The organism is Pseudotabrizicola alkalilacus (assembly GCF_003443995.1).
In the GTDB taxonomy this organism is placed as follows: Bacteria; Pseudomonadota; Alphaproteobacteria; order Rhodobacterales; family Rhodobacteraceae; genus Pseudotabrizicola; species Pseudotabrizicola alkalilacus.
Genome location: NZ_QWEY01000014.1, coordinates 1 through 97,734 on the forward strand (window position 1 = coordinate 1; position 97,734 = coordinate 97,734).

Genomic DNA, 97,734 nt, shown 5'->3' on the forward strand with positions numbered 1-97,734 from the left:
GAGTGATCCGCTGCGGAAACCTCTGTCGAGCCCCAAAGCTGACCGACTCGATGCCCCCTCCGCTATGTGCTCGGGGCACATCTCAGCAGTAGCCTCGTCTCGAGGTTCCCCCAGTCCCAGGTCAGTGCAAATTCGTTTGTCGCTAATCCTGACTGTTGCGCGACCCGCCTCATACCGCCGTCGCTCCTGGCCCGCCGGTGTGATCCTCCTGCCTCTCTCAGGACTGGACAAGTTCCCCGAATGTTCGCACCCTTGGGGCTTCCCGATTCCGGACCCCGCCGATGTGCAATTTGTATTCCCAGACCAAGAGCCAGGACGCGATGCGTCATGTGTTTGACGCGATCATCGAGGGGGGTGAGGGGTTTGACGACCTGACCGGCAACCTGCCGCCGATGCCGGGGATCTGGCCGGATTACCCGGCGCCGGTGTTTCGCCATGGGGCTCAGGGCGGCTGGCAGCTGTCGATGGCCCGTTGGGGCATGCCGACGCCACCGCAGTTTCTGACAGGCAAGCGCACTGATCCCGGCGTGACCAATATCCGCAACCTGGACTCGCCACATTGGCGGCGCTGGCTGGGAGTGGAGCATCGCTGCCTTGTGCCGTTCACCAGTTTTGCCGAGCCGGACAGCCGCCCCGGCCCCGGCAAGGGCAAACCGGTGTGGTTCGCCCTTGGCGAGGACCAGCCGCTGGCGTTCTTTGCGGGCATCCGCACCGACTGGACCTCGGTGCGCAAGCTCAAAGAGGGCGAGGTGACGGTGGACGCCTTCGGGTTTCTGACCTGCGCGCCCAACCGCGAGGTGGAGCGCATTCACCCCAAGGCCATGCCCGTTATTCTGGTCCGCCCCGAGGAATGGCGCATCTGGCTGACCGCGCCGATCGAACAGGCGCTGCATTTGCAACGCCCCCTGCCGGATGGCGAGTTGGACATCGTGGTGGAGGATGCGCGTGACGACCCTGCATGACCTTGCTCCCCGCCCGCCTTCCACCGATCCGTTCACCCTGACCAAGACCCGGGTGCATGAGGCCGAGGGCCCGGGGCGGCGCAGCTTTGCGCTGTTCCAGACCCTGCGCCATCCCGGCGCAGTGCTTTGGGTGCTGCCCGCGCATGAAGCGCAACGGCCGATGCTGCGCGGCCTGCCTGCGGGCCTGTCCGAGCGGTTGCTGCTGCTGACCCCCAAGAGCGAGACGGATCTCTTGTGGTGCGTCGAAGAAGCCTTGCGCGCGGCGCCCGTCGCACTGGTCATCGCCGAGCCGCAACAGCTCTTGTCCCTGACCGCAGGGCGCCGATTGCAACTCGCGGCAGAGGCCGGGCGGACCACCGGGCTGATGCTGATCCGCGAGGATCACGGCAGCTCTGCCACCGAGACGCGCTGGCACTGCGACCCTGTATCTGCACACGTTCCCGTGTCCCGGCCTGCGGCACATACGGCAGCGGACTCGACTTTGCACCGCTGGGCCCTTAGTAAGAACAAAAAGGGAACAATTGGACATTGGGTATTGAACTGGCATGGCGCGTCGGCTGCTTTCGATCTGGTTTCCGAGACTGGCGAGCGACGCCAGCCTGCGGAACCGGCCCGTTGAAGGGCCGTTTGCGCTGACCCATCAGTCGGGCAATGCCGATCATCTGCACTGTCTGAACCCTGCCGCGGAACAGCGCGGGCTGCATCGCGGCATGCCGCTGGCAGATGCCCGCGCGATCTGCCCGGATCTGTCCACCCGCCCCGCCGATCTGGCACGTGAAGCGGCAGCATTGGCCAGTCTGCGGCGGTGGGCCAGCCGCTATGCCCCGATGGTCGCCAGTGACGGGACTGATGGGCTGATGGCCGACATCACCGGCGTCGCGCATCTGTTTGGCGGCGAAGGGGAGATGCGCGCGGATCTGCACGCCCGGCTGGACCGCGCCGGGCTGTCGGTCAGCAGCGCGATTGCGAGCACGCGTGGTGCGGCTTATGCGCTGGCCCGCCATGGCGGCGGGATCATTGCCGATGGTGCGCTAACGCAAGGCGTTGGCCGCTTGCCGGTCTCCGCGCTGCGCATCGACCATGCCACCGCGGAGGCACTGGCCCGTGTCGGCTTGTCGCAGATGCGCGACCTGATCGCACAGCCCCGAGCGCCGCTGGCCCGCCGCTTCGGCGCAGGCTTGGTGCTGCGTCTCGACCAGCTTCTGGGCCATCAACCTGAGCCGGTTGCCGCAGGGGCGGAGCCGCCGCATTTCGGGGTGCGGATGACCCTGCCGGAACCGATCGGCCTGCAGTCCGATGTGATGGCAGGCCTGTCGCGCCTGCTCGACCGGCTCTGCGCCACGCTGACGCTGCATCACCACGGCGCGCGCCGCCTGCGGCTGGAGTTGCGCCGGGTCGATCACGGCACGGTGCAGGTCGAGATCGGTCTGGCACGCGCCATGCGCGATCCGGTCCGCATGGCAGCTTTGTTCGCCAAAGGCGTGGATGAGGTCGACGCAGGCTTTGGCATCGACGCGATGCGCCTGTCCGCCCCCATCACCGAACCGCTGCCACCCGAGCAGGTCGGCAGTGGCCCGGTCCTGCGGCATGAGGATGCCCTGGCCGATCTGATCTCGCGTCTTGGCAACCGGATCGGCTTTGACCGCGTGCTTAGAATGCAGCCCGCCGACAGCAAGATCCCCGAGCGCAGCTTTCAGCTGGTCGCTGCGGCTTGGTCCGAACCGGTCGCCGCCCCGCCCCGGCATGGCCCGGCGCGGCCCCTTACGCTGTTCCCCCCCGAACCCGTCAGCCATGCCTCCGGTCATCCGCCGGCGCAGTTCCGCTGGCGGCGGATGCGCTTCACCACCCTGCGCGCACAGGGACCGGAGCGGATTGCACCGGAGTGGTGGTTCGATGATCCAGCCTGGCGCAGCGGTATGCGCGACTACTGGCGGATCGAGACACGCGAAGGCCCGCGCCTGTGGCTGTTCCACACCCCACAAGCCCCGGATTGGCCCGCGCCCGCAGGGGCGCAAAATTGGTGCGTGCAGGGGGAGTTCATATGACCCATTATGCCGAGCTGTGCGTGACCTCGAACTTCACCTTCCTGACCGGAGCCTCCCACCCGGAGGAGTTGGTAACGCGGGCGGCAGAGCTGGGTCTTAGCGCCATCGCCATCACCGACCGCAACTCGGTGGCGGGCGTGGTGCGGGCGTTTTCGGCACTTAAAGAGCTGGCGCGGCTGCGTGATGAGGCATTGGCCACCGATCAGGCCGCGCAGGGCGGGCCGAGCATCCGGTCGCAGCACGTCACCGACCATTCCAGCCGCCAGACCGTGCCGCATTTCAGCGGGGCCACCGCCGCCCCGGTCCTGCCCGATACGCCTTTGCCCCGGCTGATCCCCGGCGCGCGGCTGGTGTTCACCGACTCAAGCGTCGAATGGCTGGCCCTGCCAACCGATGTCGCGGCGTGGTCACGGCTGACGCGGCTGCTCTCCCTGGGCAAACGCCGCGCGCCCAAGGGCGACTGCCACCTGCAACGTGCCGATCTCTTGGACTGGGGCACAGGATTGATCCTGATCGCCCTGCCGCCCGACCTGATGGAAGCTGATGCCCGACAGGTTGCCGCCACCCGTGCCGACATGGCCCGCATTGCAAAGGCCTTTCCCGGCCAGTGCTTTCTGGGCGCCGCCCCGCATTATGATGGCCGAGACCAGCCCCGGCTGGACCGGCTGGCGACCCTTGCCCAAGGCGTCGCCCTGCCGCTCGTCGCGGTCGGCAACGTGCTGATGCACCGCGCCGCACGCCGCCCGCTCGCCGATGTGCTGACCTGCCTGCGCATCGGCTGCACCATCGACAACATCGGCCAGCACCGTCTGACCAATGGCGAGCACCGGCTGAAGCCCGGAGCCGAGATGGCGCGGCTGTTTCACCGCTATCCCGCCGCGATCCGGCGCACGGTCGAGATCGCCAATGCCTGCGCGTTCCGGCTGGATGAGTTGCGCTATCAAAACCCCGACGAGGCTCTGGATGGCGAACCCGCGCAGGCGCGGCTCGAGCGGTTGACCCGCAACGGGCTGAGCTGGCGCTATCCCGACGGCGCCTCGCCCAAGATCATCGCCCGCGTCGACAAGGAACTCGCCCTGATCCGCGACGTGGACTATGCGCCGTATTTCCTGACCGTGCATGACATCGTGGCCTTCGCCCGCGCGCAGGGCATCCTCTGCCAAGGACGCGGATCGGCGGCCAATTCGGTGGTCTGCTACCTTCTGGGCATCACCGAAGTGCCGCCTGAATCCATCACCCTGATTTTCGAGCGGTTCATCAGCAAAGAACGCGGCGAGCCGCCGGATATCGACGTGGATTTCGAACATGAACGCCGCGAAGAGGTGATCCAGTGGATCTATGAACGCTATGGCCGTGAATGCGCGGGCCTGACCGCCACCGTGATCCATTTCCGCTCCCGCGCCGCCATCCGCGAGGTTGGCAAAGTCATGGGGCTGAGCCAGGACGTTGTCGCCCGCCTCTCAGGCCAGATCTGGGGCTGGTCCTCCTCCGCCCCCGGACAGGACAGGATGCGCGACGCAGGGCTGGACCCAACCGACCGGCGCATGATGCTGACCACGCGGCTGATCGGCGAGATCATCGGCTTCCCACGCCATCTGTCGCAGCATGTCGGCGGTTTTGTCATCACCCAAGGCCGCCTCGATGAGCTCTGCCCGATCGAGAACGCCGCGATGGAAGATCGCACCATCATCGAATGGGACAAAGATGACATCGACGCGTTGGGGCTACTGAAGGTGGATATCCTCGGCCTTGGCATGCTGACCTGCATCCGCAAGTCTTTCAAACTGCTGGAGGATCATCGCGCGATTAGGATGGATCTGGCCACGCTGAAGCCTGATCGTGGACAAGAACCCCGCACCAGCCCCGACAGTGTTCAGCGTGAACAGGTCTATGACATGCTGTGCCGCGCCGATGCCATCGGGGTGTTTCAGGTGGAAAGCCGGGCGCAGATGAACTTCCTGCCCAAGATGCGGCCCCGGCAGTCTTACGATCTCGTCTGCGAGGTTGCCATCGTCCGCCCTGGCCCGATTCAGGGCGGCATGGTGAACCCGTTCATCCGCCGCCGCATGGGGCTGGAACCTGTCGAAGACCTTGGCCCTGCCATGATGGAGGTGCTGGGCCGCACCTACGGCGTGCCGCTGTTTCAGGAGCAGGCGATGCAGATCGCAGTCGTAGCCGCGGGCTTCACCCCGTCCGAGGCCGATCGCCTGCGCCGCAGCCTCGCCACCTTCAAACGTATGGGCACCATCGGCTCCTTCCGCGACCGCTTTGTCTCCGGCATGCTGGAACGCGGCTATGACGCCGATTTCGCAGCCCGCTGTTTTGCGCAGATCGAGGGCTTTGGCAGTTATGGCTTTCCCGAAAGCCATGCCGCCAGTTTTGCCCGGCTGGTCTATATCTCCGCCTGGCTCAAATGCCATCATCAGGCGGTGTTCACCTGCGCTTTACTGAACTCCCAGCCGATGGGCTTTTACGCCCCCGCCCAACTGGTGCGCGACGCTCGCGATTGCGGGGTCGAGGTGCGGCCGGTGTCGGTGGATCATTCCCAGTGGGATTGCACACTGGAACACCGTGCTGACGGGGCACTGGCCCTGCGGCTGGGGTTCCGCCAGATCAAGGGACTGCGGGAGGAAGATGCCAACTGGATCACCGCCGCGCGCGGTAACGGCTACCCAGATGTCGAAAGCCTGTGGCGCCGCGCCGGGGTGCCGCCGGACACGCTGGAGCGGCTGGCCGAAGGCGACGCCTTTGCTGCCCTCGGCCTGACCCGTCGAGACGCGCTCTGGGCCGCCAAGGCTTTGCGCGCGCCTGCCCCGCTGCCACTGTTCGGCCCGGATGGGGAAGGGGGCGTCGAGCCTTCGGTCACTCTGCCGCGCATGACCCTCGGGCAAGAGGTGATCGAGGATTACCTGGCGCTGCGCCTGTCCTTACGCGCCCATCCGATGGAACTCTTGCGCCCGCGTCTGGCCGAAAGCCTGCCGCACAACCGGCTGCCGGAGGCCAAGGGCCGTGTCACCGTCACCGGCCTCGTCATCACCCGCCAACGCCCCGGCACCGCCTCCGGCGTGATCTTCCTGACGCTGGAGGATGAGACCGGCACCGCCAATATCGTGGTCTGGAAAAAGGTCTACGAGACCTTCCGCAAAGCAGTGATCTCCGGTCGCCTCGTCCGCGTGCGCGGCCGGATCGAACGCGACGGTCCGGTCATTCACCTGATCGCGGAGCATGTCGAAGACGTCTCGCGGCTGCTGACCACCCTCGGCCGCCCGGTGATCATCCCGTCCAACGACGGGCGGGCGGATGAGACGAAACGTCCGGTCATGGGCCGCGGGCAGTCGAGTGCCCGCCATCCGCGCGAACAGGCCAAAAAGCTGTTCCCAAGCCGGGATTTTCATTGAGGGGGAAGGCACCAGAAAGACGTGAAGGGCGGGAAGTTGACTCAGTGCTGCGCAGCATCGCAAGCGCAGCATCCCTCTAAAGCAGTCGTTCGCCGGCTGTGTCGCTCCGCTCTCCAGCGTCGTGCGTTCGAACGAACAGGCCCCAAAATTGCGGCTCCTACCAAGTCAGCCAAATGCAGACGCAACAGAAATATCCCGCAGCTTGACGGCATTGCCATACGGCGCTAGTGAGCGAACAAGGTGCCGGGCACCTGCCGCCTGCGGACGCAAGTCACGGTGAAGCCCGGATCGCGACGACATCTCACCCTCGAAGCATTTCGCGTGGTGGGCAATGCAGGCTCCCATCTCTTTTGAAATGCCTCATGAGAGGAGTGGGCGATGTCTGTCCGGCACGCTGTTCTACAGGATAATCCGTTTCTGACCGCCCCCATCGGGCGGCTGTTCTGGTCAAATGCCTTGCCGATGGCCGTGGTCATGTCGATGGGCGGCATTCTGAATGTGGTCGACGGGATCTTCGTCGGCCGCTTTATCGGCCCCGAGGCGCTGGCGGCGGTCAGCCTTGCCTTTCCGGTGGCCATGGTGCTGACGGCGCTTGCCACGCTTGTCGGTGGCGGCATGTCCAGCTTGATGGCCCGGCATCTGGGCGCGGGCCATCGCGCGGCGGCCGGTCGCATCTTTGCGGGTGCGCATGGGCTAGTGCTGGCGATCTCGGCTGGGGCAATCGCATTCTGGGCGCTGATCGGGGGAACCTTCGTTGAGGTCATGGCGGGCGAGCCTCGGGTTGAAGGCTTGGCGCAGGATTATCTGCGGATATTGATCCTCGGCGTGCCAGTGCAGTTGTTGCTGGGTCTGCATGCCGATGCCCTACGCAATGAGGGGCGGGGCAATGTGATCGCGGGCCTATCAGTGCTGGTGAACCTGATCAATATCGGCGCGAATTGGCTGGGGATCGTGGTTTTGGGCCTTGGCATCGCGGGGTCGGCGCTTGGCACCGTGGCGGCGCAGGGGATCGGGCTGACCTTGCTGATCGCAATCCGGCTACGCAGCGGTGGGTTGCTGCCCTTGTCGGTGCTGCGCCAAAGCTGGCGGGCAGGCTGGTCGCAGATCCTGCGGCTGGGTCTGCCCCTTTGCCTCAGCTTCATCGGCATCGCCGTTTCGGCCAGTGTGGTGATGCTGGCCCTGCGGCTGCACGCCGGGGCAGAGCATGCCCGGCTGGTCGCGGGATACGGAGTGGTGACGCGCCTTCTTGGCTTTGCCTTTCTGCCGCAGATGGCGATTGCACTGGCCACCCAAAGCATCAGCGGCAACAACGCAGGCGCCGGTCGGCCAGATCGCGCGCAGGCGGCGCTGCGGCTGGCGATGGCTGCGGCCTTCCTGTGGTGCTTGCTGGTGGCGATGATCGGGTTGGCCGGAGGCCATACGCTGGCCGGATGGTTCAGCGATGATCCTGCGGTGACCGCCGCCGTCGCGCAGTTCCTGCGGCCGATGATGCTTGTCTACGCAGCCTCGGGGCCGGTGCTTGTGATGGCCTTGCATTTTCAGGCGATTGGCCAACCGGGACGAACGGCGGCGCTGACCCTAGTGAAGCCTTGGCTCTTGTCGCCCGCGCTGGTTCTGTCGCTGTCGGCAATCCTTGGCGTGCCGGGCATCTGGCTGGCCTTTCCGCTGGCGGATGTAGCTATTCTGCTGCTTGCCATCGGGATTGGCCGACAAACGTTCGCACTGGCAGGGGGGCAGGCATGACGATCGACGAAGCAAAGGCTCAGGCCAAAGCCCTGCGCGCAGGCTTGCTTACCCAGGGCACCCCGATCAGCCACGCGCAGGCGTTGGAACTGGTCGCCAAGCAGCAGGGTGCCAAGGATTGGAACACCCTGCACGCCCGGCTGGCGCTACGGAATACGCCGCCAGAGCTCGCTTTGGGCGACCGCGTGAGGGGCCGCTATCTTGGGCAACCGTTTGCGGGAAAGGTGGTCGGGCTGTCTGGCCCAGCCGGCCATCGCCAAGTCGAAATCCGCTTCGACGCTCCGGTCGATGTCGTCAAATTCGAGAGTTTCTCGAACCTACGGCATCAGGTCCGAGCCACGATTGACGAGAATGGCCGCTCGCATCGCCACACATCAGACGGCGTGCCGCAATTGATCGTGCAAAGGGAAGGCGGATGATGGGAATTTGCACCGAAAGCGAGATTATGGACAGATGTTGCCTTGCGGCAAATGATCGGTTGGTCCCATTCGTGGTTTAGACCAAAGGGTTTTCGTTCGGCAATCGCCAATGTCTGGTTTAGGTAAACGGCTCGGCGGCCTGAAGGCGACCTGTCCGGCAGCTATGGGCCGACTTCGGCCTTTCAACCGGCCGAAGATGTCAGTATTCTTTTGCAAATCTGATCTCAAAATAGCAAGAAATCCTTACATGTCTGCGTTGCCCTTAATTGCTCAAACCCGGCGTTCTCGAGGGATTACACAGGCTTATCTTGCTCTCGAAATCGGGGTCAGCATCCCAACGGTCCGGGCTCTCGAGCTGGGTGAGGGCAATTTGCGGACTATGGGCCGAGTTTTAAAGGCACTCGATCTTGGGTGGGGGTGGGCCCGGCAAGGTGGGGATGCGGCTGCCTTGCTTAAGGTGCGGCGGCGCAAGAAAGGTTTCAGTCAGGCGGCCTTGGCTGAAAGGGTAGGGTGCTCGCGTCCGACCGTAATTGCCCTTGAGAGAGATCTTTCGGGCAGTATATCGATTTTGCTTTCCGTCCTGACGGCCCTTGGTCTTCGTGATCCGCTTCGCAAGCTTGACGGGCCTCGGTCGGGCGGCCTTGTCCCCGCGCCAAATGTGCCAACACGGGATTTGGTCATGACGCCCGCACCCCTTGCCGCTGCCGTCATTGCTCATTTCTCTGGGCGACTTGAGGGGAGCATTCTGGATCCTGCCCGTGGTCAGGGGGCCTTCTTTGACCAGTTTCCAGCGCATCTGGACGCGCACTGGTGTGAACTGGCCGATGGGCGTGATTTTCTTGAATGGAGTGCGCCGGTCGACTGGATCATCACCAACCCGCCCTGGTCGCGCCTTCGAGACTTTACTCGGCATGCGATGGCCGTAGCTGAGAACATTGTTTGGCTTGCGCCAATTGTGAATATGACAACGAAGGCGAGGCTGCGTGACCTCGACGAGTTTGGCTTTGGTGTTGCCGAACTGCTGCTGATCGACACGCCGAAGTCTTGGCCGCAAAGTGGATTTCAGCTTGCTGCGGTGCATTTGAAGAAGCGACATCATGGAGACTGGCGGGTTTTACGATTGGCATCGCCAGCTGGATGACAGTAGAAAAGGTCGCAGGGGGCTGTGCCTCATTCGGCGTAGTTTGCAGTGATATACTCGCAGCGACCACCAGGGATAGAAAGCACTCATGAACAGCAACTGTCATGATGCACCGTGGGCGTTCGACATGGCTGAGAACATGGGCCGCACAGGTTGCCCGCCGCCGTGGCGCAAAGCGCGCCATGGTCGCCTTGGCAAGACGCATCGGAGTGATCCTTCACCGGATGTGGCTTGATGACACCGACTTCCGGTCCGATATCGCAGTGCTCTATGCGGCCTGACGACCTTAGTTCCCAACGGTTGCCTGCCTGAACGGAGGTCTTCGAGGGGCTTTGTTGCGCAAATACGGTGAAGGATTCACTCAGTGAATCCAGCGTTGTAGCTGTGATGCATGAGCAGACCTAAGCCCCCGACCTACCGCTCCACGAACTGGCATGACTACAACGCTGCGCTGGCGAGGCGCAGGTCGTTGTCGATCTGGTTCGATCCTGAGACGCAATGGCTGGCCGCGCCGACCGGCAGGCGTGGCCGTCAGCCGGTGTTCACCGACGCCGCGATCCAAACGTGTCTGACGCTGAAGGCGCTCTTCGGCTTGCCGCTTCGGCAAACCACCGGGAAGGTGGCAAGCCTGCTGGAACTGGCCGGGCTCGACTGGCCGGTGGCGGATTTCAGCACCCTCTGCCGTCGCCAGAAGACGCTGACCGTCCACATCCCCTACCGGCCCAGCACGGGCGCGCTGCATCTCCTGATCGACAGCACAGGCGGGAAAGCCGAAGGCGATGGCGAGTGGCTGGCCAGGAAACATGGGCCGTCCAAGCCACGGGACTGGCGCAAGGTCCACCTCGGGATCGATGCGGAGACGCTGGAAATCCGGGCCATTGAGATCACCGGCAGCCGGGTCGGCGATGCGCCCATGCAGCCCGACCTGCTGGACCAGATCCCGGGCGATCAGTCCATCGGCATCGTCACCGCAGATGGCGCCTATGACACCCGCGCCTGCCACACTGCTATCGCGGAACGCGGAGCAGCCGCCGTCATTACGCCTCGCAGGAGCGGCAAGCCCTGGAAGGAACACACGGCAGGAGCGACCGCGCGCAATGAGGCGCTCCGCAGTTGCCGCCGCCTCGGCCGAGCGATCTGGAAGGGCTGGACCGGCTACCACCGACGAAGTCTGGTCGAGGCCAAGATGCGCTGCCTCAAGCTCCTGGGCGAGCGCGTCCTGTCTCGGGACTTCGACCGACAGGTTGCCGAGCTTCAGATCAGGGCAGCCATTCTGAACCGCTTCACTGCCCTCGGAACCCCGATCACGCAGCGCGCAGGATAGGTCTGTCCAGCGAAAGGGAAGGTGCGGCCGTCACGGGATTTGCGCAACAAAGCCCCCAAGGTCGACAACTGCTCGACATATTAACCCGCAAACGTCCAATCGTCGTCTTTCTTGAAAGACATCCTGCAAAGCGGAGGCACGCAGTACTGTTACCACCTTGTGATTAGTTCGAAATGACTGCTCGCTTCCAGTCGCCGCGCAAGAGGCGCCGATGGAAGGGGACGAATTTGATCAGCTCTTCCCACAAAAGAAAGGACAAGACCCAGACGGCAGAGAGGTCGAAGTAAAAGACCGCCAAGGCGGTTACCGGCACCCTGAACAGCCACTGGGCCCAGATGAAGATGTGCATTACATAGATCGTGTCACCACTGGCCCGAAGGGTATTGCCACAGATCGCATTGGATCCTTTCGGAAATGGCAGAACCAACAAGACGGGCAAAAACGCCAGCATGAGCATCCGTGTCTCGACGTTCAGGTCCGGATACAGGGCGTTTGCTGAAAGACAGACAGTAAGCAGCAGCGCGGCCACCAGACCGGATGCAACGTTCGCGCCGCGCCATGCGCTTTTCAGAAAGCGGTCGAGCACGGCTTCCTTTTTTTTCTGCCCCAGCAGTTGCGCCACGATGATCCCCGTTGCCTGAGCCCACTGCATGCCGACAGTGCCGGTCACCATGATCCACGGCGCGATAAGCGTCATCGCGGCAAATTCGTTCACGGTAAGTTTGGCATAGATCAGGGTGCAGATATGTGTCGCAATCGTCGCGCTTAGAAACGTTGCGGCAATGGGCAGCGAAAAGCCGATATGCCGTTTGAGAGAGCCTGCGAAACTTGCCTGCCGCCATCCGGGGACACGCATCAGATGGCCGTTGATCCGCAAGAACCGCACGGCGAGAAACCCCACCTGAACCACGATTGCAATCACGCTGCCCATGGCCGCGCCGACGACACCAAAGGCGGGCAGCCCCCAATATCCATTGATCAGCATAATGCTGGTGATGACGTTTATCGGCAGTGACAGACAAAAACTGTAAAGCGGTGTTCGGGTTTCACCGCAGCCGTTGAAATAGCTGGAAAGGCATTGCCCGATGGCTTCGCCAAGGATCACCAGCGAGAACACGGCCAGATAATCCTGCGCCAGCTGCACAATTTCAAGCGTCGGTGCCAACCAACCGATCAACGCGCCCCCGAAAACCTGAATAGCGAGCAGCCCGAGAACGCCGACGGCCAGACTGACTGTCATTCCAGAGGCCAGCGCAGATTTTAGAAAGACCGGATCGCCAGTGCCAAAGGCCTGCGCGGTACGGATCTGCATCGCATTGGCAAAGGCCAGAATCGCACCCAGCACGAACCCTGCGATGGCCGCAGCCAGACCCATTGCGGCCAGCGCAGTCTCGCCCAGCGATGCCACCAGATAGGCGTCGATCACGACGGTCCCATGCAGAATGACTGCCTTTAACGTCATCGGCCATGCCAGAGAAAACACATGGCGGGCTGTTGGCCCGGTTGGGAGGTCTGAGCGGTTCGGGGAAAGCGGAGAAGGCATCGGGAAAATGTTCCAAAGGGCGTCGCGGCGGCGACACCAATGCGCGGCAGGCTCTTATGCTGCGATCAGCCGGTTTGAGCGGGCTGGTATCGGCCAGCCGGGTCAGCTGTCCGGCGGCTCAAAGTAATTGGCGTTGGTCACCGAGATACGCTCGATGGTTTTGTCCAGACGGGACAGGTGCAGCATCCCGATCTCGACTGCGCGGACTGGATCGTTTGCTTTCACCGCTTCGGCAATTGCCCGGTGATCTTGGACCAGTTCCGGCATGCGATCTTCTTTCGACAGGCCCAGCATGCACAGGCGATCAACCTTGGCCTTTTCAGCCAGAATAACATCAAAGGCGAATTCTGCCTTTCCGATATGGCAAAGCGTTTCGTGAAAGGCGTAATCAAGAGCGCCGAACCCATCAACGTTACGGTCGACGATTGCCTTTTGCTGCGCGGCAATCGCCGCGTCCAAGCGCGCCGCCCCGTCTGCATCGCAATATCGGGCAGCGTGCCGCAAGACTTCGCCTTCGATTGCGGCGCGCACGAACCGGGCCTTTTCGATTTCCCGCATCGAAAAGCGCCGGACTTCGGTGGCCCGTTGCGGACGGATCACCAACAGATCCAGATTGGCAAGACGGTTGAAAGCATCCCGGACAGGCTGGCGAGATACACCAAACCGGGCGGCCATGTCGGCCTCGGAAATCTTGTCGCCGGGCCTTAAACGCAGAGACAGGATTTCCCCGTGGAGATAATTGTAGATATCATCCATGCACGGCCGACGCTCGTTGGATTGAGGTGCTTGTGCCATCGCGTCATCTCCGTCCGGGGTTAGGGGCGTGCGGGACAATTCCCTGATCCACTGCTGTGATCACCAACGCGGCACCTTGCGTACATAATCCGGTTTGTATTTCAGCATTTCATCCGTGTCGTCCCGGTCTTTGACCATCGCCCGATTATAAAGGTCGTGCAGTTCGGCCACCGCTTCATGATCAAGCTCCACGCCCAGTCCTGGCCCTTCGGGCACCTGCAGGGCACCGTCCTTGAAGACAGGGCGTCCGGAGCTCACAATCTCCTTGCTGGACCACGGATAATGGGTGTCGCAGTCATAGGTCAGACCCGGCGTTGCGGCTGCCACATGGCACATTGCGGCAAGGGAGATTCCCAGATGGGAATTTGAATGCATCGACACGCCCAGACCTGCCGCCCGACAGATTTCACCCAAATGGATGCAGCCCCTTGGCCCGCGCCAGTAGTGGTGATCTGACAGGATGATCTGAACAGCATCTTTCTTGACCGCTTCGATGATCTGTTCGAACTCCACCACCACCAGATTGGTCGCCAGCGGAACGTTGATCTGGGCCGACAGCTCTGCCATCGCATCCATGCCGCGGCAGGGGTCTTCCAGATACTCCAGAATTCCGTCGAGCTGGTCTACGACACGCTTTGCAGTCGGCACCGTCCATGCGCCCATCGGGTCAATGCGCAAAGGGTGTTGCGGAAACGCCTCGCGCAGCTTGAGCATGGTTTCGACTTCGAGATCCGGCTCCAGTACACCGCCCTTGAGCTTGAGCGATCGGAACCCGTACTGGCCGACAAAGTCGCGGGCCTGCGCGACCAAAGCATCGGGCGTCATGACTTCGCCCATGATGTCAGGGCCAAAGGACAGATCCTGCTTGGCGAACTTGAAGAACAAATAGCCCCCAAAGGGAATGGTCTTGCGCACCGCACCGCCCAAGAGGTCATATAGCGGGCGCCCGACGTGCTTGCCCTGAAGGTCAAGGCAGGCCAGTTCGAAGGCGCTATAGACGACATCGACCAGCTTGTGATCCGCCAGCGCAGTCGGGGCATTCACCCCCCCCGCATCCGGCAGAGCCGCTTCGATACGACGGCGCAATTCGCGCAGATTGTAGACATCCAGCCCTTCAAGGGCCAGGGCGGCTGTGTTCAGACCTGCCAGCGTTCGTTTTGCGCCATAGGTTTCGGCCAAACCGACAAGGCCGGTATCCGTCCGCACCTGAATGACAGAGCGCAGGAAAACAGAGGAATGCACCCCCTTTGTGTTCGCAATCGGAACGTCCGGAATCGCAATGGGTGTGACGATGACTTCAAGAATTTTCATTGGTTTCTTCCGTTGCTCGCTCAGACGGTCTACGACTCTCCCTAAACCATTCTAGACTAGTATACCAGAAAAATTACTAGTATACCAGATTAACGGGTCAGGCGAATCGCTTGCCCGGAGTGCTGGCGCGGCGGCGGCAGCATCCACAGGGGAGGTAGTATGGCGGGCGTCAGTCTCACAGGAATCGTGAAAGCCTACGGGGCGCATCGGGTCGTCCATGGAATCGACCTGGAAGTGCAGGAAAAGGAATTTGTTGTCCTTGTCGGCCCCTCGGGCTGTGGCAAATCGACGACCCTGCGCATGATCGCAGGACTGGAGGAAATCTCTGACGGCGATCTGAAGATCGACGGCAGACATGTAAACCGCGTCGCACCGAAAGACCGCGATGTGGCGATGGTGTTCCAGAACTACGCGCTTTACCCGCATCTGAATGTTGCCGACAACATCGCCTTTGGCCTGCGCATCCGCAAGGAAAGCAAGGAAAAGATTGCCGCCTCGGTCAAGGAAGTCAGCGGCATTCTGGGGTTGACCGATCATCTTGATCGGCGCCCGGCCGATCTGTCCGGGGGGCAGCGCCAGCGGGTCGCCATGGGACGCGCGATCGTGCGGCAGCCCAAGGTCTTTCTGTTTGACGAACCACTGTCGAACCTTGATGCCAAATTGCGCACCCAGATGCGGGCCGAGATCAAGCGGCTGCACAAGCGGCTGGGCGCGACGTCGATCTATGTCACGCATGATCAGGTCGAGGCCATGACTCTGGCTGACCGGATTGTCGTCATGCATGACGGTCGGATCGAGCAGATCGGCACGCCGATGGATCTGTTCCTCAACCCCGCCAATACGTTTGTCGCCAGTTTCCTTGGCTCGCCGCCGATGAACATGGTCCGCGCGCGGATCGAGGCGGGCGAGACTTCCCCCGTCGCAGAGTTCGGCGGCCAGCGGGTCACGTTACAACCCCTGCCATCGTTGCGCGATGCCGTTGGGCAAGAGGTGACGCTTGGCATCCGGCCGGAATTCGTGACCTTGGCCGACGAAGGCGTGACAGATCGGGTCCGGCTTGAGGTGGACATCGTGGAAACGCTGGGGTCGGAAGCGTTGATCCATGCCCTGCTGCAAGGTGAACCTTTTGTCATCCGTACCGAGACCGTGGGGCAGAAAACCGTTCTCGACTCCGTCTCGGGCTTTACCATCGCCCCCCGTCTGATCCGCGTGTTCGACGCCAAGACCGGGCAGGCACTGCCCGGGCAGGTGATGACCCAATGAGCAGCGATCCCAATGTCACAGGTCCGCGCACCGAAACGCTGGTCGCAGATGCGAGCGAAGCGCTGCGGCGGCGCAAGGGCAGCCGGGTCCAGCGTGTGGGCGACCACCTGAAGCGGGAATGGCAGCTGTATGTCATGTTGATCCCCACGATCCTCTGGCTGCTGATCTTTCTGTACAAGCCGATGTACGGACTTCAGATCGCGTTCAAGGATTACTCGATCTTTCGTGGCGTGGCGGGCAGCCCTTGGGTGGGGCTGGAGCATTTCCAGACGCTTTTCGGCAATGAACAGTTTCTGCGCGCGCTGAAGAACACGGTGATTATCAGCTTTTACAGTCTGATATTCGGCTTTCCGATGCCGATCCTGCTGGCGCTGATGTTCAACGAGATCCTGCACCAGACCTTCAAGAAAACAGCGCAGACGATTGTGTATCTGCCGCATTTCATTTCGTCCGTGATCATCGCCGGCATTGTGATCACCGCGTTTTCGCCCTCGGCGGGGATCGTCAATACCGTGATGGGGTGGTTCGGGGTCGACCCGGTCTACTTCCTGACCCGACCAGAGTGGTTCCGCCCGATCTTTGTCGGCACCAGCATCTGGCAGGAGGCGGGGTTCCAGTCGATCGTCTATCTGGCGGCCATCGCCGGGGTCTCTCCCACGCTGTACGAAAGTGCGGTCGTCGACGGGGCCAGCCGCTGGCAGATGATGTGGAAAATCACCATCCCCTCGATCCTGCCGACGATCATCATCATGCTGATCATCCGGATCGGCAACATGCTCGAAGTCTCGTTCGAGATGATCATCCTGCTGTATCAGCCCGCCACCTACCAGACCGCCGATGTGGTCAACACCTTCATCTACCGTCAGGGCATTCAGGGCGGCCAATACGATCTCGCCGCTGCTGCAGGTCTGTTCAACGCGGGTGTGGCCTTTGTTCTGGTGATGACCGCCAACACCATCGCGAAACGCTATTCGCGCACGTCACTGTGGTGAGGGGGAATACGCCATGACCAACATGAACCTTTATTCCCGCGGCGACAGAGCTTTTGTCTTCCTCAACATGGTGCTGATCGCCCTTTTCACGATCTCTACCCTGTACCCATTTATCTACATCGCGTCGCTGTCGCTGAGCAGCGGGTTCGAGGCGCGGGCCGGGAATGTCATCCTGACCCCGGTCGGCTTTACGCTGGAGGCCTATAAGCGGGTGCTGGCCGAGCCGCTGTTCTGGGCGTCTTACAAGAACACCTTTATCTACACCATCGGCGGCACGTTGATGAGCCTCGCGTTCATCATTCCGGGGGCCTATGCCCTGTCGCGCCCGCAGCTTTACGGGCGGCGGTTCTGGAACCTGATGGTTGCCTTTACCATGTGGTTCCACGCCGGAATGATCCCGTTCTTTCTGAACATGCGCGATCTGGGCCTGCTGGACAGTTACTTTGGCATCATCATCGGCTTTGCCGTCAACGGTTTCAACATCATCCTGTTGCGCAACTTCTTTGAAGGCATCCCGCAAAGCTTTGAAGAGGCGGCGCGGATGGACGGAGCCAGCGAATTCCAGGTGCTCTGGAAAGTCTACATGCCGCTGTCAAAGCCTGCCATCGCCACGGTCGCGCTGTTTTGCATCGTCTCGCGCTGGAACGGGTTTTTCTGGGCGATGGTTCTGCTGCAGGACGAAAGCAAGATCCCGCTGCAAGTCTATCTGCGCAAGGTCATTGCCGAACTGAGCGATGACGAAGAGTTCGCCAACTCGCTCATGACTGCCGCGTATTCCTTCGAGACGGTCAGTGCGGCCATCATGGTCTGCTCGATCATCCCGATCCTGCTCATCTACCCGTTCCTGCAGAAGTATTTCTCAAAGGGCATCCTGCTGGGCGGGGTGAAGGAATGACGCGGAAATTCGTATCAAGGGAGGAAACCAACATGCGAAACCTAAAGGTGGCACTTGCCATCCTCGGCTCTACCGCCATGACCACGCCGGTCTTTGCCGACAATCATCTGAGGGTCGTCGACACACCGCTGGAGCTGACCATCCACATGCATTGGCCCCGTGCCCAAGGCTATGGCGTGGGGGGCGACACCAGCAAGATCTATCCGGTGGAACAGGCGGCCCGCGAAATGACGGGCATCCATCTGATCGACCGGACATCGGGTCGCAACACGACAAACAACAGCGAGGCGATGAACCTGTTGCTTGCCACCGGCAATCTGCCGGACATCGTGGGCGGCAATGCGATTCAGCAGCCGGTGAACCAGTATGGGCCGGAAGGCGCCTTTGTGCCGCTGAACGATCTGGTCAGGGAACATGCCCCGAACATTCAGGCGTTCTGGGACAACAACCCCGGTCTGATGGAGGCGATTTCCGCCGCGGATGGCAACTACTATTACATTCCCTATCTGCCGGACGGAAAATTTGGCCGGGCGTGGTACATCCGTCAGGACTGGCTGGACAAGCTGGGTCTGGAGCAGCCACAGAACGTTGACGAATACTACGAGGTGCTGAAGGCATTTCGGGAACAGGATCCGAACGGCAATGGCCGCAAGGATGAGATTCCCTATTTCGCCCGCCAGTGGGAAGAGGTGCTGCGCCTGCTGAACCTGTGGGACGCGCGGTCATCCGGGTCGGACACCTATCATGATTTCTATGTGAACGACGATGGCCAAGTGGTGCATCCCTATGCGCAGGAGGCTTATCGCGTCGGCCTGTCCAACATCGCCAAGTGGTATGCCGAAGGGCTGATCGACCCCGAAATCTTTACCCGGGGCGCATCGTCGCGCGATTATCTGCTGTCTGAGAACCTTGGCGGATCGACCCATGACTGGTTCGCCTCGACCTCGGGATACAATATCCCGCTGGCCGAAAAGGTGCCGGGAATGAACTTCATTCCGTTTCTGCCACCCGCTTCTGCCAATGGCGTGCGAATGGAAGAACATCGTCGCATCCCGATCAAGCCAGACGGCTGGGCCATCAGCTATGCCAACCAGCATCCCGTCGAAACGGTCAAATATTTCGACTTCTTCTTTACCCCCGAGGGCCGCAACCTTGCCAACTTCGGGGTCGAGGGCAAGACCTGGGACATGGTGGATGGGGAGCCGGTCTACAAGCCAGAGGTGTTGAACAGCGATCAGGCCGTGAACAGCCAGATGTATCTGGAAGGCGCGCAGATCTTCCGCGGCTTTCCGCAGGATTACCGCTACGAATGGCAATGGACGTCTGAAGCCGCCCGCGAAGGCATCGAACTTTACGAGGCGAATGACCTGCTTATCGACCAGTTTCTCGGCGTCGCGTTCAACGCAGAGGAACAGGCGTTCTATGACAAGTTCTGGCCCTCGCTGCTGACCTACATGCTAGAGCGTCAGCAAGCCTGGATCCTTGGCAGCGGCAATGTCGAAGCGGACTGGGATGCCTATCTCTCCACGCTGGACAGAATGGGCTATGCGCAGGTCATCGAAGTGATGAACTCGGCCCACAAGCGGCAATACGGCGGCTGAGCCGGACCGCTTCGCCGCCTGCCGGACACCGGCGGGTGGCCCCCTTCCCACGCATGACTGCAAGACAGGGCACGAGGAACCACTTTGATGCCGATCGCTTCCCACGACTCAAAAGCCTATCTCGACGAACCCGCTGCCGGGCGTCTCAACATCCAATATGCGCCCGGCCCGGAGGACAGGCTGGCCGAGAACCCGCCCCGGTTCACCTGGCTGCCGGTGGTCGAAGACGAGGCGGCTTATGTGCTGCGCCTGTCGACCGATCCGGAATATCCGGCAAGGGCCACGCGGCTTTTCACCGGTATCTCCCTCAATTTCTTCACCCCCGACACGGTGCTGGAGCCGGGAACCTATCATTGGTCCTATGCGGTCTGGGACCTAAAGACAGCGGCCCCCGCGACCGCATGGAGCGCCAGCCGCAGCTTTGTTCTGGCGGCCGACCTGCCCGCAACACCGCTGCCCGATCGCAAGGCACGCTACGGCGGCGTTGACATGGCCCATCCGCGTCTCTGGCTTGGTCCGAAAAAGCTGGAGGCGTTCCGCGCTGCCGTGGCGGCCGATCCGGCGCATTGCAGCTGGTCCAGTTTTTACGAAAAATCGGTCCTGCCGTGGATGGACCGCGAGGTGATGCGGGAGCCGCAAGGCTATCCGAACCACCAGCGCGTCGCCGCGATCTGGCGTCAGACCTATATCGATCTGCAAGAGCATTGGTATGCCATCCGTCATCTCGCCATCGGGGGCACGGTGACGGACAGCCCGGAAATGCTGGCCCGCGCCAAGGACTGGCTGCTCGAAGCCGCATCCTGGGATCCGCTCCGCACGACCTCGCGGGCCTATACAGACGAATGGGCCTACCGCGTCACCAACGGTCTGGCCTGGGGCTATGATTGGCTTTACGATCAACTGAACGCAGAGGAACGCGCAAAAGTGCGCGCCGCCCTGTTGGAGCGCACTCGCGACATCGCCCATCACGCGATCAAAAGCGCCAATATCCAGCTGTTCCCCTATGACAGCCACGCCGTCAGATCGGTTTCACTGACTCTGATCCCCGCTTGCATCGCGCTTCTGGGTGACGACGAAGAGGGCGGGGACGAGGTTCGGGAATGGCTCGATTACTGCATCGAATTCCTGTTCACCGTTTATTCCCCCTGGGGAGACAGCGATGGCGGCTGGGCCGAGGGCACGCATTACTGGATGATGGGTATGGCTTATCTGATCGATGCCGCAAATCAGCTCAAATCCTTCACCGGTCTTGATCTTTATCAACGCCCCTTCTTTCAGAACACCGCCGACTTCGCACTGTATTGCAAAGCCCCGAACACGCGCCGCGCCTCTTTTGGCGACGACAGCACCATGGGCGATCTGCCGGGCATCAAGACGGCGCTGAACATGCGCCAGTTTGCCGGCGTGACCGGCAACGGCGAATACCAGTGGTATTGCGACGAACTTCTGGGTCTGAACCCCGGCACCGAAATGGCCTTTTACAACTACGGCTGGTGGGACACCAATTTCGATGAAATGACCTACCGGACCGACTACCCGTTTGTCGCCCCCGTGCCGCCCAAAGGTGGATTGCGGTGGTTCAAGGGGATCGGCTGGGCGGGCGTGCAGCATCAGATGGCCAACCCGGACCAGCACATCCAGTTTGTGTTCAAATCGTCGCCCTTCGGCTCGATCAGCCACAGCCACGGGGATCAGAACGCCTTTTGTCTGTCCGCCTTTGGTGAGGATCTGGCGATCCAGTCGGGCCATTATGTGGCGTTCAACAGCACCATGCATCAGGCGTGGCGCCGCCAGACGCGTTCGAAAAATGCGATCCTGATCAATGGCAAAGGCCAGTATGCGGATCGCAACAAGGCCCAGCAGATGCAGTCGACCGGCAAGATTCTGGCGGCAGAACAGCGCGAGGACCACATCTATATCAAGGGCGATGCCACTGCTGCCTATGCGTCGCTGTCGCCCGAAGTCACCTTGGTCGAGCGGGAAATCTACTTCTTCAACAACAGCTTCTTTGTCTTCGTCGATTCGATCGACGCCAGCGAACCTGTTGCCGTCGACTGGCGTTTGCATGCCAATCAACCCTTTCAGCTAGGCCGGACGTCATTTCGCAATGCCGGTGAAAAGGCGGGGTTCTATGGCGAGATCCTGTGGTCCGAAGGCGGGGCCCCGACGCTTGAGCAAGACACCGGGTTTCCCGGGGTCGATCCGGCCGAGTTCGAGGGGCTGCCCGTCAGCACCTGCCTGACCGCCCGGTTCCCAAAAACCGCGCGTCAACGGATCGTGACCTTGCTGGTGCCCTATCCCAAAGACGCGCCGCGCCGGATTTTTCACTTCATCGACGATCAGGGCTACGACGCCGACTTCTACTTCACCGATGCAGAAGAGAACACGTTCAAGGTCGTTCTGAAAAAGCTGGCCGGCACGACCATTTGACCCGCCCTGACCCGAACAGACACCAAGGAGAATCCCGATGGGAGTCATGAATTATTTCGCCGGGACCGAGAGCACGCTCGTCGACCTGGGCGGCGGCATCAAGCGAAAGGTCACCGCCCACAATGACAACCTGATGTGCGTGGAGGTCCACTTTGACACTGCCGCTGTCGGTGCCCTGCACAGCCATCCGCATGAGCAGATCACCTACATCCTGTCAGGCCGCTTCGAGTTCACGATCGGCGACACCACACAGGTGCTGACCGCCGGGGACTCGACCTACAAGCAGCCGCACATCGAACACGGGGCCGTCTGCCTGGAGGCGGGGGTGCTGCTGGATATCTTCACCCCCTGCCGCACAGACTTCCTCGGCTAACCAAGGCCGCGCGGCAAGACGGCACACACAATCATCCTCGGCGGGATTCTCCTGATTCCCGCCGGGCAGAGCTTACTTTGATCGCGCGACGCGCGGTCACCAACCACAAGGACAGATCATGAAACTTCGGGGAAAAACGGCGATCGTCACCGGCGGGGGCCGCGACATCGGGCAGGCCTGCGCGCTCAAACTGGCGTCCGAAGGGGCGAACGTGGCGATCAATTATTTCGCCAGCAGTGCCGGAGCCGAGGATACCATCGCGCGCATCAAGGCGGCGGGCGGCAATGCCATTGCGGTTCAGGGCGATCTGAACAAGCCTGAGGATGTGGCGCAACTGGTCGCCAGAACGGTCGAAGCCTTCGGCTCGATTGATGTGCTGGTCAACAACGCAGGCGGCCTGATCGCCCGCAAGACCATTGCCGAGATGTCGCTGGAGCATTGGCAGGCGGTGATGGACCTGAACCTGACCAGCACATTCCTGACCATCAAGGCCTGCCTGCCACACATGACCTCGGGTGCCATCGTCAACATTGCCAGTCAGGCCGCACGTGACGGTGGCGGCGCCGGGGCCATCGCTTATGCCACCTCAAAGGGGGCGGTCATGACCATGACCCGTGGCCTTGCCAAGGAACTGGGGCCTGAGATCCGGGTAAACGGCCTTTGCCCCGGCATGATTGATACCGATTTTCACAACATCCATACTCCGGATGCCGCCCGCCGCGGGTTCGAGGCTGCAGCCCCGGTGAAACGACAGGGCGTGCCCGAAGATGCCGCCAATCTGGTTCTGTTTCTGGCCTGCGACGACTCGGCCTTTATCACCGGGGCCAACATCGACATCAACGGCGGCATGCTGTTTTCTTGAACATGCGGTTTTCCTGAAGCCGTGGCCAAAGGGGCAGGCCGGACTCATCCGGCCTGCGCATCTCCGACAATAATCGCGCGGCCTGCCCGTCATCGCCCTTCCATCAGAGGATCTGAAAATGCCCAATCCGCAGCCTGCCGAAAGCATTCCTCTGCGCCCGGAATCCCTTTTACTGCTGTCGCGGGCCAGCACGGCAACGGTTGCCACGCTGTTGTTCAAGCGCGGGTATCACAATGCCTATGTTCAAGGGGTCGCACCATTGGCCGCTGGCAAGCCCACCATGGTTGGACCGGCCTATACTCTGCGGTATATTCCGACCCGACCCGACACCGACCCGCTGGATGCCTTTCGAGAACCGGATCATCCACAGCGCGTGGCCGTAGAAGAATGCCCCGTGGGTGCGGTTCTGGTCATGGATTGCCGTCAGGATGCATCTGCTGCGTCTGCCGGGTCCATCCTTCTGACGCGCATGCAGGTGCGCGGAGCGGCGGGCGTTGTAACCGATGGCGGAATACGTGATGCCACAGGTGCTGGCGCGCTCTGTATGCCGGTCTTTGCCGCCAAACCATCAGCGCCGACGAACCTGACGAAACATCATGCCGTGGATATCGGACTGCCGGTCGCCTGCGGCGGTGTTGCGGTCTATCCTGGTGATATAGTGATGGGCGACGGAGACGGCGTGATGATTATCCCCCGTCATCTGGCCGACACCATCGCCGCTGAAAGTGTCGAGATGGAATTGTTCGAAGCCTTTGTTTTGGACGAAGTTAACAGGGGCATTCCAATAATTGGTCTTTACCCACCGACAGATCCCGAGACACTTGAGCGCTTCGGCAAATGGCACACGCAGAATTGCGGCTAGGCGCCCAAAACTGCCGCACTCCTGACTCGGCAATGTATAGTAGAAGAGCGTGGAGTTCTCGGCGTCGATTCAGGACCCAGTCGGCAGTAGGCAGCGCTCACGCGCTGCCCGTCTCCATACGATAGACCGGGATGCCAATCTTGCGAGCTTTGTCGGCCTGACCTGCCACTGAACTTTCATCCAGCCGCGACCGGAGCCAGTAGCTGATTTACGCCCTTCGGCGTGGGTTTAGCAATCGCTCGGCGGGCGGAACTTTCATCGCGTGCAGCAGGACGGGCGATTGCGGTGGTCAGGTGCAGGGCGAAGCCTGCGGGGGTCTGGTAGCCGAGGGCCGAATGGGGCCTTTCGGTATTGTAGTCGGTGACCCAAGCCGCGATCAGGTCGCGGGCATGGGCGAGGTTGCGGAACAGCGTCTCATTCAGAAACTCGTCCCGCATCCTGCCGTTGAAGCTTTCGACAAAGCCGTTCTGCATCGGCTTGCCTGGCGCGATGTAGTGCCATTCGACCTTGTGCTCGGCGCACCACTTCAGGATTGCGTTCGAAGTGAACTCGGTTCCATAGCATGTTGGGAATAGCTCGCTGTTGAAGGTTATGGCCGCCTGCGCAGCCTCCAAAATTGCGCAGCAGGCGGCCATAACCGGGTCTCGGATCTCTATGGTGGTTTTGCGAACCACACCACAGAGGAGACCGGCCATGGCCAAGGTTGAGCATGCTTCGGATGCCCGTGTTCTGGTAGGCATCCGCTGTCCGGCAGCGCATGCGTGCATGCGCGAGAGGGGACATTTCCAAACATCGGCATGAGGTGCTGATCGCCGTTCCCGGCAAGACACGCCGGCGGCGCCTGACGATCACCAACAGCACCGAAGATTACATGCGGCTCATCGCGATCTTGCGAGAATACGGCCTGCCCGTCCGGATCGGCTTTGAAGGCCAAACCATGGGCTTGGCGGCAACTATCATCGCGTGCTGATGTATCATCTGGGTGTCGCCGGGTTCGACCTGAAGCTCGTGTCTTCGGTCGCTTTGGCCAGGACGCGGGAAGCCCTGCACAACAGCTGGGACAAGAACGATCCGAAGGATGCTCAGGTCATCCTGCACATGCTGCAGATCGGCGCGGTGCAGATCTTCCAAGACCCGATGGTGGCCGGCACGAACGACATTCAGGAATTGTCAAAGACACATGATGCCGTGTCGCGGTCCAAGACCGAGCTGTGGCCCGGCATCCTGACCCACTACCTGCCGCTCTACTTTCCCGAAGCCGACCGGTTCCATCGCAGCTCGCGCACCGATTGGTTGCCGTTCTCGTCCTCGAGCGCCTTCAGCCGCTTGGCCTCAGACACCGTCATCCCGGAATACTTCGCCTTCCAGGCATAGAACGTGCCCTCCGACATCCCGTGTTTGCGGCAGAGATCGGCACACTTCGCGCCCGCCTGGTGCTCCTGCAGGATGCCAATGATCTGCTCTTCCGTCAGTCGTGCCTTCTTCATCGTCCGTCCTCTCCATGGGCCGGACTCTAGTCACAGATGGAGGAAAAATCCCGTGGCAGGTCAGCGCAACTGTTGGTCTTGCGGTTCGATGATCACTCATTCCCCTAGGTATTCTGCGTATTTTACATAGGCATCCGGATAGCATGCCTGTGCCTCTTGCAGCACTTCGGTGGCCTTGGCTTTGCTGTCATAGGCGCCCAGAACAAAGACGTTGAAGCCCGGCTTGAAGCCTTGAAATTTTCCAGACAGATCGTTGAATGGGACAAGATTGCAGCGGGCGCCAAGGGATTGGATACTGACAAAGTCAGCCGTTTGCCGTTGGCTTGGTTCGGCGGGGAAGGTTCCCACCACAACCCACCATCCGATATTCAGAGATACGGGGTCTTGCTGCGCAGAAGTTAGGGCGTTCTCGGATGGTAACCCGGAGGTCATGTCTGAACCGGGACCAAAGCTGTCGGCCATATAGGCGACAACTTTGTCAAAGTCGGCTTTTTTGGCAAGGGGATAGGTGATTTCAAACACCTGAATCAGACCGTTCATATCCTCGATCACGCGGCGGTAATAGATGTCGTCCCCGGTGATGCCCGATAGCACATACCAACCTGCCCCGACGCGTTCGTAGCTGGCATGGCCACGCGCGGGATCGGCTTTGTCTTGGGCGATCTGCTCGGCTTGACTTTGCCCCAGCGCGTTGTATTGCGCAAAGACATAAAACCGCGCTGTGCCGTCGACTGAAGCAAAGCGGCGTCCATCTCCGCTGTCTGGTGCGGGTTCGGACTGGAAATATGTGGAAGGGTAGGAAATGAATGTGCCGTAGCGGTCATTTTGATAGGTGGAATAGCCACCATCCAGCGGCGTAAAGCGATCGCGATCAACAGCCGGGTTTGCGGATGCCGGAGGCGCTGGCGGCAAGTCTGTCGCAACTGGCGCGCCCGGCATTTCGGGCTGGGTGGCATCAAGCGGTTCCGCCGCACTGTTTCCCATCGGGGCAATCGTCTGGGGTGGCTCTTGCCAACGGCCTGCCAAAGATTCCGTCGCGGGCGAAGGCAAGGCGGCAGATGGCACTTTACCAAGCCAGTCATCGGCGGCTTCTGGCTCTGCCAGTGCGGCAGCGGCGTCAATCGAGTCTTCAACCGGTGCAGAAGCCTCGGCGGATGGGGCTTCGGGCTGGTCTGAGGTGGCTAAACTGGCAGCTTCGACGACCGGATCGCAGGCTATCATGCCATCGGGCCAGTTGAAGGTGAACGCATTGCGGGCCTGCAACAGAGTTTCGCCGCCAGTGAACCGTGATGTTCCGCCCCAGACAAAGGCAATCGGTTCGCCGTTCGCCAGGCATTCGCGCAGGATGTTCAGGAAATACCAGCCCTTGTCCGGCGCTCCATCATCCTTGAAATCGGGCGTGGTCCCTTTCCAGCCGTATTCGGACCAATCGCGCATATTGCCTGCGGCATAGGATCCATGCTGGCCTTCCGGGATATGAATGATCCAACCTTCGGGCGGCAGCAGATCGGCGCCACGGGCCAGCGCGAGAAAGCCACGGCCATCCTGCGCTGTCAGGGTTGCGCTGTTCTCTGTCACCGTCAGATCAAAGCCTTGCGGTACGACGACCGTCGCAAGATCCTCCAAGACGGTTTGTGGCCCGGACTGGGCAGTAGCCGGGGTGATGGCTGGCAGCCGGATCGTGCCAAGAACATCGACAACGCCGACACCGTCCATCTGGCTGCCCGTGACCTCGATCACCAAATAGCCTTCGGCGTCGATGGGGGCAGCGGACACAGCCCTTGTGCCGTCCGGGATCGTGCTAAGGAAGAACCGCGTGCCATCGGGCAGGCGCAACTCGGCCGGTTCTGTCAAAGGCACCGGGGCGTCGTGGGTTTGAAAGAGGGTGAGTTGGTATTCGCCCCGCGAGGACATCCACACCCCGTCTGCTCCGGTCCAGCTTTCTGGCAGATTGAGGCTGACATTGCCCATGACCTCATTGCGCCAGCTGTCCTCTGCGGTGTGGGGGGCAATCCACAAGGTAAAGCCGCTTGCGTTTGGGCGACCTTTGAGGGGGGCTGCCAAGGGCGCACCGTCGGGCAGATCATTGGCACGGCAAGGCGCGCCCAAGGCCCCGTCCGGCGCAAAGACCATTTGATCCAGCAAGCGCATTACTGGGCCGTTGGTGTGAAAATCGGGCATTCCTGTCACTTCGACCGCCCCGGTATCGCCGTTCGCAAGGCAGGTTTCAAAGACGAACAACCGCCGCAGCTCCAAGCTGTCGCGACCGTCACTGTAGTGTTTGGACGTCACCTTCCACTCATAAGACAGAGCAGGATGGCCCAGAAACATCACCGGAACCGCTGTGATGTCGTCGGGATGATAAAGCCCGCTGCGATAACTTCCAGCACCGTCCACCGCAAAACGCATCAGGGTCACTTTGCCTTGACCGCCGTCTTGGTCAAGGATCAGAGCCTCGGCATCGTCATAGCTTCCGGTTTCCCAGCCCTCGGGCATTACATAGTCAAAGGCACCGTTCAAAGCGGTTTGCAGGACTGCAACCCCCGGTGCAGGTATGCCAAGAGCCGCGAAAGTCATATCAAAGACCGCGCGAGACTCCTCAAGGCTGACGTTATAGCCAAGTGCCCCGGCCATCAGAAACTTGCCGTTCACCAAAGGCACCGACGACACCAGAAATTCACCCGCAATGGTCAGGCCCGCTTCGGGGGTCACGCTGACGCCATAGCGATGGAACAGCGCACCATTGTCGAAGGTGACGACACCCAGATCCTGAAAGTCATCCCCCTTAAGCATTTGCATCGGATCGATTTCCAGCCGAAGCGTAAATCCGGGGCCGGAGCGTGTGGCCACGTCACCGCCAAAGAATGTAACGACATCGTCGCGGCGTTCTACCTCCTTCCATCCGGGGGGCGTGAAAACCTGTATGCCCGACAAGTCGGTCTGCCCCCAATTGGCCGGAGCGGGGGTTTGCGCAATATGGCTTTGCGCCAGAGCTGCTGAAAACGGGGCGGCGGCGAACGACAGCAAAAAAGCAAGAGAAAGCAAAAGGCGGTTCATCAGGGTTCCTCCAAGGTCTTGTTGCTGCGCGAAGGGCCGGTCGGAAGCTCGATCGGCCGAAGGCCCGTTCTCTGCCGCGTTAGTCTTGTTGCTGACGCGCTTTTACGGCTTGGTTGATAGCCGCGGGAACATCCTGGCCCGCGCTTTTGCCGCAGTTGGTCCAGATGTCTTTGTCCGACGGCAAAGGATAGCGGCTACAGCCAAACCCTGCGACGATACAGGGCGGGCCGGGCTGCTGACAGGAATAGCGCTTGTCATAAGTGCCAATGGTGTCGGGGTGGTAGTATTGTGATGTGCCCGAACTGCCGTATCCCGCGCTGCGGCAGACGCAATTCATCAAATCCGCCGAAGGGGTCAGGCCGATACTTTTCAGAAATATCATCAGCTTGTCATCGGGCAGCTTGAGAACTTCGCTTACGGCGTCGGGCTTGGTGGTCGGTTTGGCAATCGGACCGTCACGGCGGATCTTACTGCACTCACCCCGCGCCAAAGGCGCTGAATAGCGCGCCAGCGCCTCTACTTGCGCCAGCGCCTTTTCGGTAGCGAACTGGGCTTCGCGCATTCTCTGATAAGACCGCTCAACGACTTCTTGATGCTCTTGCGCCCTCACAGCTCCGGCCGCGTCGATCTTGTTATCGTAAGCCCGTGTCGCCGCCGGATAGTCATTCAGATTCAGCAGGCTGTTCATCGGACTGTCGGGATTGTTCCCACTTAGCCGGGCGACTTCCCGCTCTAGTTCATATTTTGCTATCTGCACGGCTTCTTCATAGCGTGTGTCGACCTCTTTCAGGCCGTCGCTGATGCGGGTCTGCAAGGCCAGCATCTCCTCGGCCTTGGATTGTGCAGAGACCAGCAGGGCTTGCCGTTCCCGCGTAAGATCTGCCTCGGTCCAGTTGCCCCGTGCGGCTTGTTGAACGATCTCGTTGGTGGCCACTCCGTCCCGGATCAGCTGGGTTTCAGCATAGTGTTTATTGGCGTTCTTATAGGCATCATAGCCGTTCAACACTTTGCTGACGACATTGAGGCTATTGCTTAGGGCGCGCACACTGCTTGTGACATCAGACAATTGGCCTGGAACGTCCGGCGTCACGAAAATCAGGACAGTTTCAAGCGCCAAGGTCACCGGGCGATCAAGATAGCCTTTCCCGACTTCTGTCCAATCGGCTTCGGCCAGATGTCCATCCAGATAGACCGCCGCACGAACGGCCTGCGTGCATGGATCGTCGCTCTCGCTCAAGATTGCGCTGAGGCCCATAACAGTGTCATTTGAATAAGACGAGATATCGTTGATCCGCGCCGTCATCAGGTTTTGCTCTGCCAAGGATTTCAGTTTGGCGTCGATCAGAAGCCGCTCTTTGTCGATCGGCAGCATGTCCAACTGCGCCGTGCCATCGCCGGTCTGGGGCTGGTCGGGGGTGGTGGGGAAGGACCAGATACTGCCCGGATCTGCGGTTTGTGCCAAAAGCGGGGCGGCACATGCCAGCGCCATGACAACCGAAACGGCCTTTGATGCCTTAAGGAATTGAACGCGGCGTGTCATTGGTCGGATACTCCGGTTTCGGTCGTGAGAAGATCAAGAAAGCGGTCGGGATCAAAGTCCTCTGTCTCGGAAAGCCGCATGCGTTCAACGCCGGTCATGCCGTCCGGGGTCACCCAGCCACCGGAAACCGAATGCAGCGTGACGCTGCCGCCATCGGTATTGCCGGAACCGCCGGGGACGATTGCCATCATCATCTCTGTGGCCAATCTTGGCCCCCCCCGCATTAACCAGTGGTCGCCGAGGCCCAGAGCAATCCAGTTCGGCCCTATGCGCAAACGCAGCGAGCCATCCCAGCCGGTGCGCCATTGATCTGCGGGCAAAACACGGCGCCATCGGTCATATGAAAAATGGCCGGTGTGCAGTTGCACCTCTAGCCCGCCCCTCTGAGGGCCGCTGCGCAACTCTCGCAGCGTTACGACAGTCTCAGCGCCGGCCTCATGGTCCGCTGCATTTGAATGCAGGTAAATCCGGGTGCCAAGGCCCGCCGCCGGGTCCAGTTTGACCAGCACCTCATATGGGGTGGTGTCAATGCGGTAGTCCAGATTTGCCACCAATTCTGACCCGACCAGAGCGATACGGCTCCAATCGGGAACCGGGTCGCGCCGCCGAAGCGTTAGCCCATCGGAGTTTTGCACTGCCAGATCAGCAAACACCGCATTTCCAACCGATTTCCCCTCCCAGTTTTGCGTGATCTGCCCATCGAAAAAGACGCGCATGGGCAAAGGTTCGACGCCATCGGCGGGCTTGCCAAAGCCGAGGGGTTCACCGGGATGCAACGATGTCCGCACACCACGCAGAACCAAGGCCGCATCGCCGGAGATCGAGGCCATGGCGTGAATGGCAATCCGAAACCCGGCCCCTTCCTGAATTTCCGGAAATGCAAGCACGCTCTCGGGCAAGCCTGCGCCCTCCAGCCGAACACCATCAGGTGTCAGGATCAACGCAAGCCGATCTGGTATCACGGCCAGGCCGGTGGCCGAAATCCCGTCTTTTTCCTGTGATCGCAGCGCACTGAGAACCGTGTATGTGCCGTCTTCCTGCCCAGTAAACCGAAGCACATAAGAGTTGTTGCCGCTGAGATTGCCGGGCAGGCTGTAGGCGCTTTGCAGGGCGATCTCAAAATCCTTGGACGCAGCGCCATCCAGCGCAACATCAATGCGCGCTTCGGCAACGCCGGTGAACCGGTCAAGCCACAGCGCCGCTTCGGGCGTTGCAATTCCGGTCCATAACCCGTTGTCGTCGGCGGCCCAGCCAACCCGCAAGGCGCCGTCAGACAGGCGCAGAAATTTGGCAACTTCACCATTTCGGCGCGAGACTGGCACCCAAATCTCGCCAAAGGCTCTGCCATCAAAAATCACGACAGAACGCGGGCCTTCGGCGATCTCATCAACCTTGGGGGCGACGTCAAAAGGAATGGTGTCAAACGACAGCCGCTTTAGAACCAACGAGGCGGCGCGGTTCTTGGTCGGGACCTGCAAGAAGGTTTGCAGCGCCCATTGGCGGCCTGCGAAATCGGCGTCCAACGCTACCTCGCCCAACTGGGTTCCGGTGCCGTCGCGAACATCAATCACCTGATCTGGCCGCAACAAGACATGCAGAACGGCTTCCCCCTTGGGCCAGGAAAAACTCATATTGACGGTTTGAGCAGGCTCTTGGGTGGACACCTCCAGTTTGCCAATCCCGTCCCCTGCTGTGCTGAGGTGCAGCTTCAGATCAGCAACTTCATCGGGGTCATTGCCTGCCTCTGCCAGCGGTGAAAAAGCTAGCGAAATGCCGGTGCTTTTGTCAGCATCAATGATGGCGGTGATGCGCTGGGTCATGACGCTGTCGCGCGCAGGCATTGCGACCACAGCGCTGGGGGTGGCAAGACCCAGCTTGGCCCAGCCCTGATTATCCGGAAAATCAAAAACTATCTCATTACCGGTCAGCCGGGCATTTTGCTCGAAGATGACAGAGGCGAAGGCAATCGGCAAAAGTCCCGAGATGGCTTTCCCGTCAAACAGTAAACCTTTTGCCGCAGGGGCAGTTCCCACGATGTCAGCGGCTTGGGCCTGCGTGGCGCCTGCCTCAACCGCAGCTGCCGCATCATTGATTGTGTCCTGCCCTGCGCTGACATCAAAGCTGAAACCTGCCGCCATCTGTGCCAGGCTGTCGATGATATCCTGCGCGGCCGTTTCGGCGCGGATCGTGACGATCAAAAAGGGTGCACGCCCACCGGTTTCGTCGGTGGACTGGCAAATCCAGACCCGCCCGCGCGCATAGCCTAATTCGACGCCGTTGATCGGAAAGACCTTGGCTATGGTGTCGACCGCATGGACCGTCGATCCGTCGACTGTGGGGTAAGCTTCGTTCTCGATGGACTTCACGATCAGCGAGTCACGGTAAAGGATGCCCAGATATTCATCCAGAACCTGCGCCGCAGTCATACCACGATCAGGGTTGGCCGCTGCGGCCAACAGCAAGGCATCCCCTGCCGGGCTGACCGCAACTGCTTGCTGCACCCCGGCTGAAGTCGTAGATTGCACCGTCCAGCCCTGAGGCACGGGCAAACTAAAGGCCCCTTGCGGATCACGAAACATCTCGCCCTGCACCCGCAGAGTCGGAGCGGCCGCCTCAAGCCCATTGGCCGTTTGGATTGGCAGACCGTCGATGGTCAAGCCCGCCAAAAGTGAGTTGAACATGGCCTCATGTTCCACCAAAGGCGTGCTTTTGGAGTGAAGCTGCCAAAGAAATATCTCGCCCTCTGCGTCCTTTTTAAGGAAGGCGAGTTCCAGACTGCGAGAGTCGCCGCCTTCGATATGGCGAAACAGGGCTTCTTGGCCCGCCAGAACGCGCGTTTCATGGCGAATAATATCGTCAAAACCCAACAGTGGTTCATCCGGGAACCACCAACGCGCCCAAAGCTCGTATCGGCCATCCGGGCTTACGAAATCAAACTGCTGATCCCGGCGACTGTAGATGACTTGCCAATCTGCGGAAAGTTTGAACTCTGCCGTGCGCAGATTGTATGCTGAGGACTCATCGGCGTTTATCATTGAAATCGAAGCCAGCAAGACCATCAGTGCTCGAAGTACTACGAGGAATAGTCGTCGCATAACGCCCCCTTGAACTCTCATGCGCAAGTTCCGGATTCTATCGCCGTCCCACCAGGTTGTCGTTGATCCAAGTCAGGACAGAAGACTGCTTCGGGGCTATCCATGGCGGATTGGTTCATCAGCCATTTCAAGATTGAACGCCGAGGAGAGATTTTGGATCCGTCTCGCTGGGGCTGTTCCAAGAGCAAAGCAGCAAAGATCCGCGTTGCTTGTCGGCGTCTTCAACATCCCATTGACGTGGTGCATTGGTTCAGACTGACAACCGACCGTCTGCTTGAACAATCTGAAACAATTTTGGCGACCGTCGGCAATGGGCCGACTACGCCATCGCCGCCTGCATATATGCCAGGCACATTTCCAGAAGTTGCTGCTTCAGCGCGTGGCTGACGGCGTCACTCACACCCCGCTCGAACGCATTGCGGACCGTGCCGAAGATCACCGTGACCAGGGTCAGGTTGACGATGTGCAGATCCGTAAAGGTCGCATCGGTCGCGCTGGCCAGCATTTCTGTGGTGGCGGCATCGACGCGTTGGGCAAAACTCTCGATCAACGCGGTATTGTCCATCTCGGCGACCGAACGATAGAGCGCCCGTGTCACCTCAGGCCGTTCGGTCTTGGCGCGCCAGTAGGTCTCGATCAGGGCCTCGACCATCCGGTTGACCGGCGCTGCGTGACAGGCACGGCAGGTGGCCTCGATCCTGTCCGCCAGCGTTTCCAGAGACCGTTCGTTGAGCGCATAGACCAGCGCCTGCTTGTTCGGGAAATACTGATACATCGTGCCGACCGATACACCCGCCCGTTCCGCGACGCGGGTGGTGGTCAGGTGGCGCATCCCCTCGGCGAGCAAAACCTGAAGGGTCGCCTCGAAGATTGCGTCAACGGTCACCACGGCCCGGGCCTGACGCGGTCTTTTCCGGGGGGACAGCGGAGGGGGAGTGCGAGCAGCCAAATGCGAATCCATGATCTGAAGGATCCTTCATATATTAAGTGCCGGAAGCATTTAAAGGAAGAAGACCATGAACCACAATCGCATCGCGCTGATCACCGGCGGCAACAAGGGGATCGGGCTGGAGATCGCCCGCCAGCTCGGGCAGGCCGGAGTCCATGTCATTATAGGATCTCGCGACGAGACCCGCGCGCAGGCGGCAATCGCAGATCTGGCCGCCGGGGGACTGACAGCAGAAGCCGTTCCTCTCGACCTCAACGATTGGGACAGCGCCGAGGCCGCCGCTGCGCAGATCGACGGCAAACACGGCAGGCTGGATATCCTTGTCAACAATGCCGGGAACTTCGATTTTGGCGATGGCGTGCCGGGCAAGGCATCGCTCGCGGCGGTGCGCAGGGTGATGGAGACCAATTTCATCGGCACTCTGGCGGTCACCCAAGCCATGCTGCCGCTGCTGCGTAAATCACCGGCGGGCCGGATCGTGAACCTGTCCAGTTCGCTCGGCTCTCTGGCGCAGAATGGCGATCCCTCCGCGCCCTATTATTCGCAGCAGTATATCGGCTACAACGCCTCCAAAGCGGCACTGAACATGCTGACGATCCAGCTGCATCAGGCGCTGCAGGGCACTGGAATCGTGGTCAACTCCGTTTCCCCCGGTTTCGTGAAGACTGACCTGACCGGATGTGGCACCATGACCCCGGAGGAAGGCGCGAGGCTTCCGGTGCAATATGCGCTCGGCGGTGATGCCTCTGGCCAATTCGTCGAACCGGGTGGCGTGACTTCTTGGTGACGGGAACGCGCATGCAGAAGCGCTGCTGCATGGCATGGTATCGGGGTTGATCAGAGCTCAAGGGCCGTTGCAATGCCGCCTGACGCGCTGCGGCACCTGATCTGTGCCGGACAGGAGGATACCGGAGCAAGCGCTCAGCTTGGTGGTCCTACGGCGCCTTACTATCGATCCGTCCCGGTTCATCCGCTCAGGTCTGGACCAGCCATCGGAACGCACGCTTGAGAAAGGCCTGCCCGTCTTCGGTGACGGGTTTGCCGTGCGCGATCAGGACCTTCCCGGTGGGCCATTCCAGAATCTGACGCAGCCCCTCGCGCGCCGCCGCTCGGTCGGTAAAGGCCAGACGGAATTTACGGGGAACGGTGGGCTCGGTCCGCACCATCAGGTCAAGCCGGGCGACAAGGGCCCGCCAGCCGGTAAACCAGCCGGGCGGGAACTGCTGCAGCAGGTCGGTGAACAGGGCGGTCCGGCTGGCGCGATGGAAGAACACAGCCTCTGTCGTGATCCGGTTGCCGCGCACCACCACCACGTCAATTTCCCCTGCCCAGCCGGGGAGCGCGGTGGACCCGAACTCGCCTGTAAAGGGGATATCCGGGCGCTTTTCGCGCAGGCCAGGAGGCGCGAAGACACCGGCCTCCGGGAAGGCGTGGTGCCAGTCGGCAAGGAAGGTGTGGTGCAGGCTGTTGGGCGCGATCAGATAGCGGATCCTGCCCAGAGCCTCAATCTCCGCGCGCAGTTCATTGGTCAGCGCCACAGGAGACCATAGCACCAGATCGCCGTTTGTCAGGCGGATCACGGCCATGCGGGTGGGGTAGTGAAAGCCGGCGGCTGCGGTCACCACCGGCCCGTCAGAGATCCAGATACCGGAGCCGAATTTGGTCAGCACAGCACCCTCCAGAATATTTACAGCCGTATAAAATTATACTAGAGTGTATTTATGGCAAGCCTGAAACGCAAAGACCGCTCACGCGCCCAGATCCTTGACGCTGCGGATGCGGCCTTCCGGCACTCGGGGTTCGACGGCACGTCTGTCGAGGAAATCGCCACCTGCGCCGGTCTGACCCGCAAGACCGTCTACAATCTCTTTCGCTCGAAAGAAGACATCGCCCTCGGCCTGATCGCGCGTGCCGAAGCGGCGGATTCCGGCTACCGCGCTCGCATTGCCGCGAATGACGATGCCCTGCCGCTGATCGAGATGGTGCTCATCGACAGCGCGCGCTGGTGCCTTGCCAACCCCGCCCTCGCCCGGCTTGCACTGGCGCCCCGCGAGCGGCCGTCACCCGAGCCGCCGCCTGACCGCCCGACGTTTCAGGGCCTGATGCGTGACCTTGTCGCGCTGGGTCAGCAGCAGGGGCGGATCCGACAGGATGAACCGGCCGGGTTCATGGCGCTGATCCTTCTGGGGATCTATGGGCAGGCAATGCTGAGCGCGCTTCCGCAGGGTGAGGTCAAGGAGGCCGATATCCGGAAGATCGTCCGGCTTGTCGTAGAGGGTATCGGCGAGAGGCCCATTGACGAACGTGGGGGTCGGGACTGACCCGACGGGTAATCTTTCCGGAACATGACCCGTCAGGCGCGTGCGACAAGCATGAGTGGCCGGTTTGGGGTCGCTACACTGCGGCGCTCCAAGCTGTGCGACTAACCGCTTTGGGTCGACCACGTCTGTGCTGCCATTGCCTTCACACAGGGCGGAGTGCTGCCTGACGGCACTTCAGCAAAGCGATCGCGGCGAAACCGGGAGAACGGTCACTCGTTCAACGCACGGTGAACTGAGTGCCTCTGCCTGTGCCACTGCGATCGTGCCGATAAGGCCGTTGGTGTCGGCCCCTATGATCAGGGGCAGGTCCAGTCGACATTTATTGCCTTTCACGCACTTGACGTTGATCCGATCGAACTTCGAGGTAGGTTGCTGATTGGCCGCCTCTTCTCACCTTTGGCCATCAAGTAGCAAATTCAGGTAGCCAAATCGCTGGCGCTCAAAGGCACGGACCAAGGGAGCCAAGCTCATCGTTGCGGCAGCTCTTTCAGGATTGCCGACACTATCGTCCCATCAAGTGGCGTCCGGCACCGCTGACATTTTCTGTGCGGCTTGCAGCAACCGTTGCTCGTCCCACGTGGCAAGGCCAGCACGCAATCTTGTGCGATATGTGCGGCTGACAGGAAGTTCCACGCCAGTTTTCAGCCGACAAAGAACCCGATCTCCGTCGCTATCCAGCGACAGGACATGCGCCAGCGCAACCCAGTGTGAGCGGTGAACCCTTTGGCCCGGGATGACGCTGAGCGCTTCGACAGCGCGGCCAAAGGACATCAGGATCAAGGCCTCACCAGCCGTTGTGTAGACCCGCAGGTAGTGCAGGTCGGCCGAGATTGCGACGATGTCAGTGCCGATACGCCGCGGGAGCCGGGAGAGCAGGTCAAGCAAGGGCCCTCCCGCGTTGACCGATTGATTGGCTGCATCTTCAGGAACTTGCTCGGCATCAGGAGTTGGCCGCTGGTCTATGACATCGGTGTCCGTTTGCTGGGCGATGATGATCAGACGGGGGCTGTTCAAAAGCACCCAGAACAAAACGGATTTCGTCCCGCTGTCGCGCAATTCCTCTAGCAGTCCGTAAAACGAAAGCGGCTCGGGATCCATCAATCCGCCCGTTAGGAAGACAACCCTGTCCAGCACCAAAAGATTGAAGATCGCAAAGAGAAGTGCCCCCATCACCCCGACGAGCACGATCAGCGCAAGCGGAGGCAAACGCTCAAACAAGGCGATCCGCCCAAGGTAGATTTGTGCCAGCTCGAACAGGACCAATGCCGAAGACACGTGGGCCAGCCAAAAGACAAGCCGTGCTGGCAGATCAAACCCGTCCGACGCCGAAGGCTCGGTAAGCGCAAGCCCGATGGACAGAAGCGCACCCGCAGCAATCAGGTAGCCGGTCCAGGAACTGCGGGGATCAATCTGCGCCGCAAGGTGGTCGAGCGTCGGAAAGGGTGATCTGTCGGACAAAGTGAACCTGCTCGCATGCTGCTTTTTCGAAAAGCTAGCGGGTCAAGCGCCCGAAGCAAACTTCTGCTTTGGTCGTTCGTGCAGACGCGCTGTCAGTTCGTGCAGATCGACTGGCCTCGACCAAAGGTTACAGGCAGCACCAGTCCAGCCGGTCGGTTGACCGCGCAAGGATTTTGCAAAGGTGCCCGACCAATGATGTCACCTGACCTTCGAAAATCGGCCGTCCAGAACGGCGCTGCACTGCATCGGCGCTTTGCCCGACGAACCGATGCTCTGATCGCTGTCATTCTGCTTCTAACGGTTTTGGTGACAGTCCCAGACAACCGGCGCATGGGAAGCACCTTGCAGGTTGTCCTGCCCCTCATCGCCTTGGGTTGCGCTGCGACACGCGGTGAAACTGTCGAGAGTCTGGGGCGGTTTATCGTGCTTCAGATCGGGATCAAGGGGCCCAAGTATCTGATCGGCGAAAGGCCGATGAGCCTGCGCCCAGACGGTGGCCAGAACGGCTTTCCATCCGGACACACTGCGGTTGCAACTTTCGGAGCGGTGCAAATGATCAAGCATTGTTCCACGCTCCATCCGGTGACAAAGGCCGCCGCGATTGCGGCAGCAGCCTTTACCGGCGGCTCGCGGATCGAATCCGGTCGCCACAGCTTGTGGCAAACCATGGCCGGGGCTCTCTGGGGCTGGGCCATCGCATGCCTGCCCCTGGCCGGGCTGAGGCACGCAGTCCGCCGGATGCAAAATGTCCGGGGCCGCAATGTCTGACCTGCACCGCATCGAGACCCGCGAACTCAGTAGCCTCTCTGCCACTACCCATGATGACCGGCTGGCAGCACTCATCCTTGCCTGCATTCTTACCGCTTTCGCCGTCTTCGCGATTTGGCCAGAAATCGACCTTCGCGTTTCACAGGCCTTCTACGATCACTCAAAAGGGTTCGTGATTGACGGCAATCCACTGACCGAGGCGCTGCGCATGGCCGTCTGGAACGTGTCCATTCTGCTTTGCCTCGTCGCCGTTTTCGGCACGTTTCTCGGGGCAGCCGGTCGCGAGGTGATTTTGCCGGCACGCGTCTGGGGCTTTGTGGTGGCTCTTTACACCCTTGGTCCGGGCGTGATGGTCGAGATGCTGACAAAACCGCTCTGGGGCCGGGTCAGGCCCACGCAAGTTACCGAATTCGGCGGATCTTTGCATTTCAGCCCCCCAAACGAACTGGCCGACTTCTGCGCGCGCAACTGCTCGTTCGTCTCCGGAGAAGTGTCGGGCGCGACCGTGACGGCGCTGGCGATCCTGCTCATCCGCTTTCACCTAGGGAAGCGGATGAGCAAAATGGTGTCGATCCTTTTGCTGGTTGTCACCCTGTGTCTGCCGCTGGCAGTCGCCTCGCAGCGTATCGCAGCCGGTCGCCACTTTCTGTCTGACACCCTCTTTGCCGTGCTCTTTACACTGCTTTTGGCCTTGGCGCTGTCCGCACTGTTTCGCCCCCTTTCGCGCAGGGTGCCCTCTGCGCGGCCAAGGCAATCAGCAGTGCCGACAGATCACTGATTCAAAGTGGCGTGAAGTGACCTCGACCGGCCAACATCTCAACCCACGATGACATCGTGCTTTCGACAAAATTATGCGTCACCAGGTTTGATTTCTGACATGGCACGGGAGCCTGTGGTCAAAGCGACCCCGGCGGTGTTGAGCGCATAAACGCCTCTGCAACGATGCAGCATCACACCTTGGCACAGCGATTACGTCGGGGGGGCGGTCACATCATCAGAGCGCTGTCAGCCGAAAAAGAGGTCCTTTCGCGACCCGATGGTGTTGACTCACGCGGCGGTCGGGCAAAACCTACGGTTTTGCGAAGTGTTGTTTACTGGCAGGTCGCAAGCAGATCGTTGCGCTTCTGCCCACTTTCATTTGCAGTTTCGGGAGAGGGCATGAAAGTCCTCTTGGCGTCCTTGTCATTGGAGTTTCCTCTGGCGGCCTATTGTCTGGCGGCGGCTCTGCGGGCCGACCCGGGCTTGGCCGATTGCGACACAGCCCTGCATGACATCGACTGGCCGCGGATGTCGCATTACGAGTCCAAGAATGCTGAAATCTGGCGCTTTCTGGCCCGGCTCGAGGCAGAGCGACTGCAGGTCCTTGGCCTGTCGCTCTACCTGTGGAGCCACATCGCCCTGCGCGAGCTGGCGGGCATCGTGCGGCGGGTGTTCTCGCACCTGACCATCGTGGTGGGCGGGCCAGAGGTGGCCACCCCTGCCGCAGCGGAGACCTGGCTGGCAGCAGGTGAGGCCGACATTGTCGTGCGGGGCGAAGGCGAGCGGGTGCTGGCCGCGGTGATCCGCCGGATGCGCGACGGGGCGCCTCTTGCCGGGTTGCCGGGGACTAGCATGCGGATCGACGGGGACATGCGCCACGGGCCGCCGATGGCGCTGCGCAGGCTTGATGACCTGCCTTCGCCCTTTCTGACGGGGCTGGTGCCGGCCTACTGGCAAAGCTGGTTCGCGATGATCCGCCAGCGGTTGGCCGACCCCGCGACGGCCGAGGGAAGGGCATGGCTCGATGCCCGCTCGCCGTTGGCGCACGTCGCGGCGATCCACTGCCCCGTTCTCATGATACATGGTCGACAGGACGTGCGGGTGCCGCTCTTGCAGGCCCGGGCGATGGCGGCGGCGGGCCGCCCGGTCACGCTGGCGGTGTTGCCCGACGAGGGGCATTTTATCAGCGAACAGGCGAACCGGGTGGCTCTTGCAGCGCTGGTGGAGGCGTTCCTGCAGGATCAGGCGGGCGGGCCGGTCGAGGATGTGGCCGAAGACCTTGTCGCATCGCGGATGGCAATCCTGCTGGGCGGGGATTTCCTGCCCGGCCCGGTTCTGGCCCGGCTGCGCGAGCGGAATGCCTCGCCGGCGTGATCAGGCCGGGTGGCCGACGATGCAGGCATAAAGCGCCGCTTCCTCCACGCCATCGATGCCGATCAGGTCGTGCAACCGGTCGTCGATGAAGCCGCCGACGGGACAGCTGCCCATGCCTCGGTCGGTGGCGGCAAGAAGCAAGTTCTGCATGGCGTGTCCCGCCTCCATCAAGGCAAAGCGGTAGGCGCGTTCACCATATTTGATCTTGGACCGCCCGAAGACAGCGGTGATCAGGAAGACCGCTGCCGCGCCGTCGAGTGCCTCGGGGATGAAGACGGCGTCGCGGATGGCGCGCAGCGGATCGGTTTCGGTGAGCCGGGATAGGGTGTGCTCGAGCGGGTCGTAATGCAAAAGCCCCGGTGCCAGCCCGTCGACTGCCCCAACGGCGACATAGAGGTCGAGCGGATAGAGCCCGCCGGCAGAGGGAAGGCAACGCCGCCCTTCGCCCTGCGCGCCCATCGCGAGGTAGGCGAGGCTTGACAGGTCCGAAAGGGCAATCGGCGCGCCGTTGAAGGTCCGGCATGACCGCCGGGCGGTGATGATGTCTGCCAGCTGATCATGATCCGCCCGGGGCAGCGGTTCGCGCAACGCGTGCTGGAACCGCTTGAACCCCCGTGCCGCGACGGTAAGCGCGCCGGCACTCATGGTGAAATGCGCGGCGGAGGCAGTGATCTTGCTGTTCTCGTGAAAGAGTTCAGACGGCGCGAAGAGATCGCGCGCACCCAGCAACTGGCGGCGGGCGTCGGTCAGATCTGTATCCAGCGGATGTCCCATGGGCACGACTCTTATGGATAGGGGTGCGGGTGCAGGTTGATCACGCCGGTCGCCCGGTCGGGGTAGGCCAGATCGCGGGCGCGGGCGCTGATCCGATGCAGGTGGCGGCCAAAGAACAAGGGCTGTGCCCAAGGGATGACGACCCGCGCGACGTGCAGCCCAGCCTCGGCGATATCGGGCGAAGTGACATCGACGGCTACGACCTGCAAACCGGCGGCCCGCACCCGTTCGACCATCTGATCGAGGGTCACCAGCACATCGCGGATCGGGCTTTCGGCATCGGGACCGAACCCAGTTCGCCGGTCGGAACCGACGGCGAAGGCCCAAGCAGACCGGGTGTCGGCGCGCAGCGGCCACAGGACATGCCGTTCGATCTTGTCGAAGGGGTCCGTCATGGGGTCGGGCAGCAGGGTGTCGCCGTCCGTCAGGCTCGCGGCCCACATCAGGCATTGGGCAAGTTCGGTGATCGCACCGACGGCGGCCGCATCCGCGAAAGGCTTCGCACAAGAGGCGAAGACCGCCCCAGAAAGCGCGCCCAACGGCCCGTCCCAGACGGCGACGTAGGTGGGCAGGGCCAGGTCGCTGGTCGCATCGAGCAGCGTGACATGCCGGGCATTGGGACCGAACCGCGCCAGCGCCTCTGTGACGCCATAGGGCAGGTCGGCAGACAGCGACACGCGCGGAGGCCGCCGCGATTGCAACCACATCAGCATCGCCGCGTCCCGCTCGATCACCTCGCACAGTCCAGCGAGGATCGCCTCTTCGAGCGAGGCGCCGCAGGCCAGCCCGGTGGTGACCATCTGGACCACGGGCGCCTCGTCCCAAGGGCTGGTATAGGGTTGGTAGACGCAGAAGGCGGGGACGAGCACGGCGCGCTCCTCGGTCAACGACCAGCCTTCGACCCAGCCGATGGGCGTGTCGGGGCCAGGGCTGTGGTAACCCTGCGCTGCTCCCGCCCGTTGGTGTTCATCGTAAAGCGTGAGGGACCACGGCGGGATGGCATCCCCCGCCACAGCGGCATAGGTGGCCCGCAGAATGCGCTCGTCGGGCGTGAAGGCAGCGGAATACCGCTCCACCGCTTCGCCGACGGCCCCCACGATCGCGCCGTCGCGGCCCAGCGAGGTCGACCCGCTGATCTCGCTTTCGGATGGAAACCCGATCGCCCGCTGATCGCTGCAAAGCGCCGCACAGCCGAAGATGCGGGCGGCGTCCGGAGCGAGCGGCGCTTCGTAGAGCATCTTGATGATGCCGGTTTCGGCATCGACCAGACGGGTGGCTCGCAGGATCGTTTCGGCGGCGGGGGTTGGCGGATGATGGGTTAGGTGCATGGCCGACCCGTCATGCGCCCTGACGGGCCGACGATGCGGCTCCGGCTTTTGGGATGTCCCATATGCGGGTCAGCGGCAGCGCGATTTGCCGCGAACAGGCCGGGCATCGCGGCAGACGCAGGATGTCCCGTGTCGTCGAACCGAGGGTCTTCAGGTCGAGGGCGATGATCCGCCCGGCGGTGACCGGGGCGCGGCCGCCGACAAACGCCCGCATCACGTCAAGCGCGACCCAGCTGCCGACGATCTGGCCGTATTCGGGCGGAGTCGGGAAATCGGCGGATGTCTCGGGTGCCGCGCGCCAGCTGCGGAAAAGGGCCTGATGTTCGTCCGGGCGTTCGGCGTTGGCACGGGCGCGCAACTCGTAACAGGCGAAACAGGCAGTGTCGCCGGGCACGACGTAGGGTCCGATCAGGGCATTGGACCTGTCGATCCGCAGCAGGAGCCATGGGGTCTTGTTGCGCTGGGTCAGTTCGTTGACCGCGTCCACACCCGCAAGCGACATGGCGTCCGAGGCGAGGATGATCAGGCTTGCGTCCCGTGTCGCGGCAGCGGCCGAACCCGAGTCGGCCAAAGCTGCGCGGGGCAGATGGGTGCAGCGCCCGACACCGCCCGCTGTGAGCGCCCGATGCACGGCGGTTCCGACGGCTCCGTGACCCGCCACGACGATCCAAGCCGCCGCCAGACTGGCCGCCGCCGCGTCGTTGCCCCGGGCATCCTGCGCCCAGAAAGCGGCGCGCCCGGATTCGCTGTCGTCTGGTTCCGGCCCATCCGCCAAGAAGCCCCGGGCTTGCATCACCTGCAGGAATTCATGGCACTCGGGGCGGAAGTCCTCGTTGACCGCGCCGATCAGGACATCGATACCGGTCTGGCCGTCGAGTCGCGGCAGCAGCTGGGGCAAGGCGTCGCTGACGAACGGCCCTGACAGCGACACCGAACCGCCATGTCCGCGCACCAGCACGGAACCATCCGCCACGAAGGCGATGTTGACGTTGCGTCGCAAGCGCGGATAATCGGGCAGTTGAGTTGCGTCGTCCTTCATCCCGGTCACCTCAGAAGCTTGAAAGAAAAGGTCACAGTCATGGCCGGGCAGACAGTGCCCGGCCACGCGCTGTCGCTGGCATTACCGCGAAACTGTCCCGAGCAGCGCGTTCTTGGACGAACTCGAGCAATTCCCGATGATGTTGCACCCGGAATCGGCGGCTGCGTTCACCCGCTGCAATTCGCGGTAGACCTGGACGGCAATCAGATCGCCGGCGAGGTCCGCCACCATCTCGCGCTGGTCAACGCTGAGCTTGAGGCTTGAAAGGCTCATCATGTTTTCGGCCATGGTTTCTGTCCTTCTGTGAATGATTTCGATTGATGGTCGTCTTGGTTCGTTCGGGGGTTTGACGGTCTCCTCTTCTGTTGGTGCCGGTGAGAGAATCACTTGGCGAACTTGGCAGACCTCGCGCGTCTGGCGCCGCCGGTAACGGTCTGGTCCGCGTCGTCAGTGGGGCTGTCATCGGGGTCTTCTGCTGCGTCAGGGGCGGGCGGGCTCCGCCGTTTCATCAGATCGCGCACTGCATCGTCGGCCGCAGCACCGATCACCCGCGTCACGACATCCACGACTTCGTCATGGTTATCGGTCTTAAGCTTGAGGCGGGACAGATTCCGTTCGACCAAATCGCGGATCATGATGTCGCCCCTCCCTTGAAGGCGCGCACCAGCACGTCCTTAGACGAGGACGAGCAATTTCCGATGATGTCGCAACTGCCGTTGGAGCAGTTGCCGATGATGTTGCATCCGGCGACCTCTGCCAGTTTGTTCTTGATCTGCAATTCGCGGTAGACGTGGACGGCGACCAACTCGCCGACGTGGTCGACAACCTTTTCACGCTCTTCCACCGACAGGCCGATGATGGCTGCGGTGATCTGTGTTGACTGATCCGACATGGCGTCCCCTTCGGTTGTGGAGCCTTGGCGTGAGTTTAGACGGGCGCGGGCTCCTGCGTTGCGGCAATGGTGGCGATACGTCCGACAGGCCGTTCCGGTGCGGCCAACTGGCTGACCTCCCCTGCCAGTTGCCGACAGGCGGCCGCGACCACCGACGCCGCGCGGGGGTCTGACAGCATGGCGTGGCAGAGATGACATTGATCGGCAAAGCGATCAGGGAAGGTGTCCGCAAGGCCTGCGCCCCGTAGGAAGGGCAGGAAGAAGGCCGGACCGACGGCGTCGAGCACCGCAACCAGCGGATTGTCAGCCGCCCGGGCGACGATCCGGTCGATCGGTGTCCGGTTGGCGTTGCCAAGCTGCAGCGCCGGGGTGAACCCGCCGGGCGAGCAGCAGGGCCAGACATCGCCCGCAAGGTCCACCGCCAGTTTCTGGAAGTGGTGCCGGCAGTTGCCCAGCGGCTGCGCCGTAAGACCCGGCCATTCCCGGGCATCCACCTTTGCCGCGGCCCGTCCGGTCGGCAGGCAGGGCATCACGACGATGCAGACATCACCGGCCAGATCGCCCAAGGCATCCCGGATGGTGTCCGGTTGCAACCCGGCGCTGGCCACGACGTTGATGGTGGTCGCCAGCCCGGCACGGCGGGACGCGGCGGCGGCGGCGACGACGGTGTCCAATCGGATGAACTCCTGATGAAACTGGCTGGTACTAATGCAGAGCGCGGTCAGCCCGTCGGCTCGCAGGTCATCCAGCATCCGGTCGGCGCGGGCGGACCGCCCCCAGAACCCGTTGGTGGTGACCGACGCCCCCAGCCCGTGCCCCCTTGCGTGGCGCAGGGTCGCACCGACCAGATCGAGAAACAGAAAGGGCTCGCCACCGCTGAGCCCGACCTCGCGGATCGAGCCGATCCGCACAGCGTCGTCGATCAGACCAGTGATGAAATCGAGTTTCAGCGCTCCCTCTGCCTCCGGCCCGGAGCAGTTGCAGCAATGCCGACAAGAAATATTGCACCGTGCGGTAAGCAGGATTCCTAGGACGTCAGGAGAATAATCAATTGAGTCATTAGCAGACATCACGAAAGAACCTTTCAGTCGCGCAGCCAAAATGTTGGTTGCGGCAATACCCAAAGCGATCTTTTCAGTTGTTAGATTTAGGCACACCGCTCCGGTTGAGTCAAGGTTCAGATTTACAACCTGACTAATAGCCGCCGGATCGCGATATTCAGCCCATGCCAGTCGCGCCCCGCCTGGGTTTCGCGTCCGGACAGAACCGACCGAAGCAGAAACTTGCGGGGATTACAGAAATCCGTCGGGATTACTATGTTGGGGGGAACACCAGCCGTTCTACTTGATTCGGCGGGCATGTCAGAGACTCGTCTCACGCGCAGATTGGCCATAACCGGCGCGGCCCGATCCCTGAATCCGCTCATTCCGTGCCGTCATGCCATCGACGGCTGCCCGGGTCATGAACTTGGCCCATTTGCGCGCGAGGCACAACCGTTTGTCGCTGACAGGGAGCGGTCCTCGGCGCAAAGGCGACGAACGGGCGGTTTGTCCACACCGGGGTCAGCAGGCCTGCAAGAATGCCGCGCGGCACGAAAGGGCCGGTTCTACGAAACGGAGCTGCGGGGCAAACCTCCGCCTGGAATAGCAGCTCAGGGCAGACGTCAGCCTTTCAACCGGCCGAAGATGTCAGTATTCCTTTGCAAACCGGATGTCAAAATAGCAAGAAATCCTGACATGTCTGCGTTGCCCTTGATTGCTCAAACCCGGCGCTCTCTACGGATGACACAGTCAAATCTTGCAAACGGCATCAGGGTCAGCATCCCATCAGTAAGGGGCCTTGAGCGGGGTGTGGGTAACTTGCGGACAATGGACTGCGCCATGAAAGTGCTGGGTCTTGGTTGAGAATGGGCCCGGCAAGGTGAAGACGCGGCAGTATTGCTGGCGGCGCGGCGGCGAGAGAAGGGCTTCAGTCAGGGGGCTCTGGCCAAAAGGGCCTTGTGCTCGCGTCCGGTGATTATTGCACTTGATAGAGGCCGCTCGGGTATCCGTTGCGTCAGGTGTCGATCTTGCCCGTCAACCGCCTGGCACAGAGCGACCAGACTGCCGACAATGATCCACCTGTTTCGCCCGGCCCGATGTGTATAGCCTGCAAGCGAAACGGAACGGACCGGGGGCTGCAACATGGACAGGCGGGAGGCTCTTGCTGGGCTTGCGCTGACAGCGCTGGGGCTCAGAAGCGCGCAGGCGCAACCTGCGCAAAGCGAGCTGCGGCTGCTGACCTCTTACGATGCCGAGGTGATTGCGCCCTTTGTCGAAGAATTCTCGCGTCGAAATCCCGGCATTACAATCCGTCACCTGAACAAGAATACCAATGCCGCCGTCACTGAACTCCAGACCGGGAACGCCCGTCGGTTCGATCTGTTCTGGGCCTCTGCGCCCGAAGCGTTTTCGGTGCTCGAGGCAGCAGACAGGCTGGACGACCGGGATTTCGGTCCGCATGTCGATTTCGCCTATTCTGCTGTCGGTTGGGCGTGGCAAGGCCACTTTGCCGGCAGCCCGCCGCAGACATGGAACGATCTGCTGGACCCAGCATTCGCCGGTCAGGTCGTGATGTCGCATCCGATGCGGTCTGGCACCACCCACAGCCTGATCGAAACCATCCTGCAGGATCGCGGCTGGGCTGCAGGCTGGGCATGGCTTCTTGAATTGGCGGGCCAGCTTGGAACCATTTCGGCCCGAAGTTTCGGTGTGCTGGAGGCGGTCGAGCAGGGGGACCACCGGATCGGCCTGACCATTGATTTTCTTGCGCTCAAGCGCGCTTCCAGCGGGATGGTGTTTCGCTATGGACGTCCGATCATCATCATTCCGGCCCGCATCGCCATTCTGAAAGGGGCGGAGAACCAGTCTGCGGCGCGCGCCTTTGTCGAATTTCTGCTATCCGCCCATGGCCAGCGTCTGCTGCTGCGGCCCGATATCAGGCGTATTCCGGTCAACCCGGATTTGCGAGCCGAGCTGTCTGAAACCCTGCTGCCGGAAGTGCGGTCAGCCTTGCATTTCAGTTGGTCCCGATATGACCCCGAAGTGGCAAGCCAGCGCTACTGGCAGGTGAATGAGCTCTTTGAGGCATTTATCGGACGCAATTTCCTGCGCCGACGCGATCTCTGGACGCGCTGGCGCGCACTGGCTATCGCTGACCCTGCGCAGCGGCAGGGCATCCACCGCATGTTGACCCATATGCCTGTGACAGAGGCCGACACCCGCACTGCAATGTCCGGTCGCGCAACTTTGCTTGACTGGCAGGCACAGTCACAGCGTCTGCTGGATGCAGCGGAGGTGCGGCTGGAGGCATACGAGGCACAAAGGTGATGCACGGTTGGTCCATTTGGTCGCGTCTTTTGCTGGCGGTTGGCATTATCGTCTGCATTGCAGGGGCACTGCTGGCAACCGGCATGGCACTGGTGCTGCGGGCTGAACGCGATTTTGCCAATCTTGCGCAGGACCGGATTCCGCGCGTTGCTCTGGCGGGCGAGTTGGCGGAGTTTACCGGAGAACTGGCGGCCTTGTCTGCCCGAGTCATGGCGGGCAGTCTTGATCCCTCTACGGCCCCGGACCTGCCCGGCACAAGGGTCGCCGCTGCTGCACGCGGTATTTCTGAAGTGCTTGCCGCACCGGGGTTGCGCGATGCACCGCAGGCCGCTGCCCTTGCAAGTGCAGAGGCCGATCTGCGGGATAGCCTTGATCGCTTCACCAGCCTGACCGAGGACTCGGCAGACCTGCGTCGCAAATTGCAGATGGCCGACGAACAATTGCGTTGGACCCAGGTCGACGTTCAGGATCAGGCCGGTGCCCTGCTTGAAGACCTGTCCTTCAACATGGACGGTGACATGCGTGAGTTGATCGCGCCACTGACCCCGGATATCCAGACTGCACAACGGTTAGAGCTTGAACGCAGTCTGACAGCAGACCGCCAACTCCGAGACGACCTTCAACGTCTTGCAGCAGAAGCATCGACACTTTCTGCCGTGTTATTGCAGGCCCGGTCGGTGGCGGATCTGGCGGCACTGGAACAGGTCGAACGGCTGGGTCGGGACACGCTGGATGCGATTGCACTTGCGCGTGTCGATCCGGCTGGCCGGAGTGATGTGCGCCTGATGCTGCAAGCATTGGACCGTCTGGTTGACCTGACCCAAGGTAACAACAGTATCTTTGACTTGATGCGCGCGCAGATCGAACTGCGGGACACCACCCTCGTGCAGTTGGCGCGGTCGCAGCTGGCTCTCGGGAGGATGCAGGCGCAGCTGACTGATCTTGGTCGCAGCGAAAGACGCGCGGCCCAGTCAGATGCCGATGCGGCTGCCCAGAGAATTTTGACAGGTGCGGGCACGCTGACCATCCTGACGATGGGTGGTGCGCTGCTTTCAACCGCAATTCTGTTGCTGTTTGTGCGTAACCGGATCGTGCGTCCGATCGGTCGTCTGACCGAAGACCTGATGCATATTGCCGATGCGGAAAAAACCGCCCCCGCCACAGAATGGCGCGGGTTGAATGAAATGACACGGATGGAACAGGCGGTCGGGACATTCCGCCATACGGTGACCGACCTGAAACGCGCGCACCGCGACCTTTCTGTAGAGGTCGCAACCCGCCAACAAGCCGTGGAGCGGCTGGAGAAGACGCAGCGCGAACTGGTGCAGGCGGGCAAGATGGCAGCACTGGGTCAGATGTCAGCCGCCATCAGCCACGAGATCAACCAGCCGTTGGCCGCGATACAGCATCGGTTGCATGCCCTGCGCGGTGCCCACCCCGAAGTTACCCCGGCGGTCGAAAGGCTCGAAGCTTTGACACGTCGGATCACCGGCACCATCAGCCACCTGCGCCGCATCGCCCGACGGTCGGACCACCGGCGCGAACGCGTGATCATCAGCGAGCCCATGGATGCCGTGCTGGATCTGCTGGACCATCGCTTGCGCGAGACATGCACCGAAGTCAGCATCGAACCTGCCGCCCGCCAACTTGTGGTTGCGGGGGATGAAATCCTGATTGAGCAGGTGCTGCTCAATATTCTGGGCAACGCGCTGGATGCAATAGAGGAGGCGGGCACGGAACCGGGGCGGATCACCATTATGGCCTGCGGGGGGAAAGCGCCGCAACTGATCATCACCGACAGCGGCGTAGGTTTGCGCGGCCACAGTGGGGCGGAAGTTGTGGACCCTTTTTTCACCACGAAAGAGGTGGGCAAAGGCCTTGGGCTGGGGTTGTCCATAGTGTTCAATGTGATGCAGGATATGGGCGGACAGCTGGACATCGGCCCCGCAACACAGGGTGGCGCGCAGGTGCGGCTTCGATTTTGTGCTTGGCCGGAATAGGGGAATGAACATGGGCCAGAGCGGTCGGGTCATGCTTGTGGAAGATGATGATGACGTGCGCCTTGCCACCATGGAAACGCTGGAAATGGCTGGCTTCACGGTCGATGGCTTTGATCGTGCCGCGCCAGCCTTGGATCAGCTGGAGGCAGATTGGCCCGGCGTCGTGCTAACTGATCTGCGGATGCCCGGTCTGTCAGGACTCGGGTTTCTGGACAGCGGTCGGCAAAAAGCACCAGAGGTGCCTTTCGTCGTCATCACCGGGCACGGCGACGTGGCGAGTGCCATCCATGCCATGCGCTCGGGCGCGCATGATTTTCTGGAAAAGCCCTGCCCACCCGAATTGCTCATAGATGTGCTGCATCGTGCCATGGCGATGCGGCAGCTGGCGCTGGAGAATGCTGCCCTGCGTGACCGGCTGTCGCGCGCGGTGGCGTTGGAAGATCAACTGATAGGCCCTTCGGCGGTAATGGTCGATCTGCGCCGGCGCGTGGTCGGCCTCGCAGCGCTTCGGGTGGACCTCTTGATCGCGGGCGAAACCGGCACCGGCAAGGAGTTGGTGGCCCGGATCCTGCACGGCCTTTCGCATCGCAAGGATGAACCCTTTGTCGCCATCAACTGTGGCGCATTGAACGAGGCTGACGTGGACCGCGAACTTTTCGGCGACAGCGGCAATCTCGGTCGCATAGCCAGGGCAAACCGCGGGACGCTGTATCTTGATGCGCTGGAAACAATGCCCGATGCGCTGCAGGTGCGCCTCTTGCGGGTTCTTGAAACTCGCGAAATCGTGCCATTGGGCGAAGCTGCGCGCCAGCTTGACCTGCGCATCCTTGGCAGCGTCAAACAGGAACCGGTGCAGCTTGTGGCGAACGGGCTGTTACGGGCTGACCTCTACCACCGGTTCAATGCGGGCGCGCTGCGCCTTCCACCGCTTCGCGACCGTCCCGGCGATGCCGAGTGGTTGCTGGATCACTTCGCTGCAGAGGCCGCGCTGCGTCATGATCTTTCAAAGCCGGTGGTGCCGCCCGATCTGCGACGCCAACTGGATTGGCACCGTTGGCCCGGCAATGTCCGCGAGGTGCGCACCCTTGCCGAACGGCTGGTGATCGGGCTGGAGGTGTCGCTGACTGAAAATGCCGCAGGCACGGTCCCGCTTACCGAAGACTATGATGCCGCCATGGCCGCATTCGAATCTCGCCTGCTGCAAGCCGCTCTTATGCAGACCGGCGGGCGCAAGGCCGAGGCTGCCGACCTGTTGCGCATTCCCCGCAAGCGGCTTTATCTGCGCTTACGGCAGCACGGCCTTGGCTAGAATGTGTCAGTTCTGACCCATTTCACGTGTCATCATTGACCCGTATTTTCTATAAAAATCAATGCCTTGATTGAATTGTCGGCTTGTCGCACATTTATGCAGCGCCGCGAGGAGGCGGTGCTGCTTGTAGACAAGCCAGGGAGGCACTCGTGAGAAAAATTCTTCTGACAACTGCGCTTACGTTGATCGCAGGGGCCGCATCCGCCGCTGACAAGGTGGTCGTCGTCACCTCTTTCCCGAAGGACCTGACAGATCCGTTCAAGGCTGCCTTTGAGGCCGCCAACCCGGCGTATGAACTGGAGGTCGTGAGCCGTAACACCAATGCGTCAGTTTCCTATCTTCAGGAAACTCGTGGTGCGAATACAACCGATCTGTTCTGGGCCTCGGCCCCCGATGCGTTCGAAGTGCTGAAAGCCGAAGGCTTGTTGGCCGCGGTCGATGTCGCTGCCGAAGGCATTCCTGACTCGGTTGGTGGCTATCCGATCAATGACCCGGCTGGAATGTATTTCGGCTTTGCCGCATCTGGCTATGGGATCATGTATAACACCCGCTATGTCGAGGCGAACAATCTGCCCATCGCAAAGGAATGGGAAGATCTTATGCGCCCGGAATACAACGGGCATGTGGCGATGTCCTCTCCGTCCCGTTCCGGCACCACTCACCTGACGGTCGAAACCGTTCTGCAAGGCGATGGCTGGGATGCTGGCTGGGCAAAGTGGAAATGGATCTCCGGCAACATGAGCACAGTGACGGAGCGCAGCTTTGGCGTGCCGGATGCGGTCAATTCCGGCTCGACTGGCTTTGGCATTGTGATCGACTTTTTTGGCCTCGCGTCCAAGGCATCCGGCTTTCCAGTCGAACTGGTCTACCCCAGCCTGACTGCAATCGTACCGGCCAACATTGGCGTGATCGAGAATGCACCCAATGCCGAGGGGGCAAAGGCGTTTGTTGAATACGTACTGTCTCCTGAAGGTCAGCAGGTTCTGCTGAACCCAGCAATCATGCGCCTTCCGGTGAATCCGGCAGCGTATGAAACTGCGCCAGAGGGGTTCCCGAACCCATTCACACCTGAATTCGCACCTGGAGCGATTGCGTTTGATGTGGATCTCTCCGGGTCGCGCTACACGCTCGTCAACGCGCTCTTCGACGTGATGATCACCTACCGCATGGACGACCTGCGCGCCGCCGTGGCCGCGGTCCAGCAGGCCGAAGCCGCCCAGGAAGGCAAGGACAATGCCGAGGCCAAGGCGCTGATCGCCGAGGCCCGCGCTCTTGTCGAAGCCCTTCCGATCACCGAAGCCGAAGCAAGTGATCCCTCCTTTGCCGGTGTGTTCCAGATCTCGCGTGACAAGCCCGATGTCGAAGTGGTCGGTCGTCAGGCCGAGGTTGAACAGGCTTGGGATGCCTTTGCTGTGGCCAATTACGCCAAAGCAAAGGAGTTGGCTGACCAAGCTGCTGCGATGAACTGATCGCGGCGCAATGCGCGACCTGCCCGCCCCGCAATGGGGCGGGCAGCCCTTGCACGAAGCCCCCAAGCACAAGGATCGGCACGATGTCCGACAGTTTCCAGCCGACCCGGCCGTCCGGGCGTTTCACGCTGTTTCCCCGCCTGTCGGGGGTGGCCCTGACGGGCCTTCTGATCGCAATCTTCCTGATGGCCTTCTTGATCCTGCCGGTGATGCAGGTGATCTATGTGGCTTTTCTGGATGCCCGCACTGGCGCTTTGACGCTTCAGAATTTTCAGGACTTCTTTAACACCAACCTGTTCCGTGAGAGCTTTGTAAATTCGTTCTACGTCTCCGCGATGTCGGTGGTCTTTGCCACGATTATTGCGTTGCCGCTGGCCTATATCACCACCCGATTTACCTTTGCCGGTGCTGCTGTCATCCAGAGCCTTGGTTTCATCCCGCTGATCATGCCGCCTTTTGTGGGCGCGGTCGCGATGACCCTGCTCTTCGGCCGCAACGGCAGCCTGAATCTGCTGCTGGACCAGTATTTCGGTTTTAAGATACCTTTCATGGAAGGGCTGAACGGAGTGATCTTCGTGCAGTCGCTGCATTATTTCCCTTTCATCCTGATCAACCTTTCTGCCTCATTGCGCAACATCGACCGATCCATGGAAGAGGCTGCCCAGAACCTTGGTTCTTCAGGCCTTCGCATGTTCCGGCGTATCGTCTTTCCGCTGGCAATGCCCGGGTATCTGGCGGGCGCTGCGCTGGTGTTCATCAAGGTGTTCGACGATCTGGGCACCCCGCTGCTGCTGAACGTCAACAACATGCTCGCCCCGCAGGCCTATCTGCGGATTACAGGCGTCGGAATCAACGATCCGATGGGCTACGTCATCTCGTTCATCCTGGTGGCATTTTCAGTCTTTGCGCTGTGGGTCTCTCTTCTGTTCATGCGCGGCAAGGATTACGCCACGGTGCAGAAGGGCGGCGGCGGTCTTGCCAAACGCGATCTGTCGCAGCGCGAGAAAGTCCTTGCGTGGGGTGTAATCCTCTTCATCCTGGCACTGGTGCTATCTCCGCACTTTGGCCTGCTGCTGCTGGCTTTCGGCACGATCTGGTCTTTCTCACCCCTGCCTGATGGCTTTACCCTGCAGCATTTCGGCACAGTTTTTACCCAATCATCGCAATACATCTGGAACACCATCATCTACGCGGGAAGTGCCGCGGTGATCGATGTCATTCTTGGCACTGCGATTGCCTATATCGTGCTGCGCTCGGGTCTGATCGGCCGCAAATGGCTGGACTACATGGCAACGGCGGCACTGGCCGTTCCGGGTGTGGTGCTGGGGATCGGCTACTTGCGGATGTTCCACGGTGTGGAGTTGCCCTTCGGCCTCGGTCAGATGTCCAGCTTCTGGGGCCTGATCATTGTCGCGCTTGCGGTTCGTCGACTGCCATATGCATTGCGTGCCTGCATGGCCGCACTGCAACAAGTTGCCCTGTCTCTGGAAGAAGCCGCCGAGAGCCTTGGGGCCACCAAATCCAGCACCATCCGCCGCATTGTCGTGCCGTTGATGACAGGGGGTATTCTGGCAGGCTTTGTAACATCTTTTGCGACCGCAGCGGTCGAGTTGTCAGCGACCATCATGCTGGTTGGCAGATCATCCGATGCTCCCTTGGCCTATGGCATCTATCTCTTCATGCAATCGCCTTCCGGGCGCGGGGCAGGGGCCGCTTTGGGGATCCTGGCTGTCGTTATCGTCGCCCTTGGCACCTACCTGTCGCAACGCATCATCGAAAAAGACCGCAACCGCCGTGCCGCCGCGCCGGGCACAGATCACTGAGGGGACACAGTCATGGAAAAATCCGGAATCCGCATCGAAGACCTGCACCTGTCCTTTGGCGAGACCACGGTTCTTGCCGGGATCAACATGGAAATCCTGCCCGGTGAGTTCTTCGCCTTCCTTGGCCCGTCAGGATCGGGCAAGTCCACGCTCTTGCGTGCCATCGCAGGTTTTGGTCCGGCGCCACGCGGCCGTATCCTGATCGGCGACCGAGATATTGCCGACCTGCCGCCTTGGAAGCGCAACGTTGGCATGGTGTTCCAGTCCTATGCACTTTGGCCGCATCTGTCGGTCCGGCAGAATGTGGCCTTCGGGCTGGAGGAGCGACGCTTGCCCAAACGCGAGATCGACTCAAAGGTCGATGCAGCACTTGAACTTGTCGGACTTTTGCAACTGGCTGACCGGATGCCAGCACAGCTTTCTGGCGGCCAACAACAGCGTGTCGCACTGGCGCGGACCATTGCCATCGAGCCGCAGGTCCTCCTTCTTGATGAACCGCTTTCCAACCTCGATGCGGCATTGCGCGTCCAGATGCGGCGCGAACTGCTGGCGCTACAGCGCAAACTGGGACTGACCACGATTTTCGTGACACATGATCAGGAAGAGGCAAACACCACCTCCGACCGTATGGCGGTTCTGGATGGTGGGGTGATTCAGCAGATCGGCACGCCGCAAGAGCTGTATGACACCCCCGCCAACGGTTTTGTTGCGGGCTTCCTTGGCACGGCCAATGTGCTCAAGGGTCAGGTCAGTGACGGGCACTTCCTGACGATCGGCGGGAATCGGCTGCCACTGGCGTGTCCGCGCACTGGTGCTGACCGCATCGTCTTGCGCCCGCAGAACGTGACGCTTGGCCCTGCGGGTGGGGAAGGCATCGTCGGCACCGTCAGTCATCGGGAGTTTCTGGGCAGCTCCATTCGCTATCTGGTGGATACGGCGGATGGTCAGATCATCGTTGATACATTGCATAGCGCCGGTCAGACCGGGCAAGAAACAGGTGCAACGGTGTCGCTTCGGGTCGACAGCCTGAATGCGCCTTTGCTGGTCTGATCAGTGGCGTCTCTTGTGTTCATCCGGCACTTCCGCACGCCGTGGAATGCCGAAGGCCGCCTGCAGGGCCGACGCGATCTGGCGGTGGACGATCCGCTCGGGCCGGAGGATCTGGCTGCCTTGTCACGCAATCGCACGATCTTGGCCGGGATGAGCTTTGGCGCAGTCTGGAGCTCTCCTTTGATGCGAGCTCGGCAAACCGCAGAGTTGCACGGGTTTGCCAAGGTTGACCTGCAGGACGATCTGGCCGAACTGGCATTTGGTGATTGGGAAGGTCGGACATGGGCCGACCTGCACGCCGCCCATCCCGGCAAGTGGGACAGTGCCCCGCAGGACCTTCCTCTTGGCGAAGAGTTTTCGGGTTTTGCCGCTCGTGTTCATACGGTTCTGACACGCGCCCGCGCCATGGATGGCCCGCCGGTGCTGGCCTTTGGTCACGGAGCCTGGGCAAATTGCGCGCAGGCGCTTTGTGGCGGTCATGCCGCCATCGCGATGCCCGCTTTCGCCACTGCAAATGGGGCCTTGCTTCACCTCAATCTTCCATTTTGACAGGAACGTTCATGGCCGCGATCATATTTGATCTTGATGGCACGCTGGTTGACAGTGTGCCCGACATTCATGCAGCAGTGACTCTGATGTTGGCTGATCATCAGGCTTCGCCAATGGATATGTCACAGGTGCGTAGCTTCATTGGCAACGGCGTGCCTGCCCTGATCAGCAAAGTCATGGAGGCGCGCGACGAAGATCCAGCAGACGCTAAGCGCCACGCGCAGCTTGAGGCCACCTTTATGCGTCACTACACCGCCGCACCGGCAAAGCTTAGCCAGCTGTTCCCGGGTGTCCGCAAGGCGCTGCTCAAGTTGCAGGGGGCCGGTCATGCGATGGCGCTTTGCACCAACAAGCCGATCATTCCTGCACGCGCGATGCTTGCCAGTTTCGAACTGGAGAACCTTCTGCCCTTGGTCATCGGTGGAGACAGCCTACCGGTCCGCAAGCCAGACCCGGCCCCGCTGCATGCAGCTGCTCGGGCCATGGGGGCGGATCCCGTGCTCTACATCGGCGACAGCGAGGTCGATGCTGAAGCCGCGGAGCGAGCAGCAATTCCTTTGATGCTATTCACCCAAGGCTATCGCAAATCACCGATCGCCGCGCTGACACATTCAGCGACTTTTGATCATTTTGACGAACTGCCTAGGCTGATTTCCCGTTTTGCTGACCGATAAGGCTGACGCACTGCTGCATCACTCAGACCAGGGATCGCAATACACCAGTGAGCAGTTCCAGCGCCTGCTGGCAGACAACGGCATCACCTGTTCCATGAGGGGTGACGTCGACCCGGCCGCGTCAGGTGGCGCGGGTCAGATAGGCTAGCACGACATCGGTGGCATGCGCCTTCCGGTCATTCAGGAAACTGTCCGATCCGAGGTCCACATCGAATGTGGCCTGCAAGGTGTGGCGATTCGAGATGTGAATGAAACTCAGCGAGAGAATTGTAAGATAGAGGTGCAGCCCGGAGGGGCGGTGTGTAAATTCGCCCTCCGCATGGCCCCGCGACAGCAAAGTTTCGATACTGTTCAGAAACGGGCGTGCGGTTGAAAAAATGGTTTCCCGGACTTGCGCTGCAGCACGGCCAAGATTGAGGTTTTCGTTCAGGATCATCTTAGGGAAGCTGGGGTTTTGCAGCATGTAGTCAAAGGTGAAGTGGGTCAGTGCTACGACGCCGTCGCGGGGTGACATGTCCCAAAAGCTGGTCTCGCGCTCGCTTCGGCGCAACTCTTCGTAAACCCTTGTCAGTGCAGTCAGATACAGCCCATCCTTGTTCTCGAAATAATGATACAGCATGCGGATATTGCAACCCGCCATCTGCACAATGCGGGTCATGTTCGCACCCGCATAACCTTGCTCGCAGAATTCTTCGATTGCAGCAGTGAGGATCTGCTCGCGCGTGACCTGGCTGTTCCGGGTTTGCCGTGTCGCTGGCTTCTGCGCTGACCCGCTGTTTGCTGACATGCCCTGCTCCTTTTGTGTGCGGCAATCTAGTCACATCTGGATGCAAGCCGCAAGTAAGTAAGGATTGACATACTTAATTTGTCGTGCTTTTTCGAACTCAGAACGGTCGGATCAGGGCCGGGATCGCAAGACAGGGAGCAAACATGACGATGATGGCTGGATTCCACGGCCTGATGGCGGCTGCGCTAATGACGGGAGCAAGCTCCGCAGCGCTGCTGGCGCAGGACATGACCGACAAGCGAATTTCGGTGGCGATCACCGAGACCATTGCTGGTTACAATCCCTATGGAGATGCCGTTGTTCTGGTCGGCAGCATCTGGTGCCAAGTCTATGGCTGCCTGATGCGTTATGATTTTGACACAGGTCGCCCGATCCCCTATTTGGCCGAAAGTGTCGAGCCGGAGACCGACCTGACCTGGATCGTCAAGCTGCGGCCCGATTGGACACGCCACAACGGCGAACCCGTTTTGGCTGAGGATGTCGTCCATTCTATTGACCGGGTGAAAAACGATCCCGCCTCAGCGCAGGGGTTCATCGTGCAACCGATCCAGTCGATTGAAGTGGTCGATGATCTGACTTTGCGGATCACCACCGATGAGCCGATCGCCACACTCCGCGATAACCTCACACTGATCCACATCACGTCGAAGAAGCAGTTCGACGAACTTGGCGAGCAAAGCTATCGCGAGCCAGTGGGCGCTGGGCCCTACCGGCTGGCGGATCTGTCCATTGGCAGTCACATGGTGCTGGAACGGATCGACGATCACCCGATGATCTCGCCGACCAACCCCAAACAGATAGTGTTCCGCATCATGGCCGAGCCCGAAGCCCGAGTGACTGCGCTGGCCAATGGCGAAGTTCAGATTGCTCAGGGCATCCCGCCGCAACTGGTCGACCGGGTTGAGCAGTTGCCCAATGCATACGCCGCTTTTGCCAATTCGGTCGAGATGATGTTTCTGGCAATGAACCCTTCGACCGCCCCTTGGGATGTGCCCGAGGCGCGGCAGGCCGTCGCCCACGCCATCAACCGCGAGGCCATCGTGCGGGTTCTGCTGGGGGGGCGTGCGACCTTGCTGGACGGGCCGGTGGGCCCCGGCCAGTTCGGCTATGACGCTGCGTTCCGCACCCCTTACGACTATGATCCCGTCAAAGCCCGCGCACTGCTGGAAAGCAAGGGACTGTTGGGTGTTGAGGTCGAGTTCTTTACCCCCGTGGGCCGCTATACCTTGGACCGACAGATTGCTGAGGCCATGGTTCCGATGCTGGAAGAGGCCGGTTTCAAGGTGCAGTTGCAGACGCCGGAGTGGGCCTCGTTGTGGTCAAACGTGCAGGCCGGGGGCGTGCCGTTTTATTACATGGGGCGCGGCCAGATGCTCGACCCGTCACGTGCGCTGCGGCAGTATTTCGAAACGGACGGTTCGCCCCGGTTGGACTATTCGAACCCAGAGCTCGATGCGCTGCTGCGCGCCGAACGTGGCGAGTTCGATACGGAAAAACGGTATGACCTGATGCGTCAGGCGATTGCAGAAGTGACACAGGATGCCCCGGCCGCCTTCTTGTGGCTGCACCAGATGGCTTGGGGCGTGGCCGATGGCGTGGACTATACGCCCCGTCAGGCCGACCGGGTGGATGGCTGGGACATCCACATCCGTTGATCCGCTGCCGGGGGCATTACGCCCCCGGCCTTGACCCCTCCAACCCAACAGGTCTGCCAATGCTGGGCTACACGGTCAGGCGCCTTTTCGGCGTCATCCCGGTTCTGTTTCTGGTCTCATTGCTGGTCTTTGCATTAATGCAGGCAGCGCCGGGCGATCCGGTTTCGATGCTGATTTCCGACGAAGCCAGTGCCGAGGACCGCGCTCGCGCGGCCGAAGCTTGGGGGCTGGATCAGCCTGCGCCAGTGCAATACCTCAACTTTGTCCGCAATGCGCTGAATGGCGATTTCGGCACCTCATTCCGTTACCGTGAGCCAGTGATGGCACTGGTGCTGGACCGGCTGCCGGCCACGCTGGAACTGGCGCTGTTCGCCACCCTGTTGGCGGTGCTGGTTGGAATTCCGCTAGGGGTGCTGTCGGCGGCGCGGCCCAATTCGGTTCTTGACTCCATTGGCTCCGTTGTCGGGTTCTTCGGGATTTCCATGCCGAATTTCTGGCTGGGCATAATGATGATCCTGGTTTTTTCAGGTTACATGAACCTGTTGCCTTCAAGCGGGCGGGAGCCTTGGGGCATGGGGCTGGACCGCGTCACAGGATTTTTGACGCTGGATGCCGTGTTGCAGGGCCGCTGGGATGCGCTGGCCCAAGCGCTGCGCCATTTGGCGATGCCAGCCATCGTGCTGGGCACCTCAATGATGGGGATAATCATGCAGGTCACGCGTGCTTCGATGCTAGAAAATCTGGGCGAGGACTACATCATGACGGCCCGCGCCAAAGGCCTGTCGGGCCGCACTGTGCTATGGCGCCATGCCTTTCGCAATGCGCTGGTGTCGGTCATCACCATCACCGGTCTCGAATTCGGCGCGCTTATCAGCGGGGCGATCATTGTGGAGACGGTGTTCTCTTGGCCCGGTATCGGTCTCTTGCTGATCCAGGGAATCACATTCCGCGACTTTCCTCTGATTGTCGGGCTGGTGCTGATCTACACCTCCCTGTTTGTTCTCATGAACCTGCTGATCGACCTGGCCTATTCGCTGGTCGATCCCCGGATACGGATGCGTTGAGCCATGGCCAGCCTTACCCTTTCCTCATCTTCGGCCCGTGCGCGGTTCGGCTTTTTGTTGACACCCAAGGCGCTGTTCGGCCTGACCGTGCTGAGCGCTCTGGTCATCTGCGGGCTGTTTGCGCCGCTGCTGGCCCCGTTCGATCCGGCTAAACAAGATTTGATGCGGGCCATGATTGCACCTCAGCCGGGCGGGCCGCATGTTCTGGGCACCGACCATGTCGGGCGCGATCTGCTGTCGCGGTTGATCTATGGGGCACGCGTGTCCTTGCTGATCGCGGCGGCGGTGGTGCTGTTCTCGGGCGCCTTCGGCGTGGCGTTGGGGGTGGTGTCGGGCTATTTCGGTGGTCGCACCGACAGTGTGATTCAGAAATTTCTCGAGGTGTTCTGGGCCTTTCCGCCGCTATTGCTGGCCATCGCCATTGTCGCCTTTTTGGGGCAGGGGCTGGGTATCGTAATCCTGGCACTGGCCTCGCAACGCTGGATCCCCTATTGCCGCATGTCGCGGGCCGAGGCGATGGCTCTGCGTGACCGTGAATTCGTGGTGGCGGCCCGGTCGCTTGGTGCAGGGCATCTGAGGGTGCTTTGGCATCATATCCTGCCCAATATCCTGCCCTCGACCCTTGTGGTCGGGACGTTTGCCATGGCCACAGCCATCATTTCTGAGGCCGCGCTGTCCTTTCTGGGCTTGGGCGTGCCGCCAACCATTCCCACCTGGGGCGGGATGCTGGCCGATGCGCGGTCCTACATCAGCACGTCATGGTGGATGGCGCTGTTTCCGGGCCTGTGCATCTTTGTCACGCTCTTAGGCATCAACCTGCTGGGCGACGTGCTGCGCGCCCGACTGGATCCAAAAATCCGTAACCTTTGAAGGGACCTCCTATGCTGGAACGCCGCAACATTTCTTCGACCGATGGTGCACGCAAGGCGCAGATCGTAGCCAGCGATGACCTGATCTTTCTATCTGGCATCCATCCCGACACGCTGGACGGTGACATAAAGGCGCAGATGAAAAGCGCTCTGAACAACGTCGATGCCGCCTTGGCCGAAATGGGCGAAGATCAGGCCTCGATCTTCATGATCCACATCTGGCTCAAAGACATGCGCTATTTCAGCGCGATGAACGCCGCCTGGAACGACTGGGCCGATGCCGAAAACCCGCCCGCCCGCACGTGTGTTTCCGGTGAACTGTATCGCCCAGATCTGCTGGTGGAATTGGTCGTTACTGCCTGCCGCACCAAGGGAGGCAAGGCATGATCCGCAAACTAGGCCGCGTCAGCGGACCGAAATCTCCCTCAATCCATCTGGCAGCTGGCTGTCCCAGCATGGTGTCCAGCTGCATGACCGCCCATAACAAGGCCGGTGACATTGCCGAACAGACGCTCGAAATCCTCAATCGGATTGAGGCGCATGTCGTTGAGTTTGGCGCGTCGAGGGATAAGCTGATGATGGTGCAGGTCTGGCTGGCTGATATTCGCGACTACGACGCGTTCTGTGCTGTCTGGAACGACTGGTGCCCCGTGGACAATCCTCCAGCGCTGTCGGTGGTGCAGGCCGCGGCCTCGCGCCGCGACTTGCTGGTGGAAATCCGCGCCTATGCGGCGCCCTGATCCACCATGCCCCGTGACCTTTCCTTGCCAGAGGCTCCTGTGATGACTGAACCCCTGCTGGACATCGACGGGCTAACCGTCAGCTTTCCCGGCACACCCCGGCCTGTGGTGAACGATTTCTCTTTGCGTTTCGCGAAGGGTCAGGTGGTGGCGCTGGTAGGCGAAAGCGGCTCTGGCAAGTCGGTCACCGTCAAGGCCATCTTGCGGTTGATCGAGTTTCAGGGCGGCAGGATCACGGCCGGGCACGGTTGGCTGCATGATGGCAAGGGCGGGCGGATCGACCTGTTTGCCTGTTCTGAACAGCAGATGCAGAGCATCCGTGGCAACCGGATTGCCATGATCTTTCAGGAGCCGATGACCTCGCTGAATCCGGTGCTGACCGTGGGGTTCCAGCTGCGGGAGGCGGTGCTGCGCCATCAGGACGTGACCCGGGCCCAGGCGGACGAAATCTGCCTAGAGGCTCTGCGCCAAGTGCGTCTGTCTGAACCCGAACGGCGCTTGGTTCAATACCCACACGAACTGTCGGGCGGGATGCGGCAGCGCGTGATGATCGCCATGGCTCTGGCCTGCAAGCCTGATCTGCTGATCGCGGATGAGCCGACAACGGCGCTTGATGTGACGGTGCAGGCCGAAATCTTGGCGTTGCTGCGCACGATTCAGGCCGAAACCGGGATGGCGGTGCTGATCATCACCCATGACATGGGCGTGGTGGCCGAAATTGCCGCCCATGTGCACGTGATGCTGCATGGTGCCAAGATCGAGCATGGGCCTGTGCATCAGGTGTTCGACCGACCGCAACAAGCCTATACCCGAAGCTTGTTGGATGCGGCTCCGCGTTTGGGCAGCGCCCCGCCCTCGCCGCCAATCGCGCCGGTGGCGACCGCGGCGATCGAGGTGCGCAACCTTGTGCTGCGCTATCCAGTCCGACGTGGGCTGTTTGGCGCGCACCGCGCCAATGTCCATGCGGTCGAGGACGTCAGCTTTGCGGTGGCGCCGGGCGAAACGCTGGCGCTCGTGGGCGAAAGCGGTTGCGGCAAATCCAGCTTGGCGCGCACCATCCTGCGGCTGCAGACCCCACAGTCGGGCGAGATCCGGTTGAATGGCGAGAACATCCTTGGCTTTGACCACAGCCAGATGAAGGCTGCCCGACGCGGCATCCAGATGGTGTTTCAGGATCCCTATGCCAGTCTCAACCCCCGCAAGCGGGTGGCCGAGATCATTGCAGAGCCTTTGCAGATCCACGGCGTGGGCAGCCCGGCCGAGATCCGCGACCGGGTCGCCGCTCTGATCGCGCGCGTTGGCCTGCCGCCAGAGGCGGCGGGGCGGTTCCCGCATGAATTTTCTGGTGGCCAACGCCAGCGTATCTGTATTGCTCGGGCGGTAGCGCTGAACCCGTCGGTGATCATCGCGGATGAACCGGTCTCGGCGCTGGACGTATCGATCCAGGCGTCGATCCTGGAGCTGATCGAGGAAATCCAGGTCGAATTCAACGTGGCCATTCTGTTCATCAGCCATGATATGGCTGTGGTGGAAAAGGTCGCCGACCGGGTCGCGGTGATGTATCAGGGCGAGTTGATCGAGATCGGCCCCCGCGATGCCGTGCTGCGCGCGCCGGCGCACCCCTATACCCGCCAGCTGCTGGATGCTGTGCCCGTGCCACACCCCAGTCTGCGCCGCGACCGCCCCGCCGCGCCGCGGCTGATTGCCAGTCCCATCCATCCCGTCGATGCGCCGCCATCGGTCTTCGTGATGGACGAGGTGGGGCCAGGACATTTCTTGCGCCGCGACAGGGACAATTGACATGCAAGCGCCCGCACTTTCTCGCACCGCCGCCCCGGCGGTGGTGGCCCTTGGATTATTGTCGCTGATATGGGGCTACAACTTTGTGGTGATGAAAGAGGTTCTGGCCTATGCTGATCCGCTGGATTTCACCGCCGCGCGGACATTGCTTGGGGCGCTTGCATTGTTCGCCTATGCTGCGATCACGCGCCGTGCCATGCCCCTGCCGCCCTGGCGGCTGATGGTGCCGGTTGGGCTTTTGCAGACCGCACTGTTCAGCCTGCTGATCCAATGGGCCCTGATCGGCGCAGATGCTGGCCGCACGGTTGTGGTAGTCTACTCCATGCCGTTCTGGCTGGCGGGACTTGCTGCACTGCTGCTGGGCGAGACGCTGGGGCGGGCGCGACTGTTGGCGATGGCCCTTGCGGGCGCAGGGCTGCTGGCAATCCTACGACCTTGGGAGCCAGGGGCGATTTCGCCAAGCGGACTGACGCTTGCGCTGCTGGCCGGACTTGTCTGGGCGCTGGCGGCAGTGATCTTGCGCCGTGCACCGCGCGGGCGGGGGCAGACGCTGCTGTCGCTGACCGCTTGGCAGCTACTACTGGGCGCGGTCGTTCTGTGCGTGGCCGCCCTGCTGCGTCCATCGGCTCCGCCGCGTCCTGATCCCTATCTGGCATGGGCGCTTTTTTATGGGTCTGTGCTGGCCACGGGCCTGGCATGGGCGTTGTGGCTTTATATCCTTGATAGCCTCACTGCGGCAGGGGCCGGGTTTTCGACGCTACTGGTGCCGGTCGTTGGTCTGCTGGCCAGTTGGTTTCAACTGGGGGAGAGGCCCGACGCTTTTGCATCACTTGGCATTGGGCTGATCCTGGCGGGGCTGCTGGCCTTTGGCGTCGTCGGCTGGCAGCGCAGCCGATAACAGCGTGACGCGGCACTTCGTGTCGGCTAGCGCCGCCTTTGGCTATTGTGGCAGTGCCGTAGACGCAGCGCCTCATTCCCTCAAAATGAGCTTGTCCGGGGTTTCCCAACATGTTCGTCGCGCGTAGTCAGAGCATTAATTCCGCATGTCGCAACCGCAAAATCAATGGGAAGGAAACGGTATATACAGTAATTCTGCCAAAGCGGCAGCACCTTGCCCGTTACAGGTTACACCATGTTCAGGCCGATATGCACATGCACATGGTGCCGGTCACAGGACCGAGATCACCATTTGATACGACGCGGCACCGAAATTGATTACTGCAAGCCGTGCGGCAGGAACTACCGCTGTCCTGTTTGGTTTAGCGCAAGCCCAGGAGGCCATAGATCCGGTCGACGTAATCTGCGAAGGGCTGGGTCAGTTTGATGTTAAGCCCGCGCTCGCCTGGCAATGTGATCGCAAAGTAATCGGCCATCCGCGCGGGGCCAGAGGTGAGCACGGCCACTGCGCTTCCCAAAAACACGGCTTCCTGAATGTCATGCGTGACGAAGACAAAGGTTTTGCCCGTGTCTTTGCGGATACGCAGTATCTCAAGATTCATTTTCTCGCGCGTGATTGCATCCAATGCGCCGAAGGGCTCGTCCATCACGACCAGTTTCGGATCATGCAGCAAGGCACGGGCGATAGCCGCCCGCTGCTGCATGCCGCCTGACAGTTCATAGGGATAGCGGTCAGCGGCATGGCCGAGACCGACCATGTCCAGAAGATCATCGGCGCGGGCCTGTGCCTTGGTCCTGTCGAGGCCAAGGATCTGAGCGGGCAGCAGAACATTCTCGCGGATCGTGCGCCATTTCAGCAAAAGTGGCTGCTGGAACACCATGCCGACATCGCGGCCCTCGGTCAGCCCATTGAAGGCAATCGTGCCGCCCGTCGCCTGCTGCAGGCCGGCAAGGATCTTCAGAACGGTGGTCTTGCCGCAGCCGGATGCGCCGACGATGGAGAGCAGATCACCTTCGTTCACATCGAAGGTGACATCCTGCACCGCGAGCGTTTCCAGCCCCGCCCTGCGGTAGGTTTTTGAGACATTTTCGAGCCGGATCAGAGGTTGTTTCTGCGCTGCCCGGTCGATCATGCCAGCCACCGTTCCAGATTGGCGCGGACGAAGGCATCATCCGCCAGATCGGCATGATCTTGGCTGACGCGGGTCAGTTCTTCGGCCTGACCGGGAGAAAGGCCCTCGGCCGGATCAAGGCACCAGATGCCTTGCAACAGGCCCTGACGCCGCAAGATTTCATGGCATCCGGCAATGCAGCCGTGAAAGTTGTTGGCCACGTCGAAGAAGGCGGCGTTGCAATCGGTGACGCGGGCATCAAGGGCGAGCAGATCCTGTGGCACCGGCCCGCCATCGGCTATGGCGGCATGAATGCGGTCCAGCAGATCAACCGCAGCCTTTGTCCAGACCGACCAATGGCCCAGCAAGCCGCCGCGGAAGCGAAGCGTCACCTCGCGCCCCTGGTGACGGATGGCAAAGGGCAGGGTCAGGTCTGCGACGATGTGATCATCATTGCCGGTGTAGAGCGTGATGCGGTCTTCGGCGCCGGCGGCCACGATGCCGTGCATCACATCGAGCGAGCGATAGCGGTGGAAGGGCGCGACCTTGATCGCCACCGCGTTCTCGATCCGGGCAAATTCCTCCCAGAACGCGGCATCCAGCACGATGCCACCCACAGCCGTCTGCATGTAGAAGCCGATGATCGGCATCACCTCGGCCACTGCGCGGCAATGCGCGATCATCTGAGCGCTCGACATGCCCTTCAGCGCGCCCATGCTGACGAGTGCCGCGTGATAGCCGATATCGCGCGCGATTGTCGCTTCTGCCACGGCCTGCTGTGTCAGGCCAGCGACCCCGGCGACCATCACCAGCGGACGGTCGGTCCAGGCGCGTGCGTCTTCCATCGCGGCGGTCAGGACGGGGCGATAGAGGCCGGTGTCGCGGATGGCAAACTGGGTCGTGTGAACGCCCACTGCCAAGCCGCCGACACCGGCATCGACGTAGTAGCGGGTCAGCGCGCGCTGGCGCTTTCTGTTAAATTGGCGATCTTCTGTCAGTGCCAGCGGGTGCGCGGGGATGACGGTGCCAGCGCGCAGGCTGGCAAGAACGTCGGCAGGCAGGTCTTGGATGCGAAGCGTCATGGCTTTTGTCCCGGGGTCAGAGGCTTAATAGGCGCCGTCGCGCACTTCGAACTTTGTGGGTTTGTTCAGCGACGTGCCGCCAGAGGCAACCCAATCGGCCGTCCAGTCCAGCATCCGGCCCAAAGGGATCGCCGGGTAGCCGAACAGGCGGAAGCATTCGCTGGCGTTTGAGAGCCAGGCCTTTGAGGCCTCTTCACCGGTGAATACCGCCTTCAGGCCCATGCGGCGCGCCAGTTCCTGCGCCAGCCAGCGCACTGGCAGCGTTTCTGGCCCGGTCACGTTCAGAGGCGTTGTCGGCGTGGTTGCTTCGGCAAGGCACCGCAGGGCGATGGCGTTCGCGTCGCCTTGCCAGATGATGTTCACATGCCCCATCGTCACGTCGATGGGAGTGCCGTCGCGCAGTTTCACCGCGATGTCGTGCAGCACGCCATAGCGAAGGTCGATCGCGTAGTTCAGCCGGTAGATGCGGCCCGCTGTGCCGTGCTTTTCCGAGAAGTATTCGACGATGCGTTCACGCCCGATGCAGGATTGCGCATATTCGCCGGGTGGATCGAGCAGGCTGCTTTCGTCTGAGCCAAGGCCAGAGACATTTGCGAAGGCATAGACGCAGCCGGTGGAAAAGACGACCAGACGCGCATCGCTGAAGGCTTCGGCCACAAGGCCCGGCATCCATGTGTTTGCCGCCCAGGTTGCGGGTTGCTGCCCGGAGGACGAGCCGAATTTGGTGCCCGCCATATAGATCACGTTGCGGACCTTGGGGAGTTGCGCAAGGGCGGTAGCATCGCCCAGATCGCAGGTGATCGTTTCGACGCCTGCCTGTTCCAGCTCGGCTTTTGCCGCGGGATCGGTGAAGCGGGCGACGCCGATGACCCGGCGTCCTGCGGGTAGGGCGTTGCGCGCCAGACGCGCCAAGGATGGCCCCATTTTGCCGCTGGCGCCCAGAACCATGATATCGCCATCGATCCGCGCAAGATCGTCGATCAAGGCCTGGCTGGGCCGCGCAAGCAGATCATCCAGTTCCTCGGCCGAACCGATACGCTGTGGCAGGCGCGATGGGTCCAGAACCGGGTGTTGGGGGGCGATTTGGGTCATTGCAGCCTCGCATCTTTCGGAAGGGCAAACCGTTCAGCCAGCAGCACAAGCAGGTAAAGAACGATGCCGAGAAGGGTGATCAGGACGACAGCCATGAACATGGCGGGGGTATTCAGCGCGGCCTGAACCTGGATCATCAGGTAGCCAAGCCCCCGGTCTGAGGCGATGAACTCGCCAACGATTGCACCGGCCACGGCCATCACAACGGCGACCTTCATTCCCGAAAAGATATAGGGAAGCGCGCCGGGCAGCTGGATATAGGTGAACATCTGCCAGCGGTTGCCCCGCAGAGAATGCACCAGATCCAGCAGATCGGGATCAACCTCTTTCAGGCCGCGGACCGTTGTCAGCAGGATGGGGAAGTAGCACATCGCAAAGGTGATCAGGATGTTGGTATCAATGCCGTAGCTGAACCAGACGATCACCAGCGGGCCCAAGGCAACCTTGGGTATCATGTTCAGGGTGACCAGCAGGGGGAAGACCACCACGCTGACGGTGCGCGACCAGGTGAACAGCAGCGCGGTCAAGACCCCCAGAACGGTTGCAAGCGCGTAGCCACCATAAATCTCGGCCGCAGTGGCCCAGGTGTTCCCGATCCAATCGTATCGCGGCAGAGGCAGTGTTGCGATGATGGCGGAGGGGGCGGGCAGCACGAAACTGGGCAGTGCAAAGAGGCGTACCATGGCTTCCCAAATCGCAATCAGCGCAAGGTGGGACAGAACGGCAATGAGCCGGATTTTGCGCCGTTCAAGCGCCTCTGCCCGGGCCACCGGATCGAATGGTTTGGTCGCTGAAACCGGAGCAGCGGTCTGATCACGCATCGGAGTCTCCATCTGTCTGACGCAAGGATGAAGAATGTGTGATCAGTTGTCAACTAACCAGTTGGTTACTTATTAGGTCGAAGTGACAGCAGCACCATATCGACCATATGCTGGCGGCGCAGCGCGACCTGTGCAGGTGAGGTCATGTCCCGGTCGAAGATGATCGCCAAGGTTGAACGGTTCGCAAAATAGAAGAATCCCAAACCGGCGATGGAGAGATACAGGTTCACCGGATCAAAGCGATCATGAAACACGCCCTTTGCGATCCCCCGGTCGAGGGTGTCGCGGATCATGGCGATCAGCGGTGAGTGCATTTCGGCGACCTTGTCCGAGCCTTTCAGATGGCGCGCGCCCATGCGGTTTTCATCACTGATCAGGCTGAGGAATGCCGGATGCCTTTCCAGGTAATCAAAGGAAAAACTGACAAGAATCCGCATCGCTTCTGTCGGGGGCAGGTCGCCCAGATGCAGTTCCTGCTCGGCCGCCCGGATCTCGGCATACACATGTTCCAGGGCCGCGCGATACAGGTCGGATTTGCTGCCATAATAGTAGTAGACCAACTGCTTGTTGACCCCGGCCGCATTGGCGATACGGTCCACCCGGCCCCCTTCAAACCCATGCTCGGCAAACTCGCTGATTGCCGCTTGCAGCAGGTCTGATTGGGTTGCGACCGGATCGCGCCGCGCCATTCGGGACGGCTCCGTATCGGGGGTGAGGTCCTTGGTCATCGCATCGGGCTCCGTAAAATTTGTAACCAACCAGTTGACTGATCACCTTGCCTGTCTGATCATCCTTTTACGAAGGAATACAGAACTGCGCGACAACTTTGTTTTTCCAATTCGGGAAACGGCGCAGCAACAGGGAGTTACACGATGAAAACCACGATCACCAAAGCTGCCGTCGCCGTTGCCATGACCTTGGGGGCAGGCAGCGCTCATGCGGAAGAGGGAATCACCCTCGTGCTGAACTGGGTGCCGACCGCTGATCATATGCCCTATTTTTACGCAAAATCCCAAGGCTGGTATGCCGAAGCCGGTATCGATCTTAACATCGAGGTCGGCCGTGGTTCGTCGGCTGCTGCGCAGAAAGTGGGGGTCGGCATGGCGCCCTTTGGCATCGCCGACATGTCGACCTTGATGTTGGCAAAAGGGCAGGGGGCCGATGTAAAGGCGGTGATGGCAGTTTATGCCAATTCACCTCAGGGTTTCTACTGGCTCAAATCGAGCGGTATCAACTCTCCTGAAGACTTTCCTGGTCACTCCATCGGCAATCCACCGGCTGACGCCTCGCGCGTGTTGTGGCCTTTGTTCGCCGAAACGGTGAAGATTGACCCGGACACCGTGAAATTCGTGAACATTGCGCCCCAAGCCAAAATGGCTTCGCTGAAAAGCGGCGCGATCGACATCACGTCGGATTTCTACAACGAGCATGACGTCAAATTGCAGGAATTCGGCGATGATCTGGGCTTCGTGGCTTGGCGCGACATCGGCCTGAATTCCTATGGCAACTCCCTCTTCGTCAACAGTGCTTATGAAACGGCGAACCCCGAAGTCGTCAGCGCCTTTGTGGCGGTAACGCAAAGGGCTTTTGCTGCCTGTGTTGCTTCGGCGGATCCCTGCATTGATGCCATTATGGCCGATGTGTCGGGCCTGAGTAGGGAAAACCAGAACGATCAATGGACTCGCATCAAGGAACTGATGACAGACCCCACCACCACGACAGAGGGGCTGGGTTTCTTCGATCCAGCGCGGGTTGCCTCGGATTATCAGCTGGTTTCGACCTATCTCGAGCTTGCCGAGCCCTTTGAGCCGGAAACACTGTTCTCGAATGCCGGTCTGGATCCGTCGGTCAAGATGCCTGAGTGACGGCGCGGCGCGTATCTATCCTGGCGAGGTTGTAGCTCTACCCAGATGTCGAAAGCCTGTGGCACCTCGCCGGGGTGCCGCCCGACACGCTGGATCGGCTGGCCGAAGGCGATGCCTTCGCCGCCCTCGGCCTCACGCGCCGTGATGCACTTTGGGCCGCCAAGGCCTTGAGTGCGCCCGCTCCACTGCCGCTGTTCGGCCCGGATGGGGAGGGGGTGTTGAGCCAGCAGTCACCCAGCCGCCCATGACCCTTGGGCAGGAGGTGATCGAGGGTTACCGCCTGTCTTTGCGCGACCATCCGATGGAACTGCTGCACCCCCGTCTGCCGGAAAGCCTGCCCAATGACCGGATGACGCAGGCCAAAAGCCGCGTCACCGTCACCGGCTTTTTGATCACCCGCCAACGCCCCGGCACCGCCTCGGGCGTGATCTTCCTGACGCTGGAGGATGAGACCGGCACCGCCAATATCGTGGTCTGGAAAAAGGTCTACGAAACCTTCCGCAAAGCGGTGATCGCAGGCCGCCTCCTTCGCGTGCACGGCCGGATCGAACGCGACGGTCCGGTCGTCCACCTGATCGCCGAGCATGTCGAAGACGTCTCGCCCCTCCTGGCCACCCTCGGCCGTTCGGTGATGATCGCGTCAAACGACGAGCGGGCGGATGAGACGAAACGGCCTGTCGGTGGCACTATCAGATCAAGCGCCTGACACGCGCGAACAGGCCAGGAAGTCGTTCCCAAGACGGGATTTTCATTAGTGGGAAAAGACAATCGAATGACGCGAAGGGCGGAAAGCTGACCATCGCTGCAGGCACAGATTCACTTTGAGACAACGCCGAAGCGGTCATTCAGGTATAACCACGGATAGGTTTGCCTCTTGGGCGCTTAACTCAATAATGCCGCGAAGATCGCTCAGTTTACATTCGCTTTCGTAACCACCCCTGACGCAAGGCACTCGAATGCTGCGATGGCCTTGCCCAATGTTGCCACCGGATCGTCGCTTGCCGCAACCCAAAGCGCGGCGTTCAGGGCGACGCCGTTCAATAGCCGGGCCAAAGCCTCAATATCGACCGGCTTGATCGCGCCCTTTGCGGCGAGATCATTCAGGGTGGCAATGGTTGCCTGTAGGCATCTGTTCTGGCTGGGCCATTGCGACGGATCACCCAGCACCGAAGGGCCATCCAGCAGCACGATCCGCTGCACCTCGGGCCTAAGTGCCATTTCGATATAGGCAGCACCTTCGGCAATCAACCCACGCCAGCCGCCGCCCGCACTTTGCCCTGCCTTTTGTGCCTGTGCCGCCATCGCGGAATCGATCTCATCGACCACGGCCGCGAACAATCCGCGCTTGTCACCGAAATTGTGGTACAGCGCGCCGCGCGTCAGACCCGCCTCGGCTGTAAAATCGTCCATATAGGCGCCAGCGAAACCTTTTTCTGCAAAGGCTTTGCGCCCGGCGGTCAGCAGCTTGGCGCGGGTTTCCTGCATCATTGCGGCGCGTGTTTTGGCAGCCATTGGCACTCCTTTTGAAATACGCAACGTATCTAAATTGACATGCATGGTGTATGTGAGTAGTCCATATACACGACGTATATGAAATAGTGCCCCTTCCCCAGAGCACAACAGAAAGCACATCCATGTCCCTGCACAATAAAACCATCTTCCCTGCAGAACGCCACGCTCTTTATGAAGCGCACGGCTATTCCGCTGCCGTTCAGGCCGGCGAGCTGGTGTTCATCTCTGGTCAGGTTGGCAGCCGTGACGATGGCACGCCAGAGCCAGATTTCCGCGTTCAGGTGCAGCGCGCCTTTGACAATCTGCGTGCCGTTCTTGAGGCGGCAGGCTGCACACTGGATGATATTGTCGATGTCACAACCTTCCACACCGATCCGGAAGAGCAGTTTGCAACGATCATGGAAGTGAAGGCAGAGGTCTTTCCCGCAGCACCCTATCCGAACTGGACTGCGGTCGGAGTGACGTGGCTGGCCGGGTTCGATTTTGAGATCAAGGTGATTGCCCAGATCCCGACAGTGGCCAACTAGGCCGCGGCAGGTCCGGGTGTCCAACGACCCAAGCGCTGATAGATTGGCGCGAAAGTGGCCGCGCAAGTTAAGGTGCGGCCATCTACCGTTTAGCGGTTTGTCACGACATCCATGACAGCTTGCGACAGCTCGATAACCGCACCATTACGCGTTTCAAAATCAGCATCGGCATCGGACAGAAAAACGGAGATAAAGTAGGGTGCCTGATCCGGCGGCGTCACCATGGCGATGATGTTGCGGTTGAAGTTCCCGCTACCCGAACGGTCGGCGACCTGCCAGTCCGCCGGTGTGCTGGCCCGGATCAAGGGTCCGGTGACGCCGCCATGGCTCATCCATTCGGTCAGCTGCTCACGCGACTGTTGTGTCAGCGCGGTACCGGTCAGCATTACCTCCAGCGTCGCAGCCATCGCTTCAGGCGTTGTCGTGTCACGTGGGTTCCCCGGTGCGAATGTGTTCAGCTCAGGCTCGCGCCGATCCAATCGGCTGACCGGGTCGCCAATGTCGCGCAGGAACGAAGTTACTTCCTCTGGTCCGCCGATGCGGTCGATCAGCAGATTGGTCGCTGTGTTGTCGCTCATGTCGAGGGCGGCAAAACACAGGTCGTCAATCGTCATCGTATCGCCGACCATGGTCTTTGTGACCGGGGCATAATCAAGGATGTCCTTCGCTGCGATCCAGACCGATTCATCCAGATCAAGCTTGCCGACCTCCGCCTGCTTCAGAACGGCGCCACAGAGCATCGGCTTGAACGTGCTGGTCATCAGAAACCTTTCATTGGAGCGGTGGCTGATCGACCAGTCCGAACCGCTATCGCGAACGAGTATCCCGACGCGGGCATTCAGCCGTTGTTCAATCTCTGCAATTGTTTCAAATAGCCGCTGCTCTGGCTCTTGGGCAAGTGCGGCTGTGGTATTCAGCAGACCAAAGACAAGCCCGGCAGCGATCAGCAGGCGGAAAGGGAAGTATTTAAACATCTATTCATCCTCTAGGGGGCGGACATGCCATATCTGGTTCACACCGGTAAGCCGGGGCAAATGCAGGTATCTGAAAGGTCCGGCTTTACAGGGGCGGACATCATTTGATGTCATGTTGCATTACCTAGTGATGGGCTTTACTGACCTCAAACGACAAAGTATCAAGTTAGTCATTAGCGGGAGTAATGGCCTTGGATCGGCCCGACCTTCCCCTGAACGGTTTGCGCGTGTTTGAGGCGGCCCTGCGGCAGGGAAGCTTCACCCGCGCCGCCATCGAGTTGCGCGTCACGCAAGCGGCGGTCAGCCATCAGATTGCAAGACTGGAAGACCGGCTTGGCGTCACGCTATTCCTGCGCACATCCGGGGGGTTGGTGCCCACTGAGGAAGGGCGCGCATTGTATCCAGTTGTAGAACACGGCTTTGACGCCATCGCCCGTGTGCTGGACCGGATCACCGGGCAGCGCCATATCGAAATCCTGAATGTCGGCGTTGTCACTACCTTTGCCGTCGGCTGGCTTTTGCCGCGCCTCGCCGCTTTTCAACACAGCCATCCGGCAATTGATCTTCGGATATCGACGAACAACAACCGTGTAGAAATTCTACGTGAAGGTCTGGATATGGCGATACGCTACGGTGCTGGCAACTGGACCGGGTTGAAGGCCGAATTGCTGGTCGATGCGCCGCTGTCACCGCTTTGCGCGCCCTCTGTCGCGGATCGTCTCGCAACACCGGATGACCTGGGCCGGGAAGTGCTGCTGCGCAGCTATCGTGGCGATGAATGGCCGCGCTGGTTTGCTCGGGTCGACGGTGCCTGTCCGCCACTGACGGGCCCGATCTTTGATTCATCCGTCGCAATCGCAAATATCGCAGTGGATGGTGGCGGCGTAGCGCTGCTACCTGTGGCGATGTTTATCCGCCACATTGATGAGGGGCGACTGGTGCAACCCTTTGCCGCTCAGGTCTCGGCGGGCAGCTACTACCTGACATGGCCCGCCGATCGGCCAGCCACACCGGAAATGGCGGATTTTGCGAAATGGCTTCACGCAGAGCTTCTTGACGAGAACGACACGGGCTATGCGGAGTATCGTGATAAAGGTGTCTCAGAAATCAGCTAAATGATGCTTCACCCCAGTGCTCGGCCATGAAGCGAACGGCGGGTTAGGGCGGTCCATTACGGTCAGGACAGGCTTTCCATCCCAACTCCAACTTCAGTCCTCCTTGGCAAAAGCACCCGGCGAAAGCCCCTCGTGCCGAACAAACGCCAGACCGAATGCGCTGGCGGACCCGTAACCGACCTTCAGGGCGATCTCTGTATTTGTCAGCCCCCCCTGCCGCAGCAAAGTCTTGGCTACGGCCATGCGCCAGCCGGTCACGTAGTCCATTGGTGCGCGGCCAACTTCCTTGCGGAACCTCTCGAAAAAGCCAGAGCGGGACATGCCCGCGTCCTTCGCCAGTTCCGATACGGAAAGGGCACCCGACGCCTCGCCGTGGATACGCTGCAATGCAATGGCGAGTTGCGGATCTGACAGGCCGCGCAGCAGCCCCGGCGACAGGGGCGTCGCCGGACCCGAGCGCAGGGCCTCGATCAGCAAGACTTCCAGCAAGCGCCCAAGTATCATGCCGCGTCCCGGCCTGTCGGCACGGGTCTCCTCGTGCAGCATCGGCACCAGGTCCATCAGGCGGCTGTGCCCGGAAACATGAATCATGTCAGGCAGCAGCGATACGAGCAGGTTGCTGGCCGGCGAGTCAAAGCGGCAATGACCAACCAGAGCACGCACATCTACCGGAGCCTGTGGCAGACCAAGCCGGAAACGCCCGGGACTGGTTTCAAGCGGCAGGCGTGGCACATGCGCGGGCGGAGTGTCCTCGCTGGACATGGTAAAGCCTTGCAGGTGCGGGATCAGGACGAAATCGCCGGACGTCAGCGTGACCGGGTCACGCCCGGTGACGTGCAACCGGCACCGCCCTTCGACCATCGCGCAGTAGAAGGGGCTGTCCATGTCGCGCCGCTCTACCAGCCATTGGCCTCCCGCCTCGACCATCTTTGAGATCGAGACCGACGGCTTCAGCAATGTAACGACGTTGGAAAGCGGATCTGACGGATTGTCGAGCATAATCTGGACTATTGAGCAATCATTATGGATCTTCGTGTATATTATGTTCAGGCTCTGCCGTCTATCTCTCTGTCACACAAGGCAAGGAGATTTCATATGCCCCGCATTCTTATCACCGGTTGTTCTTCGGGTTTCGGTCAGGCCATCGCCAGGCTCTTCCTCGACCAGGGGTGGGATGTCATCGCAACGATGCGCAGCCCCTCTGGGGAAGGCCTGCCAGAATCCGGCCGCCTGCAGCTGCTGCCCCTGAACGTGACTGACCCCGAAAGCATCGCCGCGGCGATTGGAGCAGCAGGACAGATCGACGCGTTGGTGAACAACGCCGGTGTCGGCATGCTCAATGTGCTGGAAGGTGCTGACATCGCCCGGGCCCGCGAACTGTTTGAAACCAACGTGCTGGGGGCCATGGCCATGACGCGCGCGGTGATGCCTGCCATGCGCGAGCGGCGCAGCGGTATCATCGTCAACGTCAGTTCCAGCGTGACGCTGCGCCCGCTGCCCGCCCTGTCGATCTACAGCGCCAGCAAGGCCGCGCTGAACGCCTTTACCGAAAGCTTCGCTCTCGAGGCAGCCGAATTTGGCATACGTGCCCGGCTCGTCCTGCCCGGAAGCGCGCCATCGACATCCTTTGGGCGCAATGCCGTGGCGCGGATGGGTATGGATGTGCCAGAGGCTTACCGGCCCTTCGTGCAGGCTTATTTCCAGAGCCTCCAATCATCGACCGAGAAGACCGGGGCGCACGATGTCGCTCAGGCCGTCTGGCGGGCCGTCACTGACGAGACCGCGCCGATGAAGCTACCCGCAGGCGCGGACGCCAAAACCTGGTTCTCCGACGCAGGTCTTGCCACGGCCTGACCCATGCGCTCCTGCCAGCCCTTTCGAAAGGAAAAGCACAATGAACAGATTGATCGCACTGTCCCGCGCCCTGCCGACGCCAGAGCCCGAGATCACCGTAGCCTATACGCCGATCCGGCTGCCCATGCCGGGCCGCCAACCGCTTGAGCTGCGCCTGACGGCACCTGCTGCCGGGGTGGACCTGCCCATCGTGATCCTGTCGCATGGCTTCGGTCCCTCCAACTACATCCCCTCCAAAGACGGCTATGCCCCGCTTGCGCAATTCTGGGCCGAACGGGGGATGGTCGTGATTCAGCCGACCCACGCCAGTTCCCGGGTCGGCGGGCTGGACCCCGACTTGCCCGATGGGCCGTTCTTCTGGCGCGAGCGGGTGGCGGAAATGCGCGCCATCCTCGACCAGCTGGTCGAGGTTGAGCGGCAGGCACCTGCCGTGGCCGGGCGATTGCACCATGACCGGATTGCGGTGGCCGGTCATTCCTTTGGCGGGTTCACCTGCAGCCTGCTCCTCGGTGCGCAGCTGCAAGACGAGGACTTTTCCGACCTGCGCATCCGTGCTGGTATCCTGCTGGCCTCTCCGGGCCGTGGTGGCGCGGACCTGACACCCGAGAACGCGGCGCGCTTTCCGTTCTTCGACGTTGACTTCAGCGGTATCAGCACCCCGACGCTCGTGGTTTGCGGTGCCGACGACGACCCCCATTTCACGCCTCGCGGCCCCGACTGGCATGCGGACGCTTTTCATGACGCACCCGGTGCCGATTCCTTACTGACGATCAACGGCGTCGGCCATGGTCTGGGCGGTATCGCGGGATGGGACGCGCGCGAAACCGAAGCAGAAGACCCCGACGCGCTGGAGGCCACGCGGCGGCTGACTCTGGCTTGGTTGAGGACCACGTTTGCCATCGAGCCCCCTGCTTGGATCCAAAGCCAGTCCGCACTCCAAGAAGTCGCGGCGTCCATTGCAGAAATCAGGTTGAGATAGAGATAAAATTCAGCGGCAGATTTGTCCTGCTCATCGGACACTCGTCCCCTGAAAATACTGCAAGATGCACGAATGGTCGCTTCAACGGGCCGCAACGCAGTATCTCGATTGACTGGCGAACGGCAGCAAAGGGCCGTGTGTGTCGAAGGCGGCACCGAGGGAGCGTGAATACCCGACGCTGCCACACCGCGATCATCGACCGCCATGCCACTGCGATCATTCTCATCCGCAAGAACGGGCGACCGTGGAAAGAAGACTGCCCGGCAGCTATAGCTCGGAACGAAACCCTGCGCGCTACCCGACACTACGGCAGGGCGTTCAGGGAGCGCTGGACTGGATCCCACATCCGAAGCCGGATCGAGGCGAAGATGCGCTGCCTCAAGGTCTTCGAAGAACGAATTTCTGCAAGAGAGCCTGGCTGCCAAACCACCGTAATCCCGATCCATATCGCCCCAATGAACCGCTTCTTGGCCCTCGGAACGGCCGGGATCGTTCGTGTCGGCTGATGCTTGCCGGGAAAGGGGGCATCATGCCTCAGGCATGAGCTGCGCAACAACGCCCAATTAGATAACTGATTTTCGCTTCGGGAGTTACATGAGAAGCAGTTCAACGTCGGCCATCATCGAGGTCATTGAAGGTCAGGTTCACGGTGCAACAGAAATTGGGCAGCGTGAGGGCCGCCTTCGCCCCTTCCCTCTGCCCATGCCATTCTGCAAGCGTGGTACGAATATTTGGCTCAGATGTCTGCCAGTGGTCGGCGCGGTCGTCCCGCACTCTTCATCGGACGGCCATTGCAACAATTGTGAGCCATGGCTCGCCACAAGACAAGATTTTAGACTTCCGAAAGTTCCTTCTTGCGCGGAAAGTCGTATGAGCCAATCTTCGATGTGCGATAGCCACCGCCGACCAGACCCTCGGCCAACTTGATGGCGGCGCTCACTCCGTCGATCACGGGCATCCCTGTCCGGGCTTCGAGCCTTGCACACAAATCGGACATTCCGGCGCAGCCAAGCAATACGGCCTCGGCACCGTCCTGTTCGCGGGCGGCGCGGATTTCGTGTATGAGGCGGGCTTCACTGGTTTCGGGATCTTGCTCCAGCGCCAGAACTGGCATGTTGACCGAGCGGACGTTGCGGCAGCGGGCCGAGGCACCGTAGGCGGCGACCAGATTCTCAATGATCGGGACGGAGCGGGGTAGGGTGGTGACGATAGAGAACCGATTGGCAATGGTGGAGGCGACTTGGACCCCGGCTTGACAGATGCCGACGACCGGGCCGTGCGCCACCTCGCGTGCGGCGGCCAGGCCCGGGTCGTCGAAGCAAGCAATAACATAGGCGTCGATGCCTCGTGTTTCTCCCGCACGTATCAGGTCGAGCATGGCGGGGACGGCCAGTGCTTCGTCTGCATGACCTTCGATGCTTGCGGGGGTGCCCTCGGTGTTGACCGCTTCGATCACAGTGCCGGCAAAGGCGACGCGGCGCGCGTTGGCGCCGATCTGTGCGGTCATCGAGCTTGTGGAGTTGGGATTAATGAGAAGGATGCGCATCAGTCCACCTGTTCGGAAGCGTGAACGGTTGCAGGCATCGGCGGGGTGGGCATGACGAACTGCCGGTCCGAGGCAATGTAATTGTCGGCATGCAGCCGGGCGATGGGCTGGTAGACATCCGGGTTCACATAACGTCCGGCCGCATCCAGACAGTTGCGGTGGATATGCATCTGCAACACCTCGCCGATCACGATCAGCCGTCGCCCATATTCCAGCAACCGGTCCACCCGGCATTCCATCGCGCAGGGACTTTCGACGATACGGCGGGCGCGGATGTGCTGGCAAGGGGCGGAGGTAAGGCCTGCCAGCGCCACCTCATCTACATCGGCGGCCACGGGCAGGCCGCAGACCAGCATACCGTCGGCCAGCGCCATATCGACCATGTTGACGACGAACTCGCCATCGCGGCGGATATTGCGCACAGTATCCTTATCCTGACCGTCGGGGCGGGTCTGGATGCCGAGGATCACCAGCGCCGGGTCATGCGAGAAAACGTTGAAAAAGCTCATCGGGGCCGCGTTGTCATGTCCGGTTTCGGACAGTGTGGAAACCAGCGCTATGGGGCGGGGCCCGATGAAGTTGGTCAGCAGCCGGTAACGGTCGTTCGCTTCCATCCGAGTGAAGTCGAAGGCCATGTTCTGTTGATTCATTCTGTTGCCCTCTGGATCGCGGATGGCATAGCGCCTATAGTGTCCAACATGATTGTCGACATTTTTGTTGTCAATAGAAACATGAGGCCGATTGACTTCCGTGTCTCGTCGGCAAGAATGTGGTGAGGAACGAGGAAGCACATGTATCAGCGCAAGGAAGTCAACGCCGGACCGGCCGCCGAAATCTGCGAAAGGGTCTGGCTTTCCATCGCGGAACGCAAGCTGCGCCCAGGTACCCGACTGAAAGAAGAACAACTGGCCGAGGTGTTCGAGGTCAGCCGCGCCCGTGTGCGGCAAGCACTTGCGATGCTGGAAAGCGACGGGCTGGTGACTATTTTGCCGAATCGCGGCGCATTCGTAGCCGAACCGGGCGTGGATGAGGCGCGCGACGTGTTCCATTTCCGCCGTCAGGTCGAGGCGCGGGTGATGGAGCGGCTTATCGCCACCATCGACGCCAAGGATATTCCCCGGCTTGAGGCGCACCTGACGATGGAACGCGACGCCGATCTGCGGGGCGACACAACTGCGACCATCCGGCTGTCCGGCGGGTTTCACCTGCTGCTGGCCGAACTGTCCGGATCTGCCTTTCTGTCCAGCATGTTGCGCGACCTGATTTCCCGCTCGACTCTCATCACCACGATGTATCGGCGGCATGTCCACCACAACTGTGGCCCCGACGAACATGCGGCGCTGATCGAAAGCATCCGGGCCCGCGATCTGAACGGTGCGCTTCGATTGATGGAGGCTCATCTGCGCCACGTCGAGGAAGAACTGGACCTGACCGAAGGCGTTCCCGTGTTGCGCGATCTCCGCGAGGCGCTGACCTGAACTGATCCTTTACCCCTTTTTCCCGACGCTGACCGCCAGCAAGCGGGTGAAATCCTGCTGCCCGATATTTGGCGATCTGATGAAAGATTTTGCATCATCTGAATGCTAGACAAAATTGTCGACAAAATGATTGACACAAAAGTCGTCAGGCTCGAAGGTCAGAGGGTCGCCGGATGGAATCGCTCCGGCAGACCTTTGCAACCGCCGGATACCCTCGCCGCAGTTGAGGGAACCCGGCCCCTGACAGGGACTGACCATGACCAAAACCAGAGCCTCGCTTTTGTCCTGCGTCGCAATTGCCTGCCTTGCGGGCGATGTGTCGGCCGAGACGCTGCGCTGGGGGGCGGCGCGCGACATCAACTCGCTTGATCCGTACTCCTATGGGTCAACCTTCACGATCAGCTTTCTGAACCACGTTTACGAAGGGCTGGTCCGCTACAACGAGAACCTTGAGATCGAGCCTGCTCTGGCCACCGAATGGGAAGTGCTGGAGGGCAATGTCTGGCGGTTCAAGTTGCGTGAGGGGGTCAAATTCCACGATGGCGCCGAGTTCACGGCGGACGACGTGGTGGCGTCGCTCACCAGGGTCAGCCACCCGGATTCGCCGCTGCGGGGCAACCTGCCAGCCTATGTGTCTTCGGCCAAGGTGGATGACTACACAGTCGATATCACTGTGAACGGCACCTATCCGCTGCTCCTGAACGATCTGACCAACATCCATATTTTCGATGGCGGCTGGCTGGCAGAACACAAGGCCGAAGTGCCGACGGATGTGGCGAAAAAGGTCGAAGGCTATCCCACATTCAACGCCAATGGCACCGGGCCGTTCATCGTGGAAAGCCGTGTGCCGGACAGCAAGACCGTGCTGGTGGTGAACGAAGGATGGTGGGATGCGCCAAAGCACAATCTCACCAAGATCGAGTTCATGCCCATTGCTTCGGACGCGACCCGCGTGGCGGCCCTGTTGTCGGGCGAGATCGACTTTACCGAAAAGGCACCGATACAGGATATTCCGCGGCTGGAGGCGACCCCAGCGGTGAAGGTGCTGGAGGGCAGCGAGCTGCGCACCATCATGTTCGGCTTTTCCTTTGCCGACACGCTGAGGGACGGCAAGCCAAACCTCTTCAAGGACAAAAAGATGCGTGAGGCGTTGGCGGCGGCGCTCGACCTGCCGCTGATTCAGCAACGGGTGATGCGCGGCAAATCGCGGCTGGCGGGCACTGTGATTGCCCCCGCGATTCCGGGCTATGACGAAGCGCTGGACACGCCATCGGCCTATGATCCGGACAAAGCGGCGGCGCTGATCAAGGAACTGGGCGCAGAGGGCTATGAGTTCGAGATCGTCTGTGCCAACGACATGTGGCTGAACGAGGAAGAAATCTGTAACGCCATGGTGTCTATGCTGACCAGAGCCGGGCTGAAACCTGTTCTGTCGATCGGGCCAAACGCGGTGCAGCAGGTCAAGCAGACCAACGGCGAGTCCGATATGTTCAGCTTTGGCTGGGCAAACGAACCGATGCTGGACAGCTATTCCATCCTGCTGCAGGTCTTCCATTCCAGAACCGACAACGCCGGCGTGTTCAACTGGGGTGGCTGGGTCTATCCTGAGCTGGACAAGCTGGTTGACGCTGCCGCAACCGAGCTGGACCGCACCAAGCGTCTGGGGATGCAATCCGAGGCGCTGAAGATAGTGAAGGACGAATTGATCATGCTTCCCTTCCATCAGCAGCCGATGGCCTGGGCCACGTCTGACAAGGTGGACGCCGTCGTGCAGCTGTCGGACAACAAGGGTCGCCACTGGCTGACCCGCATGGCCGAATGATCCTTGCAGCCCGGTCCCCACAACGGGGACCGGGCTGCCGCAGATGATCCGCAACCGGGGGGCAATGCCTTGATCGTCTTTCTTGTGAAACGTCTGGCCAATGCGGCGCTGGTCATGCTGGTCGTGGCGCTGATGGCCTTTCTGATCTTTCGCTTCGTCGGGGACCCGGTGCAGCTGATGGTCAATGAGCAGACCACGCAGGCCGAAAGGGATGCGCTGCGCGAAGGTCTGGGCCTGAATGACCCGGTCGCGGTGCAGTTCCTGCGCTTTGTCGGCAATGCCGTTCAGGGTGATTTCGGTGTCTCTTACCGCAATCAGCAAGAGGTGATGAGTCTGATCGCCGAACGCTTCCCCGCCACCATTGAGCTGGTGCTGCTGGCCACGGTCATCTCTCTGGTTGTGGGTGTCCCGCTCGGGGTGATCACCGCCATCCATCGCGGCACATGGTTTTCCGAAGGGCTGCAATTTCTGTCGATCATCGGCGTCTCGCTGCCAAGTTTCGTGATCGGCATTCTGTTGATCCTGATTTTCTCGGTGATCCTGAACGTCCTGCCGGCCTTTGGCCGGGGCGAGGTGGTCAGCATCGGGTGGTGGACGACCGGCCTCCTTACACAATCCGGGCGGGCGGCGCTGATCCTTCCGGCGGTGGCGCTGTCGCTGTATCAGATCACCTTGGTCATGCGGCTGGTGCGGGCCGAGATGATGGAAGTTCTGCGATCCGACTTTATCAAATTTGCCCGCGCTCGCGGTGTGCCGCGCTCGCGGGTGCATTATGTCCATGCCTTGCGCAACTGCCTGATGCCGGTGGTGACAATGACGGCGATGAATATCGGCTCGCTGATCGCTTTTGCCCTGATTACCGAGACGGTGTTCCAATGGCCGGGCATGGGGATGCTGTTCATTCAGGCCGTCACCTTTGTCGATATCCCCGTGATGGCGGCCTATCTCTGCATCGTTTCCTTTATCTTCGTGGCGCTGAACACGCTGGTCGACATTGCCTATGCGCTGATCGATCCGCGGCTGCGCGCAGCAAGGGGCTGAGAATATGACTGCGCTTCCCCAACCCGTCACCCGACTGACCCGCTGGCGGCAGAGCGATCTGTGGTGGTCTTTCACCCAGAGCAAGGCGGCGATGTTTGCCGCCGGTCTGCTGGCCTTTCTGGTAATAACGGCCTTTGCCGCGCCGCTCTATGTGCCGCAGAACCCGTTTGACCCTGCGCAACTGACTCTGTTGAACGCCGAATACCCGCCGATCTGGGTGGAGGGTGGACAGTGGCCGTTTCTTCTGGGCACCGATACGCAGGGCCGCGACATTCTGTCGGCCATTCTTTATGGCTCGCGTGTGTCGATCCTGATCGGGCTGGCGTCGGTGTTCTTCGCGCTGGTGGTGGGCCTCGGCACCGGGTTGGTGGCGGGATATTATGGCGGGCTGATCGAGGATGCGCTGATGCGCATCGGCGATGTGCTCTTGTCGATCCCGACCATTCTGATTGCCATCCTTGTCAGCGCCATTGTCCGCGAGCTGCTGCCGACCCATCTGCGCGAGGTCGGCGCTGCGGGTGTGCTGGTGCTGGCCATCGTGCTGTCGGGCTGGGTGCAATATGCGCGGACCGTGCGGGCGCAGACCTCGGTGGAACGTGGCAAGGAATATGTGCAGGCGGCGCAACTGCTGAAAGTGCCCGCGCGGCGGATCATGTTCCGCCACATCCTGCCCAACACGCTGACGCCGATCTTTGTCGCGGCAACGCTGAATTTCGGCATGGCGATCCTGACCGAGGCGACGCTGTCCTTTCTTGGCATCGGGATGCCGGCGAGCCAGCCGAGCCTTGGCACGCTGATCCGTCTGGGCAACCAGTTCCTGTTCTCCGGCATGTGGTGGATCACCGTCTTCCCCGTGTTGCAACTTTGCCTGCTGGTCGTGGCGGTCAACCTTTTGGGCGACTGGTTGCGCGATGCGCTGAACCCGAAACTGAGGTAATCATGACTGACTTGTTGATACGCAATACCCGCCCGATGGGTGGCGCGCCGCAGGACATCCTGATCCGTGATGGTCGCATTGCCACCATTGGCACCGGACTTGCCGCCGAGGATGTCAGGGTCGAGGACGCGGCAGGCGCCATCGCCATCCCGACGCTGGTTGATGCCCATACCCATCTCGACAAGACCACCTGGGGAATGCCCTGGTACACCGGCCGCAAGGGAGGTGCATTGCAGGATCTGATCGACAATGAGCGCAACAGCCGTATCCCCTTGGGCCTTGATGTGCACCGCCAGTCGATGCGCCATGCCATCCAGCTGATCGAAAATGGAACTGGTCATATCCGTAGCCATGTCGACATCGACACCGATCACGGGTTGTCGCTGCTGGAAGGCAAACTGCAGACCCGCGACGCGCTGAAACACGGGGTCGAGATCCAGATCGTCGCCTTTCCGCAATCCGGGCTGATGGTGCGCCCCGGCACATATGAGCTGCTGGACGAAGCCTTGGCGATGGGCGCCGATGTGGTCGGCGGACTGGATCCCTCTTCGATGGATCGTGACCCCAAAGCCTCGCTTGATGCGATCTTCCGGCTGGCGCAGAAACACGGCAAACCAATCGACATTCATCTGCATGAATATGGCGAGCTGGGGGCCTTCACGCTGGAGGAGATCATCGCGCGGACGCTGGCGCATGGGATGCAGGGTCTGGTCGGCGTCTCGCATTGCTTCTGCCTCGGCATGCCTGATCCGCATCGCGTGGGGCCGTTGATGGATGCAGTCGCCAAGGCCGATATCCGCATCTTCACCACCGGCCACCCATCAGCCGAAGTGCCCAGTCCGCAGGACATGCGGGCGGCGGGGATCAAGGTCGGGATGGGCTGCGATGGCATCCGCGATACCTGGGGGCCTTGGGGCCAGCCCGACATGCTGCACCGCGCCCGCATTGTCGGTATGAAAAACCGGATGCGCCGGGATGACGAGCTGGAGCTCTTGCTGGATGTCGCCTCGCGCGGCGGGGCCGAGGCAATGGGGCTGGAGGCGCCGGGTCTGGTGGTGGGCGGACCGGGCGATCTGACGCTGGTGGCGGGTGAGACGCTGGCGCATGCGGTGGTCGAAGAGGCACCGCGCCCGCTGGTCGTCAAGCGTGGCCGGGTGGTGGCGCGTTCCGGCAAGCTGGTGCTGCCGGGCGTGGTGATGCCATGACGGCGCTTGCCGATCTGCCTCTGGGCGCTGCTCCGCCGGGCCGCACGGCGCTGAGAGCGCAATGGGTGCTGGGCCATGTCCATGGAGGGCATTGCCTGATTCCGGGTGGCGAGGTCGTCTTTGAGGCTGGTCGTATTCTGTACGTCGGCACCAGATTTGAGGGTGAGGTGGCGCGGCGGATTGATCTTGGTCACGCCCTGATCTCACCAGGGCTGATTGACCTTGATGCACTGTCCGATCTGGATACCACCCTTCTGGCCGTTGATCATAGTCCCGGTTGGGCCAAGGGCCGGGTCTGGCCGCGCAGCTATGTCGATCGTGGCCCCTATGAGATGTATTCCCTCGAAGAACTGGCCTTTCAGAAGCGTTTTGCCTTTGCGCAACTGCTGCTGAACGGGATCACCACCGCCGCGCCGATTGCCTCGCTGTTCTACCGCGAATGGGGCGAGACGGTGGAGGAATTCACCGCCGCAGCCGATGCGGCGGGGGAGATGGGGCTGCGGGTGTATCTGTCGCCCGCCTATCGCTCGGGCGGGATGGTGCTGGAACAGCCGGGGCAGCTGGAGCCGGTGTTCGATGAGGCGCGCGGCATGGCCGGGCTACAGGCAGCGGTGGATTTCATCACCGCGCAGGATGGCCGCCATGGCGGATTGGTGCGCGGCATGCTGGCCCCCGACCGGGTAGAAACCTGCACCCTGCCGCTACTCCGCCGCACGGTGGAGGCCGCCGCCGATCTTAACTGCAAGGTCCGTCTGCACATGGCACAGGGCGAGATGGAGGTGCGGACGGTCCAACGTCTGCACGGCACCACCGCGCCTGACTGGCTGGCGCGTGCGGGACTGCTGAGCGATCAGCTGATCGCGCCGCATGCCACCAATGCCACCGAAACCGATCTGGCGCATTACGCCGCTCATGGTGTCAGCGTGGTGCATTGCCCGCTGGTCTCGGCCCGGTTCGGCTCTGCCCTGCGCAGTTTTGGGCGGCTGAAGGCGGCGGGGATCAATCTGTGCATGGGCACCGATACCGCGCCCGCCGACATGCTGATGAATCTGATGACCGGGATGCTGGCAGCGCGGATTGCCGATCCGCAGGCCCCGCATCAAAGTAGTGCCGATTTCTGGGATGCCGCCACCTTGGGCGGCGCGCGGGCACTGGGGCGCGACGATCTGGGGCGTCTGGTGCCCGGTGCCCGCGCAGATATTGCCGTGTTCCGGCTGGATGATACGGTGATGACCCCGGCTATCGATCCGATCACCACGCTGGTCGCGGGCGGTTCTGGCCGTGTCACGCTGGCCACCTTTGTCGATGGGTGGTTGTCGATGCGTCAGGGCCGGGTGGCGGGGATCGACCTTGGCACGGCACAGCCCCGCGCGCAGGCGCAATTTGATCGCCTTGTCGCCAAGTATCCCGAACGCAGTTGGCAACATCCGCCGGTGTCAGAGCTTTTTCCCCCCAGCTATCCCATCCGCCAAGAGGCCATCGCATGACCGATCAGCCCACACTTGATGTCCGCAATCTGCGGGTCGAATTCCCCGGTCGACATGGAACGGTGACTGCGCTGGATGATATCAGCCTGTCGATCCGGCCCGGCGAAATTCTTGGCGTCGTCGGCGAATCCGGGGCGGGCAAGTCGATGACCGGGCTGGCTGTTCAGCGGCTGCTGGAACCTCCGGGGCATATTGCCGGGGGCGAAGTCTGGCTGGGTGGCCGCCGGATCGACAATGTCACAGAGCGCGAGATGGAAAAGATCCGGGGGCGTGAGATCGGGGCGATCTTTCAGGACCCGCTGACCTCGCTGAACCCGCTGTTCTCGGTCGGGCGGCAACTGATCGAGACGATTTGCCTGCACAGCGATCTGTCGAAGTCGGCAGCGAAGCTGCGGGCGGTGGAACTGCTGGCCGAGGTTGGCATTCCGGCACCTGCGGAACGGGTGGCGCATTACCCGCACCAGTTTTCCGGCGGGATGCGGCAGCGCGTGGTGATTGCGCTGGCGCTGGCGGCCCGGCCAAAGCTGGTGATCGCGGATGAGCCGACGACGGCGCTGGATGTGTCGATACAGGCGCAGATCACCGCGCTGCTCAGGCGGCTGTGCAAGGAGAATGGCACAGCCGTCATGTTGGTGACGCATGACATGGGTGTCATTGCGGAAACCGCTGACCGGGTGGCTGTGATGTATGCTGGCCGACTGGTCGAGATCGGCCCCGTCGCCGAAGTGGTGGCGCGGCCGTCGCATCCCTATACGCGCGGGCTGATGGGCTCGATCCCCACGCTGGGCGCACGGGTGCCGCGGTTGCAGCAGATTGACGGGGCAATGCCGCGGCTTGATGCCATTCCGCCCGGCTGTGCCTTTAATCCGCGTTGCCCACAGGTGCATGACCGTTGCCGTCTGGAACGTCCCGACCTTCGCCCTGCCACTGCCAGCCTTGCCGCGTGCTGGCTGGCCTCTGACGCCAAGGAGAGCGCCGCATGAGCCCCGCCAGTGCTTTGACCGTGACTGACATGTCGCGCCGCTTTGACGTTTCGGCCCCTTGGCTGAACCGGGTGCTGGAGCGCAAGCCCCGCGTCTGGGTGCGGGCGGTCGATGATGTCAGCTTTGAGGTGCCGCAGGGCGGATGCCTGTCGCTCGTGGGCGAATCCGGTTGCGGCAAATCCACCGTCGCGCGGCTGGTGACGGGGCTTTATCGTCCGTCAGAAGGAAAGATCGCCTTTGCGCCGGGCGCGGGTGGCAAGCCCTTGTCGGTGCAGATGATCTTTCAGGATCCCTATGCCAGCCTAAATCCACGTTGGCGCGTGTTCGACATCATTGCCGAGCCGCTGCGCGAGTTGCGCCTGCGCGAGACAGAGGTGGAAATTGCCGCGCGGGTGGCGGAGTTGCTGAGAACGGTGGGGCTCGCCGCCAGCGACGGGCGCAAGTTTCCGCATGAATTCTCCGGCGGTCAGCGGCAAAGGATTTCCATTGCTCGGGCGTTGGCATCGGAGCCGGATTTTCTGGTCTGTGACGAGCCAACCTCGGCGCTGGACGTGTCGGTGCAAGCGCAGATTTTGAACCTGATGCGGCGGTTGCAGGACGAGATGGGGCTGACCTATCTGTTCATCAGCCACGACATGAGCGTGGTGCGCCATATGTCCGACCAGATCGCCGTGATGTATCTGGGGCGGATTGTGGAGCAGGCCCCGACCGAGGTGCTTTTTTCCGGGCCAAAGCATCCCTACACGCAGCTGTTGTTGGAGACGATTCCCAATGTCACCGATCCGCATCGGGACCGTGTGCCACAATCGGGTGAAGTGCCTAGTCCATTGACACCTCCGTCGGGGTGTACGTTTCACCCACGCTGCCCTTTGGCCGACGCCCGCTGCTCTGCAGAGCGACCCGAGATGCTGGCAATGCCGAATGGTGGTCGCGTTGCTTGCCACCGGGTGGCCGAGATGACCGGCACAATGGCGCGGCGACCGGGTTAAGCCATCAGCAGATTGCACGAGAGGATCAAACCCAGCTACCTTGACCGAATGTATTGTCTTTGCACTGGCGAGGAAGCACATGAACGAACAGCCGTTGGTGGCTGAGTGCCCCTGATTTCGCCGCGCTGTGGGATTACAAACGGGGCCGCCAGGTGAAAGAAGCTTATGATCTGACCCGCGCCATCACCCATGCCGCGCGCGAATTTGCGCCCGACCTGTTCGTCATCTTCGGCTCCGGCACCACGCAGGGCCGGGCTGTTGCCCAAAGCCTGATCCTCGCCGAATGGTGCGGGTTGAAATCAGAAGCCGATTTTCAGACATCGCAGACGGCTGCCCCTTCTTTGTCTCGATGGGCATGGAAGAGCAACGGCGCCTTGTCACCAAGGGAGACTGCGACCATCCCCGGCACAAGCGCCCTGTCCAGCCGCACGGCGGGCAGCCTTGTAGTTCAGTTTTGCCTGCCCTTCCGCCTCGCCCAAGGCCGCTGCTTGGAGCGGAGGAACCGCCGAGCATGTGGACGATGATGTCCACGCTGCCAAGTCGGCCCCCCACGGCCTCTGCCACAGTCTCGCAGCCCTGAAGAGTTGTCAGGTCGGCAGTGATGAACATGGCTTCATTCATCTCTGCGGGGTGGCGGCGCACGGTGGTCAGCACCTGTGCCCCAAGCTCGCCGAACAGGGTCGCCGTGGCCGTGCTGGCACCTTAGGTGCCCCCGGTGATCAGGGCGCGCTTAAGCGTCAAGATCGGCAAGCTCATCAAGACGGTGCACTGCGGTCCAGACCATCGCGTCGACGCGACGGCCAACAGTCCCCGCCTCCAGACAGCGAAACAGCGATGGATGCGCCAGAAGGCCACGCGCCCGCTGGAAATCATCCGGGTCCGCTGATCGGATCAGTGCATCTGCCAAGATCGCCAGACGCAACAGCGGCACATCAGCCGCACGCGTGACTTGAGTATCCCGGATTTGAGAGCGGAAACCGGTGACAACTGTCAGGCTTTCCTCCGCCTCGCGCAGCCAGCCGGTGAAAGCGGCGTCCCGTGTGGCGGCCACCCCGACCGCGCTGGCGTCGGCAAGGTCCGCCCGCGCCGCGCCTGGTCCGCCTCCGCTCGGTCCATGCCCGCGATAGCCGACGCGAGCTCGGCAAGCTCGGTGCCCCGCGCGGCGGGGTGGGCCGCCTCGGTCTCGGCGATCCGGGTCGCTAGGGCGGCACCGTGCCGGACGAGATCTGCCTCTGTGGCACGGTCCAATTCGGTGCGGCTTGCGACATCAGCAAGGTCCCGATTCAGCCGGTCGGCCTCGGCCCCATGGGTGGCGGCCTCGGTCTCTGCCTTGTCAAAGGCGCGGCGGGCTTCGGCGTGGTCCGCGATACGCTGTGCGATCTGCCGCCAGTCATCGGACACGGTGGCGGCCTCCTGGTCCTTGCCGGAGATGTGCCACAGCGTCGTCTGCTTGCGGTCGCCAGCCCAGTGACCCTTGCCGGTCTTCTTGACCGCATACCAGCAGGGTTCATGCTGCCAGTGGTAATCGCCGCGGCTGAGAACCAGCCGGTCCTTCGCCCAGATGATCTGTGACCGGACAGCGAAACCCGCTGCCACCAGGCTCTCGGCCACGGTCGTGGCGTGCAGCGCTCCATGCCAGACATAGGCAACGTCGCCGGGGAAGAGCGACCAGACCTCACGCCAATCGGCCCTATCATCGTTCAGCACCTTGCCGGTACGTTTGGTTTTGGCCGCACCCGCCTGGTTGCGCCAGGACGGATCGTACTCCACCCCATAGGGCGGGTCGGTGACCATCAGCAAGGGGCGCCGATGCGTCGCCCGACGGAAGAAGAGCTACGACTTGCTTGGCGCACTATCACTTCAGTGTACGATTTCATCTTCTGAGATTTGCAATGGCGGCGATTTCAGAGCCATTGTTTACCTCATCCACGCCGACCTGATCGCTCCCCGCACCTCGCCGAAATGTGGCGATGCCCGCCCCCCCCCTCCCTTCCGCCTCCTCGTTCAGCCGCATCCCCATGCTGATCAGGCCGTGCAGGGCGGCGTGGGCGTAGACGAAAGTGTCCAGCGCCTCATTGCGTTCGCCGTCGCGCTTGGGTTGCCAGGAGCGGATGGGGCGGCCCTTCTCGAAGCGGGTGACGACGCGTTCGGCGGTCAGTTGGCGGAAATAGTCGGCGTCGAGGCGGCGGGGGAAGTGGATGGCGCCGGGGCCGGGTTCGGTCAGTTTCAGGCGAGCATACCCGGGTCAGTTCTGGGTGAAAATCATCAACCTTCCGATACGCAGCGATTTCCGGACGCCGCGTTTTCTACGCCGCCAGTCTTGGCACCACCAGTTCTATCAATCGCAGGAATCGTGGTTTGCGCCCTCCCGCAGCCAAAATATATAACCTTTCCAAATGGTTAGAATCCGGCAAACACTTGTGTATAGGCACTCGCGTTTTACCTCAACGCCACCTCAACGTTTGACGAGTCCCCCCTGTGACCCAGGGGGCTTTTTGCGTTTCAGACCTTCAGCAGATCAAGCAGGGGATCGAAGGCGTACATCGCGGCGCGACGGCCCGAGGCTCCTTCGATCGTGCGCAGAAGTCCAGCCTCGACCAAGCGTCGCGAAAGTGCACGAGCGGACGATGGCGGAATTCCTGATCGTTCGACGAAGCGGTCGTTACGGAACACTGGACTAGCAAAGACGAAGTCCAATGCCTGATCGTGGAACTGCGAGTTCAGCACCTCGCGGAATCGTTCCCGCATCTCGCCGTGCAGGCGGAAGATCGCGTCGGCAGTCTGGATGTTGACCGTTGCCTGGGCGTGCATCGCTTGGAGAAAGAACACCACCCAGCCGGTCCAATCGCCTGTGGCGGAAACGGCCCGCATCCGCTCGATGTACTCGTCCTTGTTCGCCTCGAAGTAACCCGACACGAAAAAGTTCGGCTGATGCAGGACGCCAAGCTTCCACAGCATCAGGGTGGTCAGCATGCGGCCGATCCTGCCATTGCCGTCTTCGAAAGGGTGCAGGGCCTCGAACTCGACATGCGCAATGGCGGTGCGGATGAGGGGCCGCATCGAACTTTCGTTGATGTAGCGGACCAGTTCGGTCATCGCCGGTCCCAGTTGCTCGGGGGCGATTGGAACGTAGTAGATCTTTCCTCGGCGTTCGTCCCCGATGTAGTTCTGTTCAACTTTGTAGCTTCCCGGGCGCTTGCGGGCTCCCCGGCCAAAGGACAGCAGCTGCTGGTGCGCGGTGCGGATCAGATGCTCGCCAAGCGGTGCGCCTTCGGCCAGCGCCTGCTGGGCATTGCGCAGTGCACGGGAGTAGAGGTAGGTCTCGACGTCGTCGTTGCGCGCCTCCCGGTATGGGTCGGCGCTGCCTGCATCCTCTTCGGCTTCAAGTCGGTACAGCTCCTCGATGGTCGAGATCGTCCCTTCCATCCGGGACGAGGTGACCGCGTCCTGGCGGCGCAGGGGGGCGAGGAAAAGTTCACTGTTCACCATGCCCGACATCTTCGTATCGTACCGCGCAAGGGAGGCCGCAGCCTCTTCTAGCGGCCCAAGCAGCACTTCATAGTCGAGGGCAGATGGTGGAAAGGTGCCGATGTGATAGGTAACGGCATCTGTAAGATCGCAAGGTTTGGTGACCATATTTGTGCCGATTCTGTCATCAACGTAGTTTGACGCTAACCTAGTCACACCAAAACCGCTTGGCAACAGAATTAGGGCCAATTCTGACATCAACGTGTGTTGCCGCCAGTGAACTGCCAACAAGCACGATTGATGACAGACACGCCAACAGAACCGCCATCAACGCCTGATCTGTTGTCACCTGCCGTGCCCCCTGCGGAGAATGGTTGATCCATCCTCCGCACGAACGGTGTGGCGACCTGTTAACTTAATGACCGGACGGAACAGCATCAGACCGTTCTGAGCATGTCATGAACCCCCGGACAACTTCGGTTCCTGTCCGAGGTTTTGCAACACAATCTCAAGCGCCGGACAACCGGCACATCTGTGCCGCTGCTCCGACAGCCGCTCGGCCATGGTCAGGATCGTCAGCAGCACCGCGTCGGAATGTTGCGCCAGCAGGATGAGATGTTCTCCACTCGGCCCTCGTTCTCCTGAAAGCCAGTACTTTACGGTGCGTTCGCTCGCCCCTGTCCAGCGCATCGCCGTCTTGATGGCCTGGTGCGTCGGACCCAGTTCAGCCCGCAACGCGGCGGCCACGGCCTCGCGATAACGGGCCTGATCCGCCGCCAGGTGCACAGTTGTGCCCATTTTCGGCACAGATGTGCCCATCTTGATCCGCATTACGGCGTCCTCCTCCGGTAAACCTGTGGAGAAGACAACACAGCGGCAGATTCCATTTTGCGCCCCAGCCGATACCCCGGGTCCGACCAGACGGAGACGCCTGCATGAACTGATCGGGAAACGGGAATGGCAGGCAAAGAGCTGCCCTCAAGAAGAGATCCGGCGAACTCCCCGCCACGGCGTCGTGCCGCTGAATATGTCCGCATGTCGACAGACCATCAGAAATACTCGACCGAAAACCAGTCGGACGCGATCCGGAAATATGCCGCCGAACGTGGTTTGGAATTGGTCCGCTCCTATGCCGATGCAGGCAAGAGTGGTTTGAGGATCGAGGGTCGCGAGGCGCTGCAACAGTTGATCCAGGATGTGCAGGACGGAAGCGCGGATTTCGAGGTAATCCTTGTCTATGACGTCAGTCGATGGGGCCGGTTTCAGGATGCCGATGAATCCGCCTATTACGAATACATCTGCCGTCGCGCCAACAAGCAGGTCGAATACTGCGCCGAGCAATTCGAAAATGACGGCGGCCCGGTTGCAACCATCGTCAAGAGCGTCAAGCGCGCCATGGCAGGCGAGTACAGTCGTGAGCTGTCCCACAAGGTCTTCACCGGGCAGTGCCGCCTGATCGAACTCGGCTATCGACAGGGCGGCCCGGCGGGCTTTGGCCTTCGCCGTGTCCTGCTGGACGAACGCGGTGACGTGAAGGCCGAGCTGAAGCGTGGCGAACACAAGAGCTTGCAGACTGATCGGGTGATACTGGTTCCCGGCCCGGACGCCGAGGTCCGGACCGTTCGCTGGATCTACAGCCGGTTCCTCAAGCACGGCCGTTCGGAAAGCGAAATCGCCGCCGAACTGAATGAGCGCGGGATCCTGACCGATCTCGGCCGGGCCTGGACCCGCGCCACCGTCCATCAGATACTGACCAACGAGAAATACATCGGCAACAACGTCTACAACCGCCGCTCTTTCAAGCTGAAGCACAAGCGGGTCGCCAATGGCCCGGAGATGTGGATCCGGTCAGAAGGGGCCTTCGAGGCCATCGTCGAGCCGAAACAGTTTCGACAGGTGCAGGCGATCATCGCCGCCCGGAACCGCCGGTTTTCGGACGAGGAGATGCTGGATCGGCTGACCCGGCTGCTCCAGCGCCATGGCTATATTTCTGGCCTCGTGATCGACGAAGCAGACGGCATGCCATCCAGCGGCGCCTATGCCCATCGCTTCGGCAGCCTGATCCGGGCTTACTCCCTCGTCGGCTTTACCCCGGACCGGGACTACCACTACATCGAAGTGAACCGGTTGCTGCGGCTGTTCCACGGGGACGAGGTGGAGCGTGTGATCCGCGAGATTAGCCAGATCGGCGGTACGGTGGCACGCAATCCGGCGACGGATCTGCTGACGATCAATGGCGAATTCACCGCCTCCGTCGTCGTCGCCCGCTGCCGTAAAACCACCACGGGCGGGTTGCGCTGGAAAGTCCGCTTCGATACGGGGCTCACCCCCGACATCACCATCGCCATCCGGATGGACAGAACGAACACTGCCGCGCTCGACTATTACCTGCTGCCCCAATTCGAGATGCGACGCAAACCCTTGGGGCTTGCAGAGGAGAATGGCCTGATGCTGGACGCTTTCCGATTTCAAGCACTGGATTTCTTCTTCGACATGGCCCGGCGTGTTCCGGTTACGGAGGTCGCCCCATGGTGACCGAGGTCGAAACGCCGGGCGAAGTGCAGACCATCCCGATTTCCGCCATCACCGTGGAAAACCCACGTGAACGCTCGGAAAAGACCTTCCGCGCACTCGTGGACAGTATCGGCAAGGTCGGGCTGAAAAAGCCGATCACCGTTGCCCGGATCGATGATGAGGCAGGGGTCTCGTATCGGCTGGTCTGCGGTCAGGGACGGATGGAGGCATATGTCGCCCTTGGGGAAACCCACATTCCGGCCATCGTCGTGGATGCGAACGAAGGTGAACGGCTTCTGCGCAGCGTGATCGAAAACATTGCACGGCGCCAGCAGCGGCCGCTCGAGCTTTTGCAGGACATCACCATCCTGCGCGAGCGGGGATATTCGGACCATCAGATCGCCGACAAGACGGGGCTTTCCCTCGCCTATGTTCATGAAATCGGTGAGTTGATTGCCAACGGTGAAGAACGCCTGTTGATCGCGGTCGAAACCGGGCAGATGCCGCTCAGCGTCGCGCTCTACATCACGCGTGCCGAGGAGAAGGACGTGCAGAAGGCGCTTGAAGCCGCCTATGCCTCGGGCGAACTACGCGGGAAGAAGCTTCTGGAAGCGCGGCGGCTGGTTGAGTTGCGCCAGCGCCATGGCAAGCAGCGGGGTGGCGCGCGTAACAAACAGCCACGCGCGCGAATGACATCTGCAGCGCTGGTCAAGGCCTATCGCGTGGAGGCGGAGCGTCAGCAGGACATGGTTCGGAGGGCACAAGCGACGCGCAGCAGCCTTCTGTTTCTGGACGCGGCCTTTCAATCGCTTTTGAAGGACGAGACCTTTCTGACCCTGCTTCGCGCGGAAGGGCTGGGTAGCCTTCCGAGCATCATCGTTGAAGGGCTGCAGGAGCCAAGAGCATGACACTCGTAGGGAAAATGCCGTCGCCAAAGAGTCCCGGGTTCGAGGCAAGCCTACGACTGATCCCGATTGCCGCAATCCTGCCGGTGAAGCAGCTGTCGACCGCCGTGCCCAAAAGTCAGAAGTATGGGCAAATCGCCGCGTCGATCCGCGAGGTCGGCCTGATCGAACCACCGGTGGTCGCCCGCGCAGCGGGGCAGGACGGATCCTTCATCCTTCTCGACGGGCATGTTCGTCTGCATGTGTTGAAGGAAATGGGCGAGACGTCTGTCATCTGCCTGGTGGCCACCGATGACGAGTCCTTCACCTACAACAAGCGCATCAGCCGTCTCGCCACCATCCAGGAGCACAAGATGATCCTGCGCGCGGTCGAACGAGGCGTGTCGGAAGCCCGCATCGCTGCCGCGTTGAATGTGAACATCGCGCTGATCCGGCAAAAGCGGACCTTGCTGAACGGCATTTGTCCGGAGGCGGCCGAACTGCTGAAGGCCCGACATTGTCCGATCAACAGTTTCCGCTTCTTGCGCAAGATGAAACCTTTGCGGCAGATTCAGGCAGCAGAACTGATGATCGCCGCAAACAATTACACGGTGCCCTATGTGGAGGCCATTCTTGCGGCGACCGACTCCGCTGACCTGGTTGACCCTACGGCAAAGAAGGCACCCGCGGGGGTGACTCGCGAACAGGCTGAGCTGATGCGCTCGGAGATGGTCAATCTCCAGAAGAACATAAAGCTGGTCGAGGGCGCGCTTGGACCGGATCACCTCCGCCTTGTTGTGGCAGGCCGGTTTGTCGAGCGGCTTCTTCAGAATGACCGCCTCGCACGTTACCTCGACAGGGGCCATGGCGAAATCCTGAGAGAGTTTCGGCAGATCGTCGCCCAGCTGACACAGCATGTGCCCGTGGCGGAGGTAGAAAACGGCGAGAGCGCATAGCTCGCCCATTGCTTTGCAAGTGGACGAAGGGGACCCGGACCCAAAAGCGCGGGGACCGCGGGAGACGCCGGACGGTGGGTCGGATCAAGCGCGGCGGCGGGGATGGCGGCGAACCTGCTCGGAGCCCGCCAGGCTGGTTTGAGTTTTCACCGGCCCAATGGTCGGTGTCCGGCCATTGAAACAAACGGGCGCATTCGCCGCCGAAGGTGAATGCGCCCGTTTATCATGGCGAAGCCCTGAAGTTTCTCGTTCCACCGGCGGTCGAATCCTCTGAGGCAGACGGAGTTGCATTCGCCCAACTGCCTGGAACAGCTTTCACCGGCACGCGCGCGCTTGATTACGCAAGACAGCGTAGCCGCTCAGCATCCGAACGATGACCGCGCCTTCCAGGCCGGGCGGCCTCAAGCAGATCAATGGGTTCTGACCCTAGAGTGATGCGACCGGATCAGGCCCAATGGGCCGTACTGCGCAACCTAACCATTTGTTGGGTCACCTGAATACGTGACCCTCCTATAAGCGGAGCAATCATTCAAAGCGAGGTGTCCGGCGATGGAGTGCGTGACTGTAGAGATACACGGCGATCTGGCACGGGTCATCATTGACAACCCCCCTGTGAATGCTCTTGGGCAAGCCGTTC

The 97,734-nt window shown here is 61.2% G+C and carries 84 protein-coding genes and 6 pseudogenes; 58 read left to right on the top strand and 32 right to left on the bottom strand.

The window, feature by feature from the left end; all coding sequences use genetic code 11:
• Positions 1-281: 281 nt before the first annotated feature.
• The 10 genes and pseudogenes from D1012_RS19085 to D1012_RS19125 all read left to right on the top strand — a co-directional run bounded on the left by D1012_RS19085 (position 282) and on the right by D1012_RS19125 (position 11,032).
• Positions 282-962 carry an SOS response-associated peptidase gene (locus tag D1012_RS19085; protein ID WP_118155735.1) on the top strand — a complete coding sequence of 227 codons (681 nt, stop codon included), beginning with the start codon at positions 282-284 and terminating at the stop codon, positions 960-962.
• Complete coding sequence (locus D1012_RS19090) at positions 946-1,581, top strand: hypothetical protein (RefSeq protein WP_233517188.1); 636 nt, start codon at positions 946-948, stop codon at positions 1,579-1,581. Before D1012_RS19085 ends, D1012_RS19090 begins: the two co-directional genes overlap by 17 nt.
• Positions 1,508-3,007 carry a Y-family DNA polymerase gene (locus D1012_RS19095; RefSeq protein WP_118155736.1) on the top strand — a complete coding sequence of 500 codons (1,500 nt, stop codon included), beginning with the start codon at positions 1,508-1,510 and terminating at the stop codon, positions 3,005-3,007. Before D1012_RS19090 ends, D1012_RS19095 begins: the two co-directional genes overlap by 74 nt.
• A complete protein-coding gene (locus D1012_RS19100; RefSeq protein WP_118155737.1) occupies positions 3,004-6,405 on the top strand; it encodes an error-prone DNA polymerase in 3,402 nt (1,133 codons plus the stop codon). Before D1012_RS19095 ends, D1012_RS19100 begins: the two co-directional genes overlap by 4 nt.
• A 378-nt stretch (positions 6,406-6,783) precedes the next feature.
• Positions 6,784-8,148 carry an MATE family efflux transporter gene (locus D1012_RS19105; protein ID WP_118155738.1) on the top strand — a complete coding sequence of 455 codons (1,365 nt, stop codon included), beginning with the start codon at positions 6,784-6,786 and terminating at the stop codon, positions 8,146-8,148.
• On the top strand, positions 8,145-8,567 hold the full coding sequence (locus D1012_RS19110) for a glyoxalase superfamily protein (protein WP_118155739.1): 423 nt from the start codon (positions 8,145-8,147) through the stop codon (positions 8,565-8,567). The genes D1012_RS19105 and D1012_RS19110 overlap by 4 nt, the downstream gene beginning before the upstream one ends.
• 247 nt (positions 8,568-8,814) lie before the next feature.
• Positions 8,815-9,168, top strand: a pseudogene (locus D1012_RS23280) (helix-turn-helix transcriptional regulator); the annotation flags it as partial.
• A gap of 78 nt (positions 9,169-9,246) precedes the next feature.
• Positions 9,247-9,708 (top strand): hypothetical protein, encoded by a 462-nt coding sequence (locus D1012_RS23055; RefSeq protein ID WP_233517189.1) that lies wholly within the window; start codon positions 9,247-9,249, stop codon positions 9,706-9,708.
• A gap of 131 nt (positions 9,709-9,839) precedes the next feature.
• Positions 9,840-9,989: pseudogene (locus D1012_RS19120) on the top strand (IS110 family transposase); the annotation flags it as partial.
• A 110-nt stretch (positions 9,990-10,099) separates the two neighbouring features.
• Positions 10,100-11,032 (top strand): IS5 family transposase, encoded by a 933-nt coding sequence (locus D1012_RS19125; RefSeq protein WP_118155741.1) that lies wholly within the window; start codon positions 10,100-10,102, stop codon positions 11,030-11,032.
• A 163-nt stretch (positions 11,033-11,195) separates the two neighbouring features.
• Here the strand turns inward: D1012_RS19125 and D1012_RS19130 are convergent, their stop codons facing one another.
• The 3 genes from D1012_RS19130 to D1012_RS19140 all read right to left on the bottom strand — a co-directional run bounded on the left by D1012_RS19130 (position 11,196) and on the right by D1012_RS19140 (position 14,681).
• The gene (locus tag D1012_RS19130; protein WP_118155742.1) at positions 11,196-12,575 is read right to left on the bottom strand and encodes an MATE family efflux transporter; all 1,380 of its coding nucleotides are present in this window, start codon (positions 12,573-12,575) and stop codon (positions 11,196-11,198) included.
• 102 nt (positions 12,576-12,677) lie between these two features.
• Entirely contained in the window at positions 12,678-13,409 is a 732-nt protein-coding gene (locus D1012_RS19135; RefSeq protein ID WP_233517190.1) for a GntR family transcriptional regulator, read from the bottom strand.
• Between the two features lie 21 nt (positions 13,410-13,430).
• Positions 13,431-14,681: an enolase C-terminal domain-like protein gene (locus tag D1012_RS19140; protein ID WP_118155744.1), complete on the bottom strand. Its 1,251-nt coding sequence runs from the start codon at positions 14,679-14,681 to the stop codon at positions 13,431-13,433.
• A gap of 159 nt (positions 14,682-14,840) precedes the next feature.
• On the opposite strand from D1012_RS19140, the gene D1012_RS19145 reads away from it, so the two are divergent.
• The 8 genes from D1012_RS19145 (at position 14,841) to D1012_RS19180 (ending at position 23,959) form a co-directional block, all read left to right on the top strand.
• Complete coding sequence (locus D1012_RS19145) at positions 14,841-15,944, top strand: ABC transporter ATP-binding protein (RefSeq protein WP_118155745.1); 1,104 nt, start codon at positions 14,841-14,843, stop codon at positions 15,942-15,944.
• Complete coding sequence (locus D1012_RS19150; protein ID WP_118155746.1) at positions 15,941-16,936, top strand: ABC transporter permease; 996 nt, start codon at positions 15,941-15,943, stop codon at positions 16,934-16,936. Before D1012_RS19145 ends, D1012_RS19150 begins: the two co-directional genes overlap by 4 nt.
• Before the next feature lie 13 nt (positions 16,937-16,949).
• A complete protein-coding gene (locus tag D1012_RS19155) occupies positions 16,950-17,831 on the top strand; it encodes a carbohydrate ABC transporter permease (RefSeq protein WP_118155747.1) in 882 nt (293 codons plus the stop codon).
• Between the two features lie 32 nt (positions 17,832-17,863).
• Positions 17,864-19,432: an extracellular solute-binding protein gene (locus D1012_RS19160; protein ID WP_233517191.1), complete on the top strand. Its 1,569-nt coding sequence runs from the start codon at positions 17,864-17,866 to the stop codon at positions 19,430-19,432.
• Positions 19,433-19,519: 87 nt separating this feature from the next.
• A complete protein-coding gene (locus D1012_RS19165; RefSeq protein ID WP_118155748.1) occupies positions 19,520-21,862 on the top strand; it encodes a heparinase II/III domain-containing protein in 2,343 nt (780 codons plus the stop codon).
• Between the two features lie 37 nt (positions 21,863-21,899).
• Positions 21,900-22,235: a cupin domain-containing protein gene (locus tag D1012_RS19170; protein WP_118155749.1), complete on the top strand. Its 336-nt coding sequence runs from the start codon at positions 21,900-21,902 to the stop codon at positions 22,233-22,235.
• A gap of 118 nt (positions 22,236-22,353) precedes the next feature.
• The gene (locus D1012_RS19175; protein ID WP_118155750.1) at positions 22,354-23,097 is read left to right on the top strand and encodes an SDR family NAD(P)-dependent oxidoreductase; all 744 of its coding nucleotides are present in this window, start codon (positions 22,354-22,356) and stop codon (positions 23,095-23,097) included.
• A 118-nt stretch (positions 23,098-23,215) separates the two neighbouring features.
• Positions 23,216-23,959 carry a ribonuclease activity regulator RraA gene (locus D1012_RS19180; protein WP_118155751.1) on the top strand — a complete coding sequence of 248 codons (744 nt, stop codon included), beginning with the start codon at positions 23,216-23,218 and terminating at the stop codon, positions 23,957-23,959.
• A 176-nt stretch (positions 23,960-24,135) separates the two neighbouring features.
• On the opposite strand, the pseudogene D1012_RS23335 reads toward D1012_RS19180, so the two are convergent.
• The 5 genes and pseudogenes from D1012_RS23335 to D1012_RS19215 all read right to left on the bottom strand — a co-directional run bounded on the left by D1012_RS23335 (position 24,136) and on the right by D1012_RS19215 (position 34,024).
• Positions 24,136-25,446: pseudogene (locus tag D1012_RS23335) on the bottom strand (integrase core domain-containing protein).
• 96 nt (positions 25,447-25,542) lie between these two features.
• Positions 25,543-28,503, bottom strand: a complete 2,961-nt coding sequence (locus D1012_RS19200) for a hypothetical protein (RefSeq protein WP_118155752.1) — start codon at positions 28,501-28,503, stop codon at positions 25,543-25,545.
• A gap of 79 nt (positions 28,504-28,582) precedes the next feature.
• Complete coding sequence (locus D1012_RS19205) at positions 28,583-30,043, bottom strand: hypothetical protein (RefSeq protein ID WP_147335748.1); 1,461 nt, start codon at positions 30,041-30,043, stop codon at positions 28,583-28,585.
• Positions 30,040-33,138, bottom strand: a complete 3,099-nt coding sequence (locus tag D1012_RS19210; RefSeq protein ID WP_158569399.1) for a hypothetical protein — start codon at positions 33,136-33,138, stop codon at positions 30,040-30,042. The genes D1012_RS19205 and D1012_RS19210 overlap by 4 nt, the downstream gene beginning before the upstream one ends.
• 319 nt (positions 33,139-33,457) lie before the next feature.
• Positions 33,458-34,024 carry a TetR/AcrR family transcriptional regulator gene (locus D1012_RS19215; protein WP_233517192.1) on the bottom strand — a complete coding sequence of 189 codons (567 nt, stop codon included), beginning with the start codon at positions 34,022-34,024 and terminating at the stop codon, positions 33,458-33,460.
• A gap of 130 nt (positions 34,025-34,154) precedes the next feature.
• Between D1012_RS19215 and D1012_RS19220 the strand changes: the two genes are divergently transcribed.
• Positions 34,155-34,874 carry an SDR family oxidoreductase gene (locus tag D1012_RS19220; protein WP_118155756.1) on the top strand — a complete coding sequence of 240 codons (720 nt, stop codon included), beginning with the start codon at positions 34,155-34,157 and terminating at the stop codon, positions 34,872-34,874.
• Positions 34,875-35,061: 187 nt separating this feature from the next.
• On the opposite strand, the gene D1012_RS19225 is transcribed toward D1012_RS19220, so the two are convergent.
• Positions 35,062-35,757, bottom strand: coding sequence for a DUF4336 domain-containing protein (locus D1012_RS19225; protein WP_118155757.1), 696 nt, complete (start codon positions 35,755-35,757; stop codon positions 35,062-35,064).
• 51 nt (positions 35,758-35,808) lie between these two features.
• Here D1012_RS19225 and D1012_RS19230 point away from each other — a divergent pair, with 51 nt between their 5' ends.
• Positions 35,809-36,408, top strand: coding sequence for a TetR/AcrR family transcriptional regulator (locus D1012_RS19230; RefSeq protein ID WP_118155758.1), 600 nt, complete (start codon positions 35,809-35,811; stop codon positions 36,406-36,408).
• Between the two features lie 513 nt (positions 36,409-36,921).
• On the opposite strand, the gene D1012_RS19235 is transcribed toward D1012_RS19230, so the two are convergent.
• The gene (locus tag D1012_RS19235; protein WP_118155759.1) at positions 36,922-37,866 is read right to left on the bottom strand and encodes a LytTR family DNA-binding domain-containing protein; all 945 of its coding nucleotides are present in this window, start codon (positions 37,864-37,866) and stop codon (positions 36,922-36,924) included.
• A gap of 15 nt (positions 37,867-37,881) precedes the next feature.
• Between D1012_RS19235 and D1012_RS19240 the strand changes: the two genes are divergently transcribed.
• The 3 genes from D1012_RS19240 to D1012_RS19250 all read left to right on the top strand — a co-directional run bounded on the left by D1012_RS19240 (position 37,882) and on the right by D1012_RS19250 (position 40,767).
• Positions 37,882-38,634: a phosphatase PAP2 family protein gene (locus tag D1012_RS19240; protein ID WP_118155760.1), complete on the top strand. Its 753-nt coding sequence runs from the start codon at positions 37,882-37,884 to the stop codon at positions 38,632-38,634.
• Positions 38,627-39,412: a phosphatase PAP2 family protein gene (locus D1012_RS19245; RefSeq protein WP_158569400.1), complete on the top strand. Its 786-nt coding sequence runs from the start codon at positions 38,627-38,629 to the stop codon at positions 39,410-39,412. The genes D1012_RS19240 and D1012_RS19245 overlap by 8 nt, the downstream gene beginning before the upstream one ends.
• 380 nt (positions 39,413-39,792) lie before the next feature.
• On the top strand, positions 39,793-40,767 hold the full coding sequence (locus D1012_RS19250) for a cobalamin-dependent protein (protein ID WP_158569401.1): 975 nt from the start codon (positions 39,793-39,795) through the stop codon (positions 40,765-40,767).
• On the opposite strand, the gene D1012_RS19255 is transcribed toward D1012_RS19250, so the two are convergent.
• The 7 genes from D1012_RS19255 to D1012_RS19285 form a co-directional block, all read right to left on the bottom strand.
• Positions 40,768-41,541 carry a SagB/ThcOx family dehydrogenase gene (locus tag D1012_RS19255; protein WP_118155763.1) on the bottom strand — a complete coding sequence of 258 codons (774 nt, stop codon included), beginning with the start codon at positions 41,539-41,541 and terminating at the stop codon, positions 40,768-40,770.
• 11 nt (positions 41,542-41,552) lie between these two features.
• A complete protein-coding gene (locus D1012_RS19260) occupies positions 41,553-42,869 on the bottom strand; it encodes a YcaO-like family protein (RefSeq protein ID WP_118155764.1) in 1,317 nt (438 codons plus the stop codon).
• A 10-nt stretch (positions 42,870-42,879) separates the two neighbouring features.
• Positions 42,880-43,908, bottom strand: a complete 1,029-nt coding sequence (locus D1012_RS19265; RefSeq protein ID WP_118155765.1) for a TOMM precursor leader peptide-binding protein — start codon at positions 43,906-43,908, stop codon at positions 42,880-42,882.
• Between the two features lie 81 nt (positions 43,909-43,989).
• Positions 43,990-44,196, bottom strand: coding sequence for a hypothetical protein (locus D1012_RS19270; protein WP_118155766.1), 207 nt, complete (start codon positions 44,194-44,196; stop codon positions 43,990-43,992).
• A 95-nt stretch (positions 44,197-44,291) separates the two neighbouring features.
• Entirely contained in the window at positions 44,292-44,543 is a 252-nt protein-coding gene (locus D1012_RS19275) for a hypothetical protein (RefSeq protein WP_118155767.1), read from the bottom strand.
• Positions 44,540-44,800 (bottom strand): hypothetical protein, encoded by a 261-nt coding sequence (locus D1012_RS19280; RefSeq protein WP_118155768.1) that lies wholly within the window; start codon positions 44,798-44,800, stop codon positions 44,540-44,542. Before D1012_RS19280 ends, D1012_RS19275 begins: the two co-directional genes overlap by 4 nt.
• Positions 44,801-44,835: 35 nt before the next feature.
• On the bottom strand, positions 44,836-45,870 hold the full coding sequence (locus D1012_RS19285; protein WP_118155769.1) for a radical SAM protein: 1,035 nt from the start codon (positions 45,868-45,870) through the stop codon (positions 44,836-44,838).
• Positions 45,871-46,983: 1,113 nt separating this feature from the next.
• On the opposite strand from D1012_RS19285, the gene D1012_RS19290 reads away from it, so the two are divergent.
• The 8 genes from D1012_RS19290 to gph all read left to right on the top strand — a co-directional run bounded on the left by D1012_RS19290 (position 46,984) and on the right by gph (position 57,042).
• Complete coding sequence (locus tag D1012_RS19290; protein ID WP_118155770.1) at positions 46,984-48,168, top strand: ABC transporter substrate-binding protein; 1,185 nt, start codon at positions 46,984-46,986, stop codon at positions 48,166-48,168.
• Positions 48,168-50,168, top strand: a complete 2,001-nt coding sequence (locus tag D1012_RS19295; RefSeq protein ID WP_233517193.1) for a sensor histidine kinase — start codon at positions 48,168-48,170, stop codon at positions 50,166-50,168. The genes D1012_RS19290 and D1012_RS19295 overlap by 1 nt, the downstream gene beginning before the upstream one ends.
• 10 nt (positions 50,169-50,178) lie before the next feature.
• Complete coding sequence (locus tag D1012_RS19300) at positions 50,179-51,477, top strand: sigma-54-dependent transcriptional regulator (RefSeq protein WP_118155812.1); 1,299 nt, start codon at positions 50,179-50,181, stop codon at positions 51,475-51,477.
• Between the two features lie 149 nt (positions 51,478-51,626).
• Positions 51,627-52,946 carry an ABC transporter substrate-binding protein gene (locus D1012_RS19305; RefSeq protein ID WP_118155772.1) on the top strand — a complete coding sequence of 440 codons (1,320 nt, stop codon included), beginning with the start codon at positions 51,627-51,629 and terminating at the stop codon, positions 52,944-52,946.
• An 83-nt stretch (positions 52,947-53,029) separates the two neighbouring features.
• Entirely contained in the window at positions 53,030-54,769 is a 1,740-nt protein-coding gene (locus tag D1012_RS19310) for an ABC transporter permease (RefSeq protein WP_118155773.1), read from the top strand.
• Positions 54,770-54,781: 12 nt separating this feature from the next.
• Positions 54,782-55,819: an ABC transporter ATP-binding protein gene (locus D1012_RS19315; RefSeq protein ID WP_118155774.1), complete on the top strand. Its 1,038-nt coding sequence runs from the start codon at positions 54,782-54,784 to the stop codon at positions 55,817-55,819.
• A 3-nt stretch (positions 55,820-55,822) separates the two neighbouring features.
• Complete coding sequence (locus tag D1012_RS19320) at positions 55,823-56,368, top strand: histidine phosphatase family protein (RefSeq protein WP_118155775.1); 546 nt, start codon at positions 55,823-55,825, stop codon at positions 56,366-56,368.
• A gap of 11 nt (positions 56,369-56,379) precedes the next feature.
• The gene (gene gph / locus D1012_RS19325) at positions 56,380-57,042 is read left to right on the top strand and encodes a phosphoglycolate phosphatase (protein ID WP_118155776.1); all 663 of its coding nucleotides are present in this window, start codon (positions 56,380-56,382) and stop codon (positions 57,040-57,042) included.
• Between the two features lie 121 nt (positions 57,043-57,163).
• Here gph and D1012_RS19330 read toward each other — a convergent pair whose 3' ends face one another.
• On the bottom strand, positions 57,164-57,829 hold the full coding sequence (locus D1012_RS19330) for a TetR/AcrR family transcriptional regulator (protein WP_118155777.1): 666 nt from the start codon (positions 57,827-57,829) through the stop codon (positions 57,164-57,166).
• Between the two features lie 143 nt (positions 57,830-57,972).
• On the opposite strand from D1012_RS19330, the gene D1012_RS19335 reads away from it, so the two are divergent.
• From D1012_RS19335 to D1012_RS19365, 7 genes are read left to right on the top strand one after another with little or no spacing between them, the layout of a single operon-like run.
• Complete coding sequence (locus tag D1012_RS19335) at positions 57,973-59,484, top strand: ABC transporter substrate-binding protein (RefSeq protein ID WP_233517194.1); 1,512 nt, start codon at positions 57,973-57,975, stop codon at positions 59,482-59,484.
• 59 nt (positions 59,485-59,543) lie between these two features.
• Positions 59,544-60,548: an ABC transporter permease gene (locus tag D1012_RS19340; protein WP_118155778.1), complete on the top strand. Its 1,005-nt coding sequence runs from the start codon at positions 59,544-59,546 to the stop codon at positions 60,546-60,548.
• Between the two features lie 3 nt (positions 60,549-60,551).
• The gene (locus D1012_RS19345) at positions 60,552-61,418 is read left to right on the top strand and encodes an ABC transporter permease (RefSeq protein WP_118155779.1); all 867 of its coding nucleotides are present in this window, start codon (positions 60,552-60,554) and stop codon (positions 61,416-61,418) included.
• Between the two features lie 11 nt (positions 61,419-61,429).
• Positions 61,430-61,804, top strand: coding sequence for a RidA family protein (locus D1012_RS19350; RefSeq protein ID WP_118155780.1), 375 nt, complete (start codon positions 61,430-61,432; stop codon positions 61,802-61,804).
• Positions 61,801-62,157, top strand: coding sequence for a Rid family hydrolase (locus tag D1012_RS19355; protein WP_118155781.1), 357 nt, complete (start codon positions 61,801-61,803; stop codon positions 62,155-62,157). Before D1012_RS19350 ends, D1012_RS19355 begins: the two co-directional genes overlap by 4 nt.
• Before the next feature lie 42 nt (positions 62,158-62,199).
• Positions 62,200-63,957 carry an ABC transporter ATP-binding protein gene (locus D1012_RS19360; RefSeq protein ID WP_118155782.1) on the top strand — a complete coding sequence of 586 codons (1,758 nt, stop codon included), beginning with the start codon at positions 62,200-62,202 and terminating at the stop codon, positions 63,955-63,957.
• Between the two features lies 1 nt (position 63,958).
• Positions 63,959-64,855, top strand: coding sequence for a DMT family transporter (locus tag D1012_RS19365; RefSeq protein ID WP_199489570.1), 897 nt, complete (start codon positions 63,959-63,961; stop codon positions 64,853-64,855).
• Positions 64,856-65,216: 361 nt separating this feature from the next.
• Here D1012_RS19365 and D1012_RS19370 read toward each other — a convergent pair whose 3' ends face one another.
• The 5 genes from D1012_RS19370 to D1012_RS19390 all read right to left on the bottom strand — a co-directional run bounded on the left by D1012_RS19370 (position 65,217) and on the right by D1012_RS19390 (position 69,689).
• Complete coding sequence (locus tag D1012_RS19370) at positions 65,217-65,987, bottom strand: ABC transporter ATP-binding protein (RefSeq protein ID WP_118155783.1); 771 nt, start codon at positions 65,985-65,987, stop codon at positions 65,217-65,219.
• Positions 65,984-67,048 carry a dihydrodipicolinate synthase family protein gene (locus D1012_RS19375; protein WP_118155784.1) on the bottom strand — a complete coding sequence of 355 codons (1,065 nt, stop codon included), beginning with the start codon at positions 67,046-67,048 and terminating at the stop codon, positions 65,984-65,986. The genes D1012_RS19370 and D1012_RS19375 overlap by 4 nt, the downstream gene beginning before the upstream one ends.
• Positions 67,049-67,072: 24 nt before the next feature.
• Positions 67,073-68,140 (bottom strand): NAD-dependent epimerase/dehydratase family protein, encoded by a 1,068-nt coding sequence (locus D1012_RS19380; protein WP_118155785.1) that lies wholly within the window; start codon positions 68,138-68,140, stop codon positions 67,073-67,075.
• On the bottom strand, positions 68,137-68,961 hold the full coding sequence (locus D1012_RS19385) for an ABC transporter permease (RefSeq protein ID WP_199489571.1): 825 nt from the start codon (positions 68,959-68,961) through the stop codon (positions 68,137-68,139). The genes D1012_RS19380 and D1012_RS19385 overlap by 4 nt, the downstream gene beginning before the upstream one ends.
• A 65-nt stretch (positions 68,962-69,026) precedes the next feature.
• The gene (locus D1012_RS19390; protein ID WP_118155787.1) at positions 69,027-69,689 is read right to left on the bottom strand and encodes a TetR/AcrR family transcriptional regulator; all 663 of its coding nucleotides are present in this window, start codon (positions 69,687-69,689) and stop codon (positions 69,027-69,029) included.
• A 144-nt stretch (positions 69,690-69,833) separates the two neighbouring features.
• On the opposite strand from D1012_RS19390, the gene D1012_RS19395 reads away from it, so the two are divergent.
• Both D1012_RS19395 and D1012_RS23340 read left to right on the top strand, forming a co-directional pair.
• The gene (locus tag D1012_RS19395; RefSeq protein WP_118155788.1) at positions 69,834-70,826 is read left to right on the top strand and encodes an ABC transporter substrate-binding protein; all 993 of its coding nucleotides are present in this window, start codon (positions 69,834-69,836) and stop codon (positions 70,824-70,826) included.
• A gap of 38 nt (positions 70,827-70,864) precedes the next feature.
• Positions 70,865-71,581 (top strand): annotated as a pseudogene (locus tag D1012_RS23340) (OB-fold nucleic acid binding domain-containing protein); the annotation flags it as partial.
• Positions 71,582-71,735: 154 nt separating this feature from the next.
• Here the strand turns inward: D1012_RS23340 and D1012_RS19405 are convergent.
• Positions 71,736-72,338 carry a TetR/AcrR family transcriptional regulator gene (locus D1012_RS19405; protein ID WP_118155789.1) on the bottom strand — a complete coding sequence of 201 codons (603 nt, stop codon included), beginning with the start codon at positions 72,336-72,338 and terminating at the stop codon, positions 71,736-71,738.
• 122 nt (positions 72,339-72,460) lie between these two features.
• Here D1012_RS19405 and D1012_RS19410 point away from each other — a divergent pair, with 122 nt between their 5' ends.
• Positions 72,461-72,865: a RidA family protein gene (locus D1012_RS19410; RefSeq protein ID WP_118155790.1), complete on the top strand. Its 405-nt coding sequence runs from the start codon at positions 72,461-72,463 to the stop codon at positions 72,863-72,865.
• Between the two features lie 89 nt (positions 72,866-72,954).
• Here the strand turns inward: D1012_RS19410 and bla are convergent, their stop codons facing one another.
• The gene (bla, locus tag D1012_RS19415; protein WP_118155791.1) at positions 72,955-73,839 is read right to left on the bottom strand and encodes a class A beta-lactamase; all 885 of its coding nucleotides are present in this window, start codon (positions 73,837-73,839) and stop codon (positions 72,955-72,957) included.
• 185 nt (positions 73,840-74,024) lie between these two features.
• Here bla and D1012_RS19420 point away from each other — a divergent pair, with 185 nt between their 5' ends.
• Positions 74,025-74,954, top strand: coding sequence for a LysR family transcriptional regulator (locus D1012_RS19420; RefSeq protein WP_118155792.1), 930 nt, complete (start codon positions 74,025-74,027; stop codon positions 74,952-74,954).
• 93 nt (positions 74,955-75,047) lie between these two features.
• Here D1012_RS19420 and D1012_RS19425 read toward each other — a convergent pair whose 3' ends face one another.
• A complete protein-coding gene (locus D1012_RS19425) occupies positions 75,048-75,953 on the bottom strand; it encodes an AraC family transcriptional regulator (protein ID WP_118155793.1) in 906 nt (301 codons plus the stop codon).
• Positions 75,954-76,049: 96 nt separating this feature from the next.
• Between D1012_RS19425 and D1012_RS19430 the strand changes: the two genes are divergently transcribed.
• The 3 genes and pseudogenes from D1012_RS19430 to D1012_RS19440 all read left to right on the top strand — a co-directional run.
• Positions 76,050-76,808 (top strand): SDR family oxidoreductase, encoded by a 759-nt coding sequence (locus tag D1012_RS19430; RefSeq protein ID WP_118155794.1) that lies wholly within the window; start codon positions 76,050-76,052, stop codon positions 76,806-76,808.
• Between the two features lie 40 nt (positions 76,809-76,848).
• On the top strand, positions 76,849-77,787 hold the full coding sequence (locus D1012_RS19435; protein WP_118155795.1) for an alpha/beta hydrolase family protein: 939 nt from the start codon (positions 76,849-76,851) through the stop codon (positions 77,785-77,787).
• Between the two features lie 158 nt (positions 77,788-77,945).
• Positions 77,946-78,293: pseudogene (locus tag D1012_RS19440) on the top strand (IS5/IS1182 family transposase); the annotation flags it as partial.
• A 326-nt stretch (positions 78,294-78,619) separates the two neighbouring features.
• Here the strand turns inward: D1012_RS19440 and D1012_RS19445 are convergent.
• Both D1012_RS19445 and D1012_RS19450 read right to left on the bottom strand, forming a co-directional pair.
• Positions 78,620-79,333: an aspartate/glutamate racemase family protein gene (locus D1012_RS19445; RefSeq protein WP_118155796.1), complete on the bottom strand. Its 714-nt coding sequence runs from the start codon at positions 79,331-79,333 to the stop codon at positions 78,620-78,622.
• Positions 79,333-79,983: a flavin reductase family protein gene (locus tag D1012_RS19450; protein WP_233517197.1), complete on the bottom strand. Its 651-nt coding sequence runs from the start codon at positions 79,981-79,983 to the stop codon at positions 79,333-79,335. Before D1012_RS19450 ends, D1012_RS19445 begins: the two co-directional genes overlap by 1 nt.
• 141 nt (positions 79,984-80,124) lie before the next feature.
• Between D1012_RS19450 and D1012_RS19455 the strand changes: the two genes are divergently transcribed.
• From D1012_RS19455 to D1012_RS22730, 9 genes are all read left to right on the top strand, one after another.
• A complete protein-coding gene (locus D1012_RS19455; protein WP_118155797.1) occupies positions 80,125-80,811 on the top strand; it encodes a GntR family transcriptional regulator in 687 nt (228 codons plus the stop codon).
• 256 nt (positions 80,812-81,067) lie between these two features.
• Complete coding sequence (locus D1012_RS19460) at positions 81,068-82,633, top strand: ABC transporter substrate-binding protein (protein WP_118155798.1); 1,566 nt, start codon at positions 81,068-81,070, stop codon at positions 82,631-82,633.
• Positions 82,634-82,702: 69 nt separating this feature from the next.
• Positions 82,703-83,674 (top strand): ABC transporter permease, encoded by a 972-nt coding sequence (locus tag D1012_RS19465; protein WP_118155816.1) that lies wholly within the window; start codon positions 82,703-82,705, stop codon positions 83,672-83,674.
• Between the two features lie 4 nt (positions 83,675-83,678).
• A complete protein-coding gene (locus D1012_RS19470; RefSeq protein WP_118155799.1) occupies positions 83,679-84,611 on the top strand; it encodes an ABC transporter permease in 933 nt (310 codons plus the stop codon).
• A gap of 2 nt (positions 84,612-84,613) precedes the next feature.
• Positions 84,614-85,816, top strand: coding sequence for an amidohydrolase family protein (locus tag D1012_RS19475; RefSeq protein ID WP_118155800.1), 1,203 nt, complete (start codon positions 84,614-84,616; stop codon positions 85,814-85,816).
• Entirely contained in the window at positions 85,813-87,303 is a 1,491-nt protein-coding gene (locus tag D1012_RS19480; protein WP_118155801.1) for an amidohydrolase family protein, read from the top strand. Before D1012_RS19475 ends, D1012_RS19480 begins: the two co-directional genes overlap by 4 nt.
• Positions 87,300-88,286, top strand: a complete 987-nt coding sequence (locus D1012_RS19485; protein ID WP_118155802.1) for an ABC transporter ATP-binding protein — start codon at positions 87,300-87,302, stop codon at positions 88,284-88,286. The genes D1012_RS19480 and D1012_RS19485 overlap by 4 nt, the downstream gene beginning before the upstream one ends.
• Complete coding sequence (locus D1012_RS19490) at positions 88,283-89,275, top strand: ABC transporter ATP-binding protein (protein ID WP_118155803.1); 993 nt, start codon at positions 88,283-88,285, stop codon at positions 89,273-89,275. The genes D1012_RS19485 and D1012_RS19490 overlap by 4 nt, the downstream gene beginning before the upstream one ends.
• 152 nt (positions 89,276-89,427) lie before the next feature.
• On the top strand, positions 89,428-89,799 hold the full coding sequence (locus D1012_RS22730; RefSeq protein WP_158569403.1) for a hypothetical protein: 372 nt from the start codon (positions 89,428-89,430) through the stop codon (positions 89,797-89,799).
• 206 nt (positions 89,800-90,005) lie between these two features.
• On the opposite strand, the gene D1012_RS22735 is transcribed toward D1012_RS22730, so the two are convergent.
• Complete coding sequence (locus D1012_RS22735; RefSeq protein ID WP_158569404.1) at positions 90,006-90,197, bottom strand: hypothetical protein; 192 nt, start codon at positions 90,195-90,197, stop codon at positions 90,006-90,008.
• Positions 90,198-90,673: 476 nt separating this feature from the next.
• Positions 90,674-91,081: pseudogene (locus tag D1012_RS19505) on the bottom strand (DNA methylase); the annotation flags it as partial.
• Between D1012_RS19505 and D1012_RS23345 the strand changes: the two are divergent.
• Complete coding sequence (locus D1012_RS23345) at positions 91,062-91,679, top strand: hypothetical protein (protein WP_435530936.1); 618 nt, start codon at positions 91,062-91,064, stop codon at positions 91,677-91,679. The pseudogene D1012_RS19505 and the gene D1012_RS23345 overlap by 20 nt on opposite strands.
• Before the next feature lie 98 nt (positions 91,680-91,777).
• Here the strand turns inward: D1012_RS23345 and D1012_RS19515 are convergent, their stop codons facing one another.
• Positions 91,778-92,911, bottom strand: a complete 1,134-nt coding sequence (locus D1012_RS19515; protein ID WP_118155805.1) for a Fic family protein — start codon at positions 92,909-92,911, stop codon at positions 91,778-91,780.
• 288 nt (positions 92,912-93,199) lie between these two features.
• The gene (locus D1012_RS19520; RefSeq protein WP_118155806.1) at positions 93,200-93,574 is read right to left on the bottom strand and encodes an XRE family transcriptional regulator; all 375 of its coding nucleotides are present in this window, start codon (positions 93,572-93,574) and stop codon (positions 93,200-93,202) included.
• A gap of 126 nt (positions 93,575-93,700) precedes the next feature.
• Between D1012_RS19520 and D1012_RS19525 the strand changes: the two genes are divergently transcribed.
• From D1012_RS19525 to D1012_RS19535, 3 genes are read left to right on the top strand one after another with little or no spacing between them, the layout of a single operon-like run.
• On the top strand, positions 93,701-95,278 hold the full coding sequence (locus D1012_RS19525) for a recombinase family protein (RefSeq protein ID WP_267897839.1): 1,578 nt from the start codon (positions 93,701-93,703) through the stop codon (positions 95,276-95,278).
• The gene (locus D1012_RS19530) at positions 95,272-96,165 is read left to right on the top strand and encodes a ParB/RepB/Spo0J family partition protein (protein WP_118155808.1); all 894 of its coding nucleotides are present in this window, start codon (positions 95,272-95,274) and stop codon (positions 96,163-96,165) included. The genes D1012_RS19525 and D1012_RS19530 overlap by 7 nt, the downstream gene beginning before the upstream one ends.
• Complete coding sequence (locus D1012_RS19535) at positions 96,162-97,097, top strand: plasmid partitioning protein RepB C-terminal domain-containing protein (protein ID WP_118155809.1); 936 nt, start codon at positions 96,162-96,164, stop codon at positions 97,095-97,097. Before D1012_RS19530 ends, D1012_RS19535 begins: the two co-directional genes overlap by 4 nt.
• The last annotated feature ends 637 nt before the right edge of the window (positions 97,098-97,734 follow it).

Bases quoted from the DNA above. Each gene is read 5' to 3' on its own strand.
- D1012_RS19085 (WP_118155735.1), top strand. From the start codon at position 282: ATGTGCAATTTGTATTCCCAGACCAAGAGCCAGGACGCGATGCGTCAT.
- D1012_RS19095 (WP_118155736.1), top strand. From the start codon at position 1,508: ATGGCGCGTCGGCTGCTTTCGATCTGGTTTCCGAGACTGGCGAGCGAC.
- D1012_RS19100 (WP_118155737.1), top strand. From the start codon at position 3,004: ATGACCCATTATGCCGAGCTGTGCGTGACCTCGAACTTCACCTTCCTG.
- D1012_RS19105 (WP_118155738.1), top strand. From the start codon at position 6,784: ATGTCTGTCCGGCACGCTGTTCTACAGGATAATCCGTTTCTGACCGCC.
- D1012_RS19110 (WP_118155739.1), top strand. From the start codon at position 8,145: ATGACGATCGACGAAGCAAAGGCTCAGGCCAAAGCCCTGCGCGCAGGC.
- D1012_RS23055 (WP_233517189.1), top strand. From the start codon at position 9,247: ATGACGCCCGCACCCCTTGCCGCTGCCGTCATTGCTCATTTCTCTGGG.
- D1012_RS19125 (WP_118155741.1), top strand. From the start codon at position 10,100: ATGAGCAGACCTAAGCCCCCGACCTACCGCTCCACGAACTGGCATGAC.
- D1012_RS19130 (WP_118155742.1), bottom strand. From the start codon at position 12,575: ATGCCTTCTCCGCTTTCCCCGAACCGCTCAGACCTCCCAACCGGGCCA.
- D1012_RS19140 (WP_118155744.1), bottom strand. From the start codon at position 14,681: ATGAAAATTCTTGAAGTCATCGTCACACCCATTGCGATTCCGGACGTT.
- D1012_RS19145 (WP_118155745.1), top strand. From the start codon at position 14,841: ATGGCGGGCGTCAGTCTCACAGGAATCGTGAAAGCCTACGGGGCGCAT.
- D1012_RS19150 (WP_118155746.1), top strand. From the start codon at position 15,941: ATGAGCAGCGATCCCAATGTCACAGGTCCGCGCACCGAAACGCTGGTC.
- D1012_RS19155 (WP_118155747.1), top strand. From the start codon at position 16,950: ATGACCAACATGAACCTTTATTCCCGCGGCGACAGAGCTTTTGTCTTC.
- D1012_RS19160 (WP_233517191.1), top strand. From the start codon at position 17,864: ATGCGAAACCTAAAGGTGGCACTTGCCATCCTCGGCTCTACCGCCATG.
- D1012_RS19165 (WP_118155748.1), top strand. From the start codon at position 19,520: ATGCCGATCGCTTCCCACGACTCAAAAGCCTATCTCGACGAACCCGCT.
- D1012_RS19170 (WP_118155749.1), top strand. From the start codon at position 21,900: ATGGGAGTCATGAATTATTTCGCCGGGACCGAGAGCACGCTCGTCGAC.
- D1012_RS19175 (WP_118155750.1), top strand. From the start codon at position 22,354: ATGAAACTTCGGGGAAAAACGGCGATCGTCACCGGCGGGGGCCGCGAC.
- D1012_RS19180 (WP_118155751.1), top strand. From the start codon at position 23,216: ATGCCCAATCCGCAGCCTGCCGAAAGCATTCCTCTGCGCCCGGAATCC.
- D1012_RS19200 (WP_118155752.1), bottom strand. From the start codon at position 28,503: ATGAACCGCCTTTTGCTTTCTCTTGCTTTTTTGCTGTCGTTCGCCGCC.
- D1012_RS19205 (WP_147335748.1), bottom strand. From the start codon at position 30,043: ATGACACGCCGCGTTCAATTCCTTAAGGCATCAAAGGCCGTTTCGGTT.
- D1012_RS19210 (WP_158569399.1), bottom strand. From the start codon at position 33,138: ATGCGACGACTATTCCTCGTAGTACTTCGAGCACTGATGGTCTTGCTG.
- D1012_RS19220 (WP_118155756.1), top strand. From the start codon at position 34,155: ATGAACCACAATCGCATCGCGCTGATCACCGGCGGCAACAAGGGGATC.
- D1012_RS19230 (WP_118155758.1), top strand. From the start codon at position 35,809: ATGGCAAGCCTGAAACGCAAAGACCGCTCACGCGCCCAGATCCTTGAC.
- D1012_RS19240 (WP_118155760.1), top strand. From the start codon at position 37,882: ATGCTGCTTTTTCGAAAAGCTAGCGGGTCAAGCGCCCGAAGCAAACTT.
- D1012_RS19245 (WP_158569400.1), top strand. From the start codon at position 38,627: ATGTCTGACCTGCACCGCATCGAGACCCGCGAACTCAGTAGCCTCTCT.
- D1012_RS19250 (WP_158569401.1), top strand. From the start codon at position 39,793: ATGAAAGTCCTCTTGGCGTCCTTGTCATTGGAGTTTCCTCTGGCGGCC.
- D1012_RS19255 (WP_118155763.1), bottom strand. From the start codon at position 41,541: ATGGGACATCCGCTGGATACAGATCTGACCGACGCCCGCCGCCAGTTG.
- D1012_RS19260 (WP_118155764.1), bottom strand. From the start codon at position 42,869: ATGCACCTAACCCATCATCCGCCAACCCCCGCCGCCGAAACGATCCTG.
- D1012_RS19265 (WP_118155765.1), bottom strand. From the start codon at position 43,908: ATGAAGGACGACGCAACTCAACTGCCCGATTATCCGCGCTTGCGACGC.
- D1012_RS19270 (WP_118155766.1), bottom strand. From the start codon at position 44,196: ATGGCCGAAAACATGATGAGCCTTTCAAGCCTCAAGCTCAGCGTTGAC.
- D1012_RS19275 (WP_118155767.1), bottom strand. From the start codon at position 44,543: ATGATCCGCGATTTGGTCGAACGGAATCTGTCCCGCCTCAAGCTTAAG.
- D1012_RS19280 (WP_118155768.1), bottom strand. From the start codon at position 44,800: ATGTCGGATCAGTCAACACAGATCACCGCAGCCATCATCGGCCTGTCG.
- D1012_RS19285 (WP_118155769.1), bottom strand. From the start codon at position 45,870: ATGTCTGCTAATGACTCAATTGATTATTCTCCTGACGTCCTAGGAATC.
- D1012_RS19290 (WP_118155770.1), top strand. From the start codon at position 46,984: ATGGACAGGCGGGAGGCTCTTGCTGGGCTTGCGCTGACAGCGCTGGGG.
- D1012_RS19295 (WP_233517193.1), top strand. From the start codon at position 48,168: ATGCACGGTTGGTCCATTTGGTCGCGTCTTTTGCTGGCGGTTGGCATT.
- D1012_RS19300 (WP_118155812.1), top strand. From the start codon at position 50,179: ATGGGCCAGAGCGGTCGGGTCATGCTTGTGGAAGATGATGATGACGTG.
- D1012_RS19310 (WP_118155773.1), top strand. From the start codon at position 53,030: ATGTCCGACAGTTTCCAGCCGACCCGGCCGTCCGGGCGTTTCACGCTG.
- D1012_RS19315 (WP_118155774.1), top strand. From the start codon at position 54,782: ATGGAAAAATCCGGAATCCGCATCGAAGACCTGCACCTGTCCTTTGGC.
- gph (WP_118155776.1), top strand. From the start codon at position 56,380: ATGGCCGCGATCATATTTGATCTTGATGGCACGCTGGTTGACAGTGTG.
- D1012_RS19330 (WP_118155777.1), bottom strand. From the start codon at position 57,829: ATGTCAGCAAACAGCGGGTCAGCGCAGAAGCCAGCGACACGGCAAACC.
- D1012_RS19335 (WP_233517194.1), top strand. From the start codon at position 57,973: ATGACGATGATGGCTGGATTCCACGGCCTGATGGCGGCTGCGCTAATG.
- D1012_RS19340 (WP_118155778.1), top strand. From the start codon at position 59,544: ATGCTGGGCTACACGGTCAGGCGCCTTTTCGGCGTCATCCCGGTTCTG.
- D1012_RS19345 (WP_118155779.1), top strand. From the start codon at position 60,552: ATGGCCAGCCTTACCCTTTCCTCATCTTCGGCCCGTGCGCGGTTCGGC.
- D1012_RS19350 (WP_118155780.1), top strand. From the start codon at position 61,430: ATGCTGGAACGCCGCAACATTTCTTCGACCGATGGTGCACGCAAGGCG.
- D1012_RS19355 (WP_118155781.1), top strand. From the start codon at position 61,801: ATGATCCGCAAACTAGGCCGCGTCAGCGGACCGAAATCTCCCTCAATC.
- D1012_RS19360 (WP_118155782.1), top strand. From the start codon at position 62,200: ATGACTGAACCCCTGCTGGACATCGACGGGCTAACCGTCAGCTTTCCC.
- D1012_RS19365 (WP_199489570.1), top strand. From the start codon at position 63,959: ATGCAAGCGCCCGCACTTTCTCGCACCGCCGCCCCGGCGGTGGTGGCC.
- D1012_RS19370 (WP_118155783.1), bottom strand. From the start codon at position 65,987: ATGATCGACCGGGCAGCGCAGAAACAACCTCTGATCCGGCTCGAAAAT.
- D1012_RS19375 (WP_118155784.1), bottom strand. From the start codon at position 67,048: ATGACGCTTCGCATCCAAGACCTGCCTGCCGACGTTCTTGCCAGCCTG.
- D1012_RS19380 (WP_118155785.1), bottom strand. From the start codon at position 68,140: ATGACCCAAATCGCCCCCCAACACCCGGTTCTGGACCCATCGCGCCTG.
- D1012_RS19385 (WP_199489571.1), bottom strand. From the start codon at position 68,961: ATGCGTGATCAGACCGCTGCTCCGGTTTCAGCGACCAAACCATTCGAT.
- D1012_RS19390 (WP_118155787.1), bottom strand. From the start codon at position 69,689: ATGACCAAGGACCTCACCCCCGATACGGAGCCGTCCCGAATGGCGCGG.
- D1012_RS19395 (WP_118155788.1), top strand. From the start codon at position 69,834: ATGAAAACCACGATCACCAAAGCTGCCGTCGCCGTTGCCATGACCTTG.
- D1012_RS19405 (WP_118155789.1), bottom strand. From the start codon at position 72,338: ATGGCTGCCAAAACACGCGCCGCAATGATGCAGGAAACCCGCGCCAAG.
- D1012_RS19410 (WP_118155790.1), top strand. From the start codon at position 72,461: ATGTCCCTGCACAATAAAACCATCTTCCCTGCAGAACGCCACGCTCTT.
- bla (WP_118155791.1), bottom strand. From the start codon at position 73,839: ATGTTTAAATACTTCCCTTTCCGCCTGCTGATCGCTGCCGGGCTTGTC.
- D1012_RS19420 (WP_118155792.1), top strand. From the start codon at position 74,025: ATGGCCTTGGATCGGCCCGACCTTCCCCTGAACGGTTTGCGCGTGTTT.
- D1012_RS19425 (WP_118155793.1), bottom strand. From the start codon at position 75,953: ATGCTCGACAATCCGTCAGATCCGCTTTCCAACGTCGTTACATTGCTG.
- D1012_RS19430 (WP_118155794.1), top strand. From the start codon at position 76,050: ATGCCCCGCATTCTTATCACCGGTTGTTCTTCGGGTTTCGGTCAGGCC.
- D1012_RS19435 (WP_118155795.1), top strand. From the start codon at position 76,849: ATGAACAGATTGATCGCACTGTCCCGCGCCCTGCCGACGCCAGAGCCC.
- D1012_RS19445 (WP_118155796.1), bottom strand. From the start codon at position 79,333: ATGCGCATCCTTCTCATTAATCCCAACTCCACAAGCTCGATGACCGCA.
- D1012_RS19450 (WP_233517197.1), bottom strand. From the start codon at position 79,983: ATGAATCAACAGAACATGGCCTTCGACTTCACTCGGATGGAAGCGAAC.
- D1012_RS19455 (WP_118155797.1), top strand. From the start codon at position 80,125: ATGTATCAGCGCAAGGAAGTCAACGCCGGACCGGCCGCCGAAATCTGC.
- D1012_RS19460 (WP_118155798.1), top strand. From the start codon at position 81,068: ATGACCAAAACCAGAGCCTCGCTTTTGTCCTGCGTCGCAATTGCCTGC.
- D1012_RS19470 (WP_118155799.1), top strand. From the start codon at position 83,679: ATGACTGCGCTTCCCCAACCCGTCACCCGACTGACCCGCTGGCGGCAG.
- D1012_RS19475 (WP_118155800.1), top strand. From the start codon at position 84,614: ATGACTGACTTGTTGATACGCAATACCCGCCCGATGGGTGGCGCGCCG.
- D1012_RS19480 (WP_118155801.1), top strand. From the start codon at position 85,813: ATGACGGCGCTTGCCGATCTGCCTCTGGGCGCTGCTCCGCCGGGCCGC.
- D1012_RS19485 (WP_118155802.1), top strand. From the start codon at position 87,300: ATGACCGATCAGCCCACACTTGATGTCCGCAATCTGCGGGTCGAATTC.
- D1012_RS19490 (WP_118155803.1), top strand. From the start codon at position 88,283: ATGAGCCCCGCCAGTGCTTTGACCGTGACTGACATGTCGCGCCGCTTT.
- D1012_RS19515 (WP_118155805.1), bottom strand. From the start codon at position 92,911: ATGGTCACCAAACCTTGCGATCTTACAGATGCCGTTACCTATCACATC.
- D1012_RS19520 (WP_118155806.1), bottom strand. From the start codon at position 93,574: ATGCGGATCAAGATGGGCACATCTGTGCCGAAAATGGGCACAACTGTG.
- D1012_RS19525 (WP_267897839.1), top strand. From the start codon at position 93,701: ATGGCAGGCAAAGAGCTGCCCTCAAGAAGAGATCCGGCGAACTCCCCG.
- D1012_RS19530 (WP_118155808.1), top strand. From the start codon at position 95,272: ATGGTGACCGAGGTCGAAACGCCGGGCGAAGTGCAGACCATCCCGATT.
- D1012_RS19535 (WP_118155809.1), top strand. From the start codon at position 96,162: ATGACACTCGTAGGGAAAATGCCGTCGCCAAAGAGTCCCGGGTTCGAG.